This is a genomic window from Bacillus sp. z26 (assembly GCF_058313635.1).
This window is the reverse complement of the sequence record NZ_JBZFQM010000004.1, coordinates 173,015-281,513: the sequence shown is the minus strand read 5'-3', so window position 1 is coordinate 281,513 and position 108,499 is coordinate 173,015. Positions and strand designations below refer to the sequence as shown.

Sequence of the window (108,499 nt, the reverse complement as noted above, 5' to 3'; positions counted from 1 at the left end):
TGAACTGCCCCGTAAAAGTTAGACACTAATCTAATTTTTATGGGGGTTTTTTTATGGCAAAATCAACTGTTGAACAAAGAATCCAAGCGGTTCAACGTTATGTAAATGGATATGAAAGCATGAATGAAATTGCGAAAGATATTGGTGTTACAACACGGGTTATGAGTGTCTGGGTTCGCCTTTATCAAGCGAACGGTAAAGAGGCATTCTTAAAACCCTATACAAACTATTCTGCTGAGTATAAAATAAGTGTACTAAATTATATGAACGAAACAGGTACATCTTCAACTGACACAGCTGCGATATTTAACATTTCATCTCCGGGCATGATTCGAAATTGGAAGAAGAAGTTTGAAATTGGCGGTTATGATGCCCTTGTTTCTAAGAAAAAGGGGCAAACATCCATGAAAAAGAACACGAAAAAAACAATGAAGCCTGTACCGGCAGAAGGATCTGTAGAAGAACTTGAAGCACGTATAAAGCAACTGGAAATGGAGAATGCGTATTTAAAAAAGTTAAACACTTTAGTTCAAATGCAAGAAAAATTACCAACCAAATCAAAGCGCAAGTAATTTATGAACTAAAGGAAATCTATGAAGTGGTGGAGTTAATCAAAGTCGCCGATATTCCACGCAGCACTTATTATTACTGGGAAAAGCATTTGAGTCGTGATGATAAATACGCCAACGTAAAAGCTGCTATTCATTCCATTTATCACGAACATAAAGGGCGTTATGGGTATCGTCGAATAACTAAAGAATTAAAGAAATATGGTTTTAATCATGATCCAAAAACAATTAATAGATTGATGAATACCATGGGCATTAAATGCGAAGTTCGAATGAAAAAATACCGTTCTTATAAGGGAAACGTCGGAAAAATTGCACCAAACATTTTACAACGGAATTTTAAAGCAGAAAACATGAATGAGAAATGGGTAACAGACGTGACAGAATTTCATCTATTTGGTGAGAAACGTTATTTATCGCCAGTACTAGATCTGTGTAACGGTGAAATTATTGCCTATTCGGTGATGAGCCGACCGGTGTATAAGTTGGTAGACGATATGTTAAAACAAGCAATAACTCGTCTTCAACCTGGTGATGAAGTCATTCTTCATTCGGACCAAGGGTGGCACTATCAAATGAAACAATATCAACGAACATTAAAACAACATAAGATTACACAGAGTATGTCCCGTAAGGGCAACTGTTTAGATAATGCAGTCATAGAAAATTTCTTTGGCTTATTAAAATCCGAGCTACTTTATCTACAAGAATTCGAAAGTATGGAGCATTTTGAGAAAGAGCTGGCAGAATATGTTTACTATTATAATAACAAACGAATGAAATCAAAATTAAAAGACCTAAGCCCGGTGGAATACCGAACTCAGGTCCTTGAAGTAGCCTAAATACATATGTCTAACTTTCTTGGGTCAGATCAAATTAGAGGTGCTTTTTAGTTTTGTAATTAATAGATTATATATATTGTAAAAAACATAGTGTTAATATATGGTTATATTGGATAAAAGGGTTCACTCTAGAAATAAAAGGTATTTACTTTAGAAATTACTAAGTTCAAGAAAAGTATTTTAATCTCTATAATTAATTAGGTAAAGAAACTACAAGGAATGAGCTTGGGCTTACTATGGGAAAAACATCTGTGGTATTTTAAATAGTATATAAAGATGACTAGAAACGATTACTTTAATAAGGTGTTTGGAGGAAAAGTTGCTGGTTCAGTTGGACCTTTATAGGTCATCGAGAAGAAAAAAAACGATTAAGGGAAAACTTGTTGAAATGCTAATTTATTCTTTTTTGGGGGGAAGAGTAATGGGAGAATTTGATTTATCTAACATTAGTAACTCTAAGTTCCTACATTCACACCAGGTTCAAGCTTTATCTAGGATACTTAGAATGATAAAAATAGGCGAAAAAAAAATTTATGTATTTGGCCCACCAGGCTCTGGTAAGACTTCCATGTCAATTTTTTTATCAGAATTGTTGTTTGGTAAGTATAGAAACAAAAGGATATTATTTGTACATTATAATTTGATACTAAATTACCAGGTTTCTCAGCATTTACTTCAGAATCACTCAATTGAGGAAGTTAGAGATTTAAAAGAAGATAGTTTGGGTAAGCCGGGTTTTTATTTGACCACCTGGCACAGAATCCGAGATAGGATTGATGAACTTAATAAGGATTTTGACTATATCATTGCAGACGAATTTCAAGATTTTTCTGATGGAATTTCTAAAATATTCCGCTATTTTAAACATAGTACGATCATAACTTTTGGTGAGGCACCTATAAACGATTATGATAGTGTAATTCCTATCTTTTCGATTGAGTCCATTAACGCTGAATCTTATAGTGAGGATGAAGCCTTCAGACTTAGGGAAGAATTAGACTTTTACAAAAAAGAGCTTACAAGGATTGGGAAAGAGAATCAATTATTACATGAAAAGAACGAAGCTCTCCAATTAGAAAGAGAATCCTCCACTCAAAAGATGCTTGCACTACTTGAGCAGGTATCATCAAAAGTTGAAAGTGGATTTGCTGGTGTTAATGAACGTTTAGATGAATTGAAATCATTGATAGAAAGTATAACGAATACGCTCTCTACACTTCAACAAAAATATGAGGTGCCATTACTACATACCATTAAAGAGGAAGAACGGGAAAATCTAATACATCAGTTTTCGGAAGATTTTATGGAAGTTTTATTAAAAAATTTCCAGGTATCTACTCAAATAGGATTCAAGCAAGAAAAAGATAAAATTTTGTCAATATTTGGATCTAGTAATTGGGAAAAGTTAACGGAAGAATCTAAGCAATATATCATCACCTCAAATATTATTTTTAATAATATGGCGGATTATGAACATCAAGTGGATTATTCCCCAGCTTGTATTCCTCTTACAAAAGCTTTGGAACGTGAATTGTATGTGCATTTTTTCTCTAATTTAATTGCCGACTTACGTAAGAGGAAAATACCTATTCAAGATTGGCCACATGGTTTATCAATATATAATCATCAGACAAATAATTATTATGAGATATCGAGTCATAAATTTACACTGGGAAGTATTTCGTATATTCTTGGAACTAGTCTTGATCATAAACGCCCGAAGCGAGCTAAATCCACCTGGGCAGTGATTATGCCATACTTTCGTGAAAGATTTACAATTGGCGATGAAAATGAATTAAAAGGGTACTTAGAGAAACTTGACAAAGGAGTACGATTTGTCACAGTCAATTATCGAAACCAAGCAGCACATAAAGATAAGATTGGATTAGAACAAGCATTAAGTTGCTACAATTACTTAATAAAAGTAACTGGACTCCTGGTTGAACTCTCAAAGTACTTGAAATTTTAATGCTTATTATCTAGATTTATTTCTCCACCAATTAAATATAGTTCTATAGCTATTCAATGTCTGCTCTTGCTTAGTTTACTGTGGTTAATGTCGCTTGGTTACTTCTCCTTAATGAGAAATTCAATAAAAACACGATGACGATATTATGGATTTTTAAGCTTATACATATATGGCTGTAATTGCTAGGCATATGGCTGAAATATTTTAGCACAATAAGTGAAAGAAGAAGTCTCCTGATTGATTGCATCTTTAGTAATTATTATTTTAAGCGAAATAAGTTAATTAAAATTCATCGGGATAAAAAAACGATGCTCAAATCTTTTTCATGAGTTAGCATAATGGTATATACAGTGATTTAATTCTCCCAAAATAATATGATATTTAAATCATTTTTTTATGTTAAAATCGTTTTACACAAATTTTACACAAGCAACTTATAAACCCTTCTCGTATAAGAGTTTCTAGCGTATTTTATATCCCGACCACCGGTATCATAAACAACTAATAAACGTTAAAATCATTCCTCACAAATTGTGGGGGATTTTTTTGTTTTCCCTCACACCACTAAACATCGGCAAATAGTGTCATGGAGGGTGTGTTATTGATTATCTAATCGATATTCTATCCAAAATGGAGAATTAAAAAATATCCAAGCTCCAGATACATATATATTTTATTGAGCTCAGCCCCTTTCCAATCCTACATCCCATATTTATTGCCCTACAAATAATCTACCAAAGGAACGGGCAGTACGTGGGGAATTTAAAAAATATACAAAATTTTAAATATAGTGAAATGATTCTAAAAATTATTTGCATATTAATGTGGTGATCTCATATAATAGAAGATAATAAATTACATAAAATGTAATTTATGATAATAATTTTCAAAAGCAAAAAATTTTGGGCGAAGGGTTCTATATTTGAATGAAAATGGAGGGATAAGAATGTTTGAAAAACTGCAACGTTTGGGAAAAGCTTTTATGATTCCTATTGCTGTTCTGCCAATAGCCGGGATCATGCTTGGTATTGGTGCAGCTTTTACCAATCCCCTTATGGTAGAAACCTATGGGTTGGAAGGATTACTCGGAGATGGGACATTTTTGTTTTATATTTTAAGCACCATGTCAGCGATTGGTAATATTGTTTTTGCTAACTTACCCTTGATATTTGCTGTCGGGATTGCTTCAGGGTTAGCGTTACAGGAAAAAGGTGCAGCAGGTTTATCAGCGGCGATCGCTTTTCTTGTCATGCATGTTATCGTAGGTACCATTCTAGGTTTTCTGGGCCATACACCAGAGTCGACAACTGTAGACTATTTCCTATCTCAAGGTCTAGATCCAGTGGAAGCAGCAAAGCAGGCAAACGTATATGGATACGAGCTTGGTATTTTTACAGTTAGAATCGGAGTGCTTGGAGGAATTATTGTTGGTTTACTAGTAGCCTTTTTAGCCAATAGATATTACGACAAGCAGCTTCCAGAAGCACTTTCGTTTTTCTCTGGAGTAAGATTTATTCCGATTATTTCTGTATTCGCAATTAGTGTAATAGGGATAATTATTCCATTTGTTTGGCCATATGTTCACATTGGAATTTCAACTTTCTCAGAATTCTTTGGACGAACAGGCCCAATCGGAATGTTCTTCTATGGATCACTAATGAGACTTCTCAATATTTTTGGACTTCATCATGCGATTTATCCGCTATTCTGGTACACCTCACTTGGTGGAGAATTAGAGGTTGCAGGGAAAATCGTACAAGGTGGACAAAGCATTTTCTTCGCACAATTGGCTGATCCTACTGTTACAAAATTCTCGGCTGAAGCAACGAAGTATTTCACAGGTGGTTATTTACCAATGATGTTTGGCCTCCCAGCAGCTGCCCTTGCTATGTATCATACTGCTAACAGTAAAAACAAGAAAATTGTGGGCGGTATACTATTTTCAGCGGCCTTAACATCCTTCTTAACAGGGATTACTGAACCAATCGAATTTACATTCCTTTTTGTAGCACCATTACTTTACGGGATCCATGCCATCCTAGAGGGAATATCATATGCTGCTTTATATGCTCTAGATGTATCGGTAGGGGTTACTTTCTCAAGGGGTATCATTGATTTTACATTATTCGGTATATTGCAGGGTAATGATAAAACGAATTACATTTGGATTCTCATTCTCGGAATTCCAACAGCACTTATCTACTACTTTGTATTTAAAACACTTATTCTAAAATTGAATCTAAAAACTCCAGGTCGTGGTGATGAATCTGAGAATAAGTTATATACGAAGAAAGATGCATTATTAAAAGACATTGATGTAGAGGATGTGATTACAGCCTTAGGTGGAAGAGAAAACCTAGTGGACGTCGATGCATGTATAACTAGATTAAGAGTAACCGTCAAGGATATAGACAAAGTTGCAGGTGATTCCGTTTGGAAAGATGAACTGAAGGCAAAAGGACTCTTTAAGAGAGGTAAGGGTGTTCAAGTTGTTTATGGAGCTCTCGCAGAGATCTTGAAGAATGAGATAAACAAAGTTAAATAATTTTCGTTATTTATTTAGAAAGCTTAATAGGTGGAGCGTAGCGGTATTATATTTTTTCCTATCTTATCTATATACTAATGCTAAGCTACCTCCACTATCAAAGTTTCGTTAATTGGATTTGCAGCAGGAGAATTGTGTTTCAATTTTAAATCATCAAGGTAAAAAAACAGAAATAGTAGGTGAATAAAAATGTTAGAACAAATTAAAAAGGGTCTTGTTGTTTCATGTCAGGCTCAAGAGAGTGAGCCTCTTCATAGCTCATTTATCATGTCAAAGCTTGCTCTGGCTGCCAAGCAAGGTGGAGCGGCAGGTATTCGAGCAGAATCGAAACTAGATATTATCGCAATTAAAAAAGAAGTAGATTTACCTGTCGTAGGAATTGTGAAGCGAAATTATCCAAATAGTGAAGTCTTTATCACAGCATCAAAACAAGAAGTCGATGAACTAATTGAGACAGGCTGTGAAATGATTGCGATGGACGCAACACTAAGAGAACGTCCAAATGGAGAAATATTAGCTGATTTAGTTTCATATGTAAAAGAGCATTATCCAGGGGTTCAGTTGATGGCAGATATCTCCTCGTTGGAAGATGCGATGAATGCGGAACGATTGGGCTTTGATTGCCTTTCCACAACCCTTTATGGCTATACAAATGAAACAAAAGATTGTAAATTATATGAGAATGATTTTGAATTTGTCAAAACAGTCTTAAAAAATGTCTCGATCCCTGTCATTGCTGAAGGAAATGTTATCACTCCTGAAATGGCGGCAAGGGTACTTGACCTGGGGGCTTACTCCGTTGTAGTCGGGGGAGCAATCACTCGGCCGCAGCAAATAACAAGTCGCTTTGTTGAAGAAATAAATAGGGGTTGTTGACCAATATTTAGGGTGGAAGGAGTCATCGATGGTTACGCTCTTGAAGGAAATTCAATCGAAATATTCTTCATTCTCCGATAAAGAAAAAGGTTTAGCTGATTTTTTGCTTTCTTCGTCATCAGAAGCTTCCAAGTGCACGATCAAAGAAATAGCAGAAAAGACGAATGTATCCGTTGCAACGATCACACGTTTCTGTAGAAAAGTATCCTGTAAAAATTTCGTGGAATTAAAAATGAATCTAGCAAGAGAAACGCGCCATGAAGATACAGAAGATATGGATTCCAAAATAAGAGGTCAGTATATGGATGTAATCCGCGATATACAAGGTCTTAACAGTCGGAAATCAATAATGAAAGCACTCAAATTAGTTACAAATGCTAAGCGAATTTTTATCTATGGTTTAGGAAGTTCGGGACTTGCCGCACAGGAATTAAACTACCGATTGAGTAGGATGGGTTTTGCCAGTGAAGCTGTAACCGATCCACATTTAATGATTATTAGAAGTACTTTATTAAAAAAAGGGGATTTGCTATTAGCTATTTCACGTTCTGGACAAACCCGAGAGTTAATCTCATCTGTTAATGAAGCGAAGAAAAAAGATGTTAAATTAATCTCTCTAACGGCTTATGACCATACATATCTAACAAAATTATCGGATGAAGTGCTATGGACCGTCCATCCCGTTCGCAACGCCTACTTGTCAACCGGTCTTGATTTAAGTGCACTTTACCTCATCGATTTAATTAGTATGCATTTCCTGGAGGATCCAAATAGGAAAAAAATCTACCAAGAGACCATTTCTGCAGTATCGTCTGAAACCCATATTAATAATTGATTATAGAGAAGTTTAAAATACTCCACCTTAGAGAGGCGATTTGTTAAAAATCAGCCTACTTAGGAGGAGTATTTTATTTGTAAAAAGATACTTATATTAATAAACTGTCCCAGTACTTTTATTATCAAGGGTGTTATTTTTGCCCTTTTTTAAGAACAATGTTCAAAGTTAAGTGTCTACTAATCACATTTAGTTTTAAAGAAGGATTAATGTCCTCATTTGTTGAACTCTTTATTGTAGTAAAGCGAATGCAAAAGATTATTAAATGGAGAAAAATGAAACAATGGAAAGCAATACAGAGGTAATAAAAATCGCTATAAGTGGTTTTAATGCCTTAGAACGCATAGCTTGGAAACTCACGTTTAAACCGAGACCAACCATTGCCATTGTCAGGATATAAGTTGTGAAATTGTTAATAATGTTATAAAAAGAATCAGGAATAATTATATATTCTCCCAAAATGAAACTATTGATTAAACTCATAGCAATAAATCCAAGTAAGAACCAAGGAAATTCTATTTTGGAGTTAATATTGTTAGATTTTTTTCGACTGTTTATCCAAAAAATCAAGAGATAGCAAAATGGTATTAATAATAAGACTCGGCTTAATTTGGCCAAAAGAGCAATAGCCATTGCATCTTGACTAGCCGGAGCTGTAGCTAAAGCAACATGAGCTATTTCATGCAAGCTGGCACCACTCCATATTCCATAGTCTAAGTCGGGTAGGGGAATTATAGGCCGAAGGAATGTGTATAAGACAGCAAAAAAAGTTCCAACTAACGCAATAATACCAATCCCCATAGCTGTATCTTCTTCTTTGCTTTTCAAAATTGGGGATACAGCGGCAATTGCTGCTGCGCCACATATACCTGTTCCTACAGCTAATAACAAGGATAATGACATGTCTGCTTTCAACCACTTAGCAAGGAGTATAGTAATTATCAGAGCAAAGGCGATGGTAATAATACCACGCAAGATCAGTGGCATACCTTGATTGAAGATTATATTTATATTTAATTTTAAACCATACAGAATGATTGCAAACCTTAATAGTTTTTTTGATGAAAATTCGATTCCTTTTCTGATCTTTTCTGGATAATTCCAAATTTGTCTATACACAATGGCTATAATTATTGAACAGGCCAGTGGACCCATTAGATTAAATCCACTAATTTTAGATAAACCTAATCCTAATAAAGCTATAAAAAAAGTAAATCCAATACCACCGACCATTTGAAACATGGGATAAGTGCTATGCTGCTGACGTTTTTCTAATGGGGATTGTGACATTAAGCATTCCTCCTTTAAGTAGCTACAGATAAAATGTAGCTTAATTAAAGATAGCATAGAAATATATACGTCATTTATTTAGAATTTTCATATGTTTTATACATTTTTATTATAGATCATCTTTTAAAGGGGGAGTATATATGAACTTTGAGGATTTAAAAATATTTCATACATTAGCTAAAAAGAGGAATTTCTCAGAAACAGCTAAATCATTACATATGACTCAGCCGAATGTTAGTTTACATATTAGAAGATTAGAAGAACATTTAGGTGTAAAATTATTTGAAAGAACAACCAAAAAGGTATATTTAACACCTATAGGAAAAGTGTTATTCAGTTCATCTGAATTAATATTAAGACAGATTCATTCAACAAAAAAAGAGATTGAAATATTATCTAACACAATTCAAGGGACATTGATCATTGGTGCAAGTTTAACAGTAGGAGAATATATTTTACCTTACTTATTTGGAGAATTTGTGAAAATTCATCCTAATATTAGCTTGAAATTAAAACTTAATAATTCTGCACAGATTATTACAAAACTTAAAGATTCAGAGATACATCTTGGTTTTATTGAATCTATGCTGAAATATCCTGATTTTAAGCAAGAAGCTTTTCTAGAAGACGAGTTAATTATCATCACATCTCCCCATAATTCATTAATAGAGACTGACTATATAACAACTGACCAACTTTTTTCTCTTCCTTTTATTATGAGAGAGCAGGGATCCGGGACAAGACAAGTGATTGAAGAAAAACTAAAGGAAAATAATCTGGATCCCTCAAAGTTAAACATTGTATTGGAACTGGAAAGCACTGAGTCTATTAAATCTGCCGTTGAATCAATTACAGGCATTTCGATTATTTCCCATTCAGCTGTAAGAAAAGAATTAGCTTTAAATACTTTGAAACAATTGCATATTAAAGATATAACGATGAGGCGAAATTTTTATATGTTATATGATGAACATTATTTAAGTCTTACTGCTGATATATTTGTGAAGTTTCTGAAAGAAAATATTTGTAGTTTACCTAACCCACAGATATCTATTTAATAGGTTATATTCAATCGTCGCATTTTTCTTATTAAACTGGAATGATCAATTTTTAGTTGTTGAGCAGCTGAACGAATGCTGCTTGTACTTTTCAATGTACTAATTATAATTTCTTTCTCATATTGTTCAAGGGCTGATTTAAGACTAATTTCTTTTGATAGTAAATGGGGAAGCTGATCTGAAAACACATCATCGCTAATTAACGGCATTTCTAAATTCCAATTTTCTCTTATATTATCGGGAAGATCAGCAGGTCCAACCTGTGAAGTAAGCGTTGAGATAATTACATATTCAATTACATTTCTTAATTCTCTAACGTTACCTGGCCAATCGTATTCAATTAGCTTGTTCATAGTTTCAGGTAAAATTTGTTTTGTCAGTTTGTATTTGTTACAAAACTCATCTTTGAATTGTTCCACCAGTGGAGGGATATCATCTTTTCTGGACCTTAGCGGTGGTATCTTCAATTGAACCACATTAATTCTGTACCATAGGTCTAACCTGAACTTCTTTTCACGGATTAATCTTTCTAGATTTTGATTTGTTGAGCAAATTAATCTAAACGATAGATTGATAGGTTTAGTAGATCCGATACGAGTGATGCTTTTTTCTTGTAATACACGAAGTAACTTTACTTGAAATTGAATGGGCATTTCTCCAATTTCGTCTAGTAATATTGTTCCATTGTTTGCTTGTTCAAAAAATCCGGGTTTCCCTTCCTTTTTAGCGCCAGTAAAGGATCCACCTGTAAATCCAAACATCTCAGATTCAAAGAGTTCGTTTGGAATAGCAGAACAATTCACCTTTATAAAGGGTTGGTTGGATTTGGAGCTTAATTGATGTATTAAGTTAGCTAATACTTCTTTACCTGTTCCGGAATCGCCTGTAATCAAAATATTCGTTGGAAATTGAGATATTTGTTCGATTTTTTGATATAACATTTTCATCTGTGGGCTATTGTATATTATATAAAAGTCTGTTTGGTTATAGAGTGTATTTGAGGTGTTGTTATTAATATGATGAGAATCTAGAAGCTGTTTTTGTAAATGATAAAGATAGCTGATATCGCGGACGCTAGTAACGACCATTGAAACTTTTTGATTTTTATCAAGAATAGGGTTTGCTGTCACAACAAAATATTTCTGTTGTTTTATTTGTTGTATTATAGTTGTCTTTTTTTTTGTATCTAATGCTATTGTGGCGGCAGATTTGTCAAAGTATTGATTTAATACAAGGTCGGTGATATTTCTATTTATTACCTCTTTTTTTGATATCCCTGTCATTTCTTCGTATGCTTTGTTCACTTCAATTACTATACCTTCATCGTTGACCACAAACAAACCATCTGAAGAATACTGAACGATGGAATGGAGAATTTCGTTTAAAGATTGTAATTTAATTAACTCATCAGATTTTCTACTATCACCTACATTATATTCATCTATCAAAGCTTACCTCCTCTATATTTTTCGGTGGTGAAATAAAACACCGTTATGGTGGCGTTTCAACACCAGTATCCTTAATTATAAATAGAAAACTCTTGTTAAACAAGAAGATTAAAGTTGGCATGATAATTGCATTATATATAGTTGTAACCAAATATTTTTGAAAGGAGGATTAGGATGGTGAAGAATGTTTTAAGATTAGATCTACCTGGTCAAATCCATTTAGGAGCAAACAGTATAAATTCTCTAGGAAGTATGGTGTTACAGGCTGGTGGAACAAGAGTATTAGTTATTATGGATACATTTCTGACAAGACCTGAAATTAGCTTAGACACAAAAGTAAAGGAGATATTAATCTCGGATAAAATTGAAAGCGCTATCTTTAGTTCGTATTCCGGTGAACCTACAACTGAACATGTAAGTAATGCGCTTCTTGTACTAAGGGAATTCAATGGAGATTGTATTGTATCCATCGGTGGAGGAAGTGCAATTGATATTGGAAAAGCTGTTGCTTTATTTAGCTGTAACGAAAATCTTGATTGGATTGATATTGTAAAGAAACCTTACCTTAAGAGATTACCTTTATTAGCAATTCCTACTACCGCAGGAACAGGTTCTGAAGCTACAAAAATAATGGTTATAACCGATACTGATTTGAATATTAAAATGAATCCAGGTCATCCTCACCTCATACCGGATATAGCAATTCTTGATCCGGAACTTACTTTAAGTCTTCCTAAGAACTTTACAGCTTATACAGGTCTTGATGCCTTAAGTCATGCAATGGAAGCATTTGTATCTACTAATTCAACCATTATGACAGAACCATTTGCTCTAGAGGCAATTGAAAGAATTGGTAATTCATTGCCTGTTATTTATGAAAATGGCAATAACATTGAAGCTAGGCAAAATATGCTTCTTGGTAGTTGTTATGCAGGAATTGCTTTTTCTAATGCTTCAACAAATCTAGCGCATGCAGCTGGTCGGCCATTAGGTGCGCGTTTTCATATACCTCATGGATTAAGTGTCGCTCTCCTGATGCCATTTGTAGTTGAATATGGACTTGATTCAGCTAGTGATAAGTATGCAGATATTGCAATAGCGTTAGGAGCTGATCCGAGTTTGAGTAAGGAAGACTTAGCTGTAAAAACATTAGACATCCTTCATAACTATAATGACATATTCAATATATGGGAAGATGGCAAAAAGTATATAGATGTTGATGACTTAAGAAGGAATATTACATTGTTGGGGAAAGATGCGATATCTGGGAATGGAATTCTAACAAATATTAAAGTGCCAAAGCAAGAAGATGTTCATGATTTATTTTATAAATTAGCTGATAAACTATCAAGTTTATAAATCAATTTAGGAGGAGTTTGTATGAAAGTAAAAAATAGGGAAGTTAAAGCTACTAAATTAAAAATGACGCCTAGTGAAGCAATTGTAGAAACATTGTTAAAAGAAGGAATTACCCATATTTCTGGGATATTAGGTTCTGCATTTATGGATATGCTGGATCTTTTGCCAACTGCAGGTATTCGTTTTATCGGAGTAAGACATGAACAAAGCGCTGCACATATGGAGGATGGATATGCACGAGTATCGGGGAAAGTAGGAGTAGTTATTGGGCAAAATGGTCCAGGAATTACTAATATGGTTACATCTGTTGCTGCAGCAAATCAAGCGCATACTCCGATGGTCGTTATTTCGCCTTCTGCAGGCACTCCTACTGTTGGATGGGATGGATTTCAAGAATGTGACCAAGTCTCAATATTCAAGGCTATTACAAAAGAAACAGTTCGAGTCACACATCCGAGTAGAGTAGCAGATTGTTTAAGAACAGCATTTCGAATTGCTTATGCAGAGAGGGGACCTGTTTTATTTGATATTCCTAGGGATTACTTCTACGGTGAGGTTGAAGATTTTATATTAGAACCCCATCAATACCGTGTAGATTCTCGGGGTGCAGGATCTATCGAAAGTATTGAGCAGGCTGCTAAGATTTTAGCGGAAGCAGAGTATCCGGTTATCATATCAGGACGAGGAACAGTGGATTCAAATGGAATTGAGCAGGTTAAGATGATAGCGGAATATTTATCAGCTCCTGTTGCTGTATCATACATGCATAATGATGCGTTTCCGAATAATCATCCCCAATTTGTTGGACCAATTGGATATATGGGATCTAAAGCTGCAATGAATACTTTGAAAAAGGCTGATGTTGTATTGGCAATAGGAACACGTCTATCAGTGTTTGGGACGTTACCTTGCTACGATATAGATTATTTTCCTAAGGAAGCAAAGATTATACAGGTTGATATTAATCCAAGAAATATTGGAAGGACACATCCTGTCGAGGTTGGTATTATAGGGGATGCAAGAGAAGCGAGTAAAGCACTTTTTCAACAGATTAAAGAAGTAACTTCTCCAATAATAGACCAAAGTAAATTAGCTGATTTGAAAGCTGTTAAAGAAAAGTGGGATAAAGAATTGGTGGACCTAGCCATGGTTGAAGGGAATCCAATAAATCCACGTAGGGCACTATTAGAGTTAATAAATGTACTTCCTGAAGATACAATAGTAACAACTGATATTGGCAATGTTTCTTCAACAGCTAATGCCTATTTAAAATTTAATCAACCAAGAAAGCATATAGCAGCTTTAACATTCGGAAATACAGGGTTTGCTTATCCGACAGCTTTGGGTGCCAAACTAGCTCGTCCTGACTGTCCGGTAGTAGCTATTGTTGGTGATGGTGCATGGGGAATGAGTCTACATGAAGTGAGTACAGCAGTGGAAGAAGATATCCCTGTTGTTGCCTGTGTATTTAATAATGGTGCATGGTGTGCAGAAAAGAAGAATCAAGTTGATTTTTACAACAATCGATTTGTTGGGGCTGATATTCAAAACCCTGATTTTGCTGAAGTTGCTAAATCAATGGGAGCTGCAGGAGTAAGAGTAGATAGAGCTGAAGATATAGGTCCGAAATTATTGGAAGCAATTAAATCCAATAAACCTACTGTTCTGGATATTCAGGTTGATGGAACACAACTTGCTCCACCATTTAGAAAAGATGCATTAAAGATGCCTACTAGATTATTAGAGAAATATTCTCATCTAGATCATAAAAACTGGTAATTTTATATTCATCGCTGGGGTAGGGGAAGTTTCTCAAACCCCAGTTCCAGTCTTTTTTTTAACACGTTAAGAAAGCGCTTTCTTAATTTAATTCAATAAATCTATTATCTATTTTCAGTCAAATATAAATTTTGTATTGGAGGGAAATAAATGAATAATGTGAAAAGTTCACTTAAACGTGTTGTTGTCTCTAGTTTAATTGGTTCTACAATTGAGTGGTATGATTTCTTTCTATATGGTGTCGTAGCTGGTCTTGTATTTAATAAACTATACTTTCCATCAGATGATCCTTTTGTATCTACTATACTAGCATATGCAACATTTGCAGTTGGTTTTATAGCCAGACCATTAGGCGGGATTATTTTTGGGCATTTTGGAGACAAAGTTGGCCGTAAAAGTATGCTAATATTAACGCTAACAATAATGGGTGTGAGCACGGCTCTCATAGCAGTGATACCAACATATGATCAGATTGGTATTCTAGCACCTATCTCATTAGTTGTTCTTCGTATTATTCAAGGTATAGGTTTGGGCGGAGAATGGGGAGGGGCTGTATTAATGGCTTTTGAGCATGCTCCTAAAAAGAAGAGAGGATTATATGCCAGTATACCTCAAATTGGGTTGTCACTAGGGTTGTTGCTTTCTTCAGGTGTGGTTGCTATTCTCTCTTCAGTAATGTTAGATGGAGCATTCATGAGCTGGGGATGGAGAGTTGCATTTGGATTAAGCACCATACTAATTATTTTAGGATTTTGGATTCGATTAAATGTTTCAGAATCACCTGAATTTAAAGTCGTAAAGAATGAAAATGCGGAAACTAGCGTGCCATTTAAAGAAATGTGGAAAGGAAATGTTGGTAAAATTTTTGCGGGTATGGGTGCGCGTTATATCGATGGAGTATTCTTTAATATAATGGCAGTCTTTTCTCTTACTTACCTGACTACTTATATAGAAATTACTCGAACAGCTGCATTAATAGGTGTATCTATAGCAGCATTTGTAATGTGCTTCTTCATTCCTTTATTTGGGCATATTTCAGATAAAGTTGGAAGAACAAAGACATTTTTTTATGGAAGCATGATTACTGGTTTTTCCGCAATGCCGGCCTTTTGGTTAATGAGCAATAGTGACGGGAATTTATTAATAATATGGCCATCTATCTTAATACCATTTGGTATTCTGTATGCGAGTGTTTATGGACCTGAGGCAGCGTTATTTGCAGAACTTTTTGATGTGAAGGTTAGATACTCAGGTATGTCATTTGTTTATCAATTTTCAGGAATCTTTGCAAGTGGAATTACCCCAATGATTGCAGCTTCTTTAATGGAATTTAATAATGGATCGCCCCTACTAATGACTCTATATGTAGCTTTCGCAGGCGTTGTAAGTGCTATATCTGTTTATTGGATTCATAAAAATAACAAAAGGGTACCTACTTTTCCACAGATTAATGATAATGAACAAGAAAGTAAAAATTTAATATAAATTTATAGGAAATGGATTAAATAGAAGATAAAGATAGTAACTCACTATAAATCAATTGAATATTCAAATATCTATACTCTGAAAACAGATGGGGGATTAACCTTCTTCTGTTTTTATTTAGTTTATTGTAATGGCTCAAATTGATTTCTTTATATGGATGACGTTATGTAACTGCAACCATCCTAATTCGAGAAGGAATAAATCCAAAGATAGTGAGTGAATTGTTGAGCCATTCTAATATAGGGATTACATTGGGTATATCATAACTGATTTGGATATGCAGAGGGAAAGAACAAGTTTGTTGAAGGTATATTTAATTAAATCTTCTTTGATTAAAAATAGAATACCAATGAATAAATTGTAAAGATGAAAGGGAAGAGTCTTATAATTTGCTATTTTTATATATGTCTGTTATTCTAAAGAAGAATTATTTTTGTTCGGCGGTTTCAGATTGAGAAACGATTTTGATTTTCGTCTAAAGTATTTGAGCAGGGATAGTAACACATTGTGTGGAAACACACTAGGAGGCAACAATTATGGAACAAGGTAAAGTGAAATGGTTTAATGCAGATAAAGGTTTTGGATTTATTGAACGTGAAGACGGAGAAGACGTATTCGTACATTTCTCAGCGATCCAAAGCGATGGTTTCAAATCTTTAGACGAAGGTCAAAGTGTAACGTTTGAAGTAGAACAAGGACAACGTGGCCCACAAGCTACAAACGTTCAAAAAGCTTAATAATAGCTAATGATAGACCCTACATTTGTAGGGTCTATTTTTGTATGTAAGCAATTTGGTCAATAAAAATAAAACCCAGGATTATATTGTAACTTTTCGATGATGAATCGGAATATTATGGTAATATATTTGTAGTAAGATAGAAGGATTTAAATAAGAGGAATAGTAATAGATTCTGAAATAAAAGAAGTTTGAAGGAAAAGCATTTGGTGAAGAAACCATCGCAAAATACGCGAGCTCGTTCAAAGGGTTTTAAATTGCAAGAACCAAATGTCTTTCAACAGAAACTACCTTATAGAATATTGAAATGATCGTTGATGAACTCTTGAGGAATTCCGATTTAATCTATGGGGGAAACAGCCTAATTAATTGCAAATTTGCTAATTAGAGCTAAAAGAAAGATATCAAATAACAAATTTAGGGTAATTAAACACGGATACTGTTCAATGATCTTTTCTGTTTTGAAGAGAATAAGGTTGTTTAAGAGACCAATTGAATTAAGTAAAGTAGTTGAAGCTGCACGAAAATTAATTTATTCATATGTTTAATAGGACTGTGGATTAATTCCAAAAGGAGGTATTGAAATGTCTAATGAGTCAACATTTCAGAGAGAAGTAAAAGATTTTTGGTATCCAGAATACAACAAAAATGGATATCCTCATGTTCAACAAGGAATGATTTTAAATCCTGAGAGGAATGAGGAATTTTCCCCGTTTATTCTAATGGCTGAAGACTGGTTTAAGCGTGGAACCTTCTCCGACCATCCCCACAGAGGCTTTCAAACTATAACGTATGTTATTGATGGAAGGCTTGAACATATAGATAATGCAGGGGGGTATAGTATTTTAGATGCTGGTGATGCCCAATACATGAATGCCGGTTGGGCAGCTAGGCATGCGGAAGAGGCTTTTGACGATGATCTTATTCATACCTTACAGCTATGGCTGAATCTGCCGAAAAGTCTGAAGCATACAGAAACAAGTTATCAAAATATCTATGTCGAGGATGCTCCTGTTGTGAACTTTGAAGGGGGTTACATTCGAGTTTACTCAGGTGATATTGCAGAGGTAACAGGACCTATGAATAGTTTGGTTCCTATTACGATGACAGAAATTAGCCTCCGTGAAGGGGCTGAATACACACATGTTTTGCCTAAGAATCATAATTCATTCTTGTATATGTTGGCGGGGGAGATGGAGTTCGGAGAAAGTAAGACAAAGATAGCTAAAACAGGGGCGGCTACCCTATCCTTTAATGAGGAAGGCTCAGATTCTAACTCAAGTGAATTAAAAATAAAAGCACTATCCCGTTCCAAAGTATTGATTTATTCAGGCGTCCCTATCCGGGAAGAAATAGCATTTGGTGGACCATTTGTAATGAATACTCAGGAAGAAATCAGGGAGGCGTTCCGTGATTATCAACGCGGATTATTTGGACCACCTGCTGTAAAAAAGAAATAAAATATATTTTTAAACAAACACCAGATGGATAATAAACATCTGGTGTTTTGTATGGTTTGTAAACGTATATACGTATAGTATCGTGGCGTTGATCGAAGATGGATTAATGTCTTTTTGTGTTGTGGAAGTATAGGGGCAGCATTCCTGTAATGAATGAAATGAGCAAAAATCGCCGTGACCAGTATTAATTAAAAGGTATATCTACCTTCAAAAGTAAAACCATCTTTTATTATTGGTCCATATAATTTAAAAAAATCCATGCTTCTATTTCCCATGATTCTTATGAAGATGTGCCGGAGCAAGTAATCACTAGGGTGTTCAATACCATCATAGAAAGCGGGGAGATGCATCTGCTTGTTTTTGTGGAAAAGAAGGCGGCTACCACAGTAAAACAGATATTTGAAGTCAAAAATATCTGAGGCATTCCCCGCTTCGGTTTTGAAGGAGTATCCGAATGTCATTGCCATCGCCGAGAAGCTACGCTTGGAGGAACTTCCATGATTTAGTAGAATAGAAGAAAATAAGCCGGGTGGGGAATGTTCCCGACGGTCTCTTTTGGAGGGGAATGACATGGTTGGTATAAAAACGGTGAATCTTGACGGCGAAGCAATCTATATTTTTAATAGTGCGATTTATATATTGGAAACTCCATCCACAGTTTCATTGGAGCTCGACCTCATCGTGAGCGAGGTAGCCTTAAAGAAATATAGCAACCGCGAGAGCATCATCGCTGAAATCGAGCTGACCGATAACCGAGTAATCAGCTCATTCATGTACATAAAATCAATTCCTGGCCGTCTCCCGCAGTTGAACTTGAATTGTGGGGTCGATGGTCCCTATGAGTACCAGGGCCTTGTTCATATCAATGAGAACGAGACCAATTTTCCTGATATTGAGAAGGGGATTTCCCTTGCCGACATCAGGAAAGTCGAGATGCCTGATGAAAAAATCACCCTTAAGCTCACACTGCCAATTGACCAGGTCGAATGGCTTCGTGGGAAAAAAACAAAAGAACTCAACCAGATATTTAAAGCTATTCTCTATGACCAGATGAATTAAATATACCTTTTATACTAGAATTGGTATCTATATTTCTAATGGTGCTAGGAATAGCACTCTTACCGTTTCAAACAGTAAAATGATAGTTATGTCTTTCTAAGATAATTTAAAAATAAAAGGCATATTAAGGATTAAGCAAGGGTTCTAACACCCTATGATGATAGATGTATTCATGGAAGTTCAATCTTTTGATATAGGAAGAAAAATAAATCAATATTACCATATATTACTTGTTGAAATATAGATAAATACATAATAGAATAATAAAGCAGTCAACGAGAGGGTTTGATATTAATCAATTAGAAGCTTGAGGATTGAAGGTATGAGTCCATCATGGCTTACCATTTATAAACATGCGGGTGTGGCGGAATTGGCAGACGCACCAGACTTAGGATCTGGCGCCTTACGGCGTGGGGGTTCGACTCCCTTCACCCGCACTTATATGCGGAAGTAGTTCAGTGGTAGAACACCACCTTGCCAAGGTGGGGGTCGCGGGTTCGAATCCCGTCTTCCGCTCCAATGCCAATTGATATGCCGGGGTGGCGGAATTGGCAGACGCACAGGACTTAAAATCCTGCGGTAGGTGACTACCGTGCCGGTTCGAGACCGGCCCTCGGCACCAGTTACTTGCAAAAATGCGCCCGTAGCTCAATTGGATAGAGCGTTTGACTACGGATCAAAAGGTTAGGGGTTCGACTCCTCTCGGGCGCGCCATTTCTTTGCGGGAAGTAGCTCAGCTTGGTAGAGCACTTGGTTTGGGACCAAGGGGTCGCAGGTTCGAATCCTGTCTTCCCGACCATTTTAAAATTATGGGGCCTTAGCTCAGCTGGGAGAGCGCCTGCTTTGCACGCAGGAGGTCAGCGGTTCGATCCCGCTAGGCTCCACCATCACTTACTTAAAACCCAATAGGATTTTGATTTTGACGATGTAGCTCAGCTGGTTAGAGGAGATGGTTCATAACCGTCCAGTTGCAGATTCGAGTCTTACATGATCCACAACCTATATGGAGGAATACCCAAGTCTGGCTGAAGGGACCGGTCTTGAAAACCGGGAGGCGGGTTAAACCGCGCGGGGGTTCGAATCCCTCTTCCTCCGCCATATATTATCTAAGCAATATATATATCGTTGCGGGGTGTAGCAGTCTGGTAACTTGTAGGGTTCATAAGTCGCAGCTTCAAATATTATTCGCACAATAAAAATGGTCCGGTAGTTCAGTTGGTTAGAATGCCTGCCTGTCACGCAGGAGGTCGCGGGTTCGAGTCCCGTCCGGACCGCCATTTACATAATGAAGTTGGCTCAGTAGCTCAGTCGGTAGAGCAAAGGACTGAAAATCCTTGTGTCGGCGGTTCGATTCCGTCCTGAGCCACCATTATAAATTAAAATTTTAATGATAAAATTATTTAAGTGTTATGCCGGTGTAGCTCAATTGGTAGAGCAACTGACTTGTAATCAGTAGGTTGGGGGTTCAAGTCCTCTTGCCGGCACTCTAATAATCGGAGGGGTAGCGAAGTGGCTAAACGCGGCGGACTGTAAATCCGCTCCTTCGGGTTCGGCAGTTCGAATCTGCCCCCCTCCACCATTCATTATAGGGGCATAGTGGTTATGCATCGGATTTTAGTTCCGACATTCGTGGATTTGATTTTTATCAGCCATACCATACATGCGGGTGTAGTTTAGTGGTAAAACCTCAGCCTTCCAAGCTGATGATGAGGGTTCGATTCCCTTCACCCGCTCCAAAAAATATTATTATTCCGCAGTAGCTCAGTGGTAGAGCACTCGGCTGTTAACCGAGCGGTCGTAGGTTCGAATCCTACCTGCGGAGCCATTTGGCCTCTTGGTCAAGCGGTTAAGACACCGCCCTTTCACGGCGGTAACACGGGTTCGAATCCCGTAGGGGTCATAAAACCATGTACAAATGTACATGGTTTTTTTCTATTCGCCACAATCTTCTCATATCTGTTGACCTTCAAACTTTTATCTTTGGTGGGACCTACGGATTATTATCAGATTTTAATGGTAAAAGTTGAGAGGAAATTCCTTTTGAGTAAAACGTAATAGATAGAAATACACAGGAAAAACCGTGGGCGATGCCGATAGTACACCTCCCTATCCCGATGAATCCATCAGGGATTGGATTACCTACCCATATGATAACGAGAAATATTCCCAACAATCCCTGTCAAAGGTGATTATAGAAGGAGATTCACACGTAGAAGTCAGATTCGATGAGGACTCGGATTGATGAATATTTTGGATTTAACGGAATTAATGGAGACAGCTGAATTCATAGGAAACACAGTGCTTGTACTTGTACAGTGTTTATCCGATGTATAAAAATACAGGTGAAATGAGTTCCTACTAAAAAATAGGGGAAAGGCTCAACCCCCTTGAGACACTTGTGGTTAAGCCTTCTCGAAAAGTATGATACCGACTGGGTTCGAACCAGCGAACCCACCCTGTCAATTTACTATTCGGAATCTTATACACAATCTATGCAGAAATAGAGTCCAGGTAGTCCATTAATTCAGAGTGCCAGTGGTTAATTATACAAGCTGAATCTTTTAATTCCATTATTTCTAGAAATTCTGTGCAATTTTTGTGCAATCTGTATATTAATGAATATGGGTGCGAGGTAGGGTTACCTGTAGCAGTTTTCACACCTTAAGTAAATATTTAGTTATAAAGATCATCTCTTGATTTGAGGTGATTTTTGGTTAAATCGCTATAAGTTTTCAAGGGGAGAAATATACAAGATCTTTTTCAACTCCTTTTCGATTCCCAAATACTTTTTTAAGATTTCATTCTCGTGTTTCAGGTGCATCATTTGTCGTTCTTTTCTTTCTTCAGTACTGTGAGAGTCAGGGTCATGGCCATATGTGTATATTTTACCAATCGGTTGGTCAAATCTGTGAATCTTAATATCTCGATACTATTTCATCCACGTTTTAATTTGAGAGACATTTTGATCCCGTACTTCTCCATAATTTCTCTATTCGTGAATTGACGACTCATCTTATCCTTTACGACAGCCCATTTGACTTTATTTGAATATACGTTTTGCCCATGCAAAAACACCTCCGAATCAACACTTTTATTTCGAAGGTGTTTTATATTGTCTCAATTATTTAAGTTAGCCCATTCTGCTACTGGCTTTCTTTTTGCTCCTCTAATATATCATCTACATTTTTTTGTTCTTCCGAATCTTTATAAGCCTTTGCAAAATCTGGAGAAACAGTAACAAGATAATTGAATTCACTTTGGTAGCCAGGGACATAAGCGGAAAAATCATGTTCTGGATTGCCATTTACATATCCATTAATAGATATGCCCATAGGTGATTCATCTGTTCCGGTATAATCAAAACTCTTTATACCTTCAAAATTATAGCGAAAATAAAGTTCAATTCTAGGTTTTTGCTTTTCCCAAAATTCCTTTTCAGCCATTTCCGCTGCTTGTGCTTTTTCCTCTTTTTGTTTTGCCATATATATCCCGCCCCCGATACCTGCCAATAAAATAACTGAAATCAATATGGTAACAATCCAACTTTTATTCATGCTAAATTTTCCCTTTTTTTATATATTTTATGGTTTAATACTATTATAAAGTGGAAAATTATTCAAGTCAGAGAAGGAGCTGTAAAAGGTGAAGGGGATTGGACTTTCAAAAGACGTTAGTGATTTGGAGTATTTCAACTTCTCTGTTATCAGTTATAACAATGATCTTAAAATAGAAGGAGAAGTTTTTGGAGATCAAGAGAAAAAATCAAAATGGATGATTATAGATAAGCAGGACGATCAAGATGGCAATGGTGCAGAAGCAATCGCCCTTGCTCCAGTGGATATGGAAGGGAAAGTAGATACCTCTAATATTGTAATTGCCTATAGAGGTACAGAAGCAAAGCCCAAAATAGACCCAGGCGACTTAGAAGCAGACATTAATCAAGTCGTTCGTAAAATGGGGCATAATGTTAGGTATGTCCCAACTACATTGACTACATTTACCAGAATCACTACAGAACAAACACAGTTTAAATCAGCCATTGATTTTGCGAATAGGGTTTCCAGTAAACATAAATCAGCAACCATTACTCATACTGGACATAGCTTAGGAGGCGGACAAGCACAATATGTGGGTGCTGAAAGAGGGGAAAAAGCTGTTACATATGCCGCTCCAAACGTTTACGGATTACTAAGTGATGAAGCCAAAGCAAAAGTCGATTCAGGTAAGACGAGGGAGTATATAAGAGATTACATTCACGGGAATGACATTATCGGAATGTATAGGGGAGGAGATCCGCTGATCGGAAAGGAATACTTTGTTGCTTCAAATGTAGAACATATATCCATACGTGATAATCCAATAGCTGGTCATTTTACAGATACATACACTGGAAAATTCAACAAGGATGGAAACATTGAATTTAGAATGAAACCTGATGAAGTGATAGCCAGCGTGCGAGCATTTAGGCCGCAATTGAATTTAATAAGGGACTGGAGAAAACGGGTAGAGCAGTATATCGAAGATGATGCAGCTGCTCTTAGGTCAATCTATCAAAATATGCTATCCAATGTTAATGGATCAGGCAAGTATCCGCTTCTTACTGAAAATGATGTACGAGAATATTTCAGAGAAAAAGCTGTTACGATTAAAGGTTCAGACTATTACTTTATTGACGTAGACTTAGCGATGGATTTCTGCCATAAGTTGAAGAAATTTGAACAACAGATGGAAATGTTTCTTGATGATTTAATCAAAGCTGCAGAAACAACAGGGACTATTGATAGGGATATATCTTTCTGGTTTAAGGGGATGTAGCAGTGTTTGACAATGAATTAGATGCAATAAACAAGCAGATTGATAAGTGGGAGTCTAAGATTGCAGAAGGAATAGAAGACGTAGCAGAAGGGTTCATGGATTCATTGTATGCTATGAAAGAAAATGTTGAAAGAAAAATCCAGAAACACGACATGGAAAAAGAACTGGAACGAAAATTCGAACACCATATTGATACAATCAGCCGGAGTTTGAGAAACGATGGAGATAAATTCTGGCATTTGTTTTCTAAGGAAAATAACAGATTAAAAGAAAAGATAGAAGAGGAGTATGAAGCGGCTTCATCAAAGAGAGTGGAAGAAAACTTTGAAGATACCAATAATAAAATGCGGATTATAGAGCAGGACTTTTCCAGAGTCGTTTTGACCTGTTCAAAGAGAAGTTTTTTCTAATTCTTAGGTATAAGATGGCACATATATTGCGGATTTCCCTTTCGCTTCGAATCTTCATTGCGCTAGAAAGGAATATTTAAGCGGTATTGCAAGGAGCGCATTTCATTGGAGCGCCGTCAGAAATACGATTGACGGAAGAACAGTCTACTTTAATTCATCTAAACTTTTCATTTAGTTATTTCCATAAAGGTAGTGAATATAGTTGGGTATTAATTGCCATTTATGAAGGTCGAGGAGGAGAGGGGATTTAATGAGCAGAACGGTAATATTCATGATGGGACTAATGGTTGTTTTAGGTGGGTGTAGCCAGGAAAAGAGTAAAAGTGATAAATCGAGTATTCTATGGAGGAAACCGTAAAAGAAGAACCAGATGAAACCACCAACGAAGTAGTATGGAACCACGCAATCTTCTGAGAAAATATCAGCGCCTAATCAAACTGGCAAAGATTCCTTATATGCCATTCCACAATCTACGGCATACTCATGCAAAGGTTCTTATGAGAATGGGAGAGAATCCAAAAGTGGTTAGTGAGCGGCTTGGATATGCTAGAGTGTGGATGACAAACGATATCTATTCCCATACTAATGAGGAAATGCAGAGACGAACAGCGGATCGGTTTAGTGAACATTTTGGATTTAACGGAAATAATGGAGACAGCTGAATCCCTTGGAAAGACTGGGCTAGTGCAGTGTCGTGTGCTGCTTCTTTGCAACATTTGTGGGTTCTTACTGAATAATTGAAAGAAGGCTCAAACCCTTGATACACATGAGCTTAAGCCTTCTCGAAAAGTATCATCCCCACTGGGTTCGGACCAGCGACCCCCATCCTGTCAATTTACTATTCCAAATTTCTTATCTCCATTTTACATCTTCCCACATTTTTTGATTATATATCTGTTCCTATATAAATAAATAGGACGTAATAAAGTTTTCCTCATTTTTTATTTTTTCTTATAGTCTATTAAATACCATGTAACAAATAAGTGATTATTAACTCAAGCATTCTTCGAAGTGCTTTTTATATTACTTTTCCATTTTTATTGCAGGAAATATAGATTGTGTTTGTCGAATTAATTATTTGGGAGAGTAGGAATGGTGCTTAAGAAATTGGTGTTTCGTTTAAAATGTCAGAAGTTAGATCGACTGCTCTATTACTTGGGAGAAATAAACTCTACAAAGAAAGAGAATATGTTAAATCTGATTAATTCAGAACATTTTGACTTTAGAAATGGGGGATACAGTGATGAACGTACCATTAATACTTACGCAATTCTTAGACAGGGCCGTAAGCTTGTATGGGGAAAAGCAGGCTATCATATGTGAAGATAGGGTATTTACATATCATGAACTAAATGAAAGAGTTAATCGGTTATCTCACGGTTTAAAGAATTTAGGGGTTCAAAAAGGGGATCGTGTTGCTTACTTAGCTCCAAACTCTGTAGAAATGTTAGAGGGCTTTTATGGGATTTTCCAATTGGGTGGTGTGATGGTACCACTAAATAGTCGATTAAAGCCAGATGATTATCAATTTATTTTAAACCATAGTGAATCGAAAATTTTATTCGTTGATCAAGACCTTTACCATTTAATTTTGCCAATTAAAGATAAGCTCAAGACGATTGAAAAAATTATAGTTCATTATAAAGATACCAAGACAGAAGAGGTAGGATATGATGTTTGGTTGGAGGAGCAAAGTAACGAGGTATTTGAGAGATTTCCGTTAGAAGAAGATGATGTATCCAGCCTTCTTTATACAAGTGGAACAACCGGGAATCCAAAGGGAGTCATGCTGACTCATCGAAATAACTATATTCATGCGTTAAGTACTATGCATCACCTTCGCATAACGGATGAAGATGTTTTACTTCATGTTTTACCGATGTTTCATGTAAATGGATGGGGTTCTCCTTTTTATTATACGGCTAACGGTGCTACTCAGGTCTGCTCTCGAAAAACGACACCTGAGATGATTTTTTCTGCCCTCGAAAAACATAAAGTAAACGTTATGCATATGGCCCCAACCGTGTTAAATGCACTCCTGCAATATTACGATCAGAATAGTTTAAATAATGAACAAGCAGTTCGAGTTGTCATTGCTGGTTCGGCACCTCCACCAGCCTTTGTTAGACGAGTGGAAAAAGGGCTGGGCTGGGATTTCATACAAGTATATGGAATGACTGAATCTTCACCTTTAAGCTTGATTTCAGTTGTTCGTTCTGAATTAAAGGAGTTACCTACTGAAGAGCAATACCGAATTAAATCAAAAGCTGGAATTTCGATGGTTGGCTGTGAAGTCAAAGTTGTGACTGAGTACGGTGAAGAAGTGGAGCATAACGGTAAAGAGATTGGGGAAATCATTACAAGAAGTAATGGGGTCATGTTAGGGTACTGGAAGAATGATGAGGCTACGATGGAGGCAATCAAAAACGGATGGCTTCATACGGGAGATATGGCTACTGTGGATGAATATGGACATATTGATATTATCGATAGGAAGAAAGACGTTATCATAAGCGGTGGTGAAAATATCTCTTCCATCGAGGTTGAGGGCGTGCTATATGACCACCCTGATGTATTAGAAGCAGCAGTGATCGCTGTTCCTCATGAAAAATGGGGAGAAACTCCTCATGCCTTTATTGTTCAAAGAGAGGGAAGAAATGTGACTGAAGAAGAATTAATTGCATTTACAAGAGAGAGGTTAGCTCATTTTAAAGCGATAACAGGAGCAACCTTTGTAAGCGAACTTCCAAAAACAGCCTCTGGAAAAATTCAAAAGGTAGTCCTTCGGAATGATTACTGGGAGGCAGCCGGAAAAGGTGGGAAATTCGTTAATTAATAGAGCATCACCTAAAGATTATTTTGGTAGGATTAGATTAGGAAAAATAAGTATAATCAATATATTTAAGACTCGCTATCTGATTAGCGAGTTTTAAATTTTTAATTTTGCTCTTTCTTAGAGTCTATAAAATGGTACTACATGTTTCGTTTTCATTTTTAACTATCCAATTCAAACCTAAATACTTTAATAAATTAAATAATTTGACAATTTTGTGAAATCTGAGTTAGAATCAAAAACATAAATAAATGAAGAGTGAAAGGGGTGAAGAAAACGGAATTAAAAGATCGTATTCTCGATACATCAGTTAAGCTGTTTGAAAAGCATGGCTTTCATGGTGTTTCAGTAAATGACATTGTTGAGGCCAGTGACACTTCTAAGGGTGGATTTTACCACCATTTTCAATCAAAGGATGAACTTCTTTTTTCTATACACGACACATTTATCTCCTATGTCTTAAGCAAAGCTAAAGAGGCAATTCACCATTATCACACTCCACCAGAGAAACTCCAACAGATTATTTACTCGTTTACGAAAGTATTTGATCTCTACCAATCACACATATCCGTCTTTTATCAGGAAAGTAAATATTTAAGACCGGAACTGGATTCAACTATTAAACGAAAACGGGATGAATTTAGGCTTTTGATTTACGAAGTCATCAAAGAAGGTCAGGAATCCGGTGATTTTCGAAAAGAAATCCCTTTTGAAATTAGTGGTCTGGCCATATTGGGCATTGTGAATTGGACCTCTAAGTGGTATCAGCGAAACGGACCGATGTCGATGGATCAAATTTCTGTGTATTTTACGGATTTTGTTATGCATGCCTTGTTAACGGAGGAAGCAAAAAGGAAATACGCACATTTTTTTACAGATTAATTAAAACGCTTACATTTCCAAAACAGACCAACCAGTCGGTCTCTTTTATCACTATGCTAGGAGGATGAAAATGAACTTTGAGCTAAGTACCGAGCAAAAGATGGTCCGTAATATGGCGAGGGAATTTGCGGAAAAAGAAATTAAACCAATTGCGATTGAATTAGACCGGGATTCAAGATTCCCTGAAGAAGTGTTTAAGAAAATGGGTGAACTGGGTTTGCTCGGAATTCCTTTTCCTGAGGAATACGGTGGGTCCGGCGGAGATACGATTTCTTACGCACTTGCAGTAGAGGAAATCGGAAGAGCCTGCGGGGGAACTGGTTTAAGCTATGCAGCTGCCGTATCACTTGGATCGAGTCCGATTTATTATTTTGGAACCGAGGAACAAAAGCAACAGTTCTTAACACCATTAGCAAGTGGTCAGGCCTTAGCATCATTTGGATTAACGGAGCCTAATGCCGGATCAGATGCCGGAGGGACGAGAACGAAAGCAGTACTTGAGGGCGATGAGTACGTTATTACAGGAGAAAAATGTTGGATTACAAATGCCGGATTTGCAGAAACGATTACGGTCACTGCGGTATCTGGTAAGACCAATTCCGGGAAAAATATTATTTCCGCCTTTCTTGTACCAACTAATACGCCAGGGCTAAAGATTACTAGCAATTACGACAAAATGGGTGTTCGAGCTTCGAATACATCAGAAATAATCCTCGATCATGTTCGGGTACCTAAGGAGAATGTCCTTGGAGATCTCGAGGGAGGATTTAAACAATTCTTATATACACTAGACGGCGGCCGGATTTCAATTGCGGCTTTGGCGGTCGGGATTGCACAGGCAGCCTTTGATAAAGCATTGGCCTATAGCAAGGAACGCATTCAATTTGGAAAGTCCATCTCTAAGTTTCAGGCAATTCAATTTAAACTGGCAGACATGGCAATGGAAATTGAACTGGCAAGAAATATGGTACTGAAGGCTGCCTGGCTTAAAGATCAAAAGAAAAATTTCACAAAGGAATCCGCCTATGCCAAGCTATTTGCCTCCGAAATGGGATTCCGTACATGCAATCAGGCCATTCAAATTCATGGAGGATATGGATATATGCGTGAATATGAAGTGGAAAGATACTTACGTGATATGAAGTTATTGGAGATTGGCGAGGGTACCTCTGAAATCCAGCGACTTGTTATTTCCCGCCAATTAGGTTGCTAGCCTTATATTTTTAAAGTGATAAGGAGGATTGAGATGGCGGATTTAGTTCAAAAAACAGTTGGTGTGCTTTTGGATGAAATAGCCCAAGCAAATGCGGAGCGGGAAGCGGTTGTCTATTCAGATCGAGGTCTTCGTTACACATATAAACAGTTTAATGATATGTGCAAGGAGGCAGCCCGAGCGTTTATGTCGCTTGGAATGGAAAAGGGAGATCATCTTGCCATATGGGCGACTAATACTCCTGAATGGCTGATTACCCAATATGCGACAGGGAAAATGGGAGCGGTGCTCGTTACGGTAAATACGAGTTACAGAGCCATGGAATTAGAATACCTTCTGCAGCAATCTGATTCAAAAACACTGATTTTAATGGAAAATGTAAAGGATTATTCCTATATTGAAACACTCTATGAAGTCATACCGGAATTAAGAGATGCACCTCCTGGAGAGCTCGTATCAGAGAAGCTGCCTTATTTAAAAAATGTCATCGTGTTGGGTGAGAATCGATATCCTGGTACGTACAGTTGGGATGATGTAATGAAAATGAACTCCCACACATCAGAGCAGGAATTGACGGACAGGATGAATTCCTTACATGACGAGGATGTCATCAATATGCAGTATACGTCTGGGACGACTGGATTTCCAAAGGGAGTCATGCTGACTCATCGCAATATCGTCAATAACGCGATCAATATTGCTGAAGGAATGAAGCTAACAAATGAAGATCGAATGTGTATTCCAGTTCCTTTTTTTCATTGTTTTGGATGTGTATTAGGCACATTAACAGCTGTTTCTGTTGGTGCAACTATGATTCCATTACAGGAGTTTAATCCGAAGAGCGTTTTACAGGTTGTCGAAAAAGAAAAATGTACCGCTCTTCACGGTGTTCCAACGATGTTTATTGCTGAAATGAACCTGGATGATTTTGCAGACTATGATTTATCCACGCTCCGTACCGGCATAATGGCTGGTTCTACATGTCCCATAGAGGTCATGAAAGGTGTAGTGGAAAAAATGGGTGCTGCTGAAATTACCATTGTATTTGGACAGACCGAATCTTCACCAGGTATCACCCAAACAAGAACTGACGATCCGCTTGAATTAAGAGTCAGCTCCATCGGCAGAGCAATGGCTAATATTGAGGTAAAAATCGTTGAACCTGGAACAGAGCGGGAGGTACCGCGCGGTCAGCATGGAGAGTTAATCACGCGGGGTTACCATGTGATGAAGGGATATTATAAAAATCCAGATTCGACTGCAGCCGCGATTTCCGAAGATGGATGGCTTCATACTGGTGATTTGGCTGTCATGGATGAAGATGGCTATTGTGCCATTACTGGCAGGCTCAAAGACATGATTATCCGTGGTGGCGAAAATATTTATCCGAGAGAAATAGAAGAGTTTTTGTACCAACATCCTGCTGTGCTTGATGTGCAGGTCATTGGCGTACCGGATGCCAAGTATGGCGAAGAAGTCATGGCTTGGATCATTCCAAAAGAAGGCTCAACCATTACGGCTGATGATATCCGAAATTATTGCCAAGGGAAAATCTCAAAGCATAAAATCCCGCTTTATATCGAATTTATCGATGAATATCCGATGACGGCTTCTGGAAAGATTCAAAAATATAAGCTTCGTGAACAGTCCATGCAGATTTTGGGAACGTAAGGAGGAACTGTATTGTTTAAGAGAATATTAATTGCCAATCGAGGGGAAATTGCTTCAAGAATCATCCGAACATGTAAACGCCTCCATATTGAAACAGTAGCTGTCTATTCAGAGGCAGACAAAGATGCGCGATTCGTTGAAGAAGCGGATTTTGCCTATTTATTAGGTGGTCCAAGAGTAAATGAAAGCTACTTGAATACAACGAAAATCTTAGAGATTGCCAAGGAGCATGGAGTGGAAGCGATCCATCCTGGCTATGGTTTCTTGAGTGAAAACAGTGAGTTTGCGAGGGCATGCATAAGAGAAAATATTGTTTTTATTGGTCCCTCGCCGGATGTCATTGAACTAATGGGACAGAAGACAAAAGCAAGAAGCGCCATGGAGAAGTCAGGTGTACCGGTTGTACCGGGGATATCTTACCCGCTTGCTGATGTGGAAGACGCAGTGAGGGTAGCGGAGAAACTCGGATATCCGGTGATGCTGAAAGCTTCTGCTGGCGGCGGCGGGATTGGTATGCAGCCAGTTTCCAATGAACAAGAGCTCAGGAAAGCTTATGAAGGCAATCAAAACCGGGCCAAAAGCTTTTTTGGTAATGGGGATATGTTCCTTGAAAAAGTCATTGTTAACCCGCGGCATATTGAAATTCAAGTTCTGGCAGACAAACACGGAAATTCTGTATATCTTTGGGAACGCGAATGTTCCATTCAACGCCGTAATCAAAAAGTAGTAGAAGAAGCACCATCTTCATTTGTAGATGAGAGTTTACGGAAACGAATGGGAGAAACAGCGTTAAAGGCTATAGGCGATCTAGGATACTACAATGCTGGTACATTCGAATTTTTAATGGATGAAGAAAAGAATTTTTATTTCCTCGAAATGAACACGCGCCTTCAAGTTGAACATCCGGTAACAGAGGAAATTACAGGTGTTGATATGGTTGAAGAACAAATAAGGATTGCCTATGGGGATCGTTTGCGATTTACCCAAGAGGATATTCGTTTAGAGGGTCATGCGATTGAAGTGAGAGTTTATGCCGAAGATCCCAATACTTTTTTGCCATCTCCCGGTCAAATAACCCATTTAAAATTGCCGGATGGTCCAGGGGTACGTAACGAGGTCGCCATCAGAGGTAATTCATTGGTTACACCATTTTATGATCCGATGATTGCAAAACTGATTGTCTCGGCACCAAGCAGGGAAGCAGCTATAAGCGGTATGACAAAGGCACTTCAAAACTATGAGATAGAAGGAATTAAAACCAATCTATCCATGCTTTTAACGGTCATTAATCATGATGCCTTTAAAACTGGTGACACAACAACTGGGTTTATTGAGACAAATCTCAAAAAAATGAAAAACAGATAGGAGAGATACTAATGGCTGAAGAAATTAAAGCAAGTATGGCGGGAAGCGTTTGGAAGGTACAAGTGCAAGAGGGGGATACCGTTGAAGGCGGCCAGGATATTGTCATCCTGGAATCTATGAAAATGGAAATTCCAATAGCAGCTGAAGGTGATGGCCTCGTAACTGAAGTTGTTGTAAGTGAAGGTGATTTTGTCAATGAAGGAGATATTTTGGCCCGAATTGAATAACAGGGGGTAAATGGTTTGGAGATTCCTAAATATGTACAGATTAAGGAAGTTGGCCCAAGGGATGGTTTGCAGAATGAAAAGAGTATAGTTCCGACTGAACAAAAAATAGAATGGATTGACCTGTTGAGTGAAACGGGTCTTTCTTATATTGAAATTACTTCTTTTGTTCCTCCTAAATGGATTCCACAGCTGGCTGATGCTCTGGAGGTATCGAGGGAAATTAACCGCAAGAACAAGATCACCTATGCTGCACTTGTCCCTAATCGCAAGGGATTGGAAAATGCACTGTTAGCTAATATTGACGAAGTCTCCATTTTTATGTCAGCAAGTGAAACACATAATCAAAAAAATATTAATAAATCGATAACAGAAACATACCCAATCCTCCGGGAAGTAGCAGAGGATGCATCAAAGGAAGGCAAGTCAACGCGTGCGTACGTATCAACTGTGTTCGGCTGCCCGTACGAAGGCAAAGTTAAGATCGATACGGTCTTACATATATGCGATAGGCTTTTTGAAATGGGGGTAGATGAGGTATCTCTTGGGGATACGATTGGCATTGCCCATCCGAAGCAGGTGGAATTTATGTTAAATGAAGTATCAAAACGGTTTAATAAAGAGCGCATTGCTCTGCACTTTCACGACACACGCGGAATGGCGCTGGCCAATATATTAGTAGCTTTAAAGAAAGGCTTCACTATTTTTGATTCTTCAATTGGTGGCTTGGGCGGTTGTCCGTACGCTTCTGGAGCATCAGGAAACGTAGCCACAGATGATTTAGTCTATATGCTAGAAAGAATGGGAATCCGTACCGGCATTGATGAAAAAATGTTAGGGAGAGCAGCAGACTATATACAGAAACAGATGGGGGTTCCTTTATCCAGTAAACAAATGGCTATCCAGGAAAAAAGGGAAGGGAGAAGGGTCAATTGATAATTGAACAAACAGTACGGGATGATGGGATTGGAATTATTGTATTAAATCAACCTCATAAATCCAATGCCTTGTCTGTCGAATTGCTAAAAGAATTACAGGAAACACTTCAGTTATTTAAAGTAAACCCCTCTATTCGCTGCATCATAATTACCGGAAGCGGTGAGAAAGCCTTCTGTGCGGGAGCTGATTTGAAGGAACGATTGCATATGAATCAAAAACAGGTAGGGGAAGCAGTTCGATTAATCAAAGAAACCATCTCTATAATTGAGAAAATGCCTCAGCCAACAATCGCTTCTATTAATGGAGCGGCATTTGGCGGAGGCCTTGAGCTTGCCTTGGCTTGTGATATCAGAGTAGCCAGTTATCATGCCAGGATGGGGCTTACAGAAACCTCACTGGGAATTATACCGGGTGCCGGCGGAACACAAAGACTGCCGAGGTTAATTGGAATCAGTAAAGCGAAGGAATTGATTTATACAGCTCGCAGAATAGATGCCGGTGAAGCCTTGCAAATCGGATTAATTAATCAAATCGCCGAGTTGGAAGATTTGGAGACTGTATCTTTTACAATAGCACGACAAATTGCCTCCAATGCCCCGATTGCTGTGATGGAAGCCAAAAAAGCGATAGACCGCGGCATAGAAACAGATTTAGTACATGGCTTGCAAATAGAAGAATGGAGCTATCAAGTTACCATTCCAACGAAGGATCGTATGGAGGGATTGAAGGCATTCAGTGAAAAAAGAAAACCTGTATATACCGGGGAATAAACGATAGTAGAAAGGTGGATGAGGATGAATACCTATCAAAATGAACTTCTGGAAAAAGCAGAGAACATAAAAAAAGGCGGAGCCGAGAAATATCACCAAAAAAATAAAGAAGCAGGTAAATTATTCGCGAGGGAGCGTCTTGAGCTATTGTTTGATGATGGCGTATTGGCTGAGGATGGCATGTTTGCTAATCATTCTGCTGACGGGTTACCTGCTGATGGGGTGGTGACCGGATTAGGAAAAATAAACGGTCAAACGGTTGCTGTTATGGCAAATGATTCTACCATTAAAGCAGGTTCTTGGGGAGCTAGAACGGTTGAAAAAATTATCCGTATTCAGGAAACAGCGGAAAAGCTTCAAATTCCTCTGCTTTATTTAGTGGATTCGGCCGGAGCTAGAATAACGGATCAAGTAGAAATGTTCCCAGGGCGCCGGGGTGCCGGAAGAATTTTTTATAATCAGGTGAAATTGTCAGGGAAAATCCCGCAAATTTGCTTATTATTCGGTCCTTCCGCAGCAGGCGGTGCTTATATTCCTGCATTTTGCGATATCGTTGTAATGGTGGAAGGGAATGCATCCATGTATCTTGGTTCTCCTAGGATGGCAGAGATGGTGATTGGGGAGAAAGTCACATTGGAACAAATGGGCGGAGCAAAAATGCATTGTTCCGTATCGGGGTGCGGAGATGTCCTTGTAAGCAGTGAACAAGAGGCAATCGAATATGCCCGGAAATATCTATCCTACTTCCCAGCTAATTTTGCTGAAAAAACAAAAAGCACCGAAGAAAAACTACCTCAAGTATCAGACAAAACAATCGCAGATTTGATCCCTCAAAATCAAAATGCACCCTTTAATATGTATGACCTCATTAATCAATTAATAGACGAGGATTCTTTTTGTGAAATCAAGAAATTATTTGCTCCTGAATTAATAACTGGCCTTGCCCGAATGGGAGGAAAACCAGTTGGGATAATCGCTAATCAACCGCGCGTGAAAGGCGGGGTTCTCTTTCATGATTCAGCTGATAAAGCAGCCAAATTCATTAATCTTTGTGATGCCTTCCATATTCCCTTGCTCTTTTTGGCCGATATTCCGGGTTTTATGATTGGTACCAAAGTGGAACAAGCGGGAATCATCAGGCATGGTGCAAAAATGATCGCGGCTATGAGTGAAGCGACCGTTCCAAAAATTTCAGTGATCGTCCGAAAAGCCTATGGAGCAGGTCTTTATGCGATGGCCGGTCCAGCCTTTGAACCGGATTGTTGTCTCGCATTGCCGACTGCCTCAATCGCAGTCATGGGTCCGGAAGCGGCAGTGAATGCGGTATATGCCAATAAAATTGCCGCCTTGCCGGAAGAAGAACGCCAAAATTTCATTATGGAAAAAAGAGAAGAGTACAAGGAAGATATTAATATTTATCGCCTCGCCTCAGAAATGATCATTGATGATATTGTTGAGCCGAACAATTTGAGAAGTGAATTAGTCACCAGGTTTGGTTTATATGAAAGTAAATATCAGGTCTTTTCATGCCGAAAACATCCGGTTTACCCGGTATGAGAAAACGGAGGGTTCTTTCATGAGCCAAGTAGCCTGGATACCTGATAATGAAACGATTTCTAACATTCGTCTTTATAAGTGGATACGGGAACTGGGGTTTGAAGACTATGATCAATTTTACGCTAAATCTATTCAAGATCCAGAATGGTATTGGGGATCCGTAGAAAAAGAACTGGGATTTGCTTGGAAAACTCCATATAAAAAAGTAATGGATTTATCAAATGGGATTGAATTCCCGGATTGGTATGTTGGCGGAACTTGTAATGTTGTGGATTCTTGTATAGAGAAATGGATATATTCGAAGCATAATGCGATTGAATATGAAAATGAAACAGGGCAAATAAGGAAAATTTCTTTTCCGCAACTATATGATTGGGTGAGCCGCGTAGCTGGAGGTTTATTGGACCAGGGGATTGTTCGCGGAGACAGAATAACCATTTATATGCCCATGATCCCTGAGACTATTGTCGCTATCCTCGCTGCTGCAAAAATCGGTGCGATTGTATCTCCTATATTTTCCGGTTTTGCAGAGGATGCACTGAAAACGCGAGTAAACGCAGCTGGGTCCAAAATGATTATAACGGCAGAATCCTACACTCGCCGTGGTAAAAAGGTCGATATGCTTAAGACAGTTACAAATGTTTTGGGTGAATTGGATTCTTTGAAGAAGGTCATTGTCGTTAGTGAGAATAGAACTCATGAGCCATTTGTATCCTGGAGTCAGCTTGAAGCTGCCGAACCACTCCATGTATCTTTCGAAATGAAAAGTGATGATCCATTGATGTTAATTTACACATCAGGAACGACTGGAAAGCCTAAAGGAACTGTCCATACACATACTGGCTTTCCGATAAAGTCCGCGATTGATGCAAGAATTTCAATGGATATGGTCAAAGGAGATAAGCTCCTTTGGATAACGGATATGGGCTGGATGATGGGGCCGTTTCAATTGTTTGCCAGTTTAATGAATGGTGCCACCATCATGCTTTACGAAGGGGTGCCAGACTATCCAAAGGCTAATCAGATATGGAAGTTAGTTGAAAAGTGGAAAGTTACGCAATTAGGAATTTCACCTACATTGATTCGTTCGTTAATGGCAAGGATTGATGACTCGATCAGTTCACACAATCTTTCATCTCTTAAAGTGTTTGGATCAACGGGTGAACCTTGGAATCCGGATCCATGGAATTGGTTGTTTGAAAGAGTAGGGAAAAGGAAAATCCCCATTATTAATTATTCAGGAGGAACAGAAATATCCGGCGGTATTTTGGGAAATGTTTTATTGAAGCCTATTGCGCCCATTATGTTTAATACCCCATTGCCAGGTATGGATGTTAGCGTTTTAAATAAAGCTGGAGAAATTGTTAAGAATGAAGTTGGCGAGCTTTGTATTCGTGCTCCATGGGTAGGCATGACAAAAGGTTTTTGGAATGAGCCGGAACGATATCTGGATACATATTGGAGAACCTATGAAAATACCTGGGTCCATGGGGACTGGGTGAGTACAGACGGTGTTTTTTGGGAGATTAAAGGGCGTTCAGATGATACATTGAATATAGCGGGGAAAAGAGTAGGTCCGACTGAATATGAATCCATTCTTATTAAGCATGAAGATGTGATTGAAGCAGCCGCTATCGGGATTCCCGATGAGATAAAAGGGGAAACCTGTATATGCTTTGCTGTATTGCAAACAAATGTAAAGGGCAGCCCTGAGCTTGAAACAGAACTAATGAATCTGCTCAGCAGCCAGCTTGGCAAAGCCCTAAAGCCTTCAGCTATTTACTTTGTGAGCGATTTACCGAAAACCCGGAACCAAAAAATCATGCGCCGCGTCATCAAGTCTGCTTTGCTCCACAATGATGCAGGTGATTTATCATCATTGGTTAATCCTGAAATTGTACATGAAATCAATCAGATAAAGATAAAATGATAACCTGTCAGGTGAAAGAATGTAAGATCAGCAAGTGTGCGAACAATTGCTGGTAAACTGCTATCTAAAAGTTAACCGTTGGCATGGATAATCTCCATGCTCTTTTAATTAGATTTATATAATTGGATTGTTGTATTCTTGACCATGCTATGTTTCTTTAGAAAAGTATTTTCTTTATCGGAACAAAAGAAAAAGCAAGGCATACTTAATTGCCTCGCTTTATTGTTCTGTTAACGAATACGTTGTTTCCGAATCCATTGAGTTGCAATCCATTTTTCACCTTTCGTGACAGGGGAACCGCCATGTAAGGTCTTTTCATTCAGAGATTCGTCTTGGTAGAAATATTCAAAGTAAACGGCCATTCCTTTTTGTGGAGTGACTGATAAGTCTAGGTGAGGGAAATACGTTTCTCCGCCTTCTTCTACATCGTTTAGGTATAAGACGATCGTACTAATTCGGTTATTTTGAGCTGCTTGACTTGTCGAAGCAAAATAATCAAAGTGTGCTTTGTATTCCTGACCAGGAGTATAGCGAAGGATATGGAGATTTTCGCTATGTTCAGACGGAATGGTAGTGATCTCAGCTAGTCGTTTTTCAATGCGTAAAACGGTTTCATTTTGAGTATCTTCAATGAAAGCACCTGTACTCGTACGCATTCCGTTTACTTCACGGGTTGCTCCAACGGTAGAGCGTTTCATATCTTGCTTCGCTAACTCTATCAATGTATCGCATTCCTCGTCGCTTAAGACGTTTCCCAATACAACGACAAGTGGTTCACCGTGACGAGCTAAGATAGGAATTCGTCTGTTCTCTGTCTCGATGATATGACCTGAGTGGGGGAAAATAGGTGTTTCTTTTTGTGGATGAATGGTAGTTGTCATATATTTCTTCCTCTCCCATCTTTTCTCTGTTCTATTCATTATTTTATCATGTATTTTTAAGAAAACCGATGAGAATTTTTGAATTTATTTTATTGGAAGAATAGATTTCAAAATAATAATATATGAGATTTTGAAATGATTCGTAGTTTAGTAGAAAAAGTTATAGAGTGGAATTGAAATGATTTCAAAATAAATTTATTGAATAAAATTAAGAAACAAGTTTATGGAAGTGAACGGAGGGCTTGTATATGTCGCGTATTCAATTTTTAGCATCGTCTAAGCCATTTATAATGCCTGAAGAAATAGAGGATTGCCCTATTAATTACATAGATGAATTAGCTATGTGTGTCTCAGTGTATGAAGCAGATAAATGGTGGTGTGATATTGTTAAACCAGTTCTATCAATGCCATATATATATGAAGTCGGAGCTCTTGGTCATCATTTTTTTGTTTATTTGGAAAAATATATGGATGTAGGCGATGTTATCGAACTTTATGAAATACGTGTTCAACATTGGTATGAAGAATATATACAGCGTGTCCTTGAAGTTCCAGAGCCAATTATGATCAACGTTGGTCGTTACACCTACCAAAATCAATATGGGTTATCTCAGCTTAACCCTAAAAAATGGGTAGAAGAGCTTAGCCATCGAACATTATTAAATGAACGTGGTGTGACGACAATTGTAAAATATTGACAACTATCTACATTAAGGAGTTTGCACAAACGGACTTCTGCCAGTAACATAAGTAAACAGGTGTAAAAAGGCTTTGGTTTTTAATATTTAACAGAGTTATTATTAAAATCTTATTGAGATAGCAGAAGATAAGAATATTAAAAGTTAAGTAAAGCAAATGAGTTTTATTTTATGAGAATTAATTGGATGAAATAATGGAGTATGCGGAGAACTTTATTAGTCTCAGAAAGTCCATGGTATTGGAGAGATGGGTATGCTAAAAAGAAAATTTGGTGGTCGTTTTGACTGGAACCGCATTTTAAAAAGAGAATATTCCAAAACATATCTTGAAACAAGAGAGTTCAAAGGATATATATAACGTTGCTGCATGCAGTACAGGTAGTTAAGCCTTTATTTGCAAATTATGATGAGAGAAATCTTTGCATTATTGATGATGGATATATGTGGCTTCAACAGTTTCCTTTAGACAAAAACCATTCAGTAACTACAATGTTTAATCAAAGAGGAGATATCGTCCAATGCTATATAGATATTTGTCTATGTAATGGAATCAATAACGGCAGACCTTGGATGGACGATTTATTTCTGGATATCATTCTTTTACCTTCTGGAGAAATGTTTGAAAAAGATGCTCATGAATTGGAGGATGCTTTATTCAAGGGAATCATTGATAAACAACTTTATGATTTAGCTTGGAAAGAAACAAAGACCCTTAAACATTTAATAAGCAGTGGAGAATTGGATTTGCTAAAACTATCTGCTCAGCATAAAGATTTATTAATAGATTTCCTGCAATAAATATGGCTATTTTCGCATAAACTCTTGCTCTTGAATAAAAAGGGATAGGTGTCTATTTTGTATCAACTTTAAATAAAGAATAAAGAGAAACCCCATTAGTTGAATGTTTCTCTTCTTCTCAATTAAATTAATCAATAGCGAATAAATCTATATATTTCGTTTTGTTCTTCTGCTTATTATTAACTCGCCTAGAATCTCTAACTTCTTGTTTTAAAGCCTGCTTCCTCCGGTGGCATCAATAAAATGCCCCGTGACCCATCGTGCTTCCTCGGATGCTAAAAACATAACTATATCAGCAACATCTTCAGTTGCACCCACTCTATTGAACGCAGATAATGCAGCTGCTTGTGCAAGGCCTTCTGGGGTGGATCGCATCTCCTTGTTCATATCAGTAGCCGTAATTCCAGGCCTTACAGCATTAATTGTAACGCCTTTTGATGCAAAATGTGGGGCTAAGGCCAAAGTCAGTGTCTCAAGGGCACCCTTGGAAGCCGCATAAATGGCTTGTATTGGAGCGGCAATACGAGTAAAGCCAGTAGAGATGTTAATGATCCGTCCGCCGTTCGGTATATAAGGACTGGCTGCTTGAGAAAGGAAGAATGGAGCTTTAAGGTTAACGTTCATGACATCCTCATACATTTCAATGGATGTTTCTTCAAAAGAATCTGCGGGTGCAATCCCCGCGTTATTGATTAAGACATCTAGCTGCACAGTTCCGATTTCCGAGCGAACTGCCTCTTCAAAAGCGCTCCAAAGCTTATTTACACCGGAAATGCCGGTGGTTAAATCTGCTTCCAGCACCACAGCCTTTGAGCCCAGCTTTTTAATATCATCAACAACCTTTGAAGCAGCATCTTTATTGCTGGCATAATGAACGCCTATAAATTCTGCTCCGCCAGCAGCTAATTTTCTGGCTATTTCCGCCCCTATCCCGCGACTTGCTCCTGTAACCAAGGCAACTTTCCCATTGAATCTTCCTTCATTCGTCGACATCTCATCTACCCCTTTAATAATATTTTTAATGCATAATCAATAATATTAGATTATGATTATTCTGAATAGTACGATATTTTTGTGTCGTTACGATTAAATGGTGTACTAATAAGGAAGTGCGACATTTCAGACACAGGTTAATTGATAGGGCTTATATGAACTTAGAATAAAGGAAGAGGTGGATTTCATGATTGAATTAAATAGTGCCGATTTAACTTGCCCGTTCACTACAGCTCAGAAAGTATTGTCGGGTAAATGGTCTTTGATGATTATTTTTCATCTAAAGGATGGACCAGTACGATTCAATGAACTGTTACGGAGATTTGATGGCTTAACACACTCATCGCTGACTAAACAATTAAGGCAACTGGAAAACTTTCAACTTATTCACCGTGAGGTATATAATCAAGTTCCGCCAAAAGTGGAATATTCTTTAACCGATTTAGGAATAAAGCTCAATCCTACGCTTAATATGCTGACGGAATGGGGAAGCGAGTATATACAGGATTGCAATGGAGTTATAAGATAATTAACGGGGTATTCGTATTATAGAGTTCAGCCAGAACTTTCTGGTTGAACTTTTTTTTTATGGATTTATTCTATCAGTAGCCAGGGTAGAACGTACGGGGGCGTGGGACATTGACCCCGTCGGCTAAACTGTTCACCCCCTACTAGTAGAAATATGTTTGCGGCTGGTTGGGACTGAGATCTCGTATAACAAGCGAAGCTATAATACTACTTGGAGGAAATAGGGGTTACTGGTGAATACGTAAGAGGAGGAAAAAGAATGCACCCAGTTGTGGGTATAGATGTAGCTAAAGGAGAGCGTGAAATTCAGGCTTTTTTAGATAAAGGAAAGCCATATGGAAAGAACTTTTCAATTAAGCATAATCGTGATGAATTGGATTGGCTTGTAAGTTTCTTGAGCGAAATTAAAACAATGACAGGTAAGATGCCAGTAGTCATATTAGAATCAACGGGACATTATCATACTCCTATTATTCAATGCTTAGAAGAAAACGCGTTGCCTTCTATTCTGTTAAATCCACTCATTTCTCATCAAGCAAAGAAATCAAGTTTAAGAAAAGTAAAAACAGATGCCTTTGATGCGTATCAATTATGTGTCCTTTATTACAAGGAGGACTTTGAACCTAATGAGGGGAATTCAACTGTTGAACCTTCGTAACCTATCTAGACAACAGGAAATCGTGACGAATATGTATGTAGAAGCAAAATTGCAGTTTCATACGATTTTGGATCAGGTTTTTCCTAATTACCGAAAGGTATTTGGAGATCTATTTTCGAAAGTATCTTTATCGATATTAAGAGAATATCCAACGTCGGAGAAGATTCTAAAGACGGATGAAGAGGAATTAACAGAACGAATAAAAGGGTATTGTCCAACTCGTTCTCTTCAGTGGGCAAGAGAAAAAGCAAGGAAATTAATCCATTCAGCTTCTCAAAATCCTTTTCAAAAGGTGATGTATCAAAGCCATCTCATCAATCTTAATATGTATATGGACATCCTATTTCATTACCAAGGACACCTTTCGGAATTGGAGAGCCAAATGGTATCCCTGGCCAATGAAATAGAAGAATATAAGATTATCCAATCTATAACTGGAATCGGAGAAAAAATCGCTGCCACGATTATTTCCGAAATTGGTGAGATTGATCGGTTTAATCACCCTAAGAAATTGGTTGCCTTCGCTGGCATCGATCCAAGTGTCCATTCATCTGGCAAGTTTATAGCGACGACGAATCGGATTACCAAACGAGGTTCCAGCAGGCTAAGGCACAGCTTGTATCTAGCTGTTTTATGTGGAATAAGAAGTTCTAGAAATAAAAAGCTCAAGGAGTTCTATGACAAGAAACGCTTAGAAGGAAAGCCGTCGAAAGTGGCAATGATTGCTTGTATCAATAAACTTCTTCACTGGATTTATGTTTTATTAAAAAGGAAAGAGCATTTCCTAGATATAGCTTAGAAAGACATTTTAACCACATACCAAATAACCTTCCACAAGTTATCTGGAGGGTTATTTGGTATGCCTAAAAACAGTATAGCATATAAAAAAATAAATTTTACAGAGAGATATTGACATCCTATTAGCTGGTTTGATCTTAGAAGATTAATACCTTCTTCTGTTGAATTCCTTATGAAAGTAAAGGGGCAGGTTAGCTTAATAAGCTATAATTTCATTGACTAAACAATAGTATTATTTAGTTTTATAGTAAAAAAATGAAAGAGTATATACTCTTTCAAATGTAAATTAAGCATCATTATTATTTAGTTTCTCTAGATTGTCCGATATCTTTTGAAGGATTTGATTTTTTTTCTGTTGTAGTTTTAAAAATCTAGTTACAAACCAAATTACAAATACGATTGGAATTATGAAATATAACAAAGATATAATTGGCAGAACCCAGGTTGAAGTTGACAAGGTAAAACCTCCATCATTTTTCAAATATTATAACATATGAGTTGTTGTTGATTTTAAAAAGAAGAATATTTATCCTGGAATAAAAATTGATCAAGGAACACTGTGATGGCTCTTCCTTATTATGGGACTATCGGGGCAGGTTAATCAAAGAAGGATAATTTGAATAATATATAGAATTAATAAAAAATGTGTAACTTCGAGCTGCCATAGAAAGAGAAATATTTTTATGCGAGTAAAAGGTAACCGAATACTTTGAACAGTATTTAAAGGGAGTGGAAATATGTTTATACATAAGATTGATAAAGAAGTATCTTTAAAACTATTTACTGAAGATGATCAAGAGGAATACTATAATTTAGTATCTAATTCAAAGTCACACTTAAAACCTTGGGTTACTTGGATAGACTCTGTTAATAGCCAAGAAGATACAAACAAAAGTCTAAAATTAAGGATAGAAGGATTAGTAGAAAACAGTGGATATCCAATGTGGTTTGCAATTATGTATAGAGGACAAATGGCGGGTACTATTGGGTTTAATGAGATTGATAAAATTAATAGGATAGGGGAAATAGGCTATTGGTTGGGAAAGGACTTTCAAGCGAAAGGTATTATGTCAAGAGCATTTAAAGAAGTTATAAATTATGGATTTCATATATTAAAACTTAATAAGATTGAGGTTTATATTGCAGCTGGTAATGTACGAAGTAGAGCATTGCCAGAGAAATATGGATTTGAAAAAGAAGGAAGAACCAGGCAGGCAGAATGGTTATATGATCATTATGAAGACCAAATAATTTATGGGCTTTTGGCTGCAGACTGGAAATAAACTCTATAATGAATCATTAACGGGGGTAATAGCAGAAGATCTAGGCTCTATTCAACGGTCTTTTCTTATGCGACGAAAGGGGCACGTTAGCAGAAGAAGGTAATATTGATAATATATGGAATTTATTAGTATTTAGAATCTAATAATGGAGGTGGCTATATTGAATAAAGGAAGCCCAGGAATAGCTTTATTTGCAGGTCTATTTGTTGGAGTTGTGGTTTTTTTAGTAGAGTATTTAATTCCTAATACAAGCCTCATTACCAAAGCTATAATTGCTGGGTTATCCGCTTTGTTAAGCGGTTGGTTAGGAAGTAAGTTTTTCCGAAAATAAATCGTGAAGAATTGTACTTAAACTATCGGGGGCAACTATCTGATGCGTGGAATTTATTTAAAGCTGATAGACAAATCCAAGGATATTCAACTCAGACTTTAAAGCATATAGTGTTCAATTAAACTTGTTAATTCGGAATCTCGGTGATTTATCTCTTGATGAAATAACCACCGATTCATTTAAGCTTTACATTGGGAATGTTGCTGATCAATTAAAAGCTGTTAGTAAAGGGGCAGGTTAGCGGAAGAAGGATATTAGAGCATTAATAAAGAATAGATAATTATTCAGTGAGATGGAGGGATACGATGGATCCTGACAAACAAGATAAAAACCAGAAGCTAAGAAAAGTGCAAGGCTTATATAGAAAACAGAAGAAAGAAAATAGACTTGAAGATAAAGATGATAAAATATGGGCTCTGTTTATGAAGATTTTATACTGGGGTTTGTTTATCTATATCGTTGCTAGTGTATTGTTCGATATGGGTATACAACTATTTTCATTCTTGGGGAGATGAAGTGTTTATTAGATAACACAGCAATTAGTTTCAGGTAGCTTGAACTCAGAAAAAATTAGTAGTTTAAACATATGGAACAGATTGCTTATTTCAACTTGTCAAAATCGAATAAAATATCTATAAACACTTTGAGTTACTTCGCAAAGAAAAAAATACCGCCATTGACGGTATTTAATCTTCTAATATCAAAATTGGTAGTGGGAAAATACGGAAGCTAATCGGTACTCTTATTTTTCCTGATTACATCACGAATTTCCTTTAGATAAACATTTTTCTGTTTCATTAACTTTAAGATATTAATTGCAACATAAATAGCAAAAACGAGTAATCCTAAATTTATCAGAATAGGTATAATTCCCACAATAGTCAAAGCTCCCATAAATTACCCCTCCAAATTACATTCCTAAATATATATTACCATATTTAACTTTTATAACAGTTATTACCTAATAAGGATTAGCCTTTTTGTGTTGAATTTCTTATGGAAGTAAAGGGGCAGGTTAGTTGAAGAAGGTTTTTGTATTAATTATCCCGAATATATTCCCATAACCATAAAAAAGAGGGAGAGTTATAATGAAAAATTTAATTATTGGTATTATATTATTTGCTCTTTTTGCATTACTCTCATTTTTCGGTATCAACATATGGTCCTTGAGCTATTATGTAGAATGGGCTACGAAATTTATTCTCCCTTGGATAATCTTGTATTGGTTCATTAGATTGGTTAAAAGTTTCGAAAATAAATAATGATGGTGTACTAAAGAATTAGGATTATTATTTAATCGGATGAAGAAAAGAATAACGAGGAGATACAAGAGAAGATGCTTAATTTAGCTCGTAAATATATCTTAGGGAACCATTTGTGAAAAATTGTAATTAAACAAACAGGGGAATTACTCCTATATCATGAGCTGTAATCAGCTCTTTTCTATTATTCTGCTAAAGGTTCAAGTTAGTGTAGCAAACATATTTATAATTTTGGATATTGTTTATTGGGGGGATTTCATAATGTTAATTAGAGAGATACAACCCGTGGATGCCGAAAAATTTATATGTCTAATTAAACAAGTTGAATCTGAAGCTAAGTTTATGCTTATGGAAGGAGGAGAAAGAAAAACCACTCCTAAACAACAACGTAAACAATTAGAACGCATCAAGCAGCAAAGTAATTCAAAAATATTTGTTGCAGAACAAGAAGAGGGAGAACTTGTTGGCTATTTGATAGCCTTAGGCGGTAGCGTTAAGAGAACAAAGCACTCTGCATATCTTGTGGTTGGTATTTTAGAAAAATATAGAGCACGCGGTATAGGAACAAGTTTATTTCAAAGATTAGAAGAGTGGGCAAGAAACTCTAATATATCAAGATTAGAATTAACAGTTGTTACTCAAAATGAGGCAGGTATTTCTTTATACAAGAAAAGTGGATTTGTGATAGAAGGTATAAAAAGGAAATCATTGCTAATCGATGATGAATTTTATAACGAGTATTTTATGTCTAAAATATTTTAATTTTAGTACTGAAATGACGGGGGCTTTACTTCGTTATCAAGGGCTGTGATTAGCTCTTTTTTTGTGCTGCGAAAAGGGCAGGTTAGCGGAAGAAGGATTACTAACAATCAGTAGAGAATAGTAAATAAGGTTTTCATACAAATGCGGAAGATCAAGGAGATGATTTATTTGGTGAAACTTGAGAACTTAATTACTTGGGTAGATGAAATAAAGAAAAAAAACGGAAGTAGTGCATCCTCATTATATATTCTAAAAGATAATGAAGTTATATTGGAACACTATGATGGTTATCATTCTAATTCACCTGAATCAGCTCCAATCTCCCCAGCTTCTCAATTTAACGTAGCTTCTGCAAGAAAGAGCTACCTTGGTCTAGTAGTTGCATATGCCCTTTATGAAGGGAAAATCAAAAGCCTTGATGACTACGCAATAGATTATTTCAGAGAAATGGATAAACAATTGCTAGGAAAAACAACAATACGGCATTTAGTCACTCACTCACACGGGTTACACGAAAAAGAGGATGGTACTATTTTTCGAGAGTTTGAACCAGGTCAAGGTTGGGCTTATAGAGGAATAAATGTGTTAATGATGACGAGGCTGGTAAATCGTCTATTTAATATGAGCTTTTCAGACCTCTTAGAAGAAAGGGTATTTTTACCTTTGGGTTTTAAGGAAACAGCCTGGCAAACGAAAGAAAATGAATCATTAGTTAAACAAATTGATGATCCAGATTCGGAAGGTTCATTCAATCTGGGGAATTATGCTGATGGAATGGAGTCAAACTTACATACTTCTGCTCGGGAGTTTGCACAATGGGGGAATCTTCATTTAAACAAAGGGTTTGCACAGGGGAAACAAATTGTTCCAAGCGAAGTGATTGAAATTGCCACACAAGTACAAAGCCCTTTTTACAAAGATCATAAACTTCCTCAAAATGGTTTGTTTTGGTATGTACAAGGAATTCCAGCTGCCCATAGTGAGCTTGGTGATAGGGTTCCAGAAGGATCCTATCAAATATTAGGGGTAACAGGTCCAACTGTCCTTAGCATTCCTGAATACAGAGTGGTCGTTACAAAGATGTATAACAAACGATATAACTATGGCGGAGATGACTACCTTTACTACCTCAGAGAATTTAGTAATATAGTTGCTGATACTTTTCGAAAGTAAGGAAAAGGAGGGAGTTAGTTGATTTATATCGCTAGGACTCAAAGAAAAACATTAGGGTATTTCCTGCTATTAATTGCAGTTTCAATAAATGACTATTCCAATTGGTTATTATACTTTCAAATAATATTTTCTTTAGTCATTCTTGGTTCATTATTTATAAAATTTATACTTGAGATAAATGAAGACTATTTGGAGTATCAAATATTGTTTTTTAACTTGCCTTTATATAAAACAAGTATATACCCTAATCAAACAAAACAGATTAAATTCAAACGAGTAAATTGGTATACCAAAGGTGCTATTATACACGTTAAAAAAGGATTCAACATTCGAATTGTAAATTTTTCTCCCAGTGGCGTATTTAAAGACTTAATTGATTTTGCTAATAAAAATGGCATTTCATATTCCAAAACTAAAGACTATCTTATTTTAGAAAAATAGCCTTATTTCACTAAAGGAGCAGGTTAGCAGAATAATAAATTTTCTGAAACTTCAAACAAGTATCTATCGTATATAATTAATAACAGGAAATACCAAGAAAGGGGGATTTTATGTTGCAATTACTTTTAAAGGGATTATATAGGGGGTTTATCTCATTTAGTATCTTACTAATGATTTCACTGTCGTATAAGTTGCAAGGGCAATCAGATGATTCGAGTGTTTATTTTTTTTATGGCCTTATAGCCTTTTTCCTTGGGTTGACAAGCGTCATATATCAAATTGAACAATGGAGTTTTTTAAAGCAAATTTTTGCTCATTATATGGCGATGCTGATTACTGTTTTTCCAACGTTGCTATTAAGTGGTTTTTATCCGTTAGATTCATTTGAAGATGTACTTGATGTGTATCTCCTATTTAATAAAGTGGGTATTATTTTATTTTTGACTTCATATTTTTATTCACGTAAAAAAGCTAACAATAGCACATCAATATGATGGAGGTATACGACTGACAGTGGGCATTGATCTAATAAGGATTAATCCCTTTTGTGTTGAACCTCTTATGGAAGTAATGGGGCAGGGTTTGCGGAATTAGAACCGCCTTATTATAGTAATTTACTTTAGACTAAAAGTAATAAACAGGTGATTTTCTGTTGGATTGAGGATGGAAATGATAAAGAGAAAATATGCAAATCGTTCAAGATGGAAACGTGTCTTGGATAAAAAATATGCACAAGCGTTTCTTAATACCAAAGAATTTAAGGGCTATATAACTTTATTGCAACTAATGAAAGTTGCTGAACCATTATCCTTTCGATATGAGGAACAGAATATATGTATTGTTGATGATGGCTATATGTGGCTTCAACAATTCCCCTTAGAAAAAATGCATTCAGTAACAACAATGTTCGATAATAACGGAAATATAGTGCAATGGTATATTGATGTTTGCCTTGAAAATGGTGTAGAAAATGATATCCCCTATTGGGATGATTTATATTTAGATATCATTTTGTTGCCTTCTGGAGAAGTAATTCAAAAAGATGCTGACGAACTTGAAGAGGCTCTTTTAAATGGAATTATTGACAGGTCTCTTTACGAGTCGGCGTGGGATGAAGTACATACTCTAACTGAGTTAATTAATACTAGAAGCCTTGAATTGCTTGATTTATCTCATCTTCATAAAGAATTCTTAGTCAATGAATTAAAAAGGAAACGATAATGAGGAGAATAATGAAAAAGCACTGCTGATTATAGATGTTCAAAATGGGATGTTTCTAAAAGATAATGTTGTGTATAAAGAAGCGTGTCTTGATACCACTTGTAGAGGGGCTTTTAGTATGAAATATAAAGTCACTTTAGCTTCAGGTACACACAGTACGTGGGGAAAGGGGATTTAAATGTATGAATTTATCCTTTGGGAAAGTTTCTTATGGTGAAAGTGAACTAAAGTCTATTTTAACTGAGATTAAATATGAAAGATGTCACTGGGAAGAGTTAGATATGACTTTGATATTACAATCAATGTTACAGCATATTGGTTCAACAGATAGTGAACTCCGAGATCAGTTGATCTATACCTTCTTTTATAGATTAATTGTTGAGAACAATCAAATTGAAACTGCACTTTTAATTAAACTTTTAGATACTTGTATAAATGAATTAATGTTTAAAGGAATCGGTGAAAAGGAATCCGATACTGTATTCACAAGAGCGTTTACTACCCTTTTAATAGCATTGATACTGCACAGGGATAATCAAGCAAATTTTTTGTCCAAAGATTCTATTGATAACATTAAAGAAAAGCTAATTAAGTACATTGACCTTGAAGAGGATTTAAGAGGATATGTGAAAGGTAAGGGGTGGGCACATAGCATCGCACACGTAGCTGATACTTTTGAAGAGCTGGTGAAGAATCCAAAGCTAGATAGAGAATATTATCCAGAAATATTAAGAGTATTGTGGAGAAAAGTTCTTATATCCAGTAGTGTCTATGTTCACGATGAGGATGAAAGATTATTAATTCCCATTCTTGCAATGCTAGAAAGAGGATTGAATGGAAAAGAAATAGAACAATTACTCAAACACTTACCTAGTGAATTGAATACCCAAAAAGAACAGATTGAGAATGAAAAGTATTGGTTCTTAGTATTCAATATTAAAACATTTTTAAAAAGTTTTTACATTAAAATTAACGGTAATCCTAAACTACTATCACTTCAGAAAAAGGTTGAGCAGAGCCTAGCGAGAATCTGTTGAGCCATTTAAGAAGCCATCAGGCGCATTAATCAAAGAAGGATTAATGCCTGTTTGTGTTGATTTCTTATTGTAGAAACGGGGCAGGTTAGCGGAAGAAGGATTAGAACATATCGTAGACGAATAATGAATACAAAGAAATGAAATGGAATACAGTTTTGTGTCTGTAAGAGATAAGGGAGTGACTTGTTTGGGGAATTTAGATGCTAAAATTTTAATTACAGGGGTAACTGGGACATTAGGAGGTCGGGTAGCGAGAAAGTTTTTATTTGAAGGTACGGCAATAAAAGGGTTGACAAGAAACGAAAGCAACGTAAATTCAATTCCAGGATTAGAGGTACAAATCGTTCAAGGTGATTTGATAAATAGAAGCTCCCTTTATAAAGCATTAATAGATGTTGATATAGTGATACATTGTGCAGCCTATTTGGGAGATGACAATGAGGAAGCTGTAAACTCAAATGTTATTGGAGTTGAAAACATTGCAAGCATTTCATTAGAGTTAGGGATAAAGAAGTTTATTCACATTTCAACCTTGTCCGTTTATGGTGAACCTAAAGAGGGATTTTATGATGAGGCCAGCACAATCGTAGATAATCACGATGAGATCTACATCAAAACGAAGGTTCAATCTGAAAGGATACTAAATAAATACAAGGACAGGGGGCTCAATGTAATAATCCTTAGACCAGGTGCGATTTGTGCAGAAGAAAACTCTTATTGGGGAGACAGACAAATCATAAGGATGTTAGATGCTGAAAAAGTCAATTGGGTGCACCCTAACGACATTGTACCTTGGATTCACGGAGATAACTTAGCAGAAATGATACATTTGGTTTGTTCTAATGGAAAATCTGGAGACGTATATAATGCAATTGATGGGAATTTTCCAGAACAAAATTTTAGGTTAAAGTTGATAAGAGTGTTAGGAAAAGAATATCAAATTCCCAATCGTCAAGCGGAATGTGCCATCTACTCGAATGAAAAAATCAGGTCATTAGGTTACAAGCCAATCAGAACTTTTGAAGAAACAATCATCAATCTCAGTAATTTAGCAATTAGTAAATTATAAACATTGTGCTTATGCTAGGAGATTTTATTAATTAAAACATCTGTATGTCATTACATTCATAGTAATTTAAATATAATTGAAATAGAATATAGAAAATAAATTCCATAAGATATGCGTTAGGATAGCAGGAATTAAAGAATTTGTAAGTCTGAATACTAAGCCGAATGCTATACCTAATATAAAACCAAATAGAGGGTATTCGGGATGGGCAAAACCAAATAAAACAGAAGAAATTAATAAGGTAATGAGGTAACCAGGAAGTTTATTTACCCAAAGTGAGAGGGGAGCTCTAAATAACAACTCTTCAAAGATGGGCATCAAAATAGTCATACTGATTAAAAATAGAACCAGCTCATAAGTATCTAACATTATTGTTCTTGAATATGAACTAGTGAGAAGATTATATGTTGCGGATAAGCTTCTATTGAAAATAAATAAATTTGAAATAAAAATGAATAATAAAGCCAATACAATAACTAAGTATGTATTTAATCTTTTTAATACGGCAAAATCCAACAATTTAATATAAAAAGCTCGAGTTTTTGGGTAGATAAATAATAAAATCACCGCTAAGATAAATACAATAGTTCTCCACGTTAAACTAATTTCTTGAATCTCCAATATGAAATCCTCCTGTTTAAGATATTGATATGAATTAATAATTCTATACAGATGATTGTAAATCCTCTATCAAGGGACATGAGAAGAGCGGAGTGACTAAAATTCACGTATTTTAAGTGGTACACTACGACGCGAGCTATATAAAAAATTTTTCTGATACATACAAAGGCATTGATCCAAGGAGTATTAATGCCTTTTTGTGTTGTATTTTCTTATGGGAGTAAAGGGGCAGTTTAGTTGAATAAGATATTATAAAATAATGTTAAAAAAAGGGAAATAAAGAGGAGTCAACATGACTATTTTTATGTATATTTTTGCTGTTTTTTCATTTCTAGGTTTAATATTTTTTTCATTTAAAAATAAAGAATTTTATCAAAATGAAAATTTTGATATAGGTTCTTCAGAAATTTTAGGGGAGATATTATTATATATAATTAATTTATTACCTTGGTATTTAATAAAGCTATTTATCATACTACTTTTCTTGGGGTCATGCATATTTTGTGTGTGTTATTTTATTTATGCGTAATGAATTATTAAGTGTGTTATATGAAAGAAATTAATGCTTTTTTGTTGGGGGTTCATATTGGACAAACGGGGCAGTGTAGTGGTGGAAATAATAATTAGTTGCGACTGGGAAAAATGGCGATGATATAAAAAAAGACACCGAAGTGTCTTTTGTACTTTCAAATTAAGCTCACCGATAAACTGGAATTTGGTTGTTTCTACCAACTTTTTAGTTGAAATCTACACTTTTGTCAAACATAAGAACCCCATAATCGCTTTCTTCTGCTTCGACACCGCAATTGCTGCATTGGTACCAGTGTCCTATGGTCGGCACCATATAGCCTTCATCACATACTGGACATTTTTCGAGGAATTCCTCATCACCTGGTTCTAATTCGTGGAATGCCATTTTTTCTTCCTCCTTTGTAAAATAGCCATAGTAGGGCAAACTTGCAAGTGCAGTCCATCCTGATTAATAGCTTGAACTCGCACCCAGTTTACAAGTGAAAATTTAGATTTTTCTATCTATTTACCTGTATAATATCATACGTTTGTGAACAAATGCACTTAAATAAACGGGAGCATTACTCCAGTATCAAGGGCTCTGATCAGCTCTTTTTTGTTATGCTGCTCAAGGTGCAGGTTAGTGGATGAAGGATTTCCTATAATTAGTAGAGAACAGTAATAGAGAGTCTTAGGGAGATTTTAACTTTAAGTGGGAGTGAAAAAAATGGGACACAAAAATATACCTGGTATTATAGGTGGAATTTTGATAGCGGCAAGTATAGTAGTTGGGGCTTTTTTAATCTCTGCTTCTTCATCTGTTGCTACTACAAGTAATGAAGAATATGTACCAATGGTGAAAAGTGTATTTACTATTGATGATCTAGCGGAATATTTATCTGTAAGCACAAAAGACATAGAAAAAATCATTGATGAAGATGATTTAGAGAAAGCATCTATTGAAGGGGAAGCTTTTGATACCTATGAATATATTCCATATCTGACTATTTCGGATGAAAAACGTTTTTTGAAAAGCGAAATAGACAAATGGCTAGAATATCATTCATTGAATAAATAATTATGAATCTTAAAGGGATTCACTAGGCGATTGTTAAGAATCAGAACTGGGAGAAGTAGTTTGTTATTTGAGGGGATTTCAATAACAAGAGCTTTGAACAGTTCTTTTTATATCAATGATTACATTACAGAATTAGTTATTATAAACCAATGACATATAAGGAATTCTTTAAAATCAAATATCCGTTTTATAAAGTTGAAGATTGAAAGTTGGCATGCTACTAACATAACTCAATAAAAAATATAGAGTCATTTGCAAGGAGGACATAAGTATCATCGCTAAACTATAGGACGTTGGGTTAAGTGAAAAGAAGCATTGGTGGGAGTAAAGAAAAACAAACAAGCAACCAATGAAATCATGGTCATCGCTAAAAGGCTGTCGAGAAAGTCTCGAGAGCCTTCTTTTTGATAATCACTAAATTTACGATTGGCTCCTCAATTGGAAGCAAGTCTACTTTCTTTATTTATAAATTGTTCATAGAAACAGTAATTTATTAGTAAGGGATTGAGTTAGAGAATTAAAAATATCAATAATCTTATTCTATCTATAATTGTAGGACTTGTAATTGGAATCATTACTTTTCCATTAACTTAGATCAAGTTAAAAGCTTTGTCTTTTTAACAGAAATAGAATTTTGTGAAGAGTTGTACTTAAATTATTGGGGACTTTAGTTGAATAATGGAGACAGCGAAAAGATGCCGCACCCCAAAAGCTAGCTCTTTTTTACGGCATTAGCAACAATCTTTACGATAAAAGCCAAAAGAAAAGAATAAATGATAGCAATTAGAAGTATGACCAATAGCAATCCTGGATGCCTTTATTGATTATCTATCTGCATATTTCGTAGGGATGCTCCAAATAAAATACCCATCCACCGCTTGTGACTTACCAGTTATATCGGTGGACAGATAGTTGACTTTTTGCATCAGAGTATGAGATTCGTGCTATTTCCGTATATCCAGGTAATTAATAATTAGCAACTATAAGCTACTATATTAGATGTAGGGAAAGAGGCAAAAGTAAAAGACGGGAAAATGATTCCTGTCGTATTACCAAACGCACTTGCTGTTAAAACCCACATCAATACATATCGACCATTGTTTAAGAGCATAATGGTCCAGCGTCTATCACAGCCCACTCCAAAAGTTGTACCGGCCCAAGTACCTGATGTTAGAAGCTGCTGGCCTTCTGACGGGTTTTGTAGAAGATATTGATACATATTAATCGTAGCCTGTGAAGGTGGGGGTGTGCCCCCAGTGGTTGGTCCGCCTGTTCCTGGTATTCCTGTATTGCTATTCGGCCATCCTATTGAGGTTCCCGGCCATACTGAAATAGGATTACCTTGAAAACCACCACCCATAGGACCTCCTAAAGTAGGAAACGGTAAATTATGAATTCCAGGAATTTGCCGATAATAATATTCCATTAAAATACACTCCTAATTATAGTTTTATAGGCTAATGGCAGTATATTATTTGATTTGATTAAGGGTGTGGGCATTTGTTGCTGAAATGGATATATACAATTTTGATTCTATTGACTAGCAAAAGCAAAAATTTGCTTTCGTTCTTCTTTCTTAATAAGACCTAGTATATACATTGAGCATTTTGTGATAACGAAAAATAAAAAAAGATGCAATGGAAAGAAGCATTCAGGATTCTGAATGCTTCTTTAATTTTCAAGCTAACGTGATCAAGGATGAATGGCTACCCAATGACCGGCTGAAACTTCCACCAATTTGGTGTTCTCTACATCATACTCTTTTCTCTCTGGTTGGATGGATCCATCTTTCCTTTTTTGTGCCTCAATCTTAGGATCTGGGATAGGGATTGAGGCCAGTAAAGATTTCGTGTATTCATGCTGAGGATTAGAATACAACGCTTCGCTTTCGGCCAACTCTACTATTCTACCTTTATACATAACGGCGACCCGGTCGCTAATATGTTTGACCATAGATAGATCATGGGCAATGAACAGGTAGGTGAGTCCGAGTCGCTGTTGCAAATCTTCCATCAGTTTGACAATTTGTGCCTGAATAGACACATCAAGGGCGGATAATGGTTCGTCGCACACGATGAAGGCAGGGTCGACGGCGATTGCCCTGGCGATACCGATTCGTTGTCTTTGGCCCCCGGAGAATTCATGCGGATACCTCATTGCGAATGAAGGCTCGAGCCCAACCATATCAAGCAATGCTTCAACCCGTTTTTTGCGGTCTGGTCTACTATTGGCGATTCGATGGACATCCAATGCCTCTCCAATAATATCCAATATCCGCATCCTTGGATTGAGAGAAGCATAAGGATCTTGGAAGATCATTTGCATATGCCGGCGCATAATGAGCATTTCTTTAGGGGAAAAGCTGTTGAGCGACATTCCTTTGAAAAGGATATCTCCTCCGGTTGGGGTATGTAATTGAAGGATTGAGCGTCCAGCTGTAGATTTACCGCTTCCTGATTCGCCAACTACTCCTAATGTTTCCCCGGCTTTGATGCTGAAGGAGATATCATCAACTGCTTTTATCGTTTTTCCTTTACCAATATCGAAATATTGCTTAAGGTGACGTACTTCCAACAACGGGGTATCGTCGGTATTTATGATCAGATGTGATACTGGTTTCGGTTTCTTTTTTTCATTTAGTTTCGGAAGTGCATGAAGTAACTTCTTAGTATACGGGTGAGAGGGGGAGGAGAAGATTTCCTCTGTCGTACCGGTCTCGACAATCACTCCTTTTCGCATGACGGCAACTCGGTCGCACATTCCGGCCACTACCCCCAAGTCATGTGTGATTAAGATGATTGCTGTTCCGAATTTCTCTTGCATCTTCTTCATAAGATGAAGTATTTGCGCTTGAATTGTGACATCCAGTGCTGTCGTCGGTTCATCTGCAATCAGCAAAGACGGTCGGCATGCCAATGCGATGGCAATCATCACACGCTGCCTCATCCCGCCGGAAAATTCATGCGGATATTGTTCGTAGCGAATTTCGCTTTCCCTGATGCCGACCAATTCTAACATATCGAGCGCCTGCTCCCTCGCTTGCTTATCCGATAGTTTTTCATGCTTTTTTAACCCTTCTGCAATCTGATTCCCGATTTTCATGGTCGGATTCAAAGAGGTCATCGGATCCTGAAAGATCATTCCGATCTCGCGTCCCCGGATGGCCTCCATCTCTTTCTCGGAGTAGTATCCGATGTCTTTCCCATTAAAGAGGACTGTTCCGTTCTTACGTCTGGCGCTCACAGGTAACAATTGCATGATTGAACGTGCGGTGACGCTTTTGCCACTTCCAGATTCTCCGACAATCCCTAATGTTTCTCCTTTATTAAGCGAAAAGCTGATATTTTGCACAGCTTGAATTTCCTGTTCTTCCTGTTCAAAAGATACTGATAAATGCTGCACTTGCAATAATGAATTCATCAAAAGACACCTGCCAAATCATCATATTGGTCCAAAATTGACCTTTTGTATATATTTCCTTATATTGTTGACTTTTACCAATTGTTAAAATAAAATATACTATACCACTCGGAAAAGTGCAATTATTCTTGAGTCTTATGTTTATACAAATGATTATATGTATTCAGCGCAACGCTGAGAGGATGATAGGGGGAATATCATTGGTTAATGAGCGGAAGTGGAAGGGGAATCGCTCTTTTGTACAGAGAGTTGATTATCTATTCAGAAAAATGATGAAGAACCCCTCATATAAAATCTTCCTTTTGATATTAGGGGCTCCGCTCTTTTTGATTGTCATGCTGTATTATCTGTTCAAAAGGAACAAGGATGGGTATGCAAAAGCGGAAGCAGAGCTGAAGAATTCACTCATCGAATCTGGACATCTTGATGCCTTTAAGAAGGACTATAAGGATCAGTTAACAAGAAAGCAAGATTTCTTTGGCAAACAAGTAGGCGATGAAGAAATTGAGAGAGAAGCAACACAGCTTGCCATGCATCAATTAGATGCTTATATTACCGAGTTAATGATGGAACCGGTCCACAATGAAACGGGGAAAGGGAAGATGCAATTCGAAGATGCTTTTTCTATATTGCTCGAAAAAAAATGGTTCTTGCTCTTTTCGTTCATTGGCGGTTTTTTAATGTACATATTGTTGTTTCTGTACAGTAATCCATATGTGAAATACGTGATGGAGCGTTTAATCATGACAATTTTTGTCGTTGTTGGTGTAAGTGTGCTTGTATTCACAATCCTGTATATTTCACCGTTCAATCCTGCCGCTAACATCTTGGGGGAAACAGCAACGAAAGAGCAGATTGCCGCGTTCAATACCTTACATGGACTGGATCAGCCCTATTTCACTCAGTTATGGGACACAATCATCGGTATTTTCACATTTGATCTTGGCAGTTCGTTCGCCGGAAATGAGAATGTCATATCTACTATTATGCGTAAGTTTCCGATTACCTTGACGATTGCCGTCTTTTCTTTATTACTTGCGGTGGTGGTTGCATTACCAACAGGAATTATTTCGGCTATCAGAAGGAACTCGATCTTTGACCATTCTTTCATGTTAATCGCCTTACTTGGCTTATCGATTCCGAGTTTCTGGCAAGGACTGATCTTCATTTTGGGCTTCTCGGTCCATTTGGAGTGGCTGCCAGCAACGTATCATGCAAATAACATGCTGTCATTGATCATGCCAGTCGTAGTACTTGGGACAGGGCTGACAGCTGCAGTCGCCAGGATGACAAGGTCATCGACACTAGAAGTTATTCATGAAGATTATATGTTGACAGCCAGAGCCAAAGGACTTAGCGGAAGAAGGGTGGTTATGAGGCATGCTGTGCCAAATGCACTCATCCCAATCATCACAGTGATAGGGCTGCAATTCGGTGGAATGCTCGGTGGGGCCGCTGTCACGGAAAAAGTGTTCAATATTAGCGGACTTGGTAGCTATATTGTCGATAAACAATTTATACCGGATGTGCCGGCTGTGATGGGAGCTGTTATCTATACGGCCATCATCATTTCAGTCGTTAATATGATTATTGATATTCTGTATGCATTCTTTGACCCTCGAATTCGGCATAAGATGAAACAATACTAAAGCAGGTGTATGAAATGAATAGTTTAAAAGCTTCACAGGAATATAGACAGGCAAAGTTCGCCTTAAATGCATCATTAATTCTAACAGCCATTTTTCTGCTTAATGTATATGATTTCAAAAGCATGGATAGTAGGGAGTTCTTTTTATGGATGTTCGGGCTTTATGCTTTCTTCACTGGCTTACAGGGCATTTTGCTATGGCGAATGAAAAAGGACTTACTGGAAAAAGGGAATATTTCGACCTTTACCAGAAGGTTGGGGTTTATACAACTGGCGAGTTTATTCAGCGGGAATGTCTTCTTGGCAGCATCCGCATTGGTTTTGATTAAAAATAAGAAAAATCTCTATTACTCTCTTGGAATTTATATGTTGTTAACGGATTGTTTTGTGATCGGTGTTTCTGCCTTGAATTTGTTCAAACCATATGTGTCGAATAGCTTTATAGCAGGAATGGGCGTCCTGATTGCAATTACGCTATTCCAATTCGTGGCTGTTTTGTTTCTCATGAGAGGGAGCTTGAACAAGAAGACATCTACCGCTATCGCTATTTTTTTTCTCTTGAGCGCTCTTACCGGGAATCTATTTTCATTGGTGCTTGGGATTACAATATTGCTGAAGGCCAAGAATCAGCGATACGGTGTCAAGACACAGTGGGAATCGATATGGGAAAGATTGTCGAAGCATTTCTCAGCGATGCTAAGTTTGTTTTTCATTATCTTTCTGTTCATGATTTCTGTGTGCAGTATTTTTACATTCGAAAAGAGTCTTGCGATTGAAAATGACTATGGGGCAATCTTACAGTCTCCAAGTCTTGTTTATCCGTTCGGTACGGATAATTTCGGTAGGGATGTTTTCTCGAGGCTTATATTCGGTGCAAGAATATCACTCATTGTAGGTTTCTTAGCGACCCTTATTCCTGTACTGATTGGAGGATTCCTTGGAGCAGTCTCAGGCTACTATGGCAGACATACGGATAATATCATCATGAGGCTTCTCGATATTCTATACGCCATTCCAGGAATTTTGCTTGCCATCACCATTATCGCTGCCTTCGGGGCGAATACCGTCAATCTGATTATTGCCTTGAGCGTTGGAGCCATACCCACATATGCAAGAACGATGAGAGCCAATGTGCTGCAGGTGTCAAATTATGAATTCGTGGAAGCTTCTAGGGCTCTTGGGGTAAAGGATCGTGCTATTATCTTCAAGCATATTATCCCTAACTCCATGGCGCCTATGATTGTTAAGTCCACTTTGACCATCGGGGCGGCTGTCATTTCAACCAGCAGCTTAAGTTATCTCGGACTTGGGGTTGAACCGCATATACCAGAGTGGGGAAATATTTTACGGATTGGAAGTGCCTACTTGGAATCAAATCCTTACCTTGCTATCTTTCCGGGAGTGGCAATCGTTTTGCTAGTATTATCTTTCAATTTCCTTGGGGACGGCTTGAGGGATGCGCTTGACCCTAAGCTTGATCGATCATCATGATTGTGGGGAGAAAGAAGTTTATCAATAAAGAATTATTTTGGGGGGATTATTTTGAGGAAAAATGGATTTATGACGTTATTGCTTTTGTTCGTATTGGTTCTCAGTGCTTGCACCGTCAAAACTAAAGATGATGTAAGTAATAAAGTAAATGATGGTGAAAAGAAGGAAGCAGTCGAAATCGAAATATTGAGTACGAGCGCCAATGAGTCAGATGTGAATATCCTTCGCGATCAACTTACGAAAAATGGATTTAAGGTCAAATTGAATCTTCAACCGGATTTTGGCAGCTTTAAAGCACAGGAAGATGCAGGCAATTTCGATGTATCGATGTCCAGTTGGACCACGGTCACGGGAAATCCGGATTATGCGGTGCGATCGCTGTTCATAACAGGAGGGGATTATAGTATCCTATCAGATTCGAAGTTGGACAAATTGATCAATCAAGCATCTACCCAAACGCCAGAAGAATATAAAGAAACCTATAAAAAGTTGGAAGATCATCTTGTGTTTGAAAAGGCCTATATCGCACCTTTATATATATCCAACAAAAATCAGGCAGTCAATACAGGAGTATTAAAGGAAGAATCCGTACGTTTGTCTAAGTCGCGGGCGTTGGCGTGGGATTCGATTGATTACACCGATGCATCCAAGCGTGAAAAGGAGCCTTTGAAATTGACACAATCGATGTCTACGTTGACATCTCTCGATCCGATCAAAGGTAATGATGGTTCTATCAACCAATTGAATACGAATATGTATGTACGTTTGGTAAATTTGACGGACGATGATAAAATCACCTCGGACGCATCCTTATCACTGAATCATGCCATTGCAAAAGGGAATAAAGAATATTATTTTGTCCTCAGAAATGACATAAGTTTTGCAAAAGTTGAAAATAAAAAGGCAGTTGATTCAGGTGAAAGAGTTGGGGCAGAGGATGTTATATTCACCTTGAACCGTGCTAAAGATAAAGATTCTGTGCCGGATCACAGAACATACAGCTTGCATGAGCATATCAAAAAAGTTGAAATCGTTGAAGACGTGGCAAGCCTTGATTCAGTTAAACTTTCCAATGGGGAAGGCACTGTAAAGGATGCGCTTAATGTAAATCTGGACAGTGAAATAGCAGAACTAGTCAAAGCTAAAGAGGATGCCGATCAAAAAAGCGGCAAGTATCAAGTCGTTAAAGTGACAACAACAGAGCCATTCCCACAAGTGCTGAACTACCTGGCTCACCAATCAGCAGGTATCGTATCAAAGAAACAAGTTGAAAGCATCAACACTTATGATGTAGCTTCTTTCGACGTCAAGAAAGATATTCCTTATGGAGATCAAAATACGGTAACTGAAGGTAGTCAATATGATAACCATTTATATACGAGCGGACCGTATATCATGCTATATAAAAATGACTATGAAGCAGTATTCCAAAAGAATCCTGCATATATGAAAGGGACAAATCAAGAACCATATATCAACAAGGTGTCCGTCCGATTCATCAAAGAACCTGATAGCGCATTTAGTGCACTACGCAGCGGTGAAATCGATATGCTATCCGGTGTACCGGAAACAAAGTTTGATATTCTTAAAGAAGACAGCAAGATGAAATTACAAAGCACTCAGAGCAATGCTGTTTCTTACTTGTTATTCAACACGAAAAATCGAGATGTTGCAAAAAGTGAGAACTTAAGGAAAGCGGTTCTGTATTCCGTTAACCAGGATGAGTTCATTCAATTCTATAAAGGCGATAAGGCAAAGGCTGTTTCAACTGTCAGCCCGCTTGTTGATACTGGCAATGAATTGACCGCTGATACTGAAAAAGTGCAAGAAGCTTTGGAAGCATATTTCTCTGAGAAGTAAATGGAAACCAAAAAGAATCCCGGGTGGATTCTTTTTTTTGATCCTTTATGTTGAACTTCCTATGATAGGAAGGTGCAATTTAGCGAAGCAGGAGCTTTACTAGATTATATAGAAATATATAACTCAAGCAAGAGGAGAAAGGAGAGGAGTAAACTTAGGCTATTTACTAAAAGGAACGTACTTTTTATGACACGCCAAAATCGAATTCAGACAGTCAATTTTACACTGAAAATCATGAAGATTTAAGAAAATGGGAAATATCAAACAAGGAGGAAATTATGCAAGCAGAAAAAAAGCGTAGTGAACATTTAATTGATCCAGAGGTAAGAGGCATTTTGGACGAAATGGGCAGCATGAGTATGTCACAGGAATCGTATTTGATGATTCGTGAGCAAATGGCTACGACAAGCAATAGTGATATTACGGAAAAGTATGACGTTGAGCTAGAGGAAATATATGTGGATAATCTATTTGATGAATCAAAAGTAAGACTAATTGTCATCAAACCTAAAAATACAACTGCCGAAAAGCATCCGTTACTTTACTCTATTCATGGAGGTGGTATGGTCATTGGTAGCCCTGAAATGGACAATGAATTTCATGCGTTTTTAGCGCATAATTATAATTTTATCGGTGTATCAGTGGACTATCGATTAGCTCCTGAGCACGCTCAACCTGCACAGCTGCACGACTGTTACTCTGGTATGAAATGGTGCATCGACAATGCAGTAGATTTAAATATTGATACAGATAAAATCGCATTGTCAGGTGTTAGTGCCGGAGCTGGACTTGCTGGTGGCTTAGCGCTTTATATTAGAGATCAAAAGGAATTTGATATCCATCACCTAAGACTGTTAATTCCTATGTTAGACGACAGGACTGCATTGAAGGAGACTACTCCATATAATGGTGAATTTGCTTGGACAAATGAAAGTAACTATTTCGGCTGGAAATCTGTATTAAATCAAGAACCAGGCTCTGAAGGCATTTCTCCATACTATTCGCCTGCTCGTGCCGAATCGTTAGTCGGATTACCAAGCACATATTTATGTGTAGGAGCAATAGAATTATTTACAGAAGAAACATTAGATTTTTCAAAGCGCTTAATTCGTGAAGGTGTACCAACAGAATTACATGTCTATCCTGGCTATCACCACTTAGCAGTTGGTGTACCAGAAGCCTATCATAGCAAGCGTGAAAGTGAGAACAATCTTAATGCACTACTCCGTGCTTTAAAAATAGAATAGTAAACCTGAAATAAAAACACCTTTTCAATACACACGACGAAAGACCATTTATCCAGATTTCATTGGGACAGATGGTCTTTTTTTTGCATATGAGGTTTGGATATTTTCGACCAAGGTATGTGATCATATGGAATCACTGCTTGTTGGTGAATCGATAAATTTGGCAGTCCTGTCATTAAGGTTACTAGACTATAATAGATCATCATTGATGTTTGCTTTTACGGTTTTAGTCCATCTAAAGTGAGACAACTTAGAAAAACATCATGCTTAGTCTAGTCTATTTTGTTTTAGAGATTAAGCATTTGCCTCTAGTAGTCAATAAAAGTATTATGTAAATACGGTGTGTGATGTTTATATAATGGTGGATTTTCGTATATATTAGGTAAGTATCATATAGATTAACAACATAGGTTAATATTAGGCAGCTGAAGGAGAACCAGACAATGGAGATATTAAATAGAGGGTATAAAGAAGCAGTGGAAAAAGCTAAAAATGATATTATGCATGATATTTATTTATTCATGGAAGAGAGTGTAGAGAAACCTTCCTTAAGGGATTATATAGATAGCAGAGAATCTTATTTGAATCAGATCTGGAATTTAGCGTGGAAGAGTAGAACACTTCAGCGTATGAACAGAAATGAAAAAAATGATTTTTTAAAGCAGCGAGGCATATCAACTGAAGGAGCCTCCAAAAAGACAATTAACAAAATGGTTGAACAAGAACTGGACGGTTTACGGTCTTTTGATATGAAGAGCTGGATTCGTGATTACTTTAAAGAAACAGATGAACTATGGGATGAATTGTTCGAAACAGTCAAGCTGAAAAGATTAAAAGGAAATTATGAGAATACAGTTATAAAAGAAGCGGCATTAAGTATTTTGAGCAGTAACAAGCTTTATTTTTATTTAAAGCTCAGATACAAAGTAGCAAATCAATTACAAAAGGATATAGCAAATGTGAAGGGTTTCAATCAAGCTAAATTTGAAACGCTCAACGATCTTTTATATTGGGGATATGATGTATACCAAGATGATTCTGTTTTTGATGAATATATTTATCAAAATCTAATCGATACCTTTGTTTACGAAAACATTTACCCATTTATATTTTCAGAATTGCCGGATCAGATCATAAACCAATATGAGAATATGTTTAAAGGGTCGATTAATCATAAGTTGATCAGGCAATTGATTGGGGGAAATATTAGTGAATTTCAATGGGAATATGAAAGTGAAATAGAGCAGGAATTGATTGAGGACCTTATAGATGTTCGAGCCCACCCGGATGAATTTGATATACAAATGCCGTTATACCATACTCAGCACAAAGAGAGAATTGAAAAAAGAGAACAGAAATTAGAAGAGATTAGGAAACAGGAAGAAATAAAACAAAAGAAATTGGATGATATCTTTGGTGTTGAATACAAGACAACTGTTTATAGTAACACAAAATATATTCTGCATATTGGAGAAACAAATACCGGTAAGACCTTTCAGGCACTAAATAGATTAAGGCAAGCTGCGTCTGGTATATACCTGGCACCTTTAAGGTTATTGGCACTTGAAGTGTATGAAACACTCAGAAACGATGGAATAGCTTGTGCATTAAAGACAGGTGAGGAAGAAAAGGATATTGCAAATGCCACACATTATTCCTGTACAATTGAAATGTTTACAGAAAAAGATGAATTCGACGTCATGGTAATTGACGAAGCACAAATGATAGCAGATAAAGATCGAGGATTTTCATGGTTTAGAGCTATTAATAAAGCACGAGCTCGGGAGGTTCACATCATAGGTAGTCACAACTCGAAAAGGATGATTTTGAATCTTCTTCAGGGAAATGATATTGAAATTCATGAATATAAACGAGATATACCGCTGATTGTGGAGAAAAAACCTTTTAGGATCGAACATGCCAAGGCAGGGGATGCTTTGATTGTATTTTCTCGAAATAAAGTGCTTCAAACTGCTTCAAAGCTGGAGAGAAACGGCCATAAAGTAAGTGTAATCTATGGAAGTATGCCTCCTGAGACAAGAGCTAAACAAATTCAGAGGTTTATTAACAGGGAAACGCGAGTGATTGTATCAACAGATGCAATCGGGATGGGGCTTAATCTACCGATTAGGCGGGTCGTTTTTTTAGAAAATGATAAATTTGATGGCACGAGAAGACGTTTATTGACCTCTCAGGAAGTAAAGCAGTTAGCCGGCCGTGCCGGCCGTAAAGGTATATATAATGAAGGAAGAGTGGCGTTTACTGATCAAATTGGTTTAATGAAGAGGTTGTTAAATGGTGAGGATCGACCCATCAGTACATTTACAATAGCACCTACACAAGGGGTATTTGAGCGGTTTAAACGATATCATTCCAACTTTGAACAATTCTTTGAATTATGGGATGAGTTTAAAAATCCTGCTGGCACAACAAAAGCACCGCTTACTCAGGAAAAAGCATTATATCATTTAATTCGCCATGAACAAATAGAAGGACGAATGTCCATAACTGATTTATACGGTTTTCTTCATTTACCTTTTTCAGCGAATGAGGAGAGCCTGGTTAATCAATGGCTGTATAATATGAAAGCCATTGTGGATCGAAGAGAATTGAGAGAGCCTTTAATAAAGAAAGATTCCTTGGATGAACTTGAATTGTCTTATAAATCAGTAGGATTGCATTTATTGTTTTTGTATAAATTAGATAGAAGAAGTGAAACGGTCTATTGGGAGCGAGTAAGAGAAGAAATCAGTTCAGATGCACATAATAAGTTAAGAAAAGGGGTTAAAAAATATCAAACAAAGTGTCGATTATGCCATAAGCCGTTAAGCTGGAATTATCGATTTGCTATTTGCCAATCCTGTTATGAAGAAAGTAAACAATCCAGGTACTATTATAAAGGGCGGGATATATAGGAGAGTTGAACTTGCAATTAACCGTTGCAAGTTTTTTGTATACCATAATTATATTATGTAAACTAGAGGTTGTGAAAAAGATATTTATCAATAACAAGAATAGATGAAACTTATTAAACATAGATTAATAGAGAGAATAGATTAAAAGTAGAACCGGCATTTGCCGGTTCTATGGTTCTTACTGAATGTTTCTGTACAACCCGATAACTTTACCTAAAATACTGACATTTTGTAGAATGATAGGTTCGAGCATAGAGTTTTCCGGTTGAAGACGGAAATGGCTATCTTCTTTAAAGAAACGTTTCACTGTTGCTTCATCATCTTCCGTCATAGCAACAACAATTTCGCCGTTGTTTGCAGTATGCTGCTGGCGAACAATTACATAGTCCCCGTCAAGGATACCAGCTTCAATCATACTGTCTCCCATAATTTCAAGCATAAATACATTTTCATCTGCAGGAGCCATATGTTCAGGAAGAGGGAAGTATTCCTCAATATTTTCAATAGCTGTAATAGGCTGCCCGGCAGTTACTTTCCCGATTAATGGTACATTAACGGAATTTGTTTTTGGAATATGGTCATGCGGATCCATATCCAGTATTTCAATAGCACGCGGCTTAGTAGGATCTCGTCTGATGAGACCTTTGCTTTCCAAGCGTGCTAAATGACCATGAACCGTGGAACTGGAAGCCAGTCCAACTGCTTCGCCAATCTCTCGAACGGAAGGTGGATAGCCCTTCTTTTTAACTTCTTCTTTTATATATAGCAAAATATCCTGCTGTCGTTTGGATAATTTAGTAGTCATCTCCCGCACCTCTTTATGCTTTGTTGTTTTTAGTATATCATTTCTTGTTTAACAGTACAAACATAAGTTCGTTTTTTGTGTTGACACAAAACATGTGTTCGGTTTATACTTACATTATGACAAGCGAACATATATTCTATGGAGGGGTTTATTCATGAAAAAATTATGGACTTCTTATTCTTATACAATTATATTTATTATCGGAGTTTTCTTATTAATATCTAGTTTACTGGTGACAAATATTGAAACACCAAAGGACGATTTTCAACAGATTACTGTTAAAAAAGGAGATACAGTTTGGGATATGGCTGACAGATTTGATGGCAGTGAGATGACGCAGACTGAATTTGTTTCCTGGGTTCAGGAACATAATGATTTGCAGATTAATCAATTAAAAGAAGGGCAAACGATTGTGATTCCTGTTAAGAAAAATACTGACAATACAGAAATGCTGCATTTAGCAGATTCTGATAAATAACTATATAATCAGTAGGTCGGGATATAGGATCCCGGCCTTATCTATATGTAAAAAAAGAATGGTGAGAGAAGATGAAGGTTGGAATCTATTGCAGAGTAAGTACAGATAAAAGTTCACAGGAAACATCCTTGGAAAGGCAGGAACAGGAGTTAACAAGACTCGCTGCTGTTAAGGGATTTGAGATTGTTATTACCCAGAAGGAACAAGCCAGTGGATATGATTTAGAGCGGGAAGGTATTCTAATCTTGCTGGAAAAAATGAAAAATAAAGAAATTGAGGGTCTGTTGATTCAGGATGAAACGAGACTGGGCAGAGGAAATGCTAAGATAGCCCTATTGCATTGCATCTTTAAAGAAGGGATCAAATTATATACGGTCACTCATAATGGAGAACTTGAAATCTCAGAAACCGATGCCATGCTTTTGCAAATCATCAGTATTGTAGAAGAGTATCAGCGTAAATTGCAAAACAGTAAAATCAGAAGAGGAATGAAACGAGCAATTGAAAAAGGATACAAACCACAAAAAAACCTCTCCAATCAACATATAGGGGGTGGCAGAGAAAGATCTGAAGTACCGTTACAGGAAGTCATTGAACTGCGTATTAAAGGATTGACTTTTGCTGAAATAACGGAGAATCTAAATAGAAAAGGGTATGAACTTTCAAAAGCAACGATTCACCGAAGATATTCAGAATATATGAAAAAGAATACGAATTAATAGTTACTTCTTGAAAATAATTCTGTTTTTCTATACGATGACAATATCTACTTATATTTCATATAGAAGGAGCAATACTATGCTGCCAATGCATAAAATTAAAAGAATTAATGAATTGTCCAAAAAATCAAAGTCAGTAGGTCTTACAAAAGAAGAAGCCACTGAACAATCTCTTCTTAGGAAAGAGTATTTGGAAACTTTTCGTACTTCCATGAGAAATACAGTCGAAGGTTTAACCATTATTGATCCAAAAGGTAATGACGTTACACCTGAAAAAATAAAAAAATTACGTAATAAAAAGTTACATTAAGGGTATATAATAATAGATTGGGCTCTTTTTGTTTTTAGGAGTGACGATTTTGTAGCATTTACCAATTAGCTATTGTCAATCTGTTTATACTTCATTAATATATATTAGAAGGTTAATCTGAAAGGATGTAGGCAATGTTCACAGAAAAAGATAATTTATCTATTACAGCTATTCGTACACTTTCAATCGATGCAATTGAAAAAGCTAATTCAGGTCACCCGGGTATGCCGATGGGAGCTGCTCCTATGGCATATACACTTTGGACTAGATTTATGAATCATAATCCGAAAAATCCAGAGTGGTTTAACCGTGACCGATTTGTTTTATCTGCAGGACATGGTTCTATGCTTTTATACAGTTTATTACATTTATCAGGTTACGGCCTTGAAATGGAAGAAATTAAAAATTTCAGACAATGGGGCAGCAAAACTCCTGGGCATCCTGAATATGGTCATACAAAAGGCGTTGAAGCTACAACTGGACCACTTGGTCAAGGGATTGCAATGGCGGTCGGTATGGCGATGGCAGAACGTCATTTAGCGGCAGTTTACAATAAAGATAACTTTGATGTTGTAGATCACTTTACATACAGCATTTGTGGAGATGGAGATTTAATGGAAGGTGTATCAGCAGAAGCTGCTTCTCTTGCTGCTCATCTAAAATTGGGTCGTTTGGTTGTCCTTTATGATTCCAATGATATCTCTCTTGATGGTGAATTAAACATGAGCTTCTCTGAAAGCGTTGCTGACCGTTTTAAAGCATACGGATGGCAGTACATTCGTGTAGAAGACGGTAATGATTTGAATGAAATTGCACAAGCGCTTAAAGAGGCTAAAACAGATCTTGACCGCCCGACTATGATTGAAGTAAAAACAGTTATTGGTTACGGTGCGCCAAACAAATCGGGTAAATCCGCTGTACATGGTGCTCCGCTAGGCGAAGATGAAATGAAATTAGCTAAAGAATACTACAAATGGACATTCGAAGAAGATTTTTATGTACCACAAGAAGTTTATGACACATTTGAAGAAACTGTTGTAAATGCTGGTGCTAAAAAAGAAGAAGAATGGAATCAATTATTTGAAAGCTATAAAAATGAATATCCGGAACTTGCTGCTCAACTAGAGACAGCGATTAAAGGGGAATTACCGGAAGGCTGGGATAAAGATATTCCTGTATATGAAGCAGGAACAGCTGTTGCTACGCGTAATTCCGGTGGAGAAGTGTTAAATTCAATCGCCAAAAACCTTCCATCATTATTTGGTGGATCTGCTGACTTGGCTGGTTCGAATAAAACAATGCTGAAAGGCGAAAAAGATTTCTTGCCTGGTACGTATGAAGGTCGTAACATTTGGTTCGGCGTACGTGAATTTGGAATGGGTGCGGCTTTAAACGGAATGGCGCTTCATGGTGGTTTGCATGTATATGGAGGAACGTTCTTTGTATTCTCTGATTACCTGCGTCCGGCTATTCGTTTGGCAGCATTGATGAATCTACCTGTAACGTACGTATTTACACATGATAGTATCGCTGTTGGAGAAGACGGTCCTACTCATGAACCTGTCGAGCACATGGCAGCATTGCGTGCAATGCCTAATGTATCACTTATCCGTCCAGCTGATAGCAATGAAGTAGCAGCAGCATGGAAAACAGCATTAACAAGCAAAAATATGCCAACTGCATTGGTTTTATCACGTCAAAACTTACCAACATTACCATTATCAGCTGAATTAGCTGAAGAAGGCGTTGCTAAAGGCGGATATGTTGTTTCTCCTTCCGGTAAAGAAGATGCCGATGCATTATTATTAGCATCTGGTTCAGAAGTTGGTTTAGCTGTTCAAGCTCAGGCTATCTTAGCAAACGAAGGTATTAATGTATCTGTTGTCAGCATGCCATCATTTGATCGTTTCGAAGCTCAGTCTGCTGAGTATAAAGAATCTGTTTTACCATCTTCTGTTAAGAAACGTGTAGCAATCGAAATGGGTACATCATTTGGATGGGATCGCTATACAGGTGATGAAGGAGAGATATTGGCAATTGATCGCTTTGGTGCTTCCGGCCCTGGTGAATTGTTAATGGAAAAATTCGGATTCACTCCATCTAACGTGGTATCAATGGTAAAAGCTTTAATTCAAAAATAATAATTTAGTAAAATCACCAGAGTATTCTCTGGTGATTTTTTTTATAACCGTATTTACTAGTACTAGTAGATATGTACCTAATCATTCTAGGGTGAAATAATGTGTTATCGTGTACGTGTAAATGGTAGTACATTTCTTTGCTTCAATTGTAAGACAGATATTTGCTCTATTAATGGTTGCCACGCTTAATAATGGATCGGTAATATTAAATATGTTATCTACTAAAATGAATGCATCAAAAGGCTTGTACGGTACTTCTCAGTCTTTTGATATGTTCAGCAGTCTTATAATTGACTTGGCTTTCATGCATCTCTATATATGTTTGAAGAAGCCGATAGATATACAGTGCGGGAATTATCGGGATTATTTAATTTACATATAAGATAGAGAGCTAATAGGATTGGAAGAGCAATGTGTGAAAATGAGAAATACTGTCCATTCACGGCAGTTCTATAACCTTTCAGGGATGAGACAAATGAGAGATGAAAAAATCTCATCCTTATTCAACATGAATACTGAACTGCATCAGATAATCTGGTATTAATCAAAATCCAGGTATAAAAAGATGTCTAAAAAACACGAAGAAGAAGGGTTGTTTCTAATCTCCATATCGTTTTTTGAAGGATAAATAATGAAAGACGCATGTTTCAACGTATCCAATCGTTCTTATAATACTAGTTTTATTGAAGGTTCTCTATAAGATTATTTGATATTACCAAGACGTCATACAAACTTCCGTGAATTGGAGACATTCATTGATAAACGATGGTGAGCAGGAGTGAATGGTGTGTTTAATGGGTATACAGAATTTAATTTGAATAATCAAAATATTCGCTCTTGTCGACAAAAAAAGAAAAAACTCTGCACGTTCATTTTACATAATATGCAAAAATAATTTTTTATACTATAGGTAAAGAGAATTGGAGGTATGAGTATGCGAACTTATATCATTTATTTAATAGAGAATGAATTTGCCCGTCATTATTATGGACGAGAATATATGTTTTTTAATTTATTCCAGGACTATGAAAAATCTGAAGGTGATGAGAAAAAAATCCTGCGCAAGCAAATCAACTTTGTTACGAAAAAGATTCAGGCTCCACTCTTTACCTCCTTTATGGAAAAACAACTCCATGATCATAAAGATTGTTATATGGAGAATGGGGTATATTATATCAGGAAGAAAAATGTCGGTCACAGTGAAGCGAGCTTGGGTTATCGAAACCATTCTCCTGCATGCTGAAGGCACGTATGAATGTGAGACTATCTTTTTTGAATGGTTGAGACAGTGGAACCCCTATTTTTTAGCGCTAGATACAACTAAGGATCGGTGCGCATGGTTGAGACCGATTAAACAAAGATTATATGTATAAAGCAGGAAAAATGCTGATATTTAACCTAAAAAATCTTATTTAATGTTATGAAAATTAATCTATTGTGTCGGTTTGTATCAAAATCTGATAGAAATATCACAATAGTTATGGTATTATTACTTTGGTTTAGTACAATGTCTTTTAGACAGCACGGAGGAGGTAGTTTAGGTTATGGGATATTATATTCTTACGGCAGTAATTGCTTTGATTGCTGGTGTGGCTTTAGGATTCTTTATCGCCCGTAAATACATGATGGATTATCTGAAGAAAAATCCACCAATCAATGAACAAATGATTAAAATGATGATGACACAAATGGGCATGAAGCCATCCCAAAAGAAAGTAAATCAAATGATGAATGCGATGAACAAACAGCAAGGGAAATAAAACCTTACACGTCAAGGGATTTAGCACTCATCTGATTATACAGGGTTAATTATTTTAAGATTTCTTGGCAAAATTTAAAACCACTCCTTCTGTAGAAAGGTACGCTAAAACATACAGAGGAGTGGTTTTTATTATGCCACTGAATAGTATAACTGCAGGATATAAAATCTAGCAAAAATCCCATACATACTGACCAAAACGATTCGTAACAGGAAGTGGAACACTTACATTTAAATTGATATATCAGCGACTTATAATCAGTAAACGTATAAACCCCCAGTTTCGTTGATGCCATCTAAATAATTTGTTTAAGTTCTGTCAAATTGATGACAGGGCTTTTTATTATAAAAATATTTAGAAACTGATATCCCAATATTTTGTAAATATAAAGTTGATATGCTTTTCTTTTTGTCATCTTATAAGCCTAGTGAATGCTTCCTGAATTAATATATTGGTTGTGAGCCTTTTTCCGTAACAATCGAAACCATAAGTTATTGACCATTTGTGCTTTCTTGTCTTCATCCAGTTCAACAATATTTTCGTCCGCTAATTGGTTAATTGTACTTTTAACCATTCCTATTGCCCCCTCTACAATTACTTTACGGGCAGATAACACCGCTTGAGCCTGTTGCCTTTGTAACATGACAGAGGCAATTTCAAGATGCATAATACGCGCTTCAAGTATATCCACACCAGCTACATCCAAACGCTTTTGTAAATCTTCAGCTAAGAAAACAGCGGTTTCATCACTATTTTTCCGTAAAGACATATCGGTCTCTTTCTCAAAATGATCATAGGCTTGCAATATGGTGGATGCTTCGTTTGGTTGGACAATGGTTATTCCGGATAATAATAGGGCAACAGCTACAATTAACACGATCGGTATTACGGTTGATCTTTTCATCAGCATAAAAACACTGATACCGGTTTTGATTAACCTGCCTAAATAGGCCTTCATTTTTACTGCGCTCTTTTCCTTCTCTTTAATATGAAAATTCAGAATAATCTTTTCTTTGTATTGTCTATTTGCTAAAATAAGGAAATCTTATAAAGAGAGTAAAGGAGGGCATTTGTGCGGATTTTCGTTAAACTGAAATGGTTTTTTATACAAGAGAGAAAATCATACATTATTGGAGTTGTTATGTTGCTATTCGTGGCCATTTTACAGCTCATTCCACCAAGAATTATCGGAATCGTCGTCGATCAGATCAATAATGATTCTCTGACAGGCAAGGATCTTTCCAAATGGATTTCCATCCTGATTGCTGCAGGGGTGGGAATGTACATCTTAAGGTATTTTTGGCGAATCAAAATTTTCGGTTCAGCTGTCAAATTATCAAGAGAACTTCGTTTCCGTTTATTCGATCATTTTACCAATATGCCATCTTCATTTTATCAACGTAAGCGCATAGGGGATCTGATGGCACATGCAACCAATGACTTAAATGCGGTTCAACAAACGGCAGGCAGCGGAGTGTTATCATTGGTAGATTCGCTTACTACAGGGGGATTTGTCGTTCTGGCAATGGCTTTCATTGATTGGCGTTTAACTGTGTTTGCGTTGCTTCCTATGCCGTTCATTGCGATTTCAACCAGTTATTACGGGAAGCTCTTACATAAAAGATTCAGGTCTGCTCAAGCTGCATTTTCTGAGTTGAATGACAAGACGCAGGAAAGTATAAATGGAATCAAAGTGATCAAGACTTTTGACCAGCAAAGAGAGAATGTTGAATCCTTCCGAGCTTCTTCAAAAGATGTTGTGGAAAAAAACATAGCAGTAGCACGTGTCGATGCTTTGTTTGATCCTACAATTAGTTTAATGGCGGGTCTTTCTTACTTTATATCCATCGCTGTTGGGGCCAAATATGTGATAGAGGGCAGTTTGACAATTGGTGAATTAGTATCATTTTCAACCTATTTGGGGTTATTAATTTGGCCGATGCTGGCGTTTGGATTCTTGTTTAATATTGTTCAACGTGGGAGTGCATCTTATGATCGAATCACGGAGCTTTTACGTGAAAAAACCGATATTAAAGAGGAAACAGGTGCATCTGATAAACCTGCGAGCGGTGATATAGAATTTGAAATTTCGTCATTTACATATCCTGGCGAAAAGCACACGGTTCTCGAGGACATTTATTTTACGATAAAAAAGGGGGAGACTCTCGGAGTAGTAGGGAAAACAGGTGCAGGAAAAACGACTCTATTAAAATTATTAATAAGGGAATTTGATATAACAACCGGGTTGATAAGCATTGGAGGGAGATCAATCGGACAGTATACGTTAAAATCCTTGCGGGAAGCAATAGGGTATGTACCACAGGAACATTTCTTATTTTCAGCTACAGTTGGTGAGAATATCGCTTTTGCAAAACCTGGTGCAACCCAAGAGGAAATAAAAGGGGCTGCAATCCTTTCTCATATTCATTCCGACATCGTTCATTTTACGGATGGATATCAAACGGTTGTGGGTGAACGGGGAGTTTCGCTATCAGGCGGACAAAAGCAAAGAATCAGTATAGCAAGGGCAATGATGATGGACCCTGAAATTTTAATCCTGGATGATTCATTATCCGCAGTAGATGCCAAAACGGAGGAAACGATTCTACATAATTTAAAAGGAAACCGAGAAAACAAGACAACGATTATTACATCTCATCGACTAAGTGCCATTCAGCATGCCGATCTTATTATAGTCCTTCAGGACGGCAGAATAGTTCAAAGGGGAAGACATAAGAAGTTAATGGATATGGATGGCTGGTATAAAAAAATGTATCAGCAGCAGCAATTGGAAGATTTAGTGGAACAAGGGGGATAATTGATGGATGAAATTAAATCGCTAAAGGGAAAGGAACAGCGCGCTATTCTCTTCCGTCTCTTATCTTATGCCAAGCCACATAAAAAGAGATTAATAGGTGCATTCATCTTGCTCTTTTTTGCAACAGCAGCTGATATTACAGGTCCCATATTAGTGAAGATATTCATTGATGATTATTTATCTCCAATGAATATGGCACTTGAGCCACTTGCCATATTAGCAATCGCTTACCTGATTCTTTTGATTGCCAAAATGTTTATCACGTATTTTCAAGAGTTGGCGTTCCAGCTCGTCGCTTTAAAAATTATTCAGCAGCTAAGGGTTGACGTTTTCAGTAAAGTACAAAGTCTTGGAATAAGGTACTTTGACAAAACACCGGCAGGAGCAATAGTATCTCGGGTTACCAATGATACGGAAGCAATCAAGGATATGTTTGTGACTGTTATCGCCTCGTTTATATCAAGTGGATTTTTCATTATAGGGACCATCATAGCTATGTTTGTTTTGAACGTTAAGCTGGCTTTATTTTGTTTATTTATTCTGCCAATCTTATATTTGCTAATGAGATCTTATCGTAAATTCAGCAGTGTTTTTTATCAGGATCTCAGAGAAAGGTTAAGTCAGTTGAATGCTAAGTTAAATGAATCACTGCAAGGAATGTCCATTATTCAGATTTTTCGCCAACAAAAACGGTTGAGGGATGAATTTGAAGAGATTAATAAAAAGCATTATGAAGCAGGTATGCAGAATATTAGAATTGATGGACTTTTGCTGAGACCAGCTATTGATCTTGTCTATGTATTTGCCATTGTCCTTGTACTCAGTTATTTTGGAATTCACTCAATGAATTCAATTGTCGAGATTGGTGTTTTATATGCATTTGTAAACTATATTGATCGTTTTTTTGAACCAATTAATCAAGTGATGCAGCGTTTATCCTTATATCAACAGGCGATTGTGGCTGGATCAAGAGTATTTTCCATTTTGGATGAGGAAGAATTGGAACCGATCCCAGAAAGCATTCATGAGTATAAAATTGAGAAAGGGATGGTTGAATTTAAAAATGTCAGCTTTTCGTATGATAATAAGAGAGATGTGCTGAAAAATATCTCTTTTAAAGTCAATGAGGGGGAAACAATAGCACTTGTAGGACATACAGGCAGCGGCAAAAGTACTATTATTAATTTGATGATGCGTTTTTATGAATTTAATAGAGGAGATATTCTGATTGACGGAAGATCAATAAAAAAGTATTCAAATGAAGAATTACGAGCAAGGATGGGTCTTGTCTTGCAGGATGCTTTTTTATTCTATGGGTCTGTAAAAGAGAATATCAGATTACATGATCAATCTATAACAGACATTGAAATAGAAGAGGCGTCTAAACTTGTCCAAGCTGAATTCTTCATTAATAAGCTGGCGGATAAATATGATCATTTGGTGGTCGAACGTGGAGCAACATTTTCAAGCGGGCAACGACAGTTGATTGGCTTCGCACGTACGATTGTGACAAATCCAAAAATCCTTATTCTTGATGAAGCAACCGCCAATATTGATACAGAAACCGAAGAATCCATTCAGAAAAGCTTGGCAGAAATGCGGAAGGGTAGAACAACAATCGCGATTGCCCACCGCCTCTCCACGATACAGGATGCTAATCTTATTCTTGTATTACACCAGGGTCAAATGGTCGAACAAGGAACACATCAGGAGCTTTTAGCTCAAAAAGGACTGTATTATAAAATGTATCTACTTCAAAATGGCATTAGCTCAGATATCACCAAAGAAATTGTCTAAAAAACATACTAATGAAATAAATCCCATCCAGATATCCGGATGGGATTTATTGTATTTCCCGATATATGATATCTGTTTTTCCTGCCGCTTAGTGGGAAAGTATGGTACTGTATAAGAGGTAACTTAGCTTCGACCATTATATTTCCCAGTTGTTATTATTTAAACCATTATACTCAACATGATATTTTTTGATTTTTAAATTGTTTTACGGGATGATAGTTGTTTAACAGATTATCTAGTTCTTGGCTATATTGGATTGTTACTTGTGATGATAATCCTTTCTTAGAGACGATAGCAACAAGTTCCACACGTTTACTTTCTATTTTAGCTAACAACTCCTGATTATCCATGGTTGCAGATCCTTCCTCACATCTTGAATTTTGTTTAATTTTACAAGATTATAACATATTTTTACATTAAAGAAATAGAATAAAACAATTATACATAATATCTACAAAAATTGTAAAATAGAATAAAAAAAGAACTATACTCTTTATCAAACGAGCATATGATTACTTTATAGGAAGTATTTTGATACAATATAAAATGGAATGAATTAGAAATAGTGGGGGTAAATTCAATTGGGCGACATTAATATCTTTCTTGCATTTGGAGCTGGGTTTCTCAGCTTTATATCTCCGTGTTGTCTTCCACTTTATCCGGCTTTTCTTTCTTATATTACTGGAATGTCGGTTGGAGAATTAAAAAATGATAACGCAATGATGCATAAAAGGAGCTTATTACACACATTCTTTTTTTTATTTGGATTTTCTATTATTTTTATAGCGCTGGGATTTAGTTCGTCATATATTGGAACGTTCTTTATGGATTATGGAGATGTTATCCGGCAGTTAGGCGCTATTCTAATCGTCTTTTTTGGCTTAATTATCATTGGCTTTTTTCAGCCGAAGGTATTGATGAAGGAGAGGCGTTTTGAATTTAAAAATCGTCCGGGTGGTTATATTGGCTCTATATTAATAGGAATTGCCTTTGCAGCTGGATGGACTCCATGTACTGGTCCTATTTTAATGGTAGTGATTGGGATGACAGCGGTTAATCCAGGTTCTGGAATGCTTTATATGATGGCCTATATATTGGGGTTTGCTATTCCGTTTTTTATGATGTCTTTCTTTATTGGCAAGTTAAGTTGGATTAAACGGAACTCTGATAAAGTTATGAAGGTAGGCGGAGCTTTAATGATCCTAATGGGAATCGTTTTATTTTTTGATTGGATGACCAAAATCAGTTCCTACTTTATTGCATTATTTGGCGGATGGATTGGATTTTAAGTCCATTCTTAATAGGTTTATGGATTATTTTCGAAACAATCGAAAGACTGATATACTTTTATCATGTAATAGGGGGAACTGAAAATGGCTAATATTCTAATAGTGGATGATGCAAGGTTTATGCGTTTAACGTTGACAGCAATCCTTAAAAAGGGAAATCATCTCATTGTTGGAGAAGCAGCGTCAGGCAAAGAGGCAATTGATTTATATGAAAAATTTAAGCCTGATTTGGTTACGATGGATGTAACCATGCCATTAATGAGTGGATTAGAAGCAACTAGAGTAATAAAGAATAAATACCCGGAAGCAAAAATCATTATGTGTTCAGCCATGGGGCAGCAAAAGATTGTCAGAGAATCAATTGAAGCAGGTGCGAAAGATTTTATAATCAAACCTTTTGAAGAAAATAGAGTTATCGATGCAATCAATCGTGTATTGGATTAACCTAAAGTAGAAGTTACTAAATTTATGCATGCAAAGAGGAATGATGATATGATACTTGGATTAACGACAATATTTGCCGTTTTTATGGGATTTCTGGTTTTTGCAGTAAGGATGAAAGCATCCCAAAAGCCTGTATCTGTAAAGAAAATAATATTGCCGCCTTTTTTTATGAGTACAGGTGCTTTGATGTATATATTCCCCTATTTTCGTTTAACAGGAATGGAAATAATGGAGGCTATTATACTGGGCATGTTTTTTTCTATATTCTTAATTAAGACGTCCGAATTTGAAATTAAAGAAGACCAAATATATATAAAACGATCTAAAGCTTTTGCCTTTGTATTGATTGGACTTATATTAGTAAGAACAATACTTAAGTTAGTCTTAAGCTCAACAATTGATATCGGTGAAACAGGCGGGATGTTTTGGTTAGTCGCTTTTGCGATGATTGTCCCATGGAGAATCGCTATGTATATCCAATATAAAAAGTTTGAGAAGATTTTACATGATTCACAGGCAGAAAAGAATACGGTTACTTCCATTTGACTAAAAATCGACTATAGGTCGGTTTTTTATTTTGCCGCTATTTTATGGTGGATAGGCCGACATAGCTAGTTATATAAATGGAAGGGGTACTTGTCTGCCTTAAGAAGGAGCCTAACTATAATAAAAACGACCTAAACATCGGGCTTTGTACTTCTAAAGGTAAAAAACAGAAGAGCTGAATGGCCTTATTACTGTATGTGATTTATAAAAAGAATTAACCGAATAAAAGCACCCATTCTCAGGGTGCTATTAGACTGTATAAAGACTAAAGATGTCGTTAAAACAGAATTACCTTTTCATACTGACTTCGCTCTTCGTAATCGCTTTTCAATTTCAATGACGATGATTGGGACCACTCCAAGTCCGAGTGCGATAAAGTAATATACAGAAGGTAGGCGGGTAACCTCAAATATATAGGCTAGCGGTGGGATAAAGACAATCGCAACAATCAGCAGAAGTGATGCAAGTAATGCAAGTATCATGTACTTGTTTTCACGTAAATCGGATTGGAAAATGGATTTAGCTGTACGGACATTAAGAACATGAAAAAGCTGAGAGAGCGATAATACAAGAAAAGCCATGGTTTGAGCTGCTCCTAACGAATGCAGGTTTGTTCCTGCCAGGTAAAATCCGATTAAGGAAAGCACGGCAAACATCAATCCCTGGAGGACGATCCGATAAAGGAGGCCGCCAGCAAAGATACCTTCTGCTTTTGGCTTCGGTCTTCTCTTCATAATATCCTCTTCAACTGGCTCCATCCCCAGAGCGAGAGCAGGGAGGCCATCAGTCACCAAATTGAGCCACAATAGATGGATGGCCAACAGAGGGGTCTGTTGCCAAATAATCATGGCAATGAAAACAATGAAAATTTCCCCCATATTGGTACCAAGCAGAAACTGAATGGCTTTGCGGATATTATCGTAAGTGCCGCGTCCTTCCTTTACTGCATCAACGATTGTGGCAAAATTATCATCTGTTAAGATCATATCAGAGGCACCTTTTGCGACATCCGTTCCTGTTATGCCCATCGCACAGCCAATATCAGCAGCCTTTAAGGCGGGAGCATCATTGACACCGTCGCCAGTCATAGAGACGATTGCGCCTTTTTGCTGCCAGGCTCGTACAATCCGGATTTTATCCTCAGGAGATACACGGGCATAGACGGAGTATTCGTCGATAGAATCATTTAGTGCTTGGTCTGTCATTTTTTCAAGTTCTGCACCCGTAAGAGATTTTTGTCCCTCATTTAATATGCCAAGGTCCTTTGCAATGGCATTTGCTGTTCCGATGTGGTCACCAGTGATCATAACCGGTCTGATACCAGCCTTTTTACAAATCCGGACAGCATCTTTAGCCTCAGCGCGTGGAGGGTCAATCATCCCTAACAGCCCAACAAAGTGCAAATCGCGTTCAATCTCATTGCTGTCAAGATGATGCGGAACATTGCTTAGTTCCTTGTAAGCGACTGCGAGGACACGCATGGCATCATAGGTCATTTGGTTGTTAATTCTCTTAGCAGCTTCAAAATCACCAGTTTTACAGCGGTTCATCAGCACATCAAAGGCACCTTTAGTAAGAGCATAAGGTTTTCCTTCAATTATATGGACAGTAGTCATGAGCTTTCTTTCAGAATCAAAGGGAATCTCACCTACGCGTGGTGCTGCTTCATGGAGGCTTTCCTTTGTCATATCATTTTTCAGCGCGGCTGAGAGAATAGCAGTCTCAGTTGGATCGCCGATATGTTTTTCTTCTCCGTTTACAATTTCAACTGTTCCGTTGGAGGCTAAGGAACCAAGGCGAAGTAAGGATTTTATTTGGGCGGAGACATGGTTTGTCACATCTTCCGGTTCACCTTTGACCCATGCTTTCATAACGGTCATTTTATTTTGTGTGAGTGTTCCTGTTTTATCAGAACAAATAACTGATGCACTGCCCAGAGTTTCAACAGCCGGAAGCCTTCGGATAATGGCATTTCTCTTGACCATACGTTGCACGCCGAGAGCTAAAACAACCGTGACAATAGCAGGCAAACCTTCTGGAATTGCAGCAACCGCCAGTGAAACAGCGGTCATAAATATTTCAAGAATAGGCATCCCTGAATAGAAGCCGATGGCAAAGATGACGATGCTGATTGCCAGCGCAAGTAAGCCAAGATATTTCCCCAGTTTCCCCAGTTTTTGCTGCAGAGGTGTCTGAGCTTGGTGGGCTGACTCAAGTAATTCTGCGATTTTACCCATTTGTGTATCCATGCCGGTGCCAGTAACCAATGCTTTTCCACGGCCGTAGGAAACACTGCTTCCTGAAAAGACCATATTCACTCGATCTCCTAGAGGTGCATCCTCTGTAACAATTGCTTTCTCGTTCTTCTCGACAGGGACTGATTCTCCGGTTAATGCTGATTCTTCTATTTTCAAGGAAGATGCCTCAACTAATCGTCCATCTGCTGGTATGAAATCGCCTGCTTCAAATTCAATCAGGTCTCCAGGCACAATTTCGCTCGCTTCAACTTCATTTAATTTCCCATTGCGGATTACCTTGGCCCGCGGGGAAGAAAGGTTTTGCAATGCTTCCAGGGATTTTTCTGCTTTATTTTCCTGAACCACACCGAGTACAGCATTAAGAATAACAATGCTTAAAATGACGATTGGTTCAATGTATTCTTTAGTATCGTGGCCTTTAAGTGCGACAAAAAAGGAAACGGCCGCAGCGAAGATTAAGATTAGGACCATGATATCTTTAAATTGTTCAAAGAATCGTTGCACAAGCGATTTTTGTTTTTTTCCTTTTAATTTGTTAGGTCCATATTTAGCTTGCTGTTCCGTTACTTGCGTTTCAGTTAACCCTAGCTTGCTATTTGACCCGTATTCTTTTTCAAGATCTTCCATTTTCTTTACATGCGGATTAATCATAAAGAAACCTCCATTCCTTTTCACTAAATATGCCTTTAGCATATCCAAAAGAGAACAGAGGATTCGTTGGTTAGAAAATTGTTCAGGCTCATCCCTAATAATGGGAAGAGGTGATGAAATGGGAATGACAATGACAAATCTTAAAACATGACTAAATGAATATGTTATTCGTTTTGCCAGAATAGAACTATGATTTTCTGTTTCCTTAATTGTTGATGGAAAACCCACGAGACAAAATCAAAAACCTCACCTAAAAATCATGTATGTTTTGAAGTGCATGGAATTTTTTGTGATGTTTTCGGTAACATGGAATATAGAATCATGTGACAATAGGGGGGGAGACTAAAATAGTAGAGAAACTTGTAACCGTGTTTGGAGAACATTAAAAGATAAAAAAAGCACCCCAAAGGGCGCTTTTTTATCTTAAAGGATTGGTTTGTCTGTATCTGTTGGTAATGTATTATGAGTTTCCAGCGGAGCAGGTTTTAACATTGGTTTTGCGCCTTCTGCAGGTGGAACCACTGCTTCATAACGGAATTCACCTTGTCCATCTGGTGCTGGGCCACTTGCCCAACTTCCAGTGCTGCTTTCTTCGCCTTCAGAGAAATTATATAAAGAGTATGCGATATCCAGACGTTCTTTTTCACGTGGGAATGTGCTTGGAACAAGTAATCCTTCTTGTTCTTCCAATTCAGCGATTGCTTTTGCCCAAAGGTTTTGGTGAAAGGAATCACGTGCGATAAGAACAGATAGCAAATCTTTAATTCCTGGATCATCTGTCATTTCATAAACACGGACTGCTGCTAAACGACCTTGTGATTCAGCATTCAGGTTAGAGCGGAAGTCAGCCAATAAGTTGCCGCTTGCTGTTACATAGCTTCCCATCCAAGGGTTACCAACACTGTCCTGTGGACGAGGATTTAATCCGGAAACAATAGCATGTTGTGGATTCATACCGCTTAGTACAGCAGCGATTGCTGGGTCAGCCATTGCATTTTCCTGATCTTTAAGTGGTGCGCCATCAAGTAGACGTGCAACCATAGTCGCTAACATTTCAACGTGGCCGATTTCTTCTGTACCAATATCTAATAAAAGATCCTTGTATTTTTCATTACCGCGTACACTCCATCCTTGGAACAAATACTGCATCATAACAGTCATTTCACCATATTGTCCGCCGATTAATTCTTGAATTTTTTTAGCCATTAATGGATCTGCTTTAGTTGGTTTTGCTTCAAATTGAAGTTCTTTTTTATGAAAAAACATATCTCATACCTCCGTAAAAAGTAGTATTTTTCGAGCGGTTGCTCGTACAATCTAATAAGTACCCAGTGTTTTTCATAAAGAAACATGTAAATAATAATTTTTGGTAACAGAGGGCGGAAAAAGTCTTGACAAATATAGAGTTAAGGGGAATAAAAAAATATCCAGGGGGAGGTATTTATTTACTTTCGCAAAGTTTAAAGGTTTTATTTTCCTATAAATTTTACATAAAAATGGAAAAACATCCGGAATATCAGCATTCCGGATGTCTATGTCGAGAGATAAATGTACTAAAATATTTTATTATTTTCCAATTGGTGTTAATGGTTCATTCGTTTGTTGTTTGGCTATTGCTTCCATCTTCCTTAATTCTTCCCGGAGTAATCGTCTGACTTCTCTGCGTCTGTGTACTTTTTTCCCCATTAAATAAAGACCTCCTTATAGATAATTGAAAAAACAACCCAAAATGGCTCTTTAAATCTAGTAAAGATACAGCCGCTTTTTACAACAACCTCTTATTTAAGAAAATAATGCGTCTTGATTGTCATTGATATGAAGCGAACTGGCTGTATATTCCATTTTTTTAATACAGTCAGAGTGTAATAGCAGAGTTTTTCATATTACGGACTGTTACTGTATATTTCTGAATTTCTCAATTAACATAGATGGTTCCTAGAAAGTTAAAGGTGATCACTACTAATTTAGTAATTATTAGTCAATTTAGTTGAAGGTTTACAATCATTTGTTATAATAAATATGGAAATTATTAGATAGTTATGTAGTTTGGTATTACTTATATGGGGTGAATAGAATATGTTAGAAGGATGGTTTCTATGGTTCATCCTGCTTTGGATAATTTTTATGATTGGATTTATGGCAATTGGTGGATTTTTTATGTTTCGAAAATTCTTGAAGAAGCTTCCAAAAGAAGATGGAAAATCGGATATGGACAGAGAAGTCGAATATGTAGATCAAACAAGGGATCTTTGGAATCAGGATGGGAAAGCTTTTTTGGAAGAATTGGTCAGCCCTGTACCAGAGTTGTTTCGGGATGTAGCCAGGCATAAAATTGCTGGGAAAATTGGGGAACTGGCCCTTAAGGAAAAGGCAAATCAAATTACGTTGGACCTTATTATTAAAGGGTATATTTTGGCAACACCAAAGCGTGATCATAAATTTCTTCGCAAAAAATTGAAAACTGAAAAAATAGATATCAGTCCTTATGAACAATATTTCTCTGCTTAACCTCCTCTTCAGTAGAAGAGGTTTTTTCAATTGCCTAGACGTTAACAGAGTAGCGACAGGAATTACGAATAATGGCGAGGGCCACCTTTATCAATGGTCCGTAAACTGAAATAAAGAGAAAACTAGTAATGCTTATTTAATCTTAATTTTAGCGGAAAATTTATTGGTATTTTACTTCGCTCAAGTCCACATAACAAATAGTTTTGATATGAAAATTTAAAATGATACCTAATATAACAGATAGGCATGATGCATTTTATTAAAGATATGCTTAAATATATATAACAAATAGAGTAAAAAGATATATAATCTAACTAAGAATCAGAAGTAAGATAAAGGGGTCAAAAAAATGGAACTAATCAAGGAAATTTATGATGATGCGTCAGAACAGTATACGGGTCTTGCATACCGTATCAGAAAGGCATCCAGAGCCGTAGTCATTAATGACCGCGATGAAATTGCACTTTTATTTGTTACAAATGGAAACTATCATAAATTACCTGGTGGAGGTATTAAAGATGGTGAAACGATTTATGAGGCACTAAAAAGAGAGGTCGAAGAGGAAGTAGGGACCTTAATCGAGGATATTAAAGAACTCGGCATCACTATTGAATACCGCAACAACGAAGAACTTCTTCAATTGTCATATGGATACACGGCTAAAGCTACTGGTGATTTAAAAGATCCTATGTATACAGATGAAGAGATAAATGATGGCTTTGTACTGAGATGGGTACCAATTAAGATAGCAATTGAGATATTAAAACAAGATATGCCTGCCAATGATACTGGAAAATTTATTCAGCAAAGAGATCTTGAATTCTTATTAAAAGCTGATGAAGTGATTTAATTGAATAGCGAAATAAACGAACTGCACTCAAACATTGTTAAATAAAACAGATAATCCTGAGTGCAGTTGTTTTTTTGAGTTTTCATTTAAAATATCTCTCTAAGTCAGCCAATGAATAGGTCTCTGAAACACCTTTTTTTGTATATAAATATTCGATAAGATTCTTATCGTCTTTAAAAAGATCTAATAGACCGTAATAGATGTTTTTTAAATAGGGCAGAGAAGGAGGGGTTATTTTCTTATCAGACAATTTACGATTGTCTGTAAATGTAAAGATCGGATAACCCTCAGCTTCGCCCAAGTAGAGAATGTTTCCATACCATGATTCATTAACAGAATAGGTGTGAACTCTTTTCGCTAATTCAAGATTAACTTCCATCTCAAAATCACCATTTTCCTGTTGTACAATTTGCTTAAATTGATTGCTTGTAATTAAATATTTCTTTCCAAATGTGTTCGTGCTTTTATCTTTCACAATATCAATAAAAGCGACACCGCCCTTCCAACGATTTGAGTATTCCGAGAAATACATTTCATATGGAAGGGATATAGGGGCCGACTTTATAGGAAAAGCAGGATTAGAGCATCCAGATTCAGCTGTTGTTGAACCCTCTGGCTTTCCCCCACTTATATAACAATGGAAGCGACTTTTTAATAAATTCGAGCCATAACTTGCGTACCATACATAATCCATTCTTTTAAAATAACCTCCTGTAATAAAAATGATTATATAGGTATAAGTACCACAAAAGGTTTTATTTACACATATTAATGAATTAAGAAACGCTCAACAAAATACGGATGATGTATAAGAAATAGCATGAACGTTAAAAGAATATACTTGGTATATAGGATGAGGAGCTATAAGGTTATAAAAAGTAGAAAAATACTTTGGAGAAGATGCTAAAGAGCTGGAGGAAGTACACCTATAAAAAAATACTGCGAGAGAAATTGAAATATTTCTCTCGCAGTAAATGGTTTATGTTACATATCATGATGAGAATGATTTTTTTGGCGTGTATGCTGCCTGTTTTTTACTTTATGAGAGCCGCTTAATGGAGCGGGCTGACCATTGTGATTATTGTCTTTAGAGCCTTTTTGATGGTTAGCATTTTTATTTGGCATCTTAATCCCTCCTGACTTTAGTATGAGTGTCAATGAAATGATTATACTGGTATATAATAACGATTAGACTAGATGATGATTTATACCATGAATAAGGCAGAATCATTCCGTACATCATAGAAGATATATTGCTAAGGAGGGGTGCATGTGCCTTATCACAAAAATAAAGTTCAGGCTTTTCAATCAGCACAAAATGGAGTAAGAAAAGCAGTGGAAGTCCATGAAAATTTGGAATCGATGCAGCATGACCCACAATTTGGGCATGAATTGAGCCATCTATGGGAAGAGATTAACGAAGCATATCAGCAAGTTGAAAATGCGTATGAAATTGCAAGTGAACATCAAAAAGGCCAGCTGGATAATTACAGAGACACATTAGATAAGATGGTTTCAGATTTAGATAAATATCAAAACCTTCAATAATTAAAGCCAATCAGCAGTTATCTTAACATTGCTGATTGGCCTTTTGTTTTATTAGGAAAATAATTACCATTAAGTAAAACTTATAGGAGGTAATAAATTACTTATATTTTACATTATGAAAAGGTTATATTAATATTAAATTGTTAGAATATTAGAATTGAACGAAGAGTATTTAACTGTTCTACAATTTGTATTCTGTAACTTATTTATTTTTTACCTAGAGGGGGTAATTTGAGTGGGGAAAAATGATGTGTTCGACTCACGAAGATTTTTTGAGATTGATGGTAAACGCTATCATTACTACAATTTGAATGTATTGGAAGAAGCAGGTGTCGGTGAAGTATCCAAGCTGCCATATTCCATTAAAGTTTTATTGGAAAGTGTTTTGCGTCAAATGGATGGGAGAATCATAAAAAAGGAACATGTAGAAAATCTGGCTAAATGGGGCACGGAAGATATGTCGATTGATGTCGATGTTCCTTTTAAACCTTCCCGCGTTATTTTGCAGGACTTCACAGGTGTTCCAGCAGTTGTAGATCTTGCTTCATTACGTAAAGCTATGGCTGATATCGGCGGAGATGCTGATAAGATAAATCCCGAAATACCGGTTGATTTAGTTATTGACCATTCTGTTCAGGTTGATAAATATGGGACTGCAGATTCTCTGCAGATAAATATGGATTTTGAATTTGAACGAAATGCCGAACGTTACCAGTTCTTAAGCTGGGCCCAAAAAGCATTTGATAATTATCGTGCTGTTCCACCTGATACCGGTATTGTTCACCAAGTTAACCTTGAATATTTGGCAAATGTTGTTCATGCGACTGAAATGCCCGATGGTGATTACATGGCATATCCAGATTCATTGGTAGGAACCGATTCTCATACTACGATGATCAATGGCCTTGGTGTATTGGGATGGGGTGTAGGTGGAATTGAAGCGGAAGCAGGTATGCTTGGCCAACCTTCCTATTTTCCTGTACCTGAAGTAATTGGTGTACGTTTTATTAATTCCTTGCCAAATGGTGCCATGGCAACAGATTTGGCTTTAAAAGTTACTGAAATTTTACGTAAAAGTGGCGTTGTAAATAAATTTGTTGAATTTTTTGGTCCTGGTATGAGTGCTTTATCACTATCAGACCGTGCAACCATCGCCAATATGGCACCTGAATATGGCGCTACATGCGGATTTTTCCCAATTGACGAGGAATCTCTCAAATATATGCGATTGACAGGACGAACTGAAGACCATATTGCAATCGTTGAGAAATATTGTAAAGAAAATGGCTTGTTCTACTATAAAAATAGTGATGAACCAAGATATACAAAAGTGATTGAGATTGATCTTTCAGAAATTGAAGCTAATTTATCCGGCCCTAAACGTCCACAGGATTTAATTCCATTATCCAATATGAAATCTGCTTTCAATGAAGCTTTAACTGCTCCAGTCGGAAACGCAGGGTTCGGACTTAGCCAGGAAGAAATCAACAAGAAAATTACGGTTCAGCTGAAGGATGGCCGTCAAGCTCCAATGAAAACGGGGGACATCGCTATTGCTGCAATAACTAGCTGTACAAATACATCTAACCCATATGTAATGCTTGGTGCCGGTCTAGTTTCTAAGAAAGCAGTTGAACTGGGATTACAAGTTCCACATCATGTGAAAACGTCTTTAGCACCGGGATCAAAAGTCGTGACAGGCTATTTGCGTGATTCAGGCCTGCAATCATACATGGATGAGCTTGGTTTTAATCTTGTTGGGTATGGCTGTGCCACTTGTATTGGTAACTCAGGACCATTAATGGATGAAATTGAAGTAGCTGTTGCCGAAGCTGATTTACTCGTTACTTCTGTATTATCAGGTAATCGGAACTTTGAAGGACGTATTCATCCGTTAGTAAAAGCAAACTATTTGGCATCACCGCCATTGGTTGTCGCATACGCTTTAGCCGGTACGGTTGACATTGATTTTGAACATGAACCAATTGGTAAAGGGAAAGATGGGAAAGACGTTTATTTCAAAGATATCTGGCCAACAAGTGAAGAGATCAATAAACTGGTACAGGAAACTGTAACATCAGATCTTTTCCTTAAAGAATATGAGCATGTATTTGATGATAACGCTAGATGGAATGAAATCCAAACTAGCAATGAACCATTATACAACTGGGATTTTGATTCAACATATATTCAAAATCCACCATATTTTGAAAAAATGGATCCTAATCCTTCAGAGGTAAAACCGCTCGATGGATTACGTATTGTAGGATTATTTGGTGATTCGGTTACAACTGACCATATATCTCCAGCAGGATCGATTGGCAAGGATACTCCAGCAGGTAAATACTTGCGTGAAAAAGGAGTTGCCATCCGTGATTTTAACTCATATGGTTCACGTCGTGGTAACCATGAAGTCATGATGCGTGGTACATTTGCCAATATCCGTATTCGAAATCAAATTGCCCCAGGTACTGAAGGTGGTTATACCACTTATTGGCCTACCGGTGAAATTATGTCTATCTATGATGCATGTATGGAATATAAAAAAGACGATACTGGCTTAATTGTGTTAGCAGGAAAAGATTATGGGATGGGAAGTTCTCGTGACTGGGCTGCTAAAGGAACCAATTTGCTTGGTATTAAAACAGTAATTGCGGAAAGCTTTGAAAGAATTCACCGCTCTAATCTTGTATTGATGGGTGTGCTTCCGCTTCAGTTTAAAGAAGGCGAAAGTGCTAAAACTCTTGGGTTAACGGGTAAAGAAAGAATCTTTATCCCTGTCAATGAAAATGTTAAACCACGTGATATCATAACAGTAACGGCAATCGCTGAGGACGGAACAGAGAAGAAATTTGACGTTTTAGTTCGATTTGATTCTGATGTCGAAATTGATTATTATCGCCATGGCGGTATATTGCCAATGGTACTGCGTGGTAAATTACAAGAAACTTCATCTACTATGTAAAAATTTAAAAGCTGACTTCGGTCAGCTTTTTTATATTGATTTTCCTTTATTCTCATTAGGTATATAATATTCTCCTATTGATAAGGAAAAATCTCTTCTCTGATTAACTTGTTTTACAGACTTTCGCAAATTTGGAAATACTGATACAATTTCCTTTGGGGATGTACATATATGTGGCTGGGGGAGTTTACTATGAAAAAAATCATCGGGTCATTCTTGTTGTTGATACTGATTGGTTTAGCATTTTACGGAGCATTGAAAAATCAGGATACTCCTGTTGAAGCAGGTGAGGGAAATGAAGCTATTAACTTTACGTTGAAAGATCCTGATGGGAAGGATATTTCCTTATCAGATTATAAAGGGAAAAAAGTATTTTTAAATTTTTGGGCAACATGGTGCAATCCTTGCAAAAAGGAGATGCCTGAAATGGAAAAAATCCATCAAACCTATCCAAACGTAGTCGTTCTAGCCGTGAATATGGATTCTGATAAAGATATTAAAGGATTTATGAAGAATCTAGATTTAACTTTTCCAACGGTATTGGATGTAGATAGTGAAGTCAACAAAAAGTATAAGGTGGTATCGATTCCAACTTCATTTTTTATAAATGAAAAGGGAGTCATTGAGAAAAAAGTAGTGGGAATAATGGAATATAAACAAATGGAAGAAAATATCAGGAACATGTAAACAGCCGAGTAGGCTGTTTTTTCACATTAAATAGCCAATTCAGATATTTATATTTTCAAAAAAGGTTATAAATACAAAAAGTAAAGGCAAAGATAATAAAGATAAAGAAAAATACGATTACGGATGGTGGTATATAGATGAAAAAGCGAAAAAGAATGTCTTTAGCCGATTTAATTATGGAAAATAAAAAGCTAATCTTGATGGATAAAGAAGCTATGGCTATCCTTGAGGATCGAATTGATAAAAGAATGATGGAAAGAGCCGAATAGTATCCATAATATACCCTTCATAAGACGTACCTAAATAAGCATGCTAAGTATGAAGGGGTGAAAAAAATGGGTAATCCAAAAAGAAATTCTAAACCATTTGTACCAAATCATATAGGGACTCAGCCGAGAGCCGCTGGAGGAAATAAAGGTAAAAAAATGCAAGATACTTCTGGAAAACATCCAGATGTCATTCAAACCAAAGGTGAATAATTGATAAAGACAGAATATTAAAAAACCTGCTTGTAAACCTATTAGGTAAACGAGCGGGTTCTTTTTTGTTTTTGTTTTCGCTTTCGACTAAATATCCAATTCGAGAATTATTTCTATAATGAAATAAAAATACTATGTTCCAAATCTTCATAGTTGATTTTCAAACCCAAAACCCAGCAATCAAGAAAAAGAAACCGAATCAAAGAAAACCAAAAATAAAAATAGGGTACTAAATTCCCTTCCTCATTAACCATGAAGGAATGTGAACTTTAAAACTTGCGGATATTACATGAACAAATACTTGCAAGAAGTGATTAAAATTCCATTAAGCTCAGACTGTTTTAAAACCAATGCTTATCTGTTATGCATAAGCCAAATAGATTAAACTGGAACGTGTTGTATGGTAGGATGGATACATCGACTAAAAAAGGATGAAACAAAAAGATGGAATTTATGATAACCCAATATAAAACCAAGCTTGATGAGTGGGAGAGAAAATGGAATGAAGAAGATTCCCTGCCTGCTAAATCCGAATTGCTTGAAGCAGTACAATGGCTTTGTCACAATCAAGCTATTCAAGAAGATCAAAACGAACTTGAAGGAAAACTGCTCTATTTATTGGCTCTTCAAAGGAGTAAAGAAAAGGAACAAGATGATTTATATTATCTATTAATCGAGGAAGCTAATCGCTTATTAAATGGCAGAGCTGATATACAGTTATTACTGGAGAGTAAACAATTAAATCAATTCAATGATTTATTTGCCGGCTTTCGTATTCCAACTTTACGGGAAACGGATAATCGAACAGCCAAACGTAATACCGTCATTCAAATTATGACTGAAACAAATTTATATTTGAATCGAACATCCGATGCGTTAAAGCAAATTAGTCATACAGCAGAATCAGAAGCCAGTATGGCTGCTAAAAGGTATTTAGATGAAATACTTATCCATATGCAAAAGGTCCTTTCTACAGCTAAAGAATATGAAGAGACTTTAAGCGGCAATTTTCATACCGCCATTGTTTATCAGGAGTTTAAATCTTCACTAAATACATTGAATAATAGGATCGATCAATTTAATGAATATATATCAAAACAAGATAAGAATAACCATGAAGATCATCAAAGTGCATTAGTAGAACTTAGCCAAATGATTGGTCTAAGTGAAATTAAAAAACGGGTAAACCAGCTTTATCAATTTCTAAAATATCAGAAACAGCGGGAAAAAATGGGGTTTAGTAATACAGGGGATATTAGTCTTAATATGGTTCTCACAGGGAACCCAGGTACTGGAAAGACGACCCTGGCCAGATTATTGGCGAAAATCTATTATGAATTAGGCATATTGCCGAAGGAATCGATCGTTGAAGTAGATCGGTCTAAATTGGTTGGAGCGTACGTGGGACAAACAGAGGAAAATGTTCGTAAGGCCGTTGAAGAAGCAATTGGAGGTGTACTCTTCATTGATGAGGCGTATAGTCTGAAAAGAGAGGGGCAACAAGGCGCTGATTATGGACAAACTGTTATTGATACCCTGATATCACTTATGGATAGTGCCGAATATGCAGGGAAATTCGCAGTTATATTAGCAGGATATCCTGAAGAAATGAGACAATTCTTGGATAGTAATCCTGGTTTGCGGAGCCGTTTTCCTCATTTTAATTATATGGAATTACCAGACTATTCATTGGAAGAAATGGTTCAGATTGCTATTCAATCGGGTGAGAAGAATCATTATTTTATCGCCCCAGAAGCTATTCCAGCTTTAAAAAAACGAATCGAATACGAGATGGTCGATCAAACATTTGGGAATGCCAGAACAGTAAAGTCGATTGTCATGGATGCTATATTCCATAAAGGTTCGATTGGTAACAGGATGGATAATGGGAGCTTTTTAAACTTTCTTCTTTTGCAGGAAGTAGATTTTTCTTCACAGTTCCCTATAGCTACAGGAGATCCACAGTCAGAATTAATGAATCTGGTTGGTCTGGATACAATTAAAGAGGAGATACATAAACTATCCGCATTTGTAAGGATTCAACAATCGAGAAGGCAGGCAGGTAAGAGTACAGTACCTATTCAGCTTCATGCAGTCTTTACCGGAAATCCAGGGACTGGAAAAACGACAGTTGCAAAGCTATATTCTGAAATTCTCCGAGATTGTGGATTGTTGAAGAGGGGACATCTCGTTGTAGCAAGCCGTGCTGATTTCGTGGCAGGCTACGTTGGGCAGACTGCCATTAAAACGAAAAAGAAAGTTCAAGATGCATTGGGTGGTGTGCTATTTATTGATGAGGCTTACTCCTTATTGAGCTCTTCTAATTCAGACTATGGGAAAGAAGTGGTCAATACATTGGTTGATGAGATGACGAAGCATAATGAAAACCTCGTCATTATCTTGGCAGGTTATCCGGATGAAATGAAGACTTTGCTGTCCAGTAATCCAGGTTTTTCATCAAGATTTAAAAAGTTCATGCATTTCCCGGACTACACGATCGAAGAATTAATGCAGATTATTGAGAACTATGCTCAAAAGTATCAATATGTATTAGATCAGCCAGCAAAAGATTATTTAGTTGAAAAATTAAATCTCATTAAAATTGATGGGAATGGACGCTTTGCCATCAATCTGGTGGATAATGCTATTCAGGCGCAGGCTGTTCGCTTGATTGACGAAACACATAGGGATGTTGACAATTCTACCTTGGTGAAGGCAGATTTTCAAAATGTGTTAGAATAGAGAAGGAACCATTATAGTAGAATAGGAGTGTAAGGAATGTTTGTTTCGAAGAAAGAAATCCAGTTGTTTTACGCAGATACAGATATGATGGGCATTATGTATCATGCCAACTATCTTAAGTGGTTTGAACTGGGCAGAACTGCTTTTATTGAAGAGTTAGGCTATAAATATAACGACATGGAAGAAGCAGGATATTATGCTCCTGTTTATGACGTTCAAGTAACCTATAAGACACCATTACGATATGGAGATAAAGCATATGTACATACATGGATAGAAGAAAATAACGGGTTAAAAACGCTATATGGCTATGAAATCCGGAATCAGCATGATCAGGTATGTGCAACAGGGACTACCACACATATCGTTGTTAGAAAAGACAATTTCAGACCGATTCAGTTCAAAAAAGCATTTCCAGAGTGGAATGCAAAATACGAAGAAATTAAACGCAAATAGATATAGATGTAATTAAAAAGCTGTCGGTTAAGTCATTATTATGGCTTAGCCGACAGTTTTTTTGTGCTTACTAGATGGATGATCGCAGTCTTCCCCAAATTTCATCATTATCATGTTATAGGTAATGATAAGTAGTTGAAAAAGTAGATAAGACATCTATATATTCCTGATATCAAGGGAGGTTATATAAATTGAGAAAAAGCAAAAGCAGACTGGGAAACGAATGCGTTCTCTCGGCCTGCTATTAGACTGGGGCTTTATACGATTAGCCCACGTCACCATTATTTACTGTAGTTGAACGTAGGCTCAGCTTTTCGATCATCGAACGTTACATGAAGATCATGTCCGTCAAAATACCATACATCATCCTCCGTAACAAAATAAGTAATCTCATCCTGTACAAGGGTTACTGCCGCTTGGTTAGGATCCTCTTTATTAATTCCAAGAGAGAAACCTGACTGGATAGGGCTATATCCTCCATAACGAGGGAAGAATCGTAGACTACCGCCTTTTTCAAGTTCTAATTCTTCTTTATACCATGCTGCTGATTTGTCGTCTATTGTAATTTTCATAGATGTATCCTCCTGATATTTAGTGATTTTTATAGTATATCTGATTTTCGAATACTACCATTATGACATAATGGATATAAAATAACGACTTATCGGTATGGGATCAATATAAATAACCAAGTAAGACTCTTCCTTGATGAAGCCAGTACTGTACACATATAGCCTCTTCATATCACCAATCCAATGAAGCGTTTCTGGTAAGAGTTTAATTTATCAAAATAGAACTCTAGTTAGTTATATATCCTTTAAATATCAGGGTTAATCTATTTAGTGACGATCCTTTGAAATAAAAAAGGCTACCCATCTACAGAGTATATCATGTGGGATAGCCTTGTATGAAATTCTTATTTTGTTGTATTACCTGACATGAATTCAGTCAGTTCTTCTTTAGTGGTCTTATTCTGGCCAAATACTTCTTCATTAGCAAAAGGTTTTATTCTAAAATCTTGATCATTTTGATTGGTTACATAAGTTGGGGTAAAGGTAACATCAGATACAGTTGTAATAGCACCTGTAGCGGACGACTTTTTGTTAATATTGATTGTAACCATTCCGCCGATATCTCTATAGTCATTTTGTTGACCGGAAATAAAATTACCTAATGAATAAACGACTAAAGTTTTATGTTTAGCAGTCTCAACCCATTCAATCGGCTGCAGGACATGAGGGTGATGTCCGATAATGATGTCAGCACCCGCTTCGGCCATTAATTTTGCCAATCTTCTTTGTTCATCTGATGGAGTCCGTTTATATTCTAATCCCCAATGGGCATTGATAAGGATGAGATCGACTTTACCCCGTAAATCCTTAATATCTTGTGTGATTCTCCGATCGTCTAAGTAATTGACTAAATAATCTTTCCCATCTGGAATAGGGATCCCATTCGTTCCATAGGTGTAGGAAAGGAAACCAATGTGTATTCCATTTACTTCTATGATTCGATCACGCCTGGCATCTTCATTATTTTTGTTAATACCGACGTATGGCATTCCAATTTTATTATAATAATCAATTGCACGAAGAATCCCTTTTTCACCCTTATCGAGTGAGTGGTTATTTGCCAGGGTTACCAGATCTATTCCAACGTCCTGTAAAGTATCCGAGATTTCATATGGAGAGTTAAATGATGGATAGCTGGATAATCCCAGATCGCTTCCAGCTGCAATAGATTCCTGATTGGCTATTGTAAAATCAGGATTACTTAACATGTCTTTTACAGGTGCGAACATATCTGAAAAGTCATAACCGGAACCAGTATCAGCATCTTTATAGACCTCATCATGCAGTAATATATCACCAATCGCTCCAATTTCAGCTGTTGTTTGGTATATTCGTTCTGATAATACGACCTCTTTTTTATACGACAATGTTACCGCTTTTTCATTAGATTGCTTAAAAACCTCCTCCTTATTTATAGACATAAATATACCTATAGATCCCATAAGTATACTAATGAATAAAAAGAGGGTTATTTTATTCTTCATGGTTCACCTACCCAGCAAAATTCTTGTAGAATCAGGAATTTATCATACCGCCATTCCTATATGTATATTGCCACTTTTTCTATTAAAATGCAAAATAAGGATTTTTGTGGGTAGTTGAACTTAAAGTTTTGACAAAGTTTTACTATTTCCAACTAATTCTTCATAAAAAATGTCTTAGATTGTTTGAATTTGAAGATAGTCAACAACATGCGTTTAAGAAGTTAGTTTCATCAAGATAATGGGGTCAATGTAAAATTCAATAAATAGGGGGGGAGAATGATAAAAACAGGAATTAAAATTTATAGATCACTTTATGAAATGAAATAGGGGTACCTATACTGGGTAATGGGTTAATTTACCTGTTGAAAAGAACTACAAAAGTAAAGGGAAAAGACTGTTTTTGCACCCCATAGGAGGGTAACAAAAACAGTCTTATATCAACGCTTAAACAAATTAACTTTTGGCTCTGTTTTATTAATAATCCTTTTAATATTGGCACGGTGTCGATAAAAGATAAAACCTACCAGGAAGAAAATTAAAATTTGAAAGGACAAATCATCTGTAAAGATGATATATACAAGAGCAACAATCGCAATCAACATGGAAGATAAGGAAACAATTTTAGTTAATAATAAGAATATAAAAAAGCATGCGACTAGAATTAAAAACAACTTTGGATCATACCCAAGTAAAATACCGCCTGAAGTTGCTACTGCTTTACCGCCTCGGAATCCTGCAAAAATCGGATACATATGACCAATAACCGATAATAAACCGCAAACTAACGGAATGGCAATCCAGCTAGGCCAGTTATCTGCTTGTATATGAATTATGTATGGCAATAAGGTTGCAAGAGTTCCTTTTAAAATATCAACTGATGTCACAATGAGACCGGCTTTTTTACCAAGTGTGCGGAATGTATTGGTTCCTCCGAGATTTCCGCTGCCATGTTCCCGTATATCTATGTTATAAAAGACTTTCCCTATAATTAAGCCTGATGGTATGGATCCAAGCAGATAGGACAGAACAAATAATAAATATAACATACAAACATTTCCTTTCTAACACAATTATTCAATATATTTTACCATGTACATATAAAAAGACATACAAATTTATTTTAATTGGTAAACTTAAACACTTTCCTATTAGGTGAGTACCGTTTATTCTATAATAGCCTAAGGGTATACATAAGAATACATTCAAAATGAAGGGGTTTGAGCTCATGATAGAAAATCCTGTAAGAGAAGAAATTGGTGTACTGTTAAAAAAAGCGAAACGAATAGCTGTCGTTGGCCTTTCTGATAATCCTGAGCGGACATCCTATATGGTGTCAAAAGCTATGCAGGATAATGGATATGAAATTATCCCTGTCAATCCTGCAGTGGACAGTGTTTTGGGGGTTAAGGCGGTAAAAACATTGAAAGATATCGAGGGTCATGTAGATATCGTTAATATTTTTCGACGTTCTGAATACGTTATGGACCTTGCAAAAGAATTTATGGAAATTAATGCGGATATATTTTGGACTCAATTGGGAGTTGTAGATGAAGAGGCTTTCCATATGCTAAAGGATAAAGGGTACACGGTGATTATGGATCGCTGTATAAAAGTCGAGCATGCCCTAACTAAATGATATAAAATGACCACCAATTACTCATAAATACATAATTGGTGGTTTTATTATGTAGCGAGTACCAAAAACTAATAGTTGTAAAAAGAGTGTACATGAGACCATAATTAAGATATAGGTCGGAATTTATATAATTACTTGGTACTAAATAGCACGAGGACGGCAACGTATACATACTATTTATGAAAACTTTATTTGCGAAACGAAAAATTATCTGTAAAAATAGAGCAATAGAGCGTATAGGTGAATGTTTATATAACAAAGAACATTTGTTCTTGTTTTGAAATATGTATATAATAGAAGTTGTAACGTATAGAGAGGGGTACATAAGTGGCAAAGAAAGTAAAAACTATAGATTATAACGAAGATGCCATCCAAGTACTTGAAGGATTGGAAGCTGTCCGAAAACGGCCGGGTATGTATATCGGCAGCACAGATACTCGAGGCTTGCATCATCTCGTTTTTGAAATTGTAGATAATTCCGTGGATGAAGTATTAGCTGGCCACGGTGACGAAATTATTGTAAAGATTCATAAAGATAACAGTATTAGTGTAATGGATAAAGGAAGAGGAATGCCTACCGGTATGCACAAAATGGGTAAGCCGACTCCTGAGGTCATTTTAACAATCCTTCATGCAGGCGGTAAATTTGGTCAGGGTGGATATAAGACTAGCGGGGGTTTGCATGGTGTTGGAGCTTCTGTCGTAAACGCCCTATCTGAATGGCTTGTTGTCACTATTAAGCGTGATGGCTTTATTTATGAACAGCGATTTGAAAATGGCGGAAAACCTGTAACGACATTAGAGAAGATTGGTAAAACCAATCAAACGGGCACAACCATACATTTTAAACCTGATCAAAGCATTTTCTCTACAATTGTTTATAACCGTGAAACCTTAAGTGAGCGTTTACGTGAATCCGCTTTTTTACTTAAAGGGTTAAAAATTGAATTACTTGACTTACGTTCGGATGAAAAAGAAGTTTTCCATTATGAGAATGGTATTGAAGCATTTGTTGCCTATTTAAACGAAGAAAAGGATACCTTGCATCCGGTTGTTAGCTTTGAAGGGACTCAGTCCGATATTGAAGTTGAATTTGCTTTTCAATTTAATGACGGATATTCCGAAAATATATTGTCATTTGTCAATAATGTAAGAACGAAAGACGGCGGTACCCATGAAGTTGGAATGAAAACAGCCGTTACCCGTGCCTTTAATGAATATGCCCGAAAATCCGGATTGCTGAAAGAAAAGGATAAAAACTTAGATGGTTCAGATATTCGTGAAGGACTGGCTGCTATTATTTCTGTAAGAATACCTGAAGAATTATTACAATTCGAGGGACAGACAAAGAGTAAATTAGGCAGCAGTGAGGCGCGTTCTGCGGTTGATTCCGTAATATCAGATAAATTATCCTATTATTTGATGGAAAATGCTGATATAGCCACTTTGTTGGTCCGTAAATCAGTTAAAGCAGCTCAGGCAAGAGAAGCCGCCCGGAAAGCAAGGGAAGATGCACGCGGTGGGAAAAAGCGTAAAAAATCAGATGCACTTCTTTCTGGTAAGCTGACACCAGCGCAATCGAGAAATCCCATGAAGAATGAATTGTACCTAGTCGAAGGGGATTCTGCCGGAGGCTCAGCTAAACAGGGACGTGACAGAAGGTTTCAGGCTGTTTTGCCTTTGCGTGGTAAAGTTATTAATACAGAAAAAGCAAAACTTGAGGATATCTTTAAGAATGAAGAAATAAACACGATTATCCATGCCATTGGCGGTGGGGTAGGAGCAGATTTTTCTGTTGAGGATATCAATTACGATAAAGTTGTTATTATGACAGATGCTGATACAGATGGCGCTCATATTCAAGTGTTATTGCTTACCTTCTTTTATCGATATATGAAACCATTAATTGAACATGGTAAAATTTTCATCGCCCTCCCTCCTTTATATAAAGTTAGTAGAGGAGCAGGTAAACGTGAGGTAATTGAGTATGCCTGGGATGACGATGAATTAGAAGGTACAATTAAAAAAGTTGGAAAAGGATACATGCTCCAAAGATACAAAGGTCTTGGAGAGATGAACGCGGACCAGCTGTGGGAAACGACTATGGATCCGGAACAACGTACGTTAATTCGTGTTCGCATTGATGATGCAGCACGGGCAGAGCGCAGGATTACGACGTTAATGGGAGATAAAGTAGAACCAAGACGTAAGTGGATTGAGGCCAATGTTGCTTTTGGATTAGAAGAAGATGGTAATATCTTAGAGAATGAGAACTTAACGGTTGCTGATGAGGAGGAAGTATTATGACACCAGCAGAAAAATTTCGCGATCTACCTCTTGAAGATGTGATTGGTGACCGCTTCGGCCGATACAGTAAATATATTATTCAAGACAGGGCATTACCGGACGCGCGAGATGGATTAAAACCGGTCCAACGAAGAATCCTTTATGCTATGCATTCGGATGGTAATACCAATGATAAACCCTACAGAAAGTCAGCAAAGACAGTCGGTCTGGTAATCGGTAACTTCCATCCGCATGGTGACTCATCTGTATATGAAGCGATGGTCAGAATGAGCCAGGATTGGAAACTCCGTCGTGAATTGATTCAAATGCACGGGAATAACGGTAGTATAGATGGAGATCCGCCAGCCGCGATGCGTTATACGGAGGCGCGATTATCCTCAATTGCCGGCCAGCTTTTACGGGATATAGATAAGAAAACAGTCGATTTTGTACCAAACTTTGATGATACAGCTGAAGAGCCAATTGTACTTCCGGCTAAATTTCCGAATTTGCTTGTTAATGGTTCAACTGGAATCTCAGCTGGTTACGCTACTGAGATTCCGCCGCATAATCTTAGCGAGATTGTTGATGCTACCATCATGCGAATCGATAATCCTGATTGTACGGTGGATGATTTAATGACTGCAGTAAAAGGACCTGATTTTCCAACTGGCGGCATTATCCAGGGGGCGGATGGGATTAAAAAAGCCTATGAGACAGGAAAAGGCAAAATTGTGATCCGCAGTAAAACTACTATTGAAACCTTACGAGGCGGCAGACAGCAAATTACGATTACAGAGCTGCCATTTGATGTAAACAAAGCGAATCTTGTAAAAAAAATTGATGAATTACGGCTTGATCGTAAACTAGAGGGTATTTCTGAGGTAAGGGATGAAACAGATCGTACAGGGTTACGAGTTGTTATTGAACTAAAAAAAGAAGTAGATTCCGACGTCATTCTTCAATATTTATTTAAAAATACAGACTTGCAAATTACATATAATTTCAATATGGTTGCCATTCATAAAAAACGCCCGCAACTCATGGGCATTAAAGCTATGCTGGATGCTTATATTGATCACCGTCGTGAAGTGATTACAAGGCGTTCGGAATTTGAATTGGCAAAAGCCCGTGATCGTCAGCATATTGTTGAAGGACTTATCAAAATGATTTCCATTCTTGATCAGGTAATCGCAACGATCCGAGCTTCTCTTGATAAAAAAGATGCTAAGGAAAACCTGGTGAGGGAATACGCATTCACAGAGGAACAAGCTGAAGCAATTGTTTCCCTTCAGCTCTACCGACTAACGAATACAGATATTACGGCATTAGAAAATGAAGCTGAAGAACTTCGTAAAAAAATTGAAGAATTGACAGCCATCCTTGGTAGTGAAAAGAAATTAATGTCAGTTATTAAAAAAGAACTGAAAGAAGTTAAAAAGGAGTTTGCAGATTCACGTCGTTCTATCATAGAAGATAAAATTGAAGAGATTAAGATAAATCTTGATGTTCTCATTCCAAGCGAAGATGTCGTTGTTACGGTCACGAAAGAAGGCTATATCAAACGGACAAGCTTACGTTCATATGCTGCATCAGGTGGCCAGGATTATGGAATGAAGGAAGGAGACAGACTCCTTCATAAGCTGGATATAAATACAACGGATACTTTATTATTATTTACGGATAAAGGCAGTTATATTTACTGTCCGGTTCATTTACTTCCTGACGTCAGATGGAAGGATACGGGGCAGCATATCAGTAATATCGTACCGCTTGAAAAGAATCAAAATTTATTGAAGGCTATTCCGATTTCTGATTTTGAAAAAGAAGCGTACTTATTATTTGTTACGAAAAACGGAATGGTTAAGAAGTCCGAACTGTCATTATACAAGGCAACCAGATACTCTAAACCTTTAACAGCTATTAATCTTAAGGGAGATGATCAGGTTGTGGATATCCATCAAACGGATGGAAATCATTCCATCTTCCTGGCTACTTCTATTGGGTATGGATTAATGTTCCCGGAAAGTGAAATACCAACAGTTGGAGCACGTGCATCCGGTGTTAAAGGCATAAATCTAAAAGACGACGATTATATTGTCGCAGGTAAAGTTTTTGTTGAAACTGAGTCTTCTATGATTGCGCTAATTACACAGAGGGGCGCTATTAAGAAAATGAAACGAAGTGAGTTTGAAATGACTTCCCGTGCAAAACGAGGAGTTATCATGCTGAGAGAGTTGAAGAAAAACCCACATCGAGTTGCAGGTATAGAATTTGTCAACGATCTTGATACACTAGTGATCCTATCGGAAAAAGGCATGATCGAAGAAATTCCATCTTTCCAATTACGACCTAGCGACCGCTATTCAAATGGTTCGTTCTTTATGGATGAAGGCGAAAATGGCCCAATCGTTGAAACATGGGTGACAACTCCAGAAATGCCCAAATCGTAACGACTAATAATCTATTTGAAAAGCTGTAAGCAGTTTTGTACTGTTTACAGCTTTTTTTGATTTATTATAGATGAATTATCTTAGTGTTATGCATAAAAAGGCTTATTTCATGGCATTCTATAATGAATTAATCCTTTATCTGGGAGCTGATAAACATATGAAAAAAGGGATAAATCTTTTTTTGATTTTCGGTATTTTAGGATGTTTACTGCAACAGCCTATATCCATTAATGCCGCAAAAATAGACAAAAAAGGTCGGGAAGTGGAACTTGGAACTTACAAAATTGATGTAACAGGAGACGGGATGAAGGATCATATCTATTTGTATGGTATTCCTTTTGATCAGGCTACTAAATATTATAAAGAATTTAAGTTGGTTGTAAAAACAAAACAGGGCAGTAAGAAGCAAACCATTCCAGGTGGATTTAAACCTTCCGTCAACTTTCTCGATCTGAATGGAGACAATACACTTGAAGTCGTGATGGAGATTCCAACTGGCGGAAGCGGAGGAGTTAATGATTATTATGCTTTTTGCATTTATAATTATAATATCGAACAAATCGACCTCCCTGACACCCTTAATATCAATGGATCTTTTAAAAATAACTACCAAGCTATTTTGATGATTCCAGAAGTTAACCAATCCTATACGATTGATTTAAAGAATCATAAAAAGAAATATGATAAGCTCGGCGTTTATCGAAAAGGGATATTAAGTGAACCATCGGAAACACTCGTAAGCGAATATAAATCGATAAAAGTAAAAGATATTGATCAAGATGGACATAAAGAACTTGTTTGTATACAGCAAGTATCTGGAGCATCGGTTGTTGACCGAATAGCTGCAGTTCAATCCAGCTGGGTATATAAAGAGGAAAAATGGATATTGAAAGATGTAAAAGTGATGCCTAACTAAGTAAAAGTTAATGGTTAGAGGGATTTTTAGTAATTTTTCTTAATTTCACCTAAAAAGAGACAGCTATTTGCTGTCTCCGTTGTTTAACTAGAGCACCATATTGTTAAAGTACATTCATATACAAAATTATTTCCATTAAAGTTTGTGTATATGAGTGATGTTAAAAGAATCTTCATATTTCAATCCAAAACCCAATAATCTATCCATAAATATATGAGAGATCCAGATGATGGATACTATAAGTAAATAATCTCTTGGAAAGTAAAAGTAACTTAAAAAGAAAAGTAGAGGTGCAATAAAACTGTGTCCAATATTATAAATAATTGCACCTATTTTTTTATTAATCGCATAACCAATCATTGTAATATCAGGAACAAATAAGAGGGCAAAAAACAACCATATCGGAAAGTTTAGATACACGTAAATAAAAAAAGAAACTGCACAGGCAAATCCATTTTCTATACGAACTATCTTATTAATAGTCATTATATATTCCTCTTATCACTACTTTTGAAGAGTTCAAACATCAATTCCTCAACAACTTCTTTATTTTCTGTATATTTCTCTTCATTGATTAGCTCTTTAACGTTTTTCAATAATTTTGATGCTTGTTCATAAAACCGAATTTTTTCCTCGATTTTTCTTATTTTTTGCTCAATTAGCGATACTGTTGAATTGTTACAATCTGTGGATATTGGTTCGCCTTTTAATATAAGCAATTGTTGAATCTCTTTTATGGTAAAACCCAGCTGCTTTAATACGATGATAAGCTGTAGTTGCTTTTCACTATCTTCATCATATTCTCGATAACCATTGTCTCGCCTTTTAGGTTTCAATATATCCTCTTTCTCATAATAACGAATAGTATCCGTTTGAATTTGATATTTCTTAGCAAAATCCTTGATTTGCATATTAACCACCCCCAATACAACCATAACATTGGAGTAATGTCTAAGGTCAACAGTCTATATATAAATTGTTTGAAAAAGAGTCATTTATGTATCCTTTCCATTTTCTCTTCCACTAACCTGGGTCTTAGTAAAAGAAGCAGTCTTAATTTCGAGGATACCAAAATAGATGTTCATTTTTATTCATCAGTAGCCATCAATGCATAAACAACCTTTTCTTTTTTTATAGAAATAAATCTCTTTTGTAATTTTTATTCCAAAATATAGGAGATGAATAGTAAAGGTAGAACGATTATTTTGTTCCATTAAGGAAATGTTAGAAAAGATATCTTCAATCATGAACTAATCCTACGAAAAGGTGATACAAGTTTGATCGAGGAGGAATGCTGATGGAGTCATATGATAACCTAAAAGCTGGCGAAAAGGGTGTTTGGCTTAGTATTTTCACTTATATCATTTTATCTATTTCTAAATCGGTGATTGGTTATTTTGGCAATTCCGAAGCACTGCTTGCTGATGGATTAAATAATTCAACATCCTAATCCCTGTCCTTCTAGCAAAAATGGTCACTATACAATTGATTTTTATCGTTATAATGCTGGGGCAGCAGGTTCATGATAATGAAAAAATGCTCCCGTGAAAGCTAGTTAAAGGTACGGGAGCTTCTATAGTCAATTATTGAAATAGTGCTCCTGTTCGAGGTCAGGGATTAGTCCAAGTTGCACAGGCTTCCATTTTAAGAGTTCCTGAGTTGCAGTGCTTGATATTGGGATATCGAGTGCTGCAAGTGTGCCAAGGAAGCCAAAGTGGTCGTTTACCTCTTCGCGTGAAATACTGACTACTGGAACGTTCAATTGTTGTCCGATGACTCTTGCGATGTCATAAAAGGGTACCCCTTCATCTGCAACCCCATTTAGTCTTGAACCGGCGGGGGCTTTTTCTAAGGCAAGACGATATAGATGTGCTGCGTCAAGTCGGTGAACAGCCGGCCAGCGATTGGTTCCCGCTTCCACATAGGCTGAGAAGCCCTTTGTTTTGGCAATATGGATTAACTTAGGCACAAATCCTGTGTCACCCTCACCATGTACTGAAGGACAAAGCTCGACAATCGATGTTCGCACTCCGCGTTCAGCCAGTGATAACATTACATTTTCTGCTGCCAATCCGTTGTTATGGGTGGTGATTACGAACGGTTTACCGGACCCTTCCAAAGCTGAACCCATCGCTTCGACGGCGTGCAGATCCGCTGTGAGTGCCCCGTCAAAATTCGAAAAGTCGTGATTGAATGCTAGATGAATCACACCATCCGCAGCAGCTGCACCACTGCGAAGACTGTTAAGATCGTCGATATCGCCGCGGTGACTATCGACCCCAACCTCTTTTAACTTCGCGGCACTATTGTCTGAGCGTGCAAGACCGACGACCTGATGCCCGGCGTTTATGAGTTCGCGGATGACGGCGGAACCGATGTACCCGGTTGCTCCTGTTACGAAAACACGCATTATGCTTCCCCCCTTTTCATGCTAAAGGTTATTTTATAGACGTTAATTACCAAGCAATGGCACCATCTTCATCAGAGAAGGTCCCTGTTGGACCATCCGCATCAAGCATCGCAAGTCGGACTGCTTCACGTGCTCCTTGTTCGACACTGCGAGAGCCAGAAAAATTATTGAGTGCAGTTGAGGTATGTCCAGGACATGCAGCATTGACCTTGATATTTGACGATTCAAGCGCGAAAGCGAAGGCAAGTGTCACCGCATGAACAGCTGATTTTGAGGCTGAATAGGCTCCAAACATCGCACGGTGCGAATTCTCCGGAAGGGAATTCCAACTAAGGGAGCCGCCAGTGCTGCCCATATTGACGATCCGACCTGCTGGAGCTTCACGTAAAAGTGGCAACATGGCCTGTGTAACAGCAATGACTCCAAAAACATTCGTTTCATAAACTGCGCGAATGTCTTCGAGTGAAGCAATAGTCATAAGACCGCTTGCCGCGCCGCCGCTCGGAAACGGATCGCCAGGTTTTCCTGCATGTGAGATGCCTGCATTGTTCACGAGTACGTCGAGACGACCAAATTCGCTCCGAATACGTTCTGCTGCAGCAAAGATGGAATCCTGATTTGTAACGTCGAGCTGGAGAGCATGTGCATCCGTTCCAATGTTAGCTGAGGCCGACTTTCCGTTCTCTAGGCTACGTGATCCGATAAGCACGGTATAATTGTGTGCCGCCAGATCCTTTGCAATTTGTAACCCTATTCCTTTGTTTGCTCCGGTGATCAATGCTACAGGTTTGTTCTGCAAGTTTTTAATCTCCTTTATATATGGAATACTATCTATAAATTTCCCAGCAAATGTGGGATAATTATAGTAAACCACACAATTACGGAACTGTAAAGTTCCGAAACTAATAAGTTTTATAAAATGTTTAAAAGGGGTTAAATGTATGAAGAAAATAAAGAAAGAAACATCCGAGCAAAGCCAAGTAGCTGAGGTATTGGCAGAGAAGCCTGCACAAAAATTAGGACGTAAGCGCGATCACACACGGGACGAGAAAATTCTTGAAGCGGCGATAGACATTCTTGCGGATGCGGGATTCGATGGTATGACAATGGACATGGTTGCAGCTCAAGCAAAGGCCGGAAAAGCAACAGTATACCGCCGATGGTCTTCTAAGGCAGAGTTAGTCCAGGAAGCGCTGACCTGGATGAACCGAAGTCATCTTGAGTTGGAGCATTTGCCTGATACAGGTACATTACGTGGTGATCTTCTTGCCCTTTTAAAGCCGCAATCGATCGAAGAAGGAGAGAAAAAGCTTCGAGTCATTATGGGGCTAGGGTCTTTTTTGCAGCAGATGGAATTGTCTGAGGGGGGTGGTATCGGAATTTTTGATTCTTGGGACACCCTGAATCGTGAACTCATTCAACGATCTGTAGTTCGTGGCGAATTATCCGCTCATGCGGATGTTGAGATGGCTTGCCAGGTTATTGTTTCCATGGCTGCTTTTCGTGGACTTGTTCAACACCAGCCGTTCGACAAGGATTTCTACGCAACTCTAATCGACAGTATTCTGCTGCCTGCTCTCAAGAACCCTCAAACAGTTTCTCATAATTGAGACTAATTAGAGGTAATTGTGCCTGGTATTGAACCTTGATTGGCTTCTAGCCTTTCAAGGTTTTTTTACAATAAGAAGAAGTGACATTAATCTTTCAAATAGTTCATCCAACAACATATTTTAAATTTGAAAGAAGGAGAAAAACAAGGATATGAATTGTAATTAGGTTGTGAAACTATCTACTTAAAAGGTACGGGTACGATTGCCAAATAATTCAAATGCTTTTTTACTATCAAAT

The 108,499-nt window shown here is 37.1% G+C and carries 95 protein-coding genes, 14 tRNA genes and 1 pseudogene; 86 read left to right on the top strand and 24 right to left on the bottom strand.

Annotation, left to right across the window (positions count from 1 at the left end; translation table 11 throughout):
- The first annotated feature begins 53 nt into the window (after positions 1-53).
- From AC4G3K_RS14530 to AC4G3K_RS14510, 5 genes are all read left to right on the top strand, one after another.
- A protein-coding gene (locus AC4G3K_RS14530) for an IS3 family transposase (RefSeq protein WP_491132024.1) occupies positions 54-1,411 on the top strand; the annotation gives its coding sequence in 2 pieces (ribosomal slippage) (positions 54-522 and positions 522-1,411; 1,359 coding nt in all).
- A gap of 421 nt (positions 1,412-1,832) precedes the next feature.
- Positions 1,833-3,380, top strand: a complete 1,548-nt coding sequence (locus AC4G3K_RS14525) for a DEAD/DEAH box helicase family protein (protein ID WP_491074956.1) — start codon at positions 1,833-1,835, stop codon at positions 3,378-3,380.
- A 946-nt stretch (positions 3,381-4,326) separates the two neighbouring features.
- Entirely contained in the window at positions 4,327-5,925 is a 1,599-nt protein-coding gene (locus AC4G3K_RS14520; RefSeq protein WP_491074957.1) for a PTS transporter subunit EIIC, read from the top strand.
- A gap of 189 nt (positions 5,926-6,114) precedes the next feature.
- Positions 6,115-6,801 carry an N-acetylmannosamine-6-phosphate 2-epimerase gene (locus AC4G3K_RS14515; protein WP_491074958.1) on the top strand — a complete coding sequence of 229 codons (687 nt, stop codon included), beginning with the start codon at positions 6,115-6,117 and terminating at the stop codon, positions 6,799-6,801.
- Positions 6,802-6,829: 28 nt separating this feature from the next.
- Entirely contained in the window at positions 6,830-7,636 is an 807-nt protein-coding gene (locus tag AC4G3K_RS14510; protein WP_491074959.1) for a MurR/RpiR family transcriptional regulator, read from the top strand.
- 261 nt (positions 7,637-7,897) lie between these two features.
- Here AC4G3K_RS14510 and AC4G3K_RS14505 read toward each other — a convergent pair whose 3' ends face one another.
- Positions 7,898-8,926: a YeiH family protein gene (locus AC4G3K_RS14505; protein WP_491074960.1), complete on the bottom strand. Its 1,029-nt coding sequence runs from the start codon at positions 8,924-8,926 to the stop codon at positions 7,898-7,900.
- A 140-nt stretch (positions 8,927-9,066) separates the two neighbouring features.
- On the opposite strand from AC4G3K_RS14505, the gene AC4G3K_RS14500 reads away from it, so the two are divergent.
- Complete coding sequence (locus tag AC4G3K_RS14500) at positions 9,067-9,984, top strand: selenium metabolism-associated LysR family transcriptional regulator (RefSeq protein ID WP_491074961.1); 918 nt, start codon at positions 9,067-9,069, stop codon at positions 9,982-9,984.
- Here AC4G3K_RS14500 and AC4G3K_RS14495 read toward each other — a convergent pair.
- A complete protein-coding gene (locus tag AC4G3K_RS14495) occupies positions 9,981-11,432 on the bottom strand; it encodes a sigma-54 interaction domain-containing protein (protein ID WP_491074962.1) in 1,452 nt (483 codons plus the stop codon). The two genes, AC4G3K_RS14500 and AC4G3K_RS14495, sit on opposite strands and share 4 nt — an antisense overlap.
- 174 nt (positions 11,433-11,606) lie before the next feature.
- On the opposite strand from AC4G3K_RS14495, the gene AC4G3K_RS14490 reads away from it, so the two are divergent.
- The 20 genes from AC4G3K_RS14490 to AC4G3K_RS14395 all read left to right on the top strand — a co-directional run bounded on the left by AC4G3K_RS14490 (position 11,607) and on the right by AC4G3K_RS14395 (position 21,211).
- Positions 11,607-12,791: an iron-containing alcohol dehydrogenase gene (locus AC4G3K_RS14490; protein ID WP_491133762.1), complete on the top strand. Its 1,185-nt coding sequence runs from the start codon at positions 11,607-11,609 to the stop codon at positions 12,789-12,791.
- Positions 12,792-12,812: 21 nt separating this feature from the next.
- Positions 12,813-14,570, top strand: coding sequence for a sulfoacetaldehyde acetyltransferase (xsc, locus tag AC4G3K_RS14485; protein ID WP_491074964.1), 1,758 nt, complete (start codon positions 12,813-12,815; stop codon positions 14,568-14,570).
- 150 nt (positions 14,571-14,720) lie between these two features.
- Positions 14,721-16,055 (top strand): MFS transporter, encoded by a 1,335-nt coding sequence (locus AC4G3K_RS14480; protein ID WP_491133761.1) that lies wholly within the window; start codon positions 14,721-14,723, stop codon positions 16,053-16,055.
- Positions 16,056-16,591: 536 nt separating this feature from the next.
- Entirely contained in the window at positions 16,592-16,792 is a 201-nt protein-coding gene (locus tag AC4G3K_RS14475; RefSeq protein ID WP_491074947.1) for a cold-shock protein, read from the top strand.
- A 584-nt stretch (positions 16,793-17,376) separates the two neighbouring features.
- Positions 17,377-18,252, top strand: coding sequence for a pirin family protein (locus tag AC4G3K_RS14470; protein ID WP_491074966.1), 876 nt, complete (start codon positions 17,377-17,379; stop codon positions 18,250-18,252).
- A gap of 570 nt (positions 18,253-18,822) precedes the next feature.
- Complete coding sequence (locus tag AC4G3K_RS14465) at positions 18,823-19,311, top strand: hypothetical protein (protein ID WP_491074967.1); 489 nt, start codon at positions 18,823-18,825, stop codon at positions 19,309-19,311.
- Between the two features lie 355 nt (positions 19,312-19,666).
- A tRNA-Leu gene (locus AC4G3K_RS14460) sits at positions 19,667-19,748 on the top strand.
- Positions 19,749-19,755: 7 nt separating this feature from the next.
- Positions 19,756-19,830 (top strand) — tRNA-Gly (locus tag AC4G3K_RS14455).
- A gap of 14 nt (positions 19,831-19,844) precedes the next feature.
- Positions 19,845-19,933, top strand: a tRNA-Leu gene (locus tag AC4G3K_RS14450).
- 15 nt (positions 19,934-19,948) lie between these two features.
- Positions 19,949-20,025: transfer RNA gene (locus tag AC4G3K_RS14445), tRNA-Arg, on the top strand.
- A gap of 8 nt (positions 20,026-20,033) precedes the next feature.
- Positions 20,034-20,110: transfer RNA gene (locus AC4G3K_RS14440), tRNA-Pro, on the top strand.
- A 12-nt stretch (positions 20,111-20,122) separates the two neighbouring features.
- A tRNA-Ala gene (locus AC4G3K_RS14435) sits at positions 20,123-20,198 on the top strand.
- Between the two features lie 118 nt (positions 20,199-20,316).
- Positions 20,317-20,409, top strand: a tRNA-Ser gene (locus AC4G3K_RS14430).
- 102 nt (positions 20,410-20,511) lie between these two features.
- Positions 20,512-20,588, top strand: a tRNA-Asp gene (locus AC4G3K_RS14425).
- 16 nt (positions 20,589-20,604) lie between these two features.
- A tRNA-Phe gene (locus AC4G3K_RS14420) sits at positions 20,605-20,680 on the top strand.
- Between the two features lie 42 nt (positions 20,681-20,722).
- Positions 20,723-20,795 (top strand) — tRNA-Thr (locus AC4G3K_RS14415).
- Positions 20,796-20,806: 11 nt separating this feature from the next.
- Positions 20,807-20,890, top strand: a tRNA-Tyr gene (locus AC4G3K_RS14410).
- Between the two features lie 83 nt (positions 20,891-20,973).
- Positions 20,974-21,047, top strand: a tRNA-Gly gene (locus tag AC4G3K_RS14405).
- A gap of 14 nt (positions 21,048-21,061) precedes the next feature.
- Positions 21,062-21,136, top strand: a tRNA-Asn gene (locus AC4G3K_RS14400).
- A 3-nt stretch (positions 21,137-21,139) separates the two neighbouring features.
- A tRNA-Glu gene (locus AC4G3K_RS14395) sits at positions 21,140-21,211 on the top strand.
- A 1,243-nt stretch (positions 21,212-22,454) separates the two neighbouring features.
- On the opposite strand, the gene AC4G3K_RS14390 is transcribed toward AC4G3K_RS14395, so the two are convergent.
- Complete coding sequence (locus AC4G3K_RS14390) at positions 22,455-22,793, bottom strand: DUF1433 domain-containing protein (RefSeq protein WP_491074968.1); 339 nt, start codon at positions 22,791-22,793, stop codon at positions 22,455-22,457.
- Between the two features lie 160 nt (positions 22,794-22,953).
- Between AC4G3K_RS14390 and AC4G3K_RS14385 the strand changes: the two genes are divergently transcribed.
- The 13 genes from AC4G3K_RS14385 to AC4G3K_RS14325 all read left to right on the top strand — a co-directional run bounded on the left by AC4G3K_RS14385 (position 22,954) and on the right by AC4G3K_RS14325 (position 37,920).
- On the top strand, positions 22,954-24,126 hold the full coding sequence (locus AC4G3K_RS14385) for a lipase family protein (protein WP_491133760.1): 1,173 nt from the start codon (positions 22,954-22,956) through the stop codon (positions 24,124-24,126).
- Between the two features lie 2 nt (positions 24,127-24,128).
- A complete protein-coding gene (locus AC4G3K_RS14380) occupies positions 24,129-24,536 on the top strand; it encodes a hypothetical protein (RefSeq protein WP_491074970.1) in 408 nt (135 codons plus the stop codon).
- Between the two features lie 392 nt (positions 24,537-24,928).
- Positions 24,929-25,198, top strand: coding sequence for a tyrosine-type recombinase/integrase (locus AC4G3K_RS14375; RefSeq protein WP_491074971.1), 270 nt, complete (start codon positions 24,929-24,931; stop codon positions 25,196-25,198).
- A gap of 581 nt (positions 25,199-25,779) precedes the next feature.
- The gene (locus AC4G3K_RS14370; RefSeq protein ID WP_491074972.1) at positions 25,780-27,372 is read left to right on the top strand and encodes a long-chain-fatty-acid--CoA ligase; all 1,593 of its coding nucleotides are present in this window, start codon (positions 25,780-25,782) and stop codon (positions 27,370-27,372) included.
- A gap of 264 nt (positions 27,373-27,636) precedes the next feature.
- Positions 27,637-28,251 (top strand): TetR/AcrR family transcriptional regulator, encoded by a 615-nt coding sequence (locus AC4G3K_RS14365; RefSeq protein ID WP_491133759.1) that lies wholly within the window; start codon positions 27,637-27,639, stop codon positions 28,249-28,251.
- Between the two features lie 70 nt (positions 28,252-28,321).
- A complete protein-coding gene (locus AC4G3K_RS14360) occupies positions 28,322-29,464 on the top strand; it encodes an acyl-CoA dehydrogenase family protein (protein ID WP_491133758.1) in 1,143 nt (380 codons plus the stop codon).
- Positions 29,465-29,497: 33 nt separating this feature from the next.
- A complete protein-coding gene (locus AC4G3K_RS14355; protein WP_491133757.1) occupies positions 29,498-31,135 on the top strand; it encodes an AMP-binding protein in 1,638 nt (545 codons plus the stop codon).
- A gap of 12 nt (positions 31,136-31,147) precedes the next feature.
- The gene (locus tag AC4G3K_RS14350; RefSeq protein ID WP_491133756.1) at positions 31,148-32,500 is read left to right on the top strand and encodes an acetyl-CoA carboxylase biotin carboxylase subunit; all 1,353 of its coding nucleotides are present in this window, start codon (positions 31,148-31,150) and stop codon (positions 32,498-32,500) included.
- A gap of 11 nt (positions 32,501-32,511) precedes the next feature.
- Positions 32,512-32,727 carry an acetyl-CoA carboxylase biotin carboxyl carrier protein subunit gene (locus AC4G3K_RS14345; protein WP_491133755.1) on the top strand — a complete coding sequence of 72 codons (216 nt, stop codon included), beginning with the start codon at positions 32,512-32,514 and terminating at the stop codon, positions 32,725-32,727.
- A 15-nt stretch (positions 32,728-32,742) separates the two neighbouring features.
- Complete coding sequence (locus AC4G3K_RS14340; protein ID WP_491133754.1) at positions 32,743-33,660, top strand: hydroxymethylglutaryl-CoA lyase; 918 nt, start codon at positions 32,743-32,745, stop codon at positions 33,658-33,660.
- A 2-nt stretch (positions 33,661-33,662) separates the two neighbouring features.
- On the top strand, positions 33,663-34,433 hold the full coding sequence (locus AC4G3K_RS14335; RefSeq protein WP_491133767.1) for an enoyl-CoA hydratase: 771 nt from the start codon (positions 33,663-33,665) through the stop codon (positions 34,431-34,433).
- A 24-nt stretch (positions 34,434-34,457) separates the two neighbouring features.
- Positions 34,458-35,990, top strand: a complete 1,533-nt coding sequence (locus tag AC4G3K_RS14330; RefSeq protein ID WP_491133753.1) for an acyl-CoA carboxylase subunit beta — start codon at positions 34,458-34,460, stop codon at positions 35,988-35,990.
- A gap of 19 nt (positions 35,991-36,009) precedes the next feature.
- On the top strand, positions 36,010-37,920 hold the full coding sequence (locus tag AC4G3K_RS14325) for an AMP-binding protein (protein ID WP_491133752.1): 1,911 nt from the start codon (positions 36,010-36,012) through the stop codon (positions 37,918-37,920).
- Between the two features lie 230 nt (positions 37,921-38,150).
- On the opposite strand, the gene AC4G3K_RS14320 is transcribed toward AC4G3K_RS14325, so the two are convergent.
- Positions 38,151-38,801, bottom strand: a complete 651-nt coding sequence (locus tag AC4G3K_RS14320; protein ID WP_491133751.1) for a 2OG-Fe(II) oxygenase — start codon at positions 38,799-38,801, stop codon at positions 38,151-38,153.
- A 248-nt stretch (positions 38,802-39,049) separates the two neighbouring features.
- On the opposite strand from AC4G3K_RS14320, the gene AC4G3K_RS14315 reads away from it, so the two are divergent.
- A complete protein-coding gene (locus AC4G3K_RS14315; RefSeq protein ID WP_491133750.1) occupies positions 39,050-39,499 on the top strand; it encodes a hypothetical protein in 450 nt (149 codons plus the stop codon).
- A gap of 360 nt (positions 39,500-39,859) precedes the next feature.
- The gene (locus tag AC4G3K_RS14310; RefSeq protein WP_491133749.1) at positions 39,860-40,297 is read left to right on the top strand and encodes a ribonuclease FAU-1 family protein; all 438 of its coding nucleotides are present in this window, start codon (positions 39,860-39,862) and stop codon (positions 40,295-40,297) included.
- A gap of 210 nt (positions 40,298-40,507) precedes the next feature.
- On the opposite strand, the gene AC4G3K_RS14305 is transcribed toward AC4G3K_RS14310, so the two are convergent.
- Positions 40,508-41,290: an SDR family NAD(P)-dependent oxidoreductase gene (locus AC4G3K_RS14305; RefSeq protein WP_491133748.1), complete on the bottom strand. Its 783-nt coding sequence runs from the start codon at positions 41,288-41,290 to the stop codon at positions 40,508-40,510.
- A gap of 187 nt (positions 41,291-41,477) precedes the next feature.
- Between AC4G3K_RS14305 and AC4G3K_RS14300 the strand changes: the two genes are divergently transcribed.
- From AC4G3K_RS14300 to AC4G3K_RS14280, 5 genes and pseudogenes are all read left to right on the top strand, one after another.
- Positions 41,478-41,819: a winged helix-turn-helix transcriptional regulator gene (locus tag AC4G3K_RS14300; protein WP_491133747.1), complete on the top strand. Its 342-nt coding sequence runs from the start codon at positions 41,478-41,480 to the stop codon at positions 41,817-41,819.
- A 258-nt stretch (positions 41,820-42,077) separates the two neighbouring features.
- Positions 42,078-43,275 (top strand): annotated as a pseudogene (locus tag AC4G3K_RS14295) (IS110 family RNA-guided transposase).
- A gap of 736 nt (positions 43,276-44,011) precedes the next feature.
- Positions 44,012-44,557: a GNAT family N-acetyltransferase gene (locus AC4G3K_RS14290; protein WP_491133746.1), complete on the top strand. Its 546-nt coding sequence runs from the start codon at positions 44,012-44,014 to the stop codon at positions 44,555-44,557.
- 160 nt (positions 44,558-44,717) lie between these two features.
- Complete coding sequence (locus tag AC4G3K_RS14285; RefSeq protein ID WP_491074988.1) at positions 44,718-44,888, top strand: hypothetical protein; 171 nt, start codon at positions 44,718-44,720, stop codon at positions 44,886-44,888.
- 305 nt (positions 44,889-45,193) lie between these two features.
- Positions 45,194-45,403, top strand: coding sequence for a hypothetical protein (locus tag AC4G3K_RS14280; protein WP_491133745.1), 210 nt, complete (start codon positions 45,194-45,196; stop codon positions 45,401-45,403).
- A 214-nt stretch (positions 45,404-45,617) separates the two neighbouring features.
- Here AC4G3K_RS14280 and AC4G3K_RS14275 read toward each other — a convergent pair whose 3' ends face one another.
- On the bottom strand, positions 45,618-45,782 hold the full coding sequence (locus AC4G3K_RS14275) for a hypothetical protein (protein WP_491133744.1): 165 nt from the start codon (positions 45,780-45,782) through the stop codon (positions 45,618-45,620).
- A 629-nt stretch (positions 45,783-46,411) separates the two neighbouring features.
- On the opposite strand from AC4G3K_RS14275, the gene AC4G3K_RS14270 reads away from it, so the two are divergent.
- The 7 genes from AC4G3K_RS14270 to AC4G3K_RS14240 all read left to right on the top strand — a co-directional run bounded on the left by AC4G3K_RS14270 (position 46,412) and on the right by AC4G3K_RS14240 (position 51,853).
- Positions 46,412-46,912 carry a GNAT family N-acetyltransferase gene (locus AC4G3K_RS14270; RefSeq protein WP_491133743.1) on the top strand — a complete coding sequence of 167 codons (501 nt, stop codon included), beginning with the start codon at positions 46,412-46,414 and terminating at the stop codon, positions 46,910-46,912.
- Positions 46,913-47,080: 168 nt separating this feature from the next.
- Complete coding sequence (locus AC4G3K_RS14265) at positions 47,081-48,085, top strand: serine hydrolase domain-containing protein (protein ID WP_491133742.1); 1,005 nt, start codon at positions 47,081-47,083, stop codon at positions 48,083-48,085.
- Positions 48,086-48,103: 18 nt separating this feature from the next.
- Positions 48,104-48,526, top strand: a complete 423-nt coding sequence (locus tag AC4G3K_RS14260; protein WP_491074993.1) for a hypothetical protein — start codon at positions 48,104-48,106, stop codon at positions 48,524-48,526.
- Positions 48,527-48,636: 110 nt separating this feature from the next.
- A complete protein-coding gene (locus AC4G3K_RS14255; protein ID WP_491133741.1) occupies positions 48,637-49,020 on the top strand; it encodes a DUF3021 family protein in 384 nt (127 codons plus the stop codon).
- A gap of 175 nt (positions 49,021-49,195) precedes the next feature.
- Complete coding sequence (locus AC4G3K_RS14250) at positions 49,196-49,747, top strand: ribonuclease FAU-1 family protein (RefSeq protein WP_491133740.1); 552 nt, start codon at positions 49,196-49,198, stop codon at positions 49,745-49,747.
- Positions 49,748-49,929: 182 nt separating this feature from the next.
- Positions 49,930-50,784 (top strand): DUF2785 domain-containing protein, encoded by an 855-nt coding sequence (locus tag AC4G3K_RS14245; RefSeq protein ID WP_491074996.1) that lies wholly within the window; start codon positions 49,930-49,932, stop codon positions 50,782-50,784.
- A 187-nt stretch (positions 50,785-50,971) separates the two neighbouring features.
- Positions 50,972-51,853 carry an NAD-dependent epimerase/dehydratase family protein gene (locus AC4G3K_RS14240; RefSeq protein WP_491133739.1) on the top strand — a complete coding sequence of 294 codons (882 nt, stop codon included), beginning with the start codon at positions 50,972-50,974 and terminating at the stop codon, positions 51,851-51,853.
- Between the two features lie 66 nt (positions 51,854-51,919).
- Here AC4G3K_RS14240 and AC4G3K_RS14235 read toward each other — a convergent pair whose 3' ends face one another.
- On the bottom strand, positions 51,920-52,474 hold the full coding sequence (locus AC4G3K_RS14235; protein ID WP_491133738.1) for a CPBP family intramembrane glutamic endopeptidase: 555 nt from the start codon (positions 52,472-52,474) through the stop codon (positions 51,920-51,922).
- Positions 52,475-53,210: 736 nt separating this feature from the next.
- Positions 53,211-53,390 (bottom strand): hypothetical protein, encoded by a 180-nt coding sequence (locus tag AC4G3K_RS14230; RefSeq protein WP_491133737.1) that lies wholly within the window; start codon positions 53,388-53,390, stop codon positions 53,211-53,213.
- Between the two features lie 321 nt (positions 53,391-53,711).
- Here AC4G3K_RS14230 and AC4G3K_RS14225 point away from each other — a divergent pair, with 321 nt between their 5' ends.
- The gene (locus tag AC4G3K_RS14225; protein WP_491133736.1) at positions 53,712-54,062 is read left to right on the top strand and encodes a hypothetical protein; all 351 of its coding nucleotides are present in this window, start codon (positions 53,712-53,714) and stop codon (positions 54,060-54,062) included.
- A 973-nt stretch (positions 54,063-55,035) separates the two neighbouring features.
- Here AC4G3K_RS14225 and AC4G3K_RS14220 read toward each other — a convergent pair.
- Both AC4G3K_RS14220 and AC4G3K_RS14215 read right to left on the bottom strand, forming a co-directional pair.
- The gene (locus AC4G3K_RS14220) at positions 55,036-55,488 is read right to left on the bottom strand and encodes a hypothetical protein (protein ID WP_491133735.1); all 453 of its coding nucleotides are present in this window, start codon (positions 55,486-55,488) and stop codon (positions 55,036-55,038) included.
- A gap of 266 nt (positions 55,489-55,754) precedes the next feature.
- Positions 55,755-57,482: an ABC transporter ATP-binding protein gene (locus tag AC4G3K_RS14215; RefSeq protein ID WP_491133734.1), complete on the bottom strand. Its 1,728-nt coding sequence runs from the start codon at positions 57,480-57,482 to the stop codon at positions 55,755-55,757.
- Positions 57,483-57,682: 200 nt separating this feature from the next.
- Between AC4G3K_RS14215 and AC4G3K_RS14210 the strand changes: the two genes are divergently transcribed.
- The 5 genes from AC4G3K_RS14210 to AC4G3K_RS14190 all read left to right on the top strand — a co-directional run bounded on the left by AC4G3K_RS14210 (position 57,683) and on the right by AC4G3K_RS14190 (position 66,643).
- Entirely contained in the window at positions 57,683-59,131 is a 1,449-nt protein-coding gene (locus AC4G3K_RS14210; protein WP_491133733.1) for an ABC transporter permease, read from the top strand.
- 14 nt (positions 59,132-59,145) lie between these two features.
- The gene (locus tag AC4G3K_RS14205; RefSeq protein WP_491133732.1) at positions 59,146-60,621 is read left to right on the top strand and encodes an ABC transporter permease; all 1,476 of its coding nucleotides are present in this window, start codon (positions 59,146-59,148) and stop codon (positions 60,619-60,621) included.
- Between the two features lie 51 nt (positions 60,622-60,672).
- Complete coding sequence (locus AC4G3K_RS14200) at positions 60,673-62,481, top strand: ABC transporter substrate-binding protein (protein WP_491133731.1); 1,809 nt, start codon at positions 60,673-60,675, stop codon at positions 62,479-62,481.
- A 278-nt stretch (positions 62,482-62,759) separates the two neighbouring features.
- Positions 62,760-63,728, top strand: a complete 969-nt coding sequence (locus AC4G3K_RS14195; protein ID WP_491133730.1) for an alpha/beta hydrolase fold domain-containing protein — start codon at positions 62,760-62,762, stop codon at positions 63,726-63,728.
- 443 nt (positions 63,729-64,171) lie between these two features.
- Positions 64,172-66,643 carry a helicase-related protein gene (locus AC4G3K_RS14190; protein ID WP_491133729.1) on the top strand — a complete coding sequence of 824 codons (2,472 nt, stop codon included), beginning with the start codon at positions 64,172-64,174 and terminating at the stop codon, positions 66,641-66,643.
- 178 nt (positions 66,644-66,821) lie between these two features.
- Here the strand turns inward: AC4G3K_RS14190 and lexA are convergent, their stop codons facing one another.
- Positions 66,822-67,448, bottom strand: a complete 627-nt coding sequence (gene lexA, locus AC4G3K_RS14185; protein ID WP_491075008.1) for a transcriptional repressor LexA — start codon at positions 67,446-67,448, stop codon at positions 66,822-66,824.
- Positions 67,449-67,602: 154 nt separating this feature from the next.
- Between lexA and yneA the strand changes: the two genes are divergently transcribed.
- From yneA to AC4G3K_RS14150, 7 genes are all read left to right on the top strand, one after another.
- Positions 67,603-67,926 carry a cell division suppressor protein YneA gene (gene yneA, locus AC4G3K_RS14180; protein ID WP_491075009.1) on the top strand — a complete coding sequence of 108 codons (324 nt, stop codon included), beginning with the start codon at positions 67,603-67,605 and terminating at the stop codon, positions 67,924-67,926.
- Positions 67,927-67,997: 71 nt separating this feature from the next.
- A complete protein-coding gene (locus tag AC4G3K_RS14175) occupies positions 67,998-68,645 on the top strand; it encodes a YneB family resolvase-like protein (RefSeq protein WP_491075010.1) in 648 nt (215 codons plus the stop codon).
- A gap of 79 nt (positions 68,646-68,724) precedes the next feature.
- Positions 68,725-68,955 (top strand): DUF896 domain-containing protein, encoded by a 231-nt coding sequence (locus AC4G3K_RS14170; RefSeq protein WP_491075011.1) that lies wholly within the window; start codon positions 68,725-68,727, stop codon positions 68,953-68,955.
- A gap of 134 nt (positions 68,956-69,089) precedes the next feature.
- Positions 69,090-71,096, top strand: coding sequence for a transketolase (tkt, locus tag AC4G3K_RS14165; protein ID WP_491133728.1), 2,007 nt, complete (start codon positions 69,090-69,092; stop codon positions 71,094-71,096).
- Between the two features lie 934 nt (positions 71,097-72,030).
- On the top strand, positions 72,031-72,339 hold the full coding sequence (sirA, locus tag AC4G3K_RS14160; RefSeq protein ID WP_491133727.1) for a sporulation inhibitor of replication protein SirA: 309 nt from the start codon (positions 72,031-72,033) through the stop codon (positions 72,337-72,339).
- Positions 72,230-72,469 carry a sporulation inhibitor of replication protein SirA gene (gene sirA, locus AC4G3K_RS14155; RefSeq protein WP_491133726.1) on the top strand — a complete coding sequence of 80 codons (240 nt, stop codon included), beginning with the start codon at positions 72,230-72,232 and terminating at the stop codon, positions 72,467-72,469. Before sirA (AC4G3K_RS14160) ends, sirA (AC4G3K_RS14155) begins: the two co-directional genes overlap by 110 nt.
- 171 nt (positions 72,470-72,640) lie before the next feature.
- Positions 72,641-72,856, top strand: a complete 216-nt coding sequence (locus AC4G3K_RS14150) for a YneF family protein (protein ID WP_066103996.1) — start codon at positions 72,641-72,643, stop codon at positions 72,854-72,856.
- 424 nt (positions 72,857-73,280) lie between these two features.
- Here the strand turns inward: AC4G3K_RS14150 and AC4G3K_RS14145 are convergent, their stop codons facing one another.
- Positions 73,281-73,814: an SPFH domain-containing protein gene (locus AC4G3K_RS14145; RefSeq protein WP_491133725.1), complete on the bottom strand. Its 534-nt coding sequence runs from the start codon at positions 73,812-73,814 to the stop codon at positions 73,281-73,283.
- 114 nt (positions 73,815-73,928) lie between these two features.
- Between AC4G3K_RS14145 and AC4G3K_RS14140 the strand changes: the two genes are divergently transcribed.
- Complete coding sequence (locus AC4G3K_RS14140) at positions 73,929-75,674, top strand: ABC transporter transmembrane domain-containing protein (RefSeq protein ID WP_491133724.1); 1,746 nt, start codon at positions 73,929-73,931, stop codon at positions 75,672-75,674.
- Positions 75,675-75,677: 3 nt separating this feature from the next.
- A complete protein-coding gene (locus tag AC4G3K_RS14135; RefSeq protein ID WP_491133723.1) occupies positions 75,678-77,471 on the top strand; it encodes an ABC transporter ATP-binding protein in 1,794 nt (597 codons plus the stop codon).
- Between the two features lie 173 nt (positions 77,472-77,644).
- Here AC4G3K_RS14135 and AC4G3K_RS14130 read toward each other — a convergent pair whose 3' ends face one another.
- Positions 77,645-77,821, bottom strand: coding sequence for a Spo0E family sporulation regulatory protein-aspartic acid phosphatase (locus AC4G3K_RS14130; protein ID WP_491075018.1), 177 nt, complete (start codon positions 77,819-77,821; stop codon positions 77,645-77,647).
- A 231-nt stretch (positions 77,822-78,052) separates the two neighbouring features.
- Between AC4G3K_RS14130 and AC4G3K_RS14125 the strand changes: the two genes are divergently transcribed.
- The 3 genes from AC4G3K_RS14125 (at position 78,053) to AC4G3K_RS14115 (ending at position 79,750) form a co-directional block, all read left to right on the top strand.
- A complete protein-coding gene (locus AC4G3K_RS14125) occupies positions 78,053-78,760 on the top strand; it encodes a cytochrome c biogenesis CcdA family protein (RefSeq protein WP_491075019.1) in 708 nt (235 codons plus the stop codon).
- A gap of 84 nt (positions 78,761-78,844) precedes the next feature.
- Positions 78,845-79,204 (top strand): response regulator, encoded by a 360-nt coding sequence (locus AC4G3K_RS14120; protein WP_491133722.1) that lies wholly within the window; start codon positions 78,845-78,847, stop codon positions 79,202-79,204.
- A gap of 48 nt (positions 79,205-79,252) precedes the next feature.
- A complete protein-coding gene (locus tag AC4G3K_RS14115; protein ID WP_491133721.1) occupies positions 79,253-79,750 on the top strand; it encodes a CcdC family protein in 498 nt (165 codons plus the stop codon).
- Positions 79,751-80,046: 296 nt separating this feature from the next.
- Here AC4G3K_RS14115 and AC4G3K_RS14110 read toward each other — a convergent pair whose 3' ends face one another.
- Positions 80,047-82,659 (bottom strand): calcium-translocating P-type ATPase, PMCA-type, encoded by a 2,613-nt coding sequence (locus tag AC4G3K_RS14110; protein ID WP_491133720.1) that lies wholly within the window; start codon positions 82,657-82,659, stop codon positions 80,047-80,049.
- 423 nt (positions 82,660-83,082) lie between these two features.
- Positions 83,083-83,925 (bottom strand): manganese catalase, encoded by an 843-nt coding sequence (locus AC4G3K_RS14105; protein WP_491133719.1) that lies wholly within the window; start codon positions 83,923-83,925, stop codon positions 83,083-83,085.
- A gap of 810 nt (positions 83,926-84,735) precedes the next feature.
- Between AC4G3K_RS14105 and AC4G3K_RS14100 the strand changes: the two genes are divergently transcribed.
- Positions 84,736-85,167, top strand: a complete 432-nt coding sequence (locus tag AC4G3K_RS14100) for a DUF2621 domain-containing protein (RefSeq protein ID WP_491133718.1) — start codon at positions 84,736-84,738, stop codon at positions 85,165-85,167.
- A gap of 349 nt (positions 85,168-85,516) precedes the next feature.
- Positions 85,517-86,017 carry an NUDIX domain-containing protein gene (locus AC4G3K_RS14095; RefSeq protein WP_491133717.1) on the top strand — a complete coding sequence of 167 codons (501 nt, stop codon included), beginning with the start codon at positions 85,517-85,519 and terminating at the stop codon, positions 86,015-86,017.
- Positions 86,018-86,099: 82 nt separating this feature from the next.
- On the opposite strand, the gene AC4G3K_RS14090 is transcribed toward AC4G3K_RS14095, so the two are convergent.
- Together AC4G3K_RS14090 and AC4G3K_RS14085 are read right to left on the bottom strand one after the other, a co-directional pair.
- Complete coding sequence (locus tag AC4G3K_RS14090; protein ID WP_491133716.1) at positions 86,100-86,711, bottom strand: hypothetical protein; 612 nt, start codon at positions 86,709-86,711, stop codon at positions 86,100-86,102.
- Positions 86,712-87,001: 290 nt separating this feature from the next.
- Entirely contained in the window at positions 87,002-87,142 is a 141-nt protein-coding gene (locus AC4G3K_RS14085; RefSeq protein WP_491075027.1) for a small acid-soluble spore protein P, read from the bottom strand.
- A gap of 147 nt (positions 87,143-87,289) precedes the next feature.
- On the opposite strand from AC4G3K_RS14085, the gene AC4G3K_RS14080 reads away from it, so the two are divergent.
- From AC4G3K_RS14080 to AC4G3K_RS14050, 7 genes are all read left to right on the top strand, one after another.
- Positions 87,290-87,565, top strand: coding sequence for a hypothetical protein (locus tag AC4G3K_RS14080; RefSeq protein ID WP_491075028.1), 276 nt, complete (start codon positions 87,290-87,292; stop codon positions 87,563-87,565).
- A 235-nt stretch (positions 87,566-87,800) separates the two neighbouring features.
- A complete protein-coding gene (gene acnA, locus AC4G3K_RS14075; protein ID WP_491133715.1) occupies positions 87,801-90,530 on the top strand; it encodes an aconitate hydratase AcnA in 2,730 nt (909 codons plus the stop codon).
- Positions 90,531-90,722: 192 nt separating this feature from the next.
- Entirely contained in the window at positions 90,723-91,217 is a 495-nt protein-coding gene (locus AC4G3K_RS14070; RefSeq protein WP_491133714.1) for a TlpA disulfide reductase family protein, read from the top strand.
- A 137-nt stretch (positions 91,218-91,354) separates the two neighbouring features.
- A complete protein-coding gene (locus AC4G3K_RS14065; protein ID WP_491075031.1) occupies positions 91,355-91,486 on the top strand; it encodes an FbpB family small basic protein in 132 nt (43 codons plus the stop codon).
- Positions 91,487-91,552: 66 nt separating this feature from the next.
- The gene (locus tag AC4G3K_RS14060; protein ID WP_491075032.1) at positions 91,553-91,696 is read left to right on the top strand and encodes an acid-soluble spore protein N; all 144 of its coding nucleotides are present in this window, start codon (positions 91,553-91,555) and stop codon (positions 91,694-91,696) included.
- A gap of 444 nt (positions 91,697-92,140) precedes the next feature.
- On the top strand, positions 92,141-94,438 hold the full coding sequence (locus AC4G3K_RS14055) for an AAA family ATPase (protein WP_491133713.1): 2,298 nt from the start codon (positions 92,141-92,143) through the stop codon (positions 94,436-94,438).
- 36 nt (positions 94,439-94,474) lie between these two features.
- Positions 94,475-94,894 (top strand): acyl-CoA thioesterase, encoded by a 420-nt coding sequence (locus tag AC4G3K_RS14050; protein ID WP_491133712.1) that lies wholly within the window; start codon positions 94,475-94,477, stop codon positions 94,892-94,894.
- A 281-nt stretch (positions 94,895-95,175) separates the two neighbouring features.
- On the opposite strand, the gene AC4G3K_RS14045 is transcribed toward AC4G3K_RS14050, so the two are convergent.
- From AC4G3K_RS14045 to plsY, 3 genes are all read right to left on the bottom strand, one after another.
- The gene (locus tag AC4G3K_RS14045; protein WP_491133711.1) at positions 95,176-95,466 is read right to left on the bottom strand and encodes a HesB/YadR/YfhF family protein; all 291 of its coding nucleotides are present in this window, start codon (positions 95,464-95,466) and stop codon (positions 95,176-95,178) included.
- A 344-nt stretch (positions 95,467-95,810) separates the two neighbouring features.
- Positions 95,811-96,950 carry a CapA family protein gene (locus tag AC4G3K_RS14040; RefSeq protein ID WP_491133710.1) on the bottom strand — a complete coding sequence of 380 codons (1,140 nt, stop codon included), beginning with the start codon at positions 96,948-96,950 and terminating at the stop codon, positions 95,811-95,813.
- A 437-nt stretch (positions 96,951-97,387) separates the two neighbouring features.
- The gene (plsY, locus tag AC4G3K_RS14035; protein ID WP_491133709.1) at positions 97,388-97,996 is read right to left on the bottom strand and encodes a glycerol-3-phosphate 1-O-acyltransferase PlsY; all 609 of its coding nucleotides are present in this window, start codon (positions 97,994-97,996) and stop codon (positions 97,388-97,390) included.
- 161 nt (positions 97,997-98,157) lie between these two features.
- Between plsY and AC4G3K_RS14030 the strand changes: the two genes are divergently transcribed.
- From AC4G3K_RS14030 to AC4G3K_RS14015, 4 genes are all read left to right on the top strand, one after another.
- The gene (locus AC4G3K_RS14030) at positions 98,158-98,586 is read left to right on the top strand and encodes a CoA-binding protein (protein WP_491075038.1); all 429 of its coding nucleotides are present in this window, start codon (positions 98,158-98,160) and stop codon (positions 98,584-98,586) included.
- A gap of 348 nt (positions 98,587-98,934) precedes the next feature.
- Positions 98,935-100,893, top strand: a complete 1,959-nt coding sequence (parE, locus tag AC4G3K_RS14025; protein WP_491076212.1) for a DNA topoisomerase IV subunit B — start codon at positions 98,935-98,937, stop codon at positions 100,891-100,893.
- Positions 100,890-103,325, top strand: coding sequence for a DNA topoisomerase IV subunit A (gene parC / locus AC4G3K_RS14020; protein ID WP_491133708.1), 2,436 nt, complete (start codon positions 100,890-100,892; stop codon positions 103,323-103,325). The genes parE and parC overlap by 4 nt, the downstream gene beginning before the upstream one ends.
- Before the next feature lie 109 nt (positions 103,326-103,434).
- On the top strand, positions 103,435-104,241 hold the full coding sequence (locus AC4G3K_RS14015) for a YybI family spore inner coat protein (protein ID WP_491133707.1): 807 nt from the start codon (positions 103,435-103,437) through the stop codon (positions 104,239-104,241).
- A 135-nt stretch (positions 104,242-104,376) separates the two neighbouring features.
- On the opposite strand, the gene AC4G3K_RS14010 is transcribed toward AC4G3K_RS14015, so the two are convergent.
- Together AC4G3K_RS14010 and AC4G3K_RS14005 are read right to left on the bottom strand one after the other, a co-directional pair.
- The gene (locus AC4G3K_RS14010) at positions 104,377-104,727 is read right to left on the bottom strand and encodes a DUF4260 domain-containing protein (RefSeq protein WP_491133706.1); all 351 of its coding nucleotides are present in this window, start codon (positions 104,725-104,727) and stop codon (positions 104,377-104,379) included.
- Positions 104,727-105,152 carry a MerR family transcriptional regulator gene (locus AC4G3K_RS14005; RefSeq protein WP_491133705.1) on the bottom strand — a complete coding sequence of 142 codons (426 nt, stop codon included), beginning with the start codon at positions 105,150-105,152 and terminating at the stop codon, positions 104,727-104,729. Before AC4G3K_RS14005 ends, AC4G3K_RS14010 begins: the two co-directional genes overlap by 1 nt.
- 386 nt (positions 105,153-105,538) lie before the next feature.
- Here AC4G3K_RS14005 and AC4G3K_RS14000 point away from each other — a divergent pair, with 386 nt between their 5' ends.
- On the top strand, positions 105,539-105,691 hold the full coding sequence (locus tag AC4G3K_RS14000; RefSeq protein ID WP_491133704.1) for a hypothetical protein: 153 nt from the start codon (positions 105,539-105,541) through the stop codon (positions 105,689-105,691).
- Positions 105,692-105,820: 129 nt separating this feature from the next.
- Here the strand turns inward: AC4G3K_RS14000 and AC4G3K_RS13995 are convergent, their stop codons facing one another.
- Positions 105,821-106,651: an SDR family oxidoreductase gene (locus AC4G3K_RS13995; RefSeq protein WP_491133703.1), complete on the bottom strand. Its 831-nt coding sequence runs from the start codon at positions 106,649-106,651 to the stop codon at positions 105,821-105,823.
- 46 nt (positions 106,652-106,697) lie between these two features.
- Positions 106,698-107,525 (bottom strand): SDR family NAD(P)-dependent oxidoreductase, encoded by an 828-nt coding sequence (locus AC4G3K_RS13990; protein WP_491133702.1) that lies wholly within the window; start codon positions 107,523-107,525, stop codon positions 106,698-106,700.
- A gap of 67 nt (positions 107,526-107,592) precedes the next feature.
- Here AC4G3K_RS13990 and AC4G3K_RS13985 point away from each other — a divergent pair, with 67 nt between their 5' ends.
- A complete protein-coding gene (locus tag AC4G3K_RS13985) occupies positions 107,593-108,261 on the top strand; it encodes a TetR/AcrR family transcriptional regulator (protein WP_491133701.1) in 669 nt (222 codons plus the stop codon).
- Positions 108,262-108,499 lie beyond the last annotated feature (238 nt).

Coding starts and splice junctions, on each gene's coding strand:
- AC4G3K_RS14475 (WP_491074947.1), top strand. CDS start 16,592: ATGGAACAAGGTAAAGTGAAATGGTTTAATGCAGATAAAGGTTTTGGA.
- AC4G3K_RS14065 (WP_491075031.1), top strand. CDS start 91,355: ATGAAAAAGCGAAAAAGAATGTCTTTAGCCGATTTAATTATGGAAAAT.
- AC4G3K_RS14465 (WP_491074967.1), top strand. CDS start 18,823: ATGGTTGGTATAAAAACGGTGAATCTTGACGGCGAAGCAATCTATATT.
- AC4G3K_RS14150 (WP_066103996.1), top strand. CDS start 72,641: ATGGGATATTATATTCTTACGGCAGTAATTGCTTTGATTGCTGGTGTG.
- yneA (WP_491075009.1), top strand. CDS start 67,603: ATGAAAAAATTATGGACTTCTTATTCTTATACAATTATATTTATTATC.
- AC4G3K_RS14100 (WP_491133718.1), top strand. CDS start 84,736: ATGTTAGAAGGATGGTTTCTATGGTTCATCCTGCTTTGGATAATTTTT.
- lexA (WP_491075008.1), bottom strand. CDS start 67,448: ATGACTACTAAATTATCCAAACGACAGCAGGATATTTTGCTATATATA.
- AC4G3K_RS14220 (WP_491133735.1), bottom strand. CDS start 55,488: ATGGAATATTATTATCGGCAAATTCCTGGAATTCATAATTTACCGTTT.
- AC4G3K_RS14320 (WP_491133751.1), bottom strand. CDS start 38,801: ATGACAACTACCATTCATCCACAAAAAGAAACACCTATTTTCCCCCAC.
- AC4G3K_RS14270 (WP_491133743.1), top strand. CDS start 46,412: ATGTTAATTAGAGAGATACAACCCGTGGATGCCGAAAAATTTATATGT.
- AC4G3K_RS14520 (WP_491074957.1), top strand. CDS start 4,327: ATGTTTGAAAAACTGCAACGTTTGGGAAAAGCTTTTATGATTCCTATT.
- AC4G3K_RS14515 (WP_491074958.1), top strand. CDS start 6,115: ATGTTAGAACAAATTAAAAAGGGTCTTGTTGTTTCATGTCAGGCTCAA.
- AC4G3K_RS14000 (WP_491133704.1), top strand. CDS start 105,539: ATGGAGTCATATGATAACCTAAAAGCTGGCGAAAAGGGTGTTTGGCTT.
- AC4G3K_RS13995 (WP_491133703.1), bottom strand. CDS start 106,651: ATGCGTGTTTTCGTAACAGGAGCAACCGGGTACATCGGTTCCGCCGTC.
- AC4G3K_RS14105 (WP_491133719.1), bottom strand. CDS start 83,925: ATGTTTTTTCATAAAAAAGAACTTCAATTTGAAGCAAAACCAACTAAA.
- AC4G3K_RS14175 (WP_491075010.1), top strand. CDS start 67,998: ATGAAGGTTGGAATCTATTGCAGAGTAAGTACAGATAAAAGTTCACAG.
- AC4G3K_RS14170 (WP_491075011.1), top strand. CDS start 68,725: ATGCTGCCAATGCATAAAATTAAAAGAATTAATGAATTGTCCAAAAAA.
- AC4G3K_RS14060 (WP_491075032.1), top strand. CDS start 91,553: ATGGGTAATCCAAAAAGAAATTCTAAACCATTTGTACCAAATCATATA.
- AC4G3K_RS14190 (WP_491133729.1), top strand. CDS start 64,172: ATGGAGATATTAAATAGAGGGTATAAAGAAGCAGTGGAAAAAGCTAAA.
- AC4G3K_RS14275 (WP_491133744.1), bottom strand. CDS start 45,782: ATGGGAGCTTTGACTATTGTGGGAATTATACCTATTCTGATAAATTTA.
- AC4G3K_RS14250 (WP_491133740.1), top strand. CDS start 49,196: ATGATAAAGAGAAAATATGCAAATCGTTCAAGATGGAAACGTGTCTTG.
- sirA (WP_491133727.1), top strand. CDS start 72,031: ATGCGAACTTATATCATTTATTTAATAGAGAATGAATTTGCCCGTCAT.
- xsc (WP_491074964.1), top strand. CDS start 12,813: ATGAAAGTAAAAAATAGGGAAGTTAAAGCTACTAAATTAAAAATGACG.
- AC4G3K_RS14390 (WP_491074968.1), bottom strand. CDS start 22,793: ATGGCAAAACAAAAAGAGGAAAAAGCACAAGCAGCGGAAATGGCTGAA.
- AC4G3K_RS14005 (WP_491133705.1), bottom strand. CDS start 105,152: ATGCAAATCAAGGATTTTGCTAAGAAATATCAAATTCAAACGGATACT.
- AC4G3K_RS14345 (WP_491133755.1), top strand. CDS start 32,512: ATGGCTGAAGAAATTAAAGCAAGTATGGCGGGAAGCGTTTGGAAGGTA.
- AC4G3K_RS14255 (WP_491133741.1), top strand. CDS start 48,637: ATGTTGCAATTACTTTTAAAGGGATTATATAGGGGGTTTATCTCATTT.
- AC4G3K_RS14135 (WP_491133723.1), top strand. CDS start 75,678: ATGGATGAAATTAAATCGCTAAAGGGAAAGGAACAGCGCGCTATTCTC.
- AC4G3K_RS14095 (WP_491133717.1), top strand. CDS start 85,517: ATGGAACTAATCAAGGAAATTTATGATGATGCGTCAGAACAGTATACG.
- AC4G3K_RS14215 (WP_491133734.1), bottom strand. CDS start 57,482: ATGAATTCATTATTGCAAGTGCAGCATTTATCAGTATCTTTTGAACAG.
- AC4G3K_RS14040 (WP_491133710.1), bottom strand. CDS start 96,950: ATGAAGAATAAAATAACCCTCTTTTTATTCATTAGTATACTTATGGGA.
- AC4G3K_RS14245 (WP_491074996.1), top strand. CDS start 49,930: ATGAATTTATCCTTTGGGAAAGTTTCTTATGGTGAAAGTGAACTAAAG.
- sirA (WP_491133726.1), top strand. CDS start 72,230: ATGATCATAAAGATTGTTATATGGAGAATGGGGTATATTATATCAGGA.
- AC4G3K_RS14470 (WP_491074966.1), top strand. CDS start 17,377: ATGTCTAATGAGTCAACATTTCAGAGAGAAGTAAAAGATTTTTGGTAT.
- AC4G3K_RS14325 (WP_491133752.1), top strand. CDS start 36,010: ATGAGCCAAGTAGCCTGGATACCTGATAATGAAACGATTTCTAACATT.
- AC4G3K_RS14290 (WP_491133746.1), top strand. CDS start 44,012: ATGTTTATACATAAGATTGATAAAGAAGTATCTTTAAAACTATTTACT.
- AC4G3K_RS14130 (WP_491075018.1), bottom strand. CDS start 77,821: ATGGATAATCAGGAGTTGTTAGCTAAAATAGAAAGTAAACGTGTGGAA.
- AC4G3K_RS14305 (WP_491133748.1), bottom strand. CDS start 41,290: ATGTCGACGAATGAAGGAAGATTCAATGGGAAAGTTGCCTTGGTTACA.
- AC4G3K_RS14280 (WP_491133745.1), top strand. CDS start 45,194: ATGGATCCTGACAAACAAGATAAAAACCAGAAGCTAAGAAAAGTGCAA.
- AC4G3K_RS14195 (WP_491133730.1), top strand. CDS start 62,760: ATGCAAGCAGAAAAAAAGCGTAGTGAACATTTAATTGATCCAGAGGTA.
- AC4G3K_RS14330 (WP_491133753.1), top strand. CDS start 34,458: ATGAATACCTATCAAAATGAACTTCTGGAAAAAGCAGAGAACATAAAA.
- AC4G3K_RS14480 (WP_491133761.1), top strand. CDS start 14,721: ATGAATAATGTGAAAAGTTCACTTAAACGTGTTGTTGTCTCTAGTTTA.
- AC4G3K_RS14315 (WP_491133750.1), top strand. CDS start 39,050: ATGTCGCGTATTCAATTTTTAGCATCGTCTAAGCCATTTATAATGCCT.
- AC4G3K_RS14090 (WP_491133716.1), bottom strand. CDS start 86,711: ATGGATTATGTATGGTACGCAAGTTATGGCTCGAATTTATTAAAAAGT.
- AC4G3K_RS14045 (WP_491133711.1), bottom strand. CDS start 95,466: ATGAAAATTACAATAGACGACAAATCAGCAGCATGGTATAAAGAAGAA.
- AC4G3K_RS14505 (WP_491074960.1), bottom strand. CDS start 8,926: ATGTCACAATCCCCATTAGAAAAACGTCAGCAGCATAGCACTTATCCC.
- AC4G3K_RS14490 (WP_491133762.1), top strand. CDS start 11,607: ATGGTGAAGAATGTTTTAAGATTAGATCTACCTGGTCAAATCCATTTA.
- AC4G3K_RS14030 (WP_491075038.1), top strand. CDS start 98,158: ATGAAGGGGTTTGAGCTCATGATAGAAAATCCTGTAAGAGAAGAAATT.
- AC4G3K_RS14115 (WP_491133721.1), top strand. CDS start 79,253: ATGATACTTGGATTAACGACAATATTTGCCGTTTTTATGGGATTTCTG.
- AC4G3K_RS14355 (WP_491133757.1), top strand. CDS start 29,498: ATGGCGGATTTAGTTCAAAAAACAGTTGGTGTGCTTTTGGATGAAATA.
- AC4G3K_RS14050 (WP_491133712.1), top strand. CDS start 94,475: ATGTTTGTTTCGAAGAAAGAAATCCAGTTGTTTTACGCAGATACAGAT.
- AC4G3K_RS14015 (WP_491133707.1), top strand. CDS start 103,435: ATGGCATTCTATAATGAATTAATCCTTTATCTGGGAGCTGATAAACAT.
- AC4G3K_RS14205 (WP_491133732.1), top strand. CDS start 59,146: ATGAATAGTTTAAAAGCTTCACAGGAATATAGACAGGCAAAGTTCGCC.
- AC4G3K_RS14120 (WP_491133722.1), top strand. CDS start 78,845: ATGGCTAATATTCTAATAGTGGATGATGCAAGGTTTATGCGTTTAACG.
- plsY (WP_491133709.1), bottom strand. CDS start 97,996: ATGTTATATTTATTATTTGTTCTGTCCTATCTGCTTGGATCCATACCA.
- AC4G3K_RS14145 (WP_491133725.1), bottom strand. CDS start 73,814: ATGAAGGCCTATTTAGGCAGGTTAATCAAAACCGGTATCAGTGTTTTT.
- tkt (WP_491133728.1), top strand. CDS start 69,090: ATGTTCACAGAAAAAGATAATTTATCTATTACAGCTATTCGTACACTT.
- AC4G3K_RS14375 (WP_491074971.1), top strand. CDS start 24,929: ATGGAACCACGCAATCTTCTGAGAAAATATCAGCGCCTAATCAAACTG.
- AC4G3K_RS14510 (WP_491074959.1), top strand. CDS start 6,830: ATGGTTACGCTCTTGAAGGAAATTCAATCGAAATATTCTTCATTCTCC.
- AC4G3K_RS14225 (WP_491133736.1), top strand. CDS start 53,712: ATGGGACACAAAAATATACCTGGTATTATAGGTGGAATTTTGATAGCG.
- AC4G3K_RS14070 (WP_491133714.1), top strand. CDS start 90,723: ATGAAAAAAATCATCGGGTCATTCTTGTTGTTGATACTGATTGGTTTA.
- AC4G3K_RS14500 (WP_491074961.1), top strand. CDS start 9,067: ATGAACTTTGAGGATTTAAAAATATTTCATACATTAGCTAAAAAGAGG.
- AC4G3K_RS13985 (WP_491133701.1), top strand. CDS start 107,593: ATGAAGAAAATAAAGAAAGAAACATCCGAGCAAAGCCAAGTAGCTGAG.
- AC4G3K_RS14230 (WP_491133737.1), bottom strand. CDS start 53,390: ATGGCATTCCACGAATTAGAACCAGGTGATGAGGAATTCCTCGAAAAA.
- parC (WP_491133708.1), top strand. CDS start 100,890: ATGACACCAGCAGAAAAATTTCGCGATCTACCTCTTGAAGATGTGATT.
- AC4G3K_RS14085 (WP_491075027.1), bottom strand. CDS start 87,142: ATGCCAAATAAAAATGCTAACCATCAAAAAGGCTCTAAAGACAATAAT.
- AC4G3K_RS14300 (WP_491133747.1), top strand. CDS start 41,478: ATGATTGAATTAAATAGTGCCGATTTAACTTGCCCGTTCACTACAGCT.
- AC4G3K_RS14110 (WP_491133720.1), bottom strand. CDS start 82,659: ATGATTAATCCGCATGTAAAGAAAATGGAAGATCTTGAAAAAGAATAC.
- AC4G3K_RS14010 (WP_491133706.1), bottom strand. CDS start 104,727: ATGACTATTAATAAGATAGTTCGTATAGAAAATGGATTTGCCTGTGCA.
- AC4G3K_RS14525 (WP_491074956.1), top strand. CDS start 1,833: ATGGGAGAATTTGATTTATCTAACATTAGTAACTCTAAGTTCCTACAT.
- AC4G3K_RS14055 (WP_491133713.1), top strand. CDS start 92,141: ATGGAATTTATGATAACCCAATATAAAACCAAGCTTGATGAGTGGGAG.
- AC4G3K_RS14370 (WP_491074972.1), top strand. CDS start 25,780: ATGAACGTACCATTAATACTTACGCAATTCTTAGACAGGGCCGTAAGC.
- AC4G3K_RS14360 (WP_491133758.1), top strand. CDS start 28,322: ATGAACTTTGAGCTAAGTACCGAGCAAAAGATGGTCCGTAATATGGCG.